This window comes from Paraferrimonas haliotis (assembly GCF_002282895.1).
Lineage (GTDB): Bacteria > Pseudomonadota > Gammaproteobacteria > Enterobacterales > Shewanellaceae > Paraferrimonas > Paraferrimonas haliotis.
In genome coordinates, this window is the sequence record NZ_NRRB01000003.1 from 172,126 (window position 1) to 287,468 (window position 115,343).

The following is a 115,343-nucleotide window of genomic DNA, read 5'->3' on the forward strand; positions in this document are numbered from 1 at the left end:
CGCCCAACAACTGCTGGCCCAAGGCCACGTTGAGCGCATCGACCAATTTCCCATTGGAACCGGGCCTTTTAAATTAAAAAAATACGCTAAAAACCATTACATTCGTTATCAGCGCTTTGATGAACATTGGCGCGGCCCGGCCAAAACTGAAAATCTGGTATTTGATATTAGCCCCAACAGCACCGTGCGCCTTAGTAAGCTGATAACCGGCGAGTGCGACATTGCCGCTCTACCAAACGTTCAAGAAATCGACAAGATGGCCGCCCGAGGGTTAGTGTTTCCCGAGGTCATCGTTGAAAACCAACAAGGACTCAATGTCTCTTTTTGGGCCATAAATACCCGCAAACCACCATTTAATGATCGTCGAGTACGACAAGCTCTGGCCCACGCTATCAATAAAAGCCGCATTTTCGATGTGGTATATAATCGTCAAGCCATCGAGTCTCAAAGTTTATTGCCGCCGTTTTCCGCGGCGTTTTCTCCCAGCGATTATCGCTATCGCTACGATCCTGAAAAAGCCAAAGCCTTGCTCGAAGAGACGGGCTTTAGTGATTTGAGCATGGATATTTGGGCCATGCCGGTTGCCCGAGCTTACAACCCTAACTCGTACAAAACCGCGGAATTAATTCAAGCGGATCTGCTTGCGATTGGCATTGACGCTAATATTGTCAGCTTTGATTGGAGCGTATTTAATCAGAAACTGGCCAGCGGAGATTACGATTCTGTAGTCATTGGATGGACCGCCGATAACGTTGATCCCGACAACTTTTTTACACCGCTATTAAGTTGCAACTCCGTTGATTCGGGCAACAATCGCGCCCGCTGGTGCAATGCTACCTTCGATTGGAAAATTAATCAGGCAAGACAAGAATCGGATTTCGAGATAAGAAAGAGTCTCTATCAAGACGCGGAGAACATTGTAGCGGTGGAAGTGCCTGTCATTGGCTTAGCCCACACAACCCGTAAAATTGCACGTCGAGCCACCTTAAAAGGGCTACAATTGTCGTCCTATGGCGGTTTATCCTTGGCTCAAGCCTACAAACAAATGGGACAAGCCCCAGAGCCTGGCGAAACCGAGTTGCAAGAGGTGCAACCATGAGCATTTATTTGTTGCGGCGCTTAAATCTGTTAATCGCAACCAGCGTGCTTTTGCTCATTGTTATTTTCAGCATCAGCTATCAGTTCCCTGGTGAGCGTCATTACGTATTAACGGGTATCAGCGATCCAACCCCACAGCAGCTGCTTGAAATCGACCAAGACTACGCCCTCGATAAAGGTATTGTACGCCAATTTTTAGCCTACAGTCAGCAACGTCTCAGCGGTGAATTTGGCATTTCCATAAACTCTCAACAGCCGGTTATTGATGAAATGAAACTGGCCATTCCGGCGTCGTTTGAACTTACCAGCATGGCGGTATTAGTGGCGCTGCTTTTTGGTATTCCGCTGGGGGTTATTGCGGCGCGCTCAAGCAACAAAATGCTACAAAACGCCATATTAGCAGCGACCTTAAGTGGTTATTCGGTTCCCGTATTCTGGCTTGGCATAACCCTTTCGTTGTGGTTTGGCTTGCAATTAAACCTACTGCCCATTAATGGCCGCATCAACTTACTTTACGACATTGAGCCGGTCACCGGCTTGCTGTTAGTCGATTGTTTATTAAGTGATGCCAGCTATAAAATGGCGGCGTTTTATGATGCACTGCGCCATTTAATATTGCCTACCTTAACGTTAGCGGTATTGCCGTTCACCATGGTTATTAGAATTACTCGCGATGCCATGATAACCATCATGAAGCAAAACTACATTAAAGCGGCAGAATCTCGCGGCTTAACCAGTTTACAAATAATTGTCCGTCACGCCTTGCCAAACGCCGTCATACCGGTTGTGAGAACCTTTGGCATCATGCTTGGCACCATTGCCACTTACTCAATCATTACAGAGGTCATTTTCGCATGGCCTGGCATGGGGTCTTGGTTAGTTTCCGCCATCTTTCAACGGGACTACACTGTGATTCAAGGGGGTATTTTAGTGACCTCAATATTCATCATCTTCAGTACGATTACCATTGAAGTGATTCACCATATGGTCAATCCTAGCAGCCGTAAGGAAATGTATGGCGCACACTAATTACTTTGACGAAGAGCGTATCGACAGCCCGTCTCGCCAGGTTTGGCGTCACTTTAGTGCCAACCCATTTTCGGTATTGGGACTGTGGGGCTTGATCATTATTCTACTGCTTATGATTCTAGGGCCATGGATTGCTCCCTACTTGCCAGAAGCTCAGAATTTAGAAAACCCATTATTGCCCCCTTCTTGGCATGCAACCGGCGAGGTGCGCTACTTTTTAGGAACCGACGATTTAGGCCGCGATATGCTCTCTCGGCTCTTGTACGGCGCCTATTTAACCTTTGGCTCTGCACTGCTTATTGTTGCCATTACTTTAACCCTAGGTTTTGTCATTGGTGCCATATCTGGAACATTAACCGGCCTTAAAAGCAGTATTCTAGGCCATCTGTTAGACTCTTTGTTGTCCATCCCATCCTTGCTGTTGGCCATTTTGTTTGTGGCTGTATTAGGTCCAGGGCTCACCCACGTTTTATGGGCTGTGGGTTTAGCGCTGTTGCCTCAATTTGTGCATACCATCCACAATGCGATTCACGATGAAATGCAAAAAGAATACGTAACAGCTGCCAAGCTCGATGGTGCCAATCGCTTTCAAATTTTCTGGTTTGTGGTCATGCCGAACGTTTGGGATACCTTAATTGTGCAAACCACTTTATCGGTTTCGGTGGCAACATTGGACATTGCGGCACTGGGCTTTTTAGGTTTAGGAGCGCAGTCCCCCACCTCAGAATGGGGCGCGTTAGTAGCGCAAAACCTCGATAACCTCTTAGTGGCTCCTTGGACCATCACCATTCCGGGGTTCGCCATTTTATTCACGGTATTGGTGATTAACCTTGTGGGCGATGGATTACGCTCCGCACTGAAATCCGTAAGGCAGGTTTAACTATGCCCTTGCTTGATATTCGCAATCTCACCATAGAGCTGGCTACGCCTCAAGGCCGCGTTCCCATTGTGGAGCAAGTTTCGCTCACCATCTCCAGTGGAGAAATTCACGGTTTAGTGGGAGAATCCGGCTCAGGTAAAAGCTTATTAGCTCAGGCGGTGATGGGGATCACCGATAACCGTTGCTACATACAAGCGGATCGATTGAGCTGGGATGGTAAAAATTTATTGGGCATGCCCCCTGCGGAACGCCGTGCCATTATGGGCCGTGATATAGCCATGATTTTTCAGGAGCCCAGCAGTTGCCTTGACCCGGCGATATCCATAGGCAACCAATTAAAAGAGGCCATGCCATTGCCAGCCGACGAGGCCGCTAACACGCGATTTTGGAAGCGCCGTAAAGCTCAAAACAAGCACATTGTTACTTGGTTGCATCGAGTTGGCATAAAGGACCATAAAAAGGTACTAGACAGCAATACTTGGGAACTCACCGAGGGCGAATGCCAAAAAGTGATGATAGCGATGGCGCTTTCGAATCAGCCAAGGCTCTTAATAGCCGATGAGCCAACGAATTCAATGGAAGTGAGCACTCAAGCACAAATTCAAAGGCTGCTGGTTAAGCTTAATCAATTGCACAACGTGTCTATCTTACTGATTGGTAACGATTTAGAAGCCATGGCGCAATACACCGATAAGCTCACCATCTTGTATTGTGGGCAAACCATGGAATCGGGGCCCGTGGAAAAGCTCATGAGCAAGCCCTACCACCCCTATACCCAAGCGTTAATTAATAACTTTCCGCAATTTGACCAGCATACCGAACGTAAAACTCTGCTTCCGACACTGCCGGGGTCCATTCCGTCATTACAGCATTTGCCCATAGGCTGTCGGCTTGGGCCTCGTTGCCCTCAAGCGCAAAAGAAATGCGTTCAAACTCCGAAACTGCAAACCAGCAAAAGCCGAAGTTTTGCGTGCCACTTCCCGTTAAATCAGGTGAAAAAAAATGCCAGCATTGCTTGAGGTGCGAAAATTAAACCGCCGCTATTTTACCGGTTACAAATGGTTTAAACGCCAATACAAATGGGCGCTCAAGGACATCAGCTTCTCTCTTGAGACAGGACAAACGTTAGCCATTGTTGGAGAAGCTGGCTCCGGTAAAACCACTCTGGCTCGAGTACTGGCCGGTGCAGAAACCAGAACCGACGGCACCATTTTGTATCGAGACACGCCACTTGAGAAGCAAGACTCAAAGCAGCGTTGTCGCCTCATCAGAATGATTTTTCAAGATCCCAGCACCTCTCTCAATCCCAGGTTGACCATTGGAGAACTGCTCAGAGAGCCTTTGGTGTTTAATACCGATCTTAACCAATCGCAAAGCAATAAAATCATTGAGGACAATTTACGCAAAGTGGGTCTGTTAAAAGAGCACGCCGATTTCTACCCTCACATGCTGTCTTTGGGACAAAAACAGCGGGTGGCCATTGCCAGAGCATTAATGCTAGAGCCTGAAGTGATTATTGCCGACGAGGCCCTCGCCGATTTAGATTTATCCATTCGCTCTCAAATTGTCAATTTGCTGCTGAAGTTACAGCAGCAATTAAGCATTAGCTTCATCGTCGTGAGTCAAGATCTCAACATTGTTCGCCACATCAGTGACCATCTGATTGTTATGCGCCACGGAGAAATTGTTGAGCAAGGCCCTACTGAGCAATTGATGCTTAATCCGCAACACGAATATACCGAGCGGTTGGTGAAGCAGAAGTTACCGGACGGAAAAAACCAGCAAATTGTAAAGTCCACAGCCTCGAACACATCCAACCACTAATAATAACAGCCATTTTTTGGAAGAAAACCGTGCCTAAATGGCGATAACCTTTTATCCTATGGCTGATTTTGCAAGGAACACTAAGATGATCATAAAACCTAAAATTCGTGGATTCATTTGCACCACGACCCATCCAGTGGGATGTGACAGTAACGTTAAGCAACAAATCGAGTATACCAAAGCGCAAGGGCCTATCGCCGATGCTCCAAAACGGGTATTGGTTATTGGCTCTTCAAGCGGCTATGGTCTAGCATCGCGAATTACTGCCGCCTTTGGTGGTGACGCCGCAACCATCGGCGTATTTTTTGAAAAGCCAGGAACTGAGCGCAAACCAGGGACTGCCGGTTGGTACAATTCGGCGGCCTTTGATAAATACGCTAAACAAGCAGGTTTGTACTCTAAGAGTTTAAATGGCGATGCCTTTTCTAATGAAGCCAAACAAAAAACCATCGACCTGATCAAACAAGATTTGGGCCAAGTTGATATGGTGGTATACAGCCTTGCGTCGCCGGTACGCAAATTGCCCGATAGCGGTGAAGTGGTTCGTTCCAGTTTGAAACCCATTGGCGAAGCCTACACCGCAACTGCGGTAGACACCAACAAAGACACCATTATTGAAGCCACTGTGGAGCCTGCGACAGAGCAAGAGATTGCAGACACTGTGACCGTAATGGGCGGTCAAGATTGGGAACTTTGGATGGCTGCATTAAGCGAAGCCGGCGTGTTGGCTGATGGCTGCAAAACCGTCGCTTACTCGTACATTGGTACCGAAATCACTTGGCCAATCTACTGGCATGGCGCACTTGGTAAAGCAAAACAAGATTTGGACAGAGCGGCACATGCTCTGCATGCTCAGTTGAGCAATCACGGCGGTGCTGCTCACGTAGCCGTACTAAAATCGGTTGTGACTCAAGCCAGCTCAGCAATTCCAGTAATGCCACTGTATATCGCCATGGTGTTCAAAAAAATGCGCCAAGAAGGTTTACACGAAGGCTGTATTGAGCAAATCCAACGAATGTTCCGAGAGCGCTTATATCAAGCTGATGGCTCTGCTACACCGACGGACGCTGAAAATCGTCTTCGTCTTGATGATTGGGAACTGCAAGAGCCGATTCAAAAGCACTGCCAAGAGTTGTGGCCTACCGTAACCACAGACAACCTAGCAGAGCTTACTGACTATCGTGAATACAAAGAAGAGTTTCTAAGCTTATTCGGCTTTGGTATCGAAGGGGTTGATTACGACGCCGACGTTAACCCTGAAGTCAGTTTTGATGTTATCGACATTTAACTGTCTGCTTCTCTGTTAAGCCAAAAAACCAGCGCATGCGCTGGTTTTTTTACGTTTTGAGAATGACGAGTAAAGCACCTTCAACAAGGTGACTAACGAAATGTCTCTATGTAGTGACCAAGCGCCGTGAGCCCATGCACAACCAGCGTTCCGATAAGCACATAGGCGCCGTTTACATGCCATTCTAAAATGCGCATAGCATCCGCCCCGCTACTCAATTGCCACAAGGCTCCTGTAATACCAACAAATAGGAACAGCACCATGGTCAGCCCTTCTATCGCGGCGAGCAGTCCGCCTTCAACCGCGGTGGGTATCTTTCCTTTAGCAAGCCCTTTTAAATCAGTCACGAGCCAGCTTACTTTGCCCATTAGCCAGCCAAAATGGCTTCGCCACTTGCCATTGACGCAGTTGATAACGAAAAAGAGCAGCGCGATGGCCAAGGCCACAAAGCCCAATACCTGATGGTTGTATTCCCAAAAACCTGGCGATAAACGCAATTTCGCCATTTTCACCAAATGCGCCGTCGCTAGCAGCCATAGGCACACAAGCGCCGCTAACCAATGACAGCGTTTAATGAGATCTGGAATGCGATGGCGTGAGAGCATAATAACGACCCTTAGTTAAGTTGCGCTATTTGCTGAGCAAAGCGCTTCACCGAGTTCCAATCGGTGTACTCAATACAGGCATCTGCATTGGTTGGCCCCTTGGTAAGCCACATAATAAAACGAATGATGTTGCGATCGAAGAAGCTGTAACTTTGGTAGTCAATTTTTCCACCAAATACCGAGCAAAGGTTTGGCTGCCACTCGGTTTTAGTTAAAAACTGCTGTACATATGGGTTCGTTTCAGCGGTATTTTTCTCTGGCTTTCGAGCTACTAAATTCACTGAAAAAAATGCGCTGGGCACTTGTTCAAGCGCCTTTTTGTGGGTAGCGATGAACTCGAATACAGCAGGATTATGCTTTCCGTGATAGATGCTGGCACCAATAACTACCGCATCATATCCGCTAAAGTCACCATTGCTGTCAATGAGCGGTTGTAAGGTAAGCGAATGCTCGTCACCTTGCAACTCTTCAACTAACGTCTGGCAAATCTTTATTGCTTGTCCATTCGTGCTTGAATGGAGAATTAAGATATTACTCACAGCGGTCCTATATATAAATCTGTCATTGCTTTAGGAATGATAGTGATTATACCAATGCCTTTCACCTAATAAGATCACGCAAAATAAGATCCAGCACTCATTTGCCCCAATCGAATCGTAAACTTGTGACACAGAATCCATTTCTTCAAACGTATATTTGTTAACAACTTAACTTTGTCGCAACAAAAAAGGCGCATTTAGCGCCTTTTGAAATCATATGCCTCGATTACTGTGCTTGTACTGGGTAACTAATGGCGGCCTTGGCCTTTAGCACGCCTACAATGCCGTTGTATTCGCTTTCAATCAGTTGATTCTGAATGCGCTCAGCAACCGCACTAATCATTTGCGCATCGTCAGTGGCTTCATCATTTATCTGAGTAACCTGAATAACGGCTACCCCATTAGCCAACTCTACGGTGTCAACCGCAGGCTTGCCATCCACAAGACCCATTTGGAAGGCTTTATTGACAATGGCGTTGTCAACGTCAGTACCGAATCGAGCTAAGGCTTTATGCTCTTCAAATTGCTCCATGGTTGGTACACCTTGACGAACTTGTTCGGCAATGCTGCTGGCTAATATGTTCGCTTTAGCAATGGCCTGTTCACGCAGTAGCTGCTGCTTAATAGGCTCAGACACCTCTTCTAACGGCATAGTGCCCGCTTGTTGGTGCTGTTTAACCCGCATCACCATTACGTGGTTATTACCCAGCTCGACAACTTCTGAGTTCATACGCTCATCAAGCACTTCACCAGAGAACGCAATAGCTAACACATCAGCGCTGTTAAACGGAGCCGGCGCATTATTACGGCTAAACAAAGGTGTTGTTTTAATTTCAGCATCGATGGCTTGTGCCGCTTCCGTTAGCGTATCAGGCACTTCGTAGCTGATGTCCGCCAATTGCTGTTGCAGGGCAAAAAAGTTATTTGCCGCTTTGTCTTGCTTCAACTCAGCGATGACGTCTTCTTTTACCTGTTCAATGCTGGCTTGCGCACGCTCTTGAACATCAAGTACTTTAACGATTTGGTAGCCAAAGTCAGACTTAAATACGCTTGAATACTCGCCTTTAGCAGTCTCAAATAAGGCTTTATCAAAGTCTGGTGTCATGACGCCTTTCTCAAACCAATCCAGTTGACCGCCGTTTTGGCCGCTGAAGCTGTCATCGGATTCGGCTTTGGCAAGCGCTGCGAAATCTTCACCGGCTTGTAGCTTGGCGTAGATATCTTGTGCTTTCTGCTCAGCGTTGTCGGTATCATTGCTGATCAAAATATGCGCGGCCAAACGCTTCTCAGGAGTAACGTATTGATTCAGATTGTCTTGGTAGTACTGCTGAACTTCTTCATCAGTCACCGCCATGCCGTCAGCAAGATCAGCGGCATTAAGCTCAACGTACTCAAGCGAAATCAGTTCCGGAGCATTAAACTGGAAAAGATTATCTTGGTAGTACTTATTAATTTGTTCATCGCTAACGTCAATATCGGCCTTAAGTGGTTCGGCATCAATGAGCGTATAGGATACGTCACGGGTTTGAGCCATTAGGTTAGCCAGTGCTTGAGATTCACCCGGTAGTACAAATTCACTATTGGTAATAGCGCTCACCAATTGAGTACGAATAAGATCGGTACGAATAAGCTCGCTAAAAGTATTCGGGTTCATGCCAATTTGACGAATCAAAGCCAAGTAACGTTCGTTGTTAAAACGTCCGTCAATTTTGAACTCTTCCATCGAGCGAATGGTGTCGCGCACCATGTCATCTGAAACCGTCAAACCATAATCGCGCGCCGCTTCTTCTAGCACGGTTTTGGTAACTAAGCGGTCTAGAACACCTGATTTGATGCTTTCCAAATAGTTAGGATCCGCGGCCAACGAATCGAACATGTCACCCAACTGGTTTTCTAAACGAGCTCGCTCATTTTGATAAGCTTGTTCTAAAGATTGGGCGTTAATGGTGACATCGTTAACTTTCGCAACCACAACTTCGTTACTGCCTGTCAAATAGTTGCCTACCCCAGCAACGGCAAATGACAAGATAATTAGGATTAAGATAATCTTCGCTGCTGGGCCTTGAGCCCCTTCGCGGATTCTTTCTAACATTTGGATTTCTCGCTCGCGTATCGCGTATTAATTGTAAGTGCGCACCGATTTTAGATGCGCTTAGGATTCTACCCTTTTGCAATGAAAAAGGCACCTAAAAGGTGCCTTAATCTACGAAAGCTGTGAGCTTCCTAAAAGACTTAGTTTACTGCGTCTTTAAGAGCTTTACCTGCTTTGAATGCTGGAATAGTAGCTGCAGCAATCTTGATCTCTTTACCGGTCTGTGGGTTACGACCAGTGCGCTCTGCACGTTGGCGAACTTCAAAAGTACCGAAACCAACTAGAGAAATCTTGTCGCCGTCTTTAAGACCTTCAGTAACTGCGTCAATGAAAGAGTCTAGTGCACGGCCAGCAGCCGCTTTAGAAATGTCTGCACCAGAAGCGATTTTCTCGATTAGTTGAGATTTGTTCATGTCATCCCCTTAAGTTTATTTTTATGCCGCAACCAACTCCAATTTAGTGCGGGTGGCGGAGTTTTACTACTATTAATAAAAAAATTATTAAGACTTCAATGAAAGTCTAAGTAAATAAATTTGGATAATTCGCAAAGCCAGTTGGCGCAAGGGTTACAAGGCTAACCGGCCGTTCCACAAATTCAATCTACCACAAGAATTTCAATTGGGAAGCCCCTTTTCCCATTTTTTTTCAAAAAAATGCGAAAATAATGCGTTAATTGGCACTTTTTTCAACACTGAAACCCTTTGGCGACTGTTCTAGCGCCAATTCCAGTACATCATCAATCCATTTTACCGGATGAATTTCGAGATCCGCTTTCACGTTTTCTGGGATTTCCTGCAAGTCCCGTTCGTTGTCGTGAGGAATCAGTACCCGTTTAATACCGCCACGGTGAGCGGCTAACAGCTTCTCTTTTAAGCCACCAATGGGCAGTACTTCACCACGTAAGGTGATTTCCCCTGTCATGGCTACATCCGCTCTCACCGGGTTGCCGGTTAAGCTTGAAACCAATGCCGTGCACATCGCAATACCCGCAGATGGCCCATCTTTTGGTGTAGCACCTTCTGGAACGTGGACGTGGATGTCTCGCTTCTCATGAAAATCGCTGTTAATTCGCAAATGCTCAGCGCGCTTACGCACCACGGTTAGCGCCGCCTGAATCGACTCTTGCATCACATCGCCCAAAGAGCCGGTGTACGTCAGCTTGCCTTTGCCAGGAACTGAGGTGGTTTCAATGGTAAGTAAATCACCACCCACTTCGGTCCATGCCAAACCGGTTACCTGTCCAACCTGGTTGGTGGATTCGGCTTTACCGTAATCAAATCGTTGAACACCCAAATAGTCTTTCAAGTTATCACCACTGACCGTAACTTGCTTCAAGTCTTTTTGCAGCAAGATATTCTTCACCGCCTTGCGGCAAATTTTAGAAATTTCCCGTTCTAAAGAACGAACGCCGGCTTCTCGGGTGTAGTAACGGATAATACCCACAATGGCACTGTCCTGAATGTCCACTTCACCTGCTTTCAGGCCGTTTCTATCCATTTGCTTAGAGACCAGGTGTTCTTTGGCAATATTCAGTTTTTCGTCTTCGGTGTAACCGGACAGACGAATCACTTCCATTCGGTCAAGCAAAGGACCTGGAATATGCATCGAGTTAGAGGTGGCAACGAACATGACGTCGGACAAATCGTAGTCCACTTCTAAATAGTGATCGTTAAAGGCGGTATTTTGCTCTGGGTCCAACACTTCCAACAAAGCAGAAGCTGGATCACCGCGCATATCTGAGCTCATCTTATCGATTTCATCGAGCAGAAACAGCGGGTTTCTCACCCCAACCTTCGCCATGTTTTGAATGATTTTGCCCGGCATAGAGCCAATGTAAGTACGACGATGACCGCGAATTTCGGCCTCGTCACGTACCCCACCCAGAGCCATACGCACGTATTGGCGGCCCGTCGCTTTTGCTATCGACTGGCCTAGAGAGGTTTTACCCACACCTGGAGGCCCAACTAAGCACAAAATGGGTCCACGAAGCTGTCGAACACGGCTTTGTACGGCTAAGTACTCTAAAATGCGCTCTTTGACCTTTTCTAAACCATAGTGATCGGTATCAAGAATGTCCTGCGCTTTAGCAATGTTGCGTTTAACCTTAGTTCGCTTTTTCCAAGGTACGTTAGTCATCCAATCAATGTAACTGCGCACCACGGTTGCTTCCGCTGACATGGCCGACATCATTTTCAACTTATTAAGCTCAGCTAACGCTTTCTCTTTGGCTTCCTTGGACATGCCGACATCATTAATTTTCTTGTCCAGCAGTTCAAATTCGTCGTTGCTTTCATCTAAGTCACCCAGCTCTTTTTGAATGGCCTTCATTTGCTCATTTAAATAGTATTCCCGCTGACTTTTTTCCATTTGTTTCTTAACGCGGGAGCGGATGCGCTTTTCTACTTGCAGCAAGTCAATTTCAGACTCCATCATGGCCATCAAGTACTCAAGACGCTCGCTGATTTCCACCATTTCCAAAACGGTTTGCTTATCTTCAAGCTTCAGCGGCATATGGGCGGCCATGGTATCGGCAAGTCGGGGCGCTTCATCAATACCTGACAATGAAGTTAACACTTCCGGTGGAATTTTCTTGTTGAGCTTGATATAGCCTTCAAACTGGGTCACAGCACTGCGAACCAGCACTTCTTCTTCCCGTTCGTCCATCGGCTTGGCATCCAGTGGAGTAACATTGCCGACGAAGAACTCATTGCCTTCGATGTAACGATTAATGGTGACGCGTTTTACGCCTTCCACCAACACCTTAACGGTGCCATCAGGCAGCTTTAACAGTTGCAGAATGGTGGCGAGGGTGCCGACTTCATAAATGTCTTCAATTTGCGGGTCGTCTAAGTCGGGATCTTTCTGCGCAACAAGCACTATCTGCTTGTCTTGAGCCATGGCGGCATCGAGGCAACTGATGGACTTCTCGCGTCCAACAAATAAAGGAATAACCATGTGTGGGTAGACCACGACATCCCGCAGAGGCAATACGGGTAACTCTAATCGATTCGCGCTTTCTTGGGTCATTATAAGATTCCAATTCTAATGCTTTGAAAGGGTTTGGTCACTTTCACTCTACATTAATGCATCGTTTTGTGATCTGGCTTATCTGAGTATATTGGGTCGAATGATGGGGTTTCAATGGCTGAAAATAAAAAAGGAGCCAATTGAGGCTCCTTTAGTGAGTTTATTAGACTCGATTGCGCATTTATCACTCAGAGGCGGCCGCTTGCTTTTCTTTACTTTCGTAAATAAGCAAAGGATCAGATTCTCCGGTAATAACGGTTTCATCGATAACCACTTTGCTGACGTCGTCCATTGATGGCAAGTCATACATGGTATCTAACAGCACACCTTCGACAATTGATCGCAAACCCCGAGCGCCGGTTTTACGCTCCATCGCTTTACGGGCGATAGCTTTAAGCGCATCTTCGCGAAACTCTAAATCCACGTCTTCCATGGCAAATAGTGCGCCATATTGTTTGGTTAACGCATTCTTAGGCTCATCAAGAATCTGCACCAACGCGCTTTCATCCAGTTCTTCTAAAGTGGCTAGTACCGGAAGTCGGCCAATAAATTCTGGAATTAATCCGTATTTGACCAGATCCTCTGGCTCCACTTGAGCGAACATTTGAGTCAGGGTTGCTTGCTCATCTCGAGACTTCACTTCTGCGCCAAAACCAATACCTGTGCCCACGTGTGCCCGTTGCTCAATGACTTTATCAAGCCCAGCGAACGCACCGCCACAAATAAACAGTATCTTAGAGGTATCCACCTGCAAGAACTCTTGTTGCGGATGTTTACGACCGCCTTGAGGCGGCACCGCCGCAACCGTACCTTCAATGAGTTTCAACAACGCTTGCTGAACCCCTTCGCCGGATACATCACGGGTGATGGATGGGTTGTCGGACTTACGAGAAATCTTGTCGATCTCATCGATATAAACAATGCCCCGCTGCGCCTTTTCCACATCATAGTCACACTTTTGCAGCAGTTTCTGAATGATGTTCTCAACGTCTTCCCCAACATAACCCGCTTCGGTTAATGTGGTTGCATCGGCCATGGTAAACGGCACATCAAGTAGGCGAGCCATGGTTTCAGCAAGCAGGGTTTTACCGCAGCCGGTAGGGCCGATCAGTAGAATATTACTCTTGCCCAGCTCAACACCGTCTTTGCTATCTCCGTTATGCAAACGCTTGTAGTGGTTATATACCGCTACCGCTAGCACCTTTTTAGCTCGTTCTTGCCCTATAACGTAATCGTCGAGGTGAGCACGAATTTCTTTTGGTGTCGGCAGTTTGTCCGACTCAGGCTTGGGCGAAATGTCTTTAATTTCTTCACGAATGATGTCGTTGCACAAATCCACGCATTCGTCGCAAATGTAAACGGATGGTCCCGCAATTAATTTGCGAACTTCATGCTGGCTTTTGCCGCAGAAAGAACAATAGAGCAACTTACTGTTGTCGCCATCGTCTTTTATGTCACTCATTCAACTACCTCTTATTGCAGCGAGTTCTGCTATTTTTGATTAGTCTAAAGCCACTTAGTTCATTTAGCTGACTCAATAATCAGCCCTATCAACTAGCGCTTGGTTAGCACCGAGTCTACTAAGCCGTATTCTACCGCTTGCTCAGCGCTCATGAAGTTGTCGCGGTCTGTGTCTCGCTCAATGACCTCTAACGGCTGCCCCGTGTGGTCTGCAAGAATTTCATTCAGCTTGTTTTTGATGCCTAAAATCTCTTGCGCATGAATGGCAATGTCAGACGCTTGCCCTTGGAATCCCCCAAGCGGCTGATGAATCATCACTCGCGAGTTCGGCAAGCAATGACGTTTGCCTTTAGCTCCACCCGCTAATAAGAAAGCACCCATGCTGCAAGCCTGCCCCATACATACCGTAGACACATTCGGCTTGATAAACTGCATGGTGTCATAGATTGCCATGCCCGCCGTTACCGAACCGCCTGGCGAGTTAATATACAAGTAAATGTCTTTGTCCGGATTCTCTGACTCTAAGAATAGCATCTGTGCCACAATTAGGTTGGACATGTGCTCTTCTACTTGCCCCACCAAAAAGATGACTCGCTCTTTTAGCAGTCGAGAGTAGATGTCGTAAGAGCGCTCACCTTTAGAGGTTTGCTCTACGACCATTGGAACAAGTGCGTTCATAAGCGCATTTGGGTCATTATTCATACTGGTTATTCCCTAACAAAAAGGCTCGCATGAGAAGTCTCATACGAGCCATTATAAGTGACGAATGAACGTCTAAGTCAATGCCCAATTACTGTTGTTGAGCATTTGCCTTATTCATGAACTCTTCGAACTGAACTTCTTTATCAGTTACCTTAGCAGTTTCTAGAATTGCTTCAACCGCTTGCTCTTCTAAAGCAACGTTACGCATTTGCTGCATAAGCTCTTGGTTGCCATTGTAGTATTTAACTACTTCAGAAGGATCTTCATAAGCAGACGCCATGGATTCAATCAAGGCATTTACTTTATCGTCGTTCGCTTCTAGCTCTTTGGTTTTGATGACTTCACCTAGTAGCAAGCCAACTTTAACGCGACGCTCAGCTTGTTCGGTGAACAAGTCCGCTGGCAACTCAGGCATGTTTGCTGGTTGCTGACCGCCAAAGCGCTGCATAGCTTGTTGGCGAAGTACGTTAACTTCATTGTCAACCAAAGCAGAAGGTACGGCAATCTCATTTTTCTCAACTAAACCGTTAAGCACTTGCTCTTTGATGTTGGCTTTAAGCGCTTGATCAAGTTCGCGCTCCATGTTTTTGGTGATTTCTGCGCGTAGCGCTTCAAGGCCACCTTCGCTGATACCAAACAAAGTAGCAAACTCGTCGTCTACTTCAGGCAGAACTTGCTGGTTAACTTCGAGTAGGTTGATCGCAAATTTAGCGTCTTTACCTTTTAAGTTTTCTGCGTGGTAATCTTCTGGGAAAGTTACTTCGATTTCAAAGTCATTACCGGCGTTGTTACCAATGATGCCTTTTTCAAAACCAGGGATCATGCGATCAGAGCCTAGCTCCAATTCGAAGTCGTCTGCTTTACCGCCTTCAAACTCTTCACCGTCGATGGTGCCAACAAAGTTCATTTTAACCTTGTCGCCTTTCTTAGCTTTACGCTTAACAGACTTGTAAGTCGCGTGTTGCTTACGCAAAGTTTCGATCATCGCGTCAACATCTTCATCTTTTACGTCACAAGTTGGTTTTTCAACTTCGATTTGGTCAAGATCCGCTAATTCAACTTCTGGGTAGATTTCGAAAGTGGCTTCAAAGCTAAATTCTTCGTCTTTCACTTCACCTGGAGCGAAGGTAGGAGCGCCAGCTGGGTTTAGTTTCTCTGCAATGATGGCTTCGTAGAAGCTGCGTTGCATAATTTCGCCCATTACTTCTTGGCGAATCGCTTGGCCATAACGCTTGTGAATCACGCTCACTGGCACTTTACCAGGGCGGAAGCCGTCGATGCGAGCGCGCTTAGCTTCTTGACGAACACGCTGAGTAACTTGGGTTTCGATTTGGTCTGCAGGTACGCTAACGGTAACTTTACGCTCTAGACCTTGGGTGGTTTCAACAGAAACTTTCATTGGTTTACCTCAATAAGTGGGTTGGGCAATCAAACGATGTTCGCACCAGCTCAATTGCCTTTAATCTTTCTTCGCGGGCATTGCCTGCACGAAGTTGGTCCATTTTTTAGGACGCGACATTATAGCCAGCTATGCCGCTAGTTACCAGCACTGGTTTATAGCCGCTTAATTGGGGAAATTTCAGGCATAAAAAAAGCAGCTAATTAAGCTGCTTTTTTTGGGAATAATGGGGTGAACGATGGGATTTGAACCCACGACAACCGGAATCACAATCCGGGGCTCTACCAACTGAGCTACGCCCACCACGGAAAACTTTGGCACGCCCGGCAGGACTTGAACCTGCGACCATCCGCTTAGAAGGCGGATGCTCTATCCAGCTGAGCTACGGGCGCAGTGTCGAAGCTAACCGACGCTTCTTTGAAAAGTGGTCGGTGATAGAGGATTCGAACCTCTGACCCTCTGGTCCCAAACCAGATGCGCTACCAGGCTGCGCTAATCACCGACGTCTTGCTCTTGCACGTTCTCGATTGCTCATCGGGAACGGATGCGGATATTACTGGACTCCCTTCGCCTCGTCAAACACTTTTTTATAAAGTTTTTTTGAGTGCTCAATTTTACAGCTTTCTGTTTAGGTTTAGTCCATGACAGCCTGCCTCGCTACTGTTAAAATAGCGCCGCTTATAATCGACTCGTGTTGTTCAAGGAATCAGACATCGTATGCCAGCTCAAATTATTGACGGAAAAGCCATTGCTAAAACCGTGCGTCTACAGCTCAAAACCAAAGTAGAACAACGCCGCAACCAAGGGAAGCGCGTTCCCGGTCTCGCCGTTATTTTAGTTGGCGCAGATCCGGCATCGCAAGTTTACGTGGGCAGCAAGCGACGCGCTTGCGAAGAAATTGGTTTCTTATCTCGTTCTTATGACCTAGAAAGCGATACCAAGGAGCAGGATTTACTCACCCTTATCGATGATCTGAATGAGGATCCTGAAGTCGACGGTATTTTGGTACAACTGCCCTTACCTGCGCATATTGAAGAGTCAAAAGTCATTGAGCGAATTCGTCCCGATAAAGACGTAGATGGCTTTCATCCCTACAACATTGGTCGCTTAGCTCAGCGCATTCCTGTTTTGCGCCCTTGCACGCCAATGGGGATCATGACCTTAATTGAGTCTACCGGCATTAAAACTCACGGCTTAGATGCGGTTATTGTGGGTGCTTCTAATATTGTCGGTCGCCCGATGACGCTTGAGTTATTATTAGCGGGGTGTACTACGGTGACCTGTCACCGCTTTACCGAAGATCTGAAAGGCAAAATTCAACAAGCGGATTTAGTGGTCGTGGCGGTTGGTAAACCTCACTTTATTCCTGGAGACTGGATTAAGCCCGGCGCCATTGTGATTGATGTGGGTATTAACCGCCAACCGGATGGCCGTTTAGTGGGAGATGTCGACTTTGACGCCGCCAGCGCTCATGCTGGTCACATTACTCCGGTACCCGGCGGTGTGGGTCCCATGACAATTGCGAGCCTTATGGAAAATACGTTATTTGCCTGTGAGCAGTATCACGACCGCTAGTCTACCCCATGTACGGTGGCCAGCAATTTGCGAGCGCCACCGTCATTCCTATGCTCTCCCAAGTAGATTCCTTGCCAAGTACCTAACGCCAAACGTCCGTCGCTGATGGGTATGGTTAGACTCACTCCAAGTAGGCTCGATTTTATATGGGCCGGCATGTCATCACTGCCTTCATAGGTATGAGTAAAGTAGCTATTATCTTCTGCCACTTGCCGATTGAAGTAAGCCTCCATGTCAACGCGTACACTGGGATCGGCGTTTTCATTGATGGTTAAGCTCGCGCTGGTGTGTTGCAAAAACAGCTGACATAAGCCGCTTTTAATAGAACTAATCTCAGGTAATTGCTGAAGAATTTCCTCGTCTATTAAATGAAAGCCTCGCCGGCGGCTTTTAAGAACAAGCTTTTTCTGAACATAGAACGACATAGCTATTGTCTCGATGAGTTATCACTAAAGCATAATGTAGCAGCTTTAAACAAGTTTCAGTCGACTAATCTTAGGCGTTTGATTTATTATCGATTAAAAGCAGTAAAGGAATATGATTTGAAGTCACCAATACGGATAATAAAGCAATACATTGTGCCTTTTCGAGTGGCCTTCATTGTTGCATTAGGGGTGTTCATCGCTAACAGTTTTTTAATTACAGTAAGCGCTGAACGTAAACAAGAAATTGTTGAGCAGGAAGTCAGCTATCGGTTATCGGATGTCCGCGCCCGCCTCGAGCAAAGCATTAATGCCTCCGTATTCCTTACCCAAGGCATTGACGCCCTCATTGCTACCCAGCACAACCTCAATGAATCGCAATTCATCAACATTGCTAAAGCCATACTCGACAGAGAACCAGGCATTCGCAATATCAGCCTAGCTCCGCAAAATGTGGTTCGTTACGTTTATCCAAAGCAAGGAAATGAGGCCGTTATCGGGGTGGACTTAGAAGCCATTGAACACCAGCGCAAAGCGGTGCTAGCGGCTAAGGAAAGCAATGACATTGTGGTGGCGGGCCCCATTGCCTTAATACAGGGTGGCGAAGGCATCATTAGCCGTAAACCGATATTTCAAGAACAGCAAGGCAGCCTCAACTATTGGGGATTGGTGAGTATCGTCATCGACACTGAGCAGTTGTACCAACAAGCACAATTACAAAGCGCTGAGCGCAATCTAAACATCGCCATACGTGGGGTTGATGGCCAAGGTAGTAGCGGCGCTGTGTTTTACGGCAACCCAGATATTTTTAAGCACAACCCGCAGCTGTTATCAGTTGCGCTGCCTAGCGGAAGTTGGGTATTGGCGGCGATACCGGTGGAAGGCTGGGAACGAGCTACGCAATTGCACTGGGCGTTTTATTTTGGCAACACCATTATCAGTCTAATCATGGCCTCTGTGAGCTTTTTTGCCGCAGCCAGCTATGAGAAAGCCAATCAGCTAGCCCGCCAAGATTCCTTAACCGGCTTACCTAACCGCTTAAGCTTCGATGAAACCCTCGAGCAAGCGCTCGATTACTGCCATCGCTATCAAACCCGCGGGGGCTTGATTGTATTCGATCTCGATAAATTTAAGCCGATTAATGATCAATTTGGTCACGATGTTGGCGATCAGGTATTAACCGTCATCGCCAAGCGCCTGTCTGCATTGTTGCGCCGAAACGACACTATTTGTCGAATTGGCGGTGATGAGTTCATCGTGTTGCTACCCAATGTCAGTGCCGATGAGAGTTTAGAGCGGGTGTGTGAAAAACTGATTGAAAGCTTGTGCCTGCCCATCACGATAGACGGCAATGAATTGCAAATTGGGGTGAGTGTTGGCGCTTGCTACTTCCCGTGCGCCGAGCGCACCAATCGGCAGTTAATTGCCCGGGCCGATAGAGCCATGTATCGAGCAAAAAACGCCGGCGGTAATCGTTTTGAAATTGAGTTCGACTGTTAAATTACAATGTTTTGAGCATCCATACATCGCAGGCAGTATGAATGGTACCGGGCAGTGGTTTAGGTAAACGTTTAAAGCCTATAGATTCATAAAGGGCTATCGCCGCCCCCATGGACGAAAGCGTGTCTAAATAACATTGACTAAACCCCTGTTCCTTGGCGAACTCTAGACTTAACAAACTCAGTTTTCTGCCCAGGCCAAGCCCGCGAGACTTTTTGCTTAAAAACAATTTTCGCATTTCTGCTACGTTTTGATGGCCGTTAAGCGGTGCGATTCCGATTCCACCAACCACTTCATCGTCAAGCAATGCCACCCAATATTGTTGACGCTCAGCTTCGCTGTAATGTTCGCTTAGTGCGTTTACTTCTGCATCGCTTGGGCCATAGCCAACGCCAATGGCACCGAATTCTTCACCGACGGTTAAAATGATGTCAGCCATGGCTGCATCCTGTTCTTTAGAAATAGGTTGAATTGTTAATTGAGGCATGTTGTTCGATTTATAAGTCCATTTTATGCATCTAACCTAAGTCATTTTAGGTAAGTTTCCAATAGTTAAATGAGATAAAAATTACTTACCAAAAACAAGCTTAACCGTATCCTTCACCACCGAAATAACTTCTTTGCCAAGGAGCAAACCCGAACCGAAACATACGGCTTCACTGCCGCCCCAAATGCTTCCGCACAACAGCGCCACATCTTCAGCCGCCAGTTCAAACGCGGCGCCTATACCACCCGCAACAGGAATGGCTGCCGTTGCGGTAATATTACTGGTGACAAACAAAGTGAGTAAGGACTTTTTCCAAGGCGTGTCGGCCATGCTGGCCAATTTTTTCAGCATTAATTGTTTGCGGCTAAGTGTTGGTTTAGCGGTATAAGGAACAATGGGGTATTCCATGACGACCTCGAGCCTACCGTTGTTGAGTTATTGTTAACAGCAGTATGGCTCGTTTCGCAACAATGTTTGTGTGAAGCTTAACTGGGTTTGTGTGAAATGATGTTCATGAGTTAACGAGCAAACTGAACTAAATATTTGTCCAACTCATTGGCAAACGCTTGTCGCTCGCTTTGCGACAGTGGCGGCGGTCCGCCTGTTTGTACACCGCTACTGCGCAATGTGTCCATAAAATCGCGCATATTTAGACGCTGACGAATATTATGTTGCGTGTAGAGCTCGCCCCTAGGATTCAGTGCTATCGCGCCCTTTTCAATGACTTCCGCCGCCAATGGAATGTCTGCGGTGATGACAAGATCATTAGCCTCAGTGCGGGCGACGATTTCATTGTCCGCTACATCAAAGCCAGCACTGACTCGAATGGCACGAATAAATTTCGAAGGTGGCACAGTTAGCGTTTGATTGGCCACTAACACCAAATTTTGTTGGGTGCGTTCGGCGGCTCTGTATAAAATTTGCTTGATAACGCTTGGGCAAGCGTCAGCATCAACCCAGATAGTCATCGTTGTTAGGTACCTTCTAGGTTTTCGAGCAGTTGCGTTAAAAAGTAAATTTCCGTTTGCGTTAACTCGTTCGATTCTGGGTCGTTACGACTGTAGGAAACTGTCGAGACAAAAGGCCACTGCTCAGTTAGCCGCATGTCACCAAGCAGATCATTGATTTGTCGGTGATCTTGAGAAGTTAATTGCATCTTGCAGATATCATTTTTGCACTCTACCGAGTCCAGCGTTATCACAGCACTGTGTTCGTGCAAAATAACAAAATCTTCCAACAAGACCTCCGTATTCACGCTCCAATCGCTTTCTTGATTTATCGATTGGCTATCAAACATCTCCGACACCTTATCAAATGGCGACGTTGGAATACTCGCGTTTGGCTTTGACTGAGCTTGATTCGCTGCGACCTCAAAAGCTTGTCTGTCATCCACTTCATCGACATTGGCATTCATTATGTCGCTTTGACGATGCTGAACCAAATCTTGGGGCTTGAGCGCTAACCTAGGACGGTCTGTTATTTCATCGGTATTGGCTTTTTTCTCCAATGAAGCGTCTTCTATGATGCGCTGTTCAACCTCAACTTGTTGTTGAGTGTGGGAAGGTGCGGGTGTCATGAACGATGAAACCGCCACATAAGTCGCTACCCCACCCGTAAAAACGCCCAAAATTAGACCAACAATAAACCCTATGTTTTTGCCCATTGTAACTTCCTTATTGTTATGCAAACTTCGGAGCACGTTTTTCCAAAAACGCTTGAATGCCCTCTTGAGCGTCATCGCCGGCGACGCAGTTGGCAATGAGCTTAGCTTCCATTTCTAACTGTTGCGATTGAGTTTTGTCAAATGATCCCGCCAGCAGCTTTTTAGTCGAGGCAAGCGCCAGTTGAGAATATTGTGCTAGCTGTTCAGCTAATTGGTCGGCCTCTGATTGCAGTTCATTATCGGCAACCACCCGGTTAATCAGCCCTAACTTAAGTGCCTCTTCGGCTGATAAGATAGGACTGGTAAGCAGTAACTCCTGTGCTTTACGAAGCCCCACAAGCCTTGGCAAAATGTACGAAGCATTGCCGTCGGGTGACACCCCGAGTTTTATGTATGCTGTTGTAAATTTAGCCGATGCCGCCGAAAGGGTGAGATCAGCACTGATTGCCAAGCTAAAGCCCGCTCCTGAGGCGACGCCATTAACTGCACAAATCACCACCGCGTCGAGCTGGCTGATGGTTAAGATAAATCGATTAAGCTGTCTAACCTTATGGGTCATCTCAGCTTCAATGTCACCGCTTAGAGACTGAATATCGTTAATGTCACCGCCTGCACAAAAAAATGGTCCGTTAGCGGTTATGACCAACACCTTAAGCGTCGTCATGGAAGTAAGCACATCAGCGACTTGCTCAAGCTCGTCTATCAGCTCAAAGCTCATGCCATTCGCCTGTTGTGGTCGCTCAATTGTTAACCTTGCACAACTGCCATCAAGGCTTAAAGAGAGTGTACGAAAGTCAGTCATTTGCTTTCCTTGAAAACGTCATTAGTCACCAAAGTTACCCTAACACAAAAACCAAAAAAAGGGGCCAGGCCCCTTTTTGAAAGCAAAAAGAAAAGGGGCCTGGCCCCTTTTCTGGGAAGCGGTAAGCCGCTACCAGCCGGTTTTTTGGCGTAAAGCTTTGCCGATATCTGCTAGGCTGCGAACCGTCGTAACGCCGGCGTCTTCTAATGCTGCAAACTTCTCATCTGCAGTACCTTTACCTCCGGCAATGATGGCGCCGGCATGGCCCATGCGTTTGCCCGGAGGCGCGGTGACACCAGCGATGTAGGAAACAACTGGCTTAGTCACATTGGCTTTAATGTAAGCCGCAGCTTCTTCTTCTGCTGTACCACCGATTTCACCAATCATCACAATGGCTTCGGTTTGTGGATCGTTTTGGAACAGCTCCAATACGTCGATAAAGCTGGTTCCTGGAATTGGGTCGCCACCAATACCAACACAAGTAGACTGACCAAAGCCTTCGTCTGTGGTTTGTTTAACCGCTTCGTAGGTCAAGGTACCTGAACGCGAAACAATCCCCACTTTACCTGGACGGTGAATGTGGCCAGGCATAATACCGATTTTAGATTCACCTGGAGTAATGATACCTGGGCAGTTTGGCCCAATCATACGCACACCACTTTGGTCCAGTTTGATTTTAACTTCAATCATATCCAAGGTAGGGATACCTTCAGTGATACAAACGATCAACTCGATACCCGCGTTAATGGCTTCTAAAATAGCGTCTTTACAAAACGGCGCTGGCACGTAGATGACCGACGCAGTAGCGCCAGTGGTTGCCACAGCTTCGGCAACAGTATTAAAGACTGGTAGCCCTAAGTGGGTTTGACCGCCCTTACCTGGACTTACACCGCCTACCATTTGCGTACCATACTCGATGGCTTGCTCAGAGTGGAAAGTACCTTGACCGCCAGTAAAACCTTGGCAAATCACTTTGGTATTTTTATCGAGTAAAACAGACATTATTTGCCCTCCGCAGCTGCTACAACTTTTTGCGCCGCTTCCGTTAGGCTATTGGCGGCAATAATATCTAGGCCAGATTCGGCCAACACTTTAGTACCGAGTTCTGCATTGGTGCCTTCTAGGCGAACAACAACTGGTACGTTAACGCCCACTTCTTTAACCGCGCCAATGATGCCTTCTGCAATCATGTCACAGCGCACGATGCCGCCAAAGATGTTGACCAAAACCGCTTTCACATTGTCGTCAGAGAGAATAATCTTAAACGCTTCCGCAACGCGCTCTTTGGTCGCACCGCCACCAACATCTAGGAAGTTAGCCGGGCTGCCGCCATGCAAGTTAACAATGTCCATAGTACCCATGGCCAGTCCAGCGCCGTTAACCATGCAGCCAACGTTGCCATCAAGCGCTACGTAGTTAAGGTCCCACTGCGCTGCATGAGCTTCACGCTCGTCTTCTTGACTTGGATCGTGCATTTCACGAATGCCGGCTTGGCGATACAAGGCATTACTATCGATGTTGATTTTGCCATCTAAGCAATGCAGGTCACCTTGGTCGGTAATCACCAACGGGTTGATTTCCAACAGTGCAAAATCTTTTTCGATAAACATGGTTGCTAAGCCCATGAAGATCTTAGTAAATTGCTTGATTTGGTCGCCTTTTAAGCCCAATTTAAAAGCTAAATCACGGGCTTGGTAAGACTGAGGTCCAACTAATGGATCAATGGCCGCTTTGTGAATCAGCTCAGGCGTTTCTTCTGCCACTTTCTCAATCTCAACACCGCCTTCGGTGGATGACATGAACACCACGCGTTGGCTACCACGGTCGACAACCGCGCCTAAATAAAGCTCTTGAGCAATGTCGGTGCAAGATTCGACTAAGATTTTGCTGACCGGTTGGCCATTCTCATCGGTTTGATAAGTGACTAGGTTTTTGCCTAACCACTCTTGCGCAAATTCTTTGATGGCTTGCTTGCTGTCAACCAGCTTAACGCCACCCGCTTTACCACGCCCACCTGCGTGAACTTGGCATTTTACTACCCATTGACTGCCACCGATTTTGTCAGCAGCTTCAGCAGCTTCTTGAGGCGTTGCGCAAGCAAAACCTTCAGATACGGGCAAACCGTACTTAGCAAACAACAGTTTTGCCTGATACTCGTGCAAATTCATATTAATGTGTCCGTTACTTCTTATTATACTAGGTCGCCGACTCCAAATGAGTCGGCATTTTTGGGGTGTTACTAAAACGCTGTATTAGATATCCAACAACAGGCGCGTTGGATCTTCCAAAATCTCTTTAATGGTCACCAGGTAACCCACCGACTCTTTACCATCAATAATGCGATGGTCATAAGACAACGCTAGGTACATCATTGGCAAAATTTCCACCTGTCCATTAACGGCCATTGGGCGATCTTTAATAGCATGCATGCCTAGTATGGCACTTTGTGGTGGATTAATGATTGGGGTCGACATCAGTGAGCCAAACACACCACCGTTGGTGATGGTAAAATTACCGCCCATCATGTCGTCCACGGTTAACTTGCCGTCACGCCCCTTAATGGCCAACTCTCTAATGGCTTTTTCAATGTCCGCTAGACTCATTTGATCGCAATCGCGCAACACAGGCGTTACTAGGCCTCTAGGGGTTGAAACCGCGATGCTTACATCAAAGTAGTTATGGTAAACAATGTCGTCACCATCTAGAGACGCATTAACTTGCGGGAAACGCTTGAGCGCTTCAGTAACCGCTTTTACGTAAAACGACATGAAGCCCAAACGAATGCCGTGCTTCTCTTCGAAAACGTCTTTATATTGTTTGCGAAGATCCATGATAGGCTTCATGTTTACTTCGTTAAAGGTCGTTAACATAGCGGTCGAGTTTTTCGCTTCTAATAACCGCTCGGCAATGCGCTTGCGCAATCGAGTCATTGGTACTCGTTTTTCACTGCGTCCCGCTAAGGTCTCTACCGCTGGGCTCGCCACCGCTGCTGTCGCTGCCGCAGGTTTTGGCTCTGTTTGAGCATTTTTAATGTGCGCTTCGATGTCTTCACGACTGATACGGCCACCAACACCACTGCCCTTGATTTTGCTTACGTCTAAATTATGCTCTGCAACCAAACGGCGAACTGCAGGGCTTAACGCATCCGTATCAACGCTGTCTTCTTGAGCGGGTGTCGCCTCGGCTTTTTCTTTAGAGACTTCCTCCCCCGCTACAGCGCCTGCAATCAAGTGAGCGATAACTTGCTCGCCCAATACCGTTTCGCCCTCTGGAAATAAAATCTCCCCCATTTGGCCGTCTTCCGGTGCAGGAACTTCCAGCACAACCTTGTCGGTTTCAATATCCACTAATACGTCGTCCCGTGACACAGCCTGACCCGGCTCTACGTGCCAAGTAGCAATGGTGGCGTCGGCGACTGATTCAGGTAATACGGGAACCTTAATTTCGATGGTCATTTTTTCCCAATCCTTCTTAAACTTATTCTTTATCTGAGCTGAGATTCAAGGCACTGTTTACCAGGCCTTGTTGTTGTTTTACGTGCAATGCCGGGTAACCAACCGCTGGGCTGGCCGAAGCTTCTCGGCCGGCGTAGCTTAAGTCCGCGCCTTTGGGCACTGCAATTCTAAAGTGATGTTGCGAGCAGTACCAAGCGCCTTGGTTTTGCGGCTCTTCTTGGCACCAAACAAAATCAGTAACGTGCTGATACGCCTCTAACACTTTTGCCATTTCCTGATGAGGGAATGGATAGAGCTGTTCAACCCGCACAATCGCAACGTTATTAACTTGGTTTTTACGACGCGCATCCAGTAAGTCGTAGTAAACCTTACCGCTGCAAAATACCACTCGGTCAACTTTGCTGTGATCCAGCTCGTCGATTTCGCCAATCACATTCTGGAAACTGCCGTTGGCCAGCTCCTCTAACGATGAAATTGCCATCGGGTGACGCAATAACGATTTTGGTGACATAACCACCAGTGGGCGACGCATTGGCCGAACCACCTGTCGCCGCAGCATGTGATACACCTGTGCCGGGGTCGATGGCACACACACTTGCATGTTGTTATCGGCGCACATTTGCAAATAACGCTCTAAGCGGGCACTGGAGTGCTCTGGCCCCTGCCCTTCATAGCCGTGGGGCAACAACAGGGTTAAGCCACACAAACGGCCCCACTTTTGCTCTCCAGAAGACAAAAACTGATCCACAACCACCTGCGCACAGTTAGCGAAATCCCCAAATTGCGCTTCCCAAATCGTTAGCCCTTTGGGCTCAGCGGTAGCGTAACCGTATTCAAAGGCCATCACCGAGGCTTCTGATAATACCGAGTCGGTAATTTCAATGGGGCCCTGCTCTTTGGAAAGGTTGCGCAACGGCATGTAGGTGGTGGCATCTTGCTGATTATGCAGCACCGCATGTCGATGGAAGAAGGTACCACGACCCGAGTCTTGACCGGTGAGGCGAACGCGATGGCCATCTTCTAGCAAGGTGGCGTATGCCAAAGTTTCGGCAAAACCCCAATCCACAGGCTTGTTGCCCGCAGCCATGGCTTGACGGTCTTTATAAATTTTTCCGACTCGACTTTGTACTTTGTATGAGTCAGGTATGTAACTGATTTTATCCGACAGCTGTTTGACTTTATCCATCGCCAACTGAGCCGGATACTCATCATCCCACTGGTGACCAATGTAGGGGCTCCAATCCACCGAGTGTTCGGTCATTGGGCGCCACTCTTCCACTACACATTCCCCCTTATCAAGGGCGTCGCGATAATGGTTAATCATTTCGGTGACCGATGCGGCATCGATGCTGCCCTGCTCAATTAGCTTATCGGCGTACAGCTTACGCGTGGTCGGTTGCTTCTTGATTTTTTGATACATCAAGGGCTGAGTGGCATTTGGCTCATCCGCTTCGTTATGGCCGTGGCGGCGATAACAGACCAAATCAATCACAATATCCCGTTTGAATTGGTTGCGATAATCCACCGCCAGCTGCGCCACAAAAGCCACCGCCTCTGGATCATCGCCATTAACGTGTAAGATGGGCGCCTGAACCATTTTGGCAATGTCAGTACAATAAGGCGTTGAGCGAGTATCTTGCGGATTCGAGGTGGTAAAGCCAACTTGGTTGTTCACCACGATGCGAATGCTACCGCCCACTTTAAAGCCGCGAGCTTGCGACATGTTAAAGGTTTCTTGAACCACCCCTTGGCCGGCAATGGCCGAGTCGCCGTGAATGGTGATTGGCAGTACCTGCTTGCCATCATCGCAATTACGGCGGTCTTGACGCGCGCGCACCGAGCCCATCACCACCGGATTTACAATTTCTAAATGGGATGGGTTAAAGGCTAATGCCAGGTGCACATTGCCACCGGGAGTGGAAAAATCGGAGGAAAAGCCTTGGTGATACTTTACGTCACCAGAGCCAAGCGTCGCCGCTTGCTTACCCGCAAACTCGTCAAACAAATCGCCCGGCTTTTTACCTAAAATGTTAATGAGTACGTTGAGTCGACCACGGTGAGCCATACCCACAACGACTTCTTTGGTGCCTGACTCGCCAGCGCGATAAATTAACTCGCGCATCATAGGAATCAGAGAATCACCACCTTCTAAAGAAAAGCGTTTCGCGCCCGGAAACTTAGCCCCGAGGTATTTTTCCATGCCTTCAGCGGCGTTCAGTCCTTCCAGAATTTGACGTTTTTTGTGCTCATCAAAAGTCGCTTGCCCAAGTGCTGGTTCAATGTATTGCTGCAACCAACGCTTTTCTTCGGTGTCGGTAATGTGCATATACTCGGCACCTAAAGAGCCGCAATAGGTTTGCTTTAATGCCTTAACCAAGTCCCGTAGCTTGAGCGTTTCGCCACCGTAGGCAAATGAGCCGGTGTTAAATTCGCGATCCATATCGCCTTCGGTTAAACCATGAAAGGCGGGATCTAATTCGGCTACCTGTTCACGCTTCCATAGTCCCAATGGGTCTAAATTAGCGTGCTGATGACCACGAAAACGGTGAGCATTAATCAGCTGCAATACCTTAACTTGTTTGGCGTCGGTTTCTGGGTCACTTAAACGAGTGGCACGCTGATGTTGAGTGTCGGTGGCAAGACTGCGGAAATAATCACGTACTTTCGAATGGGGAGTGTCTTGTCCATCGCGGAAAATGGGTAGAGTTTCGAAGACAACAAGCCAATCTTCTGGAATCGATTGAGGGTCCTCTAAATAGGCTTCGTACATATCTTCGACATAGGAGGCATTGGCGCCACCTAAGTGGGAAGTATCAAGCCAAGCCTTCATGGTGCCTTGGTGCATTTAGTCTCCCTGGAGCTACATCTTATAATCGGCATTTGTGTGACCGACTTTACAGAAATCACCCCCTAATTCCTAGGGGGGATCACTGTTATTTTTTTCAATTAATCAAAAGCTATACAGCACGCTGTAGCAGCATTGATTTAATGTGGCCAATGGCCTTAGTTGGATTTAATCCTTTCGGGCACACACTGACGCAATTCATGATGCCGTGGCAGCGGAAAACACTGAAGGCATCATCAAGATCATCAAGCCGTTCTTCGGTAGCCGTATCGCGGCTATCGATTAAGAACCGATAAGCATGCAATAAGCCACTTGGGCCAACAAATTTATCTGGATTCCACCAGAACGACGGACAAGCGGTAGAACAACAGGCGCACATGATGCACTCATATAAGCCATCTAAATGTTCACGCTCGGCTGGCGACTGCAGATGCTCGCGAGCCGGCTGACGTCCATCGTTAATCAGGTAAGGCTTGATTTTTTCGTATTGTTTGTAGAATTGCGACAAATCAACTACTAAATCACGCACAACCGGCATGCCTGGCAATGGCCGAACTTCAAGCTTTTTACCTTTGAAAGTAGAAATGGGGGTAATACACGCCAAGCCATTGGTGCCATTCATATTGACGCCATCAGAGCCACAAACACCTTCGCGGCAGGAACGACGGAATGAGAGGCTCGGATCTTGCTCTTTGAGCAGCATCAGCACGTCCAACACCATCAAGTCCGAACCTTCTGGAATATCCAGCTGATAGTCTTGCATGCGTGGTTTGTTGTCCACGTCTGGATTGTAGCGGTAAATTGCAACGTTAATGTTCATCGTTCACCACTCCTTAATATGTACGTTTCTTAGGTGGGAATGCTTCCCGGGTAACCGGCTGCATGTTCACTTCACGCTTATGCATGGTTTCGCTGACCGGATCGAAAATGCTATGACACAACCAGTTTTCGTCGTCACGCTCAAGGAAGTCTTCACGACTGTGAGCGCCTCGACTCTCTGTGCGATAGTTGGCCGCATAAGCGGTAGCAATCGCAGTGGACATTAGGTTGTCTAGCTCCAAGCACTCAATACGTTGGGTGTTGAATTCAGCTGAGTTATCCGACAGTTTGGCATTGTGTAAACGCTCACGGATTTTCTTCAACTCTTCAAGGCCTTCAGCCATGGCTTCGCCGGTTCTAAATACCGAGAAATTAAGCTGCATGCACATTTGCAGGTCTTTACGGATTTGAACCGGATCTTCACCGTCTTTGTTGTTTTCCCAACGATGCAAGCGTGACAGGGCTTGGTCGATGTTGGCTTGAGTCGCTTCTTTAGCTGCCGGAATGCTATCGAGCGTAGCGCCTAAGTGCTGACCTGCCGCACGACCAAATACCACCAAATCCAACAGTGAGTTGCCGCCCAAGCGATTGGCACCGTGTACCGAAACGCATGCGATTTCACCCACCGCTAGTAGTCCGTCTACGTTGAACTCTTTGCCTTGATCATCAACGTTAACCACCTGCCCAGTCCACTTGGTTGGAATGCCACCCATTTGGTAGTGACAGGTTGGAATCACTGGAATCGGCTCTTTTACCGGATCCACGTGCGCAAAGGTACGGGATAATTCACAAATGCCGGGTAGGCGACTTTCTAGAACTTCCTGTCCAAGATGATCAAGTTTTAACTTAATGTGCGGACCCCAAGGGCCATCGCAACCGCGTCCTTCGCGGATTTCTGTCATCATTGAACGGGCCACCACATCACGGCCAGCCAAATCTTTGGCATTCGGCGCGTAGCGTTCCATGAAACGTTCACCGTCTTTATTCAGCAGATAGCCGCCTTCACCACGACAACCTTCCGTAACTAATACTCCCGCGCCGGCAATGCCTGTGGGATGAAACTGCCACATTTCCATGTCTTGCAGCTGAATACCAGCACGTGCAGCCATGCCAACACCATCGCCGGTGTTAATGTGTGCATTGGTGGTAGAAGCGAAGATACGACCCGCACCACCGGTGGCCAGCACTGTAGCTTTGGCTTTGAAGTAAACGATTTCTCCGGTTTCGATATCGATAGCGGTAGCTCCGACAATTGCGCCGTCATCGTTTTTAACCAAGTCCAATGCATACCATTCAGAAAACACTTCGGTTTGATTTTTTACGTTTTGTTGGTAGAGACAATGCAACAAAGCATGACCGGTACGGTCAGCCGCTGCCGCAGTACGGGCAGCCTGCTCGCCACCAAATTCTTTCGACTGTCCACCAAAGGGTCTTTGATAAACTCGGCCGTCTTCAAAGCGAGAAAATGGCAGCCCCATATTCTCTAATTCGAAAATCGCTTCTGGGCCCGTTTTACACATGTATTCAATGGCGTCTTGATCACCAATGTAATCGGAGCCCTTAACCGTGTCATACATGTGCCATTCCCAATTGTCGTCGTGGGCATTACCCAGCGCAACCGTAATACCACCTTGGGCAGATACCGTATGAGAACGAGTAGGAAATACTTTAGACAACAAAGCGCAGCTCTTGCCTTCTTTGGAAATTTGCAGTGCTGCACGCATGCCTGCACCACCTGCGCCAATAACAATGGCGTCATATTCTCTTACTTGAATCGTCACTACACACCCCACACGATAACGATGCCGGCAACCAAATAACTAAATGCCGCAACTACAAAAACAAACTGCAATACGCCACGCAGCACGTGTGCTTTGACGTAATCGGTTAATACCTGCCAAACACCAATCCAAGCGTGAATCAGAAGCGCAATTAAGCTGACAATGGTGAATACTTTCATCGGCACAGCTGCAAACAAGGATTGCCAAATTTGATAATCCAACTCTTTAGTTGCTACGACAAAGACCAGCAAGAAGATCGCGTAACAGGCAAGAACGACGGCACTGGCGCGAATAAGAATGTAATCGTGAACGCCCGAGCGTCCGAAACTGGCTGCGTTAGTTACCATAACCAAACCCCCACGGCTGCTGACAAGATAATAGTCAGCGCAAACGTTAATTTAGCGGACAACAAGCCTGAAGCCATTTCTTCCCAATAGCCGGCGTCCATGATCAAATGACGAATACCGCCAAGCATGTGATAAATCAGTGCGGTAATGATGCCCCAAACAATGAATTTGGCGAAAAACGATGACAAGCATTGTTGTAGTTCTGCAAAACTTTCAGCAGAGGTTAGACTTGCATTTAACAGCCATAACAAGATGCCTATGGCGAAAAACATAATGACACCAGATATGCGGTGTAAGATAGATGCAATGGCCGTTGCGGGAAAACGGATGGTTTGCAAATTTAGGTGGACCGGTCTTTGCTTTTTCACAATTCTGCTCACTCAGCTCCTTTGAGCACTTTGTTATTGTTTGAACAGCTTTGCCGGTGATTTTACTTATATTTGGCAAAGCTACACATAAAAAGTGAGGCAATTCAATCGGTTAGAAATGGTTATTTTGTATTCACCAAATCCGTATTAATGGTCGTTTTTTAGGCCATCAAAACCGCTCGGACAGCGACACAGGGCGAGTATACATTCGCCTAAAGTCAAATACAAATATCACAGTTTTTATAATTAATTTTTTTAAAGTTTGAGCTGTAACCGCCTCTATCACTCGATATTTACAATTTTGAGATCAAGATCTTTACCATTCAAACGCTCATTTGAATTGAAATCTGATCATATTTAAAGGTAAAGTAGGTCTCCCAAAAAACTGCGACCGTAATTTGACGGCTAAAAACACGACAGTTAACGGGCTTGTGATTGCGCATTTAAGCGCCACAGATACTTACCAAATAAAAACGTATCTCACTGATAATAAAGAAGTAAGGAGATAGAGATATGGCTGAACTCAAAGCCAATCTACAGCTGCCAGACAACCAATCCATCGAACTTCCTGTGAAGCACGGAACCGCCGGTCATGGAGTTGTGGACATCAGCAAGTTAGGCAGCACAGGCTACTTCACCTTCGATCCTGGCTTTTTAGCAACGGCATCTTGCGAATCTAAAATAACCTACATCGACGGTGCCAACGGTATTCTATTGCACCGCGGTTACCCAATTGATCAATTAGCCAAGCAATCAAGCTACATTGATGTGTGTTACTTATTACTTCACGGTGAGTTGCCGACACAAAGCCAACACGAAGAGTTTTGCCGTCACGTGCGCGAACACACCATGGTTAACGAGCAAATCGTCAGCTTCTTTAGAGGCTTCCGTCGAGACGCTCATCCAATGGCGATCATGTGTGGTGTTGTCGGCGCATTATCGGCCTTCTATCACGACTCACTTGACGTCAACATTGATCAACACCGTTCGATTGCCGCCTTTAGATTGATTTCAAAAATGCCAACGCTTGCGGCCATGTCGTATAAATATTCCATCGGCCAACCGTTCGTGTATCCGAAAAACGATTTAAGCTACGCCGGTAACTTCCTGCGCATGATGTTCTCGGTTCCGTGTGAAGAGTACGAAGTCAACCCAGTGGTTGAGCGCGCCATGGATCGCATCTTCATATTGCATGCTGACCATGAGCAAAATGCGTCAACCTCAACGGTTCGCTTGGCAGGCTCATCGGGTGCCAACCCGTTCGCTTGTATCGCAGCCGGTATTGCCTCTCTGTGGGGACCTGCTCACGGAGGTGCAAACGAAGCCTGTTTGCAAATGTTGGAAGAAATTGGCTCTGTGGATCGTATCCCTGAGTTCGTTGCACGTGCTAAAGATAAGCAGGACCCGTTCCGCTTGATGGGCTTTGGACACCGTGTTTATAAGAACTTCGACCCGCGCGCAACCGTAATGCGAGAGTCCTGCCACGAAGTACTTAAAGAGCTAAACATCCAAGATCCATTGCTTGATGTTGCTATGGAGCTGGAAAAAATCGCACTATCGGACCCATATTTCATTGAGAAAAAGCTGTACCCGAATGTCGATTTCTATTCGGGCATCATTATGAAAGCGATTGGCATCCCCACCAGCATGTTTACCGTAATTTTTGCTTTGTCTCGCACCGTGGGCTGGATTGCCCATTGGAAAGAAATGCTAGAGCAACCTGGACACAAAATCGGTCGTCCACGTCAGCTTTACACCGGCTACGACGTTCGAGATTACGTCAACTTGGCAGACAGACCCGAGTAGAGACTCTAAAAAAAATACCTACCGACAAAAAGCTCAACCGCAAGGTTGGGCTTTTTTTCTTGCTAAGCTCATGAAACTTTTACAGTAACCCCAAGGCCGCAACAGTTTCTTACCTTTTTAAACCTTTTGATACCTGCGAAGTGTTTAACCTTAGTGTGTTATCAAGTTGTGATATTTCGTTAATCAAATTAACTAAATAGTTAACAATGTCACCACTTATTAGCTTTCACCAATAAGCCGCCTGCTCGCCATTGATAATTAAACTATAAATATCAATAAGTTAAGTTTTTGGCATGGGTTTAGCTATATAGAGGCTATCACACGATTTGAATTCACCAGCATGCCATCGAAGGCTAGGAAACTAAGATGAATAAGCTAACCACTATCGCCCCTGTCGTACTGTTAACCATAACCTTGTTCGGTTGTAACGCGGAGCAAAGCATTGCTGATTCGCCAGAGAAAGAAAAAGACGAATTTCTAATACCCGTAGAAGTTGACGCAGTGGCACTGTCGGATATTTCTTCCTATTACAGCACTACCGCCACCTTAGAATCGCCTCAAGAAAGCATGGTGGTAAGTCGCCTCTCTGGTATCGTTGAAAGCCTAGTGGTGGAAGAAGGCGATCAAGTTAAAGCGGGGCAACTGCTCGCTACCGTCGACGCCAAACGACAGCAGTTTGATCTTGACCGAGCTCAAGCAGAAGTAGAAATCATTGAGCAAGAGCTTAACCGACTGCGCAAGATAGAAAACCAACAATTTCTAAGCCGAGACAGCTTGGCTAAGCTGGAATACAATCTGCAAGCGGCCATTGCCAATCGCGACCTCGCCGCCCTCAAAGTCGAAGAATCGCAAATTCGCTCCCCCATCGATGGTGTGGTGGCGAAACGCTTGGTAAAGCTTGGCAACATGGCCACCGAGTATCAAGCCCTGTTTCAAATTGTTGATGAAACCGAATTACACGGCATTGTTCACCTACCCGAACAACAACTGAACTATTTACGTCTGGGCCAACACGCCAAAATCAAACCGACTGCAAATAAAAACAGTGAATTTGACGCCAGCGTCCTCAGAATTAGCCCGGTAATCGATGCCAATAGCGGCACCTTTAAAGTGACCTTAGCCATACCCAATGAGCAGCGTCGACTCAAAGCCGGCATGTTCGCCCGGGTACAACTTAAATACGACACTCGCGAACAAGTCATTACCGTCCCCATCAATGCCATTGTTAATCAAGATAATGGCCAAGCCTTGTTCGTTATGAATAACGACACCAATCAAGTGAATCGAAAGCAGGTAATCACTGGCTATCGTGAAGGCAATAAAGTTGAGATCATCGAGGGCCTTAATATTGATGACCAGATTGTTGTTCGTGGCCAACATAACTTAAAAGATCAAGCCAAAGTTGAAGTCATAAAACCATTACAAACAGCAACGGCACAACAATAAAGGACCGCCCCCATGAGCTTGATTAAAACCTCGGTACAGCGACCCGTTACCGTTTGGATGTTTATGGTCGCCATCATCTTGTTTGGCATGGTTGGTTTTTCAAGACTGGCGGTTAAACTGCTGCCAGACTTGAGTTATCCCACCATTACCATTCGTACTCAATACCCTGGAGCCGCCCCGGTAGAGCTTGAGCAATTGGTGGCCAAGCCAATCGAAGAATCCGTCGGTGTGGTGAAAGGACTGCGAAAAATTTCATCGGTAAGTCGGGCCGGCATGGCTGACGTGATTTTGGAGTTTGAATGGGGTACCAACATGGACATGGCCATTTTGGATACTCGCGAGAAGCTCGATACCGTGCAGCTACCTTTGGACATTAAAAAACCACTGATTCTTCGTTTTAATCCCAATCTCGATCCCATTGTTCGCTTTGCACTGACCCCAGAGCCCAATAGCGGGTTAACGCTAAAATCGCTGCGAACCTTAGCCGATGAAGAGCTGAAGCGACAAATAGAAACCATTGCCGGTGTTGCTACGGTACGCTTGTCTGGGGGATTAGAGCGTGAAATTCAAATTCAGCTCAACCAACAGCAATTGAGCCAACTGGGATTAAGCGCACAAGACATTCAACAACGCATCGCTCAAGAAAACCTCAACGTCTCCGCCGGTAAAGTCATTCAAGCCGATAAAGAGTTGCTGGTGAGAACGTTAAATCAGTTCGATAATCTCGAGCAGCTTAGGCAAGTCATCGTTTACCAAGACCAATCACGTCTGATCCGACTGGCGGATATTGCCCAGGTCATAGACGGGCATAAAGAGCGACAAGATCTTATCCGGCTAAATGGTAAAGAAGCGGTAGAGCTGGCCATCTATAAAGAAGGTGATGCCAACACAGTAGCCGTAGCAAGATCGCTACGAGCCAAGTTGGAACAAATCAATCAAGGTAAGTTTCCGGTGAAACTGGAACTGATTTATGACCAATCTCAATTCATCGAAAGCGCCGTTAATGAAGTGACCAATGCAGCGCTCATTGGTAGTGTCTTAGCCATGCTCATTATCTACCTTTTCCTAAGAGACATCCGCGCAACACTCATCATTTCACTGTCCATTCCATTCTCCGTCATCGCAACCTTCAATATGATGTACTTTGCAGGGATTAGCTTAAACATCATGTCATTGGGAGGCATCGCCCTAGCGGTCGGTTTGTTGGTGGATAACGCCATTGTGGTGCTGGAAAACATAGACCGCTATAAGCAACAAGGATACGCCTTAACTAAAGCGGCCATTGCCGGTACCCAAGAAGTCTCCGGTGCCATTATTGCGTCAACCTTAACCTCGCTGGCGGTGTTCATACCTTTGATATTCGTCGACGGCATCGCCGGTGCCTTGTTCTCTGACCAGGCAATGACCGTTGCGTTTGCTTTAATCGCTTCGCTGTTAGTGGCTCTCACGGCGATTCCCATGCTGGCGTCAAGAAGCGGCTTTCAATCTCTTCCAGAGCCACCGCCGGCTGCAACTAAAACAAAAGCTGACACTCGCTTCGGTAGAATAAAGCAAACCACTGCCACCCTTTTTAGCTTTCCATTCTTTGTGCTGTTTAATTGGATACCGGCACAACTGCTGAGCTTGTGTTTACTGTTGGCCCGCTTTTTCAGTTGGCTTACCGGTTTGTTGATGCGTCCGATTGCAGCCAGCTTCCAATGGTTCTATCGCCTTATTGAGCGCTGCTATCGACCATTAATCGAATTGGCTTTGCGCTTTCATTGGGCAACACTGCTGATTGCAGCCCTAATCACCGTCAGCATTGCCTCCTTGCTACCTAAGTTAGGCGTCGAGCTTATTCCGCGCATGAATCAAGGGGAGTTTTATGTAGAAATTCAACTACCGCCGGGCACGGATGTAGCGTCAACCGACAAAGTTCTTGCGCAACTGGGGGCCAGTGTCCAAGGCGACTCATCGGTGAAAACCCTATACAGTCAAGCTGGCTCAGGCGGACTGCTGACGTCCGATAGCAACCGCGCCGGTGAACACTGGGGGCGCTTGCATGTGGTATTAAATGACGCTGAGCAGTATGAGCGGGTGGCGAACCTGATTCGCCAAACCGCTCAACGTGTACCTGAGTTAGAATCCAGCATTGATCAACCGCAGCTGTTTACCTTTAAAACACCGCTGGAAATCGAACTGGCGGGCTACGACATCAGCCAGCTAAAACTCACTAGCAGCGCGTTGGTCGATGCACTGGCGGCTCAGCCGCGATTTGCCGATGTGCAATCGAGCCTGCGTGATGGTCAACCCGAGCTCACGGTACACTTTGACCACGCACGTCTCGCGGCTTTAGGAATGGATGCACCAAGCGTTGCCAGAGCCATCGCTAACCGGGTTGGAGGCCAAGTGGCCAGTCAATACACGGTTCGCGATCGCAAAATCGACATTCTGGTGCGCAGTCAACTGAGCGAACGAGACTCGGTTACCGATATTGAGCAACTCTTGATTAATCCAAGTGATGAGCACCCTATTCCGTTATCAGCAGTAGCAAGACTTGAGCTGGGAAAAGGGCCGTCTGCGATTAACCGAGTTGCTCAGCAACGCGTGGCGTTAGTAAGCGCCAACCTCAACTACGGTGACATTGCCCAAGCAGTAGAAGAAGCAAACTGGGTAATGTCGAAAATGGATTTGCCCAGCAGCATTCAAATCACCATTGCCGGTCAAAATAAAGAGATGCAGGACTCGTTCCGCTCTTTACAGATAGCATTAGCGCTGGCCGTCTTTTTGGTGTACGTGGTGATGGCCAGTCAATTTGAGTCGTTATTACACCCCTTGTTGATTTTACTGTCGATTCCACTGGCCATGGCCGGTAGCGTCTTAGGGCTTTATATTACCGGCACTCACTTAAGTGTGGTGGTCTTTATTGGTTTGATTATGTTGGCGGGCATTGTGGTTAACAACGCCATTGTGTTGGTGGATCGCATTAACCAACTGCGCACTCAAGGCAAAGCCAAGCTGCAAGCCATCGGTGAGGCCGCCAATTCACGACTGCGCCCCATCATGATGACCACATTAACCACAACCCTCGGTCTGCTCCCTATGGCTTTGGGCGTTGGCGACGGTGGCGAAGTCAGAGCACCGATGGCAATCGCTGTGATATTTGGCTTAGCTTTCGCCACCCTGCTGACCTTACTGGTGATTCCTGCACTGTACGCTAGCTTCGACCGCAAGCGCTTCGCTCAACCGTCGGGAGATGTCGCATGAAACCCAAAAACAGCATAACCGCCATCGCGCTTAAACGCCCAGTGACCACCTTAATGGCGTTTGTTTCCATGCTCCTACTGGGGCTGGTATCCGCACGACTGTTACCTTTGGAGATGTTCCCCGGTATTGAGATACCGCGGGTATTTATTAATGCGCCCTATCAAGGCTCGAGTCCCGCCGAAACCGAACGCCAAGTCACCAAAGTGCTTGAAGAGGCTTTAGCGACCATGGGAGGCATTCAAGAAATGCGCTCCAATTCCAATGAAGACGGTGCCTTTATCAATATCAGCTTAAAATGGGGCGAGTCCATTGCCAACAAAAGCCTAGAAGCTCGGGAAAAAATCGATGAGGTAAGGCATTTGTTGCCGCCGGATTTGGAGCGGGTATTTGTGCAACAGTTTTCTACCGATGACATGTCGATATTGACCTTAAGACTGTCATCACAGCGAGAGCTTTCTAATGCCTATGACTTGCTGGACAAGCAGTTAAAACGCCCGTTAGAGCGCGTACAAGGCGTATCAAAAGTAGAGCTTTATGGAACCAATAAACGGCAAGTGGAAATCCGTTTAGACGCCGATCGCCTCGCGGCTTCCGGCATGTCCTTAGCTCAGCTGCAAAGCCAACTGAAGCAACAAAACTTCGTAATGAACGCCGGCCGCATTCGTCAACCTCAGCAAGTACTGCACTTAAGCCCACAAGGTGAGTTTCAAAACCTTGATGAAATTCGATCCTTAGTCATTAAACCGGGACTCACGCTAGGCGACATTGCCACGGTTAACTTTTTCCTACCCGAAAACCGTGAGCGACGGCATCTCGACGGTAACTACGCGGTGGGATTAAATATTTTTAAAGAGTCTGGAGCCAACCTGGTCGATGTTTCTGAACGGGTGCTTGCGGTAGTAGAACAGGTTAAAAACAACCCCCAATTCAATGGCATTAAACTGTTTGTTATGGAAGATCAGGCCAAAAGCGTTAAGTCTTCCCTTAAAGATTTAACCCTTGCAGGACTACTCGGTGCCGCCATGTCGTTTGTGGTGTTGCTGCTGTTTTTACGAAATCTTAAAATGACACTGGTGGTTGTGGTGTCGGTACCTGTGTCCATTGCCATAACCTTAGGGGCTATGTATCTATTGGGATACACCTTGAATATTTTGTCCATGATGGGACTGTTGCTGGCCATTGGTATGTTAATTGACAATGCCGTAGTCATTACCGAAAGCGTGCTGCAAGAGCAACAAAAAGGCAGTGACAACGCCATACTAAAAGGCGTCGATAGCGTCAGTTTAGCGGTACTTGCTGGGACATTGACCACCGCCATTGTGTTCCTACCCAATATATTTGGTACCAAAAACGAACTCACGGTGTTTTTGGAGCACGTTGCCATATCCATCTGCATATCGTTGGCGGCGTCTTTGTTAGTGGCGAAAACCCTGTTGCCATTGATGCTTAGAAAATTTAATGTCACCGCCAAACCCAAACAGAGCAATGGCTGGTTACAAAAAGGCTATAGCAAAAGCTTAGGCTGGTGCTTGGCTCATCCCAAGTGGTCGTTGCTGCTGGCGTTGATCATGCTTGGCTCCACCGCAATTCCCTTCTCTCAAGTCAAGCAAGATGAAACCGACAATAACGAAAAGGTTCGTTTGTTTATCAGCTATAACGTCGAAGGCCGCCACAGCATGGCGGTTACAGAGGCGCTCGTTAATGAAATGGAAGCCTACCTATTTGCCAATAAAGAAGAGTTTGGCTTCGAGTCGGTATACAGCTTTTATGCGCCTTGGCGAGCAGAATCCACCTTGATTTATCCTGAAAAGCACGATCTCAACATGAAGGAAATCAAACGTAAAATTCGTGAAGGCTTTCCGAAATTTTCCATAGCCAAGCCGCAATTTGGCTGGAGTGGCAACGACAACTCGGGCATTCGGGTGTCATTAACTGGCCGCTCTACCTCTCAGTTAATTGAGAACGCTGAGCAAATCGTTCCCATGATCGAGGCGTTGCCCGGCTTTACTGACGTGCGCTCTGAAGCCGATAGCGAGCAAAGCGAGTTGGTTATCCAATTTAAGCGGGACCACATTAATCGACTTGGCCTTAATACCACAGATATTAGCCAAGCCATTCAAACCGCTCTGCGCGGCACCGCTTTGCGCAGCTATCGACACGATGCCAGCGGCGAGCTGCGCATGGAGCTAAGCTATGATCATCAATGGCGAAATGACCTTGAATTACTAAAAACCCTTCCTGTGGCGCGCATTGGTAATCGAATTTTACCGTTAGACTCAGTGGCGGATCTTAAAGTACAACCGCGCTTACAAAACATTCGCCACCTTAACCGCCAAACTTCCCTCACCATTGGCGCGAATTTGGAAGAAGGCGTGACCATGGAGGATGCTCGAAAATCATTGCAAACCCTGATGCAACAGCTGAGCTTTGACGAGGGGTATGGTTATCGCATGGGCGGCGGCTTTCAAAGACAGGATGAAGAGCAGCAAGTTATGTTGATCAATATGGTTTTGGCCATTGCCATGATCTACATCGTAATGGCGGCCTTGTTTGAATCTTTGCTGCTGCCCACCGCCATTATCACATCCATTTTGTTCTCAATAACCGGGGTGTTTTGGGCGCTTTGGTTATCCGGTACTGCCATGTCAGTGATGGCCATGATAGGCATCTTAGTGTTGTTAGGCATTGTCGTGAACAACGGCATTGTCTTGGTGGACCAAATTAACCAATTATCGCCATCCCAGTCCCAGCTTAGTGATGTGATTAGACAGGTTTGTTTAACGCGCATTCGCCCCGTGATGATGACCGTTGCGACGACCGTCTTAGGTCTGTTGCCGCTGGCGATGGGGGATACTCAAATTGGGGGCGGTGGTCCTCCCTACGCGCCCATGGCCATCGCCATTATCGGAGGCTTGTTATTCTCGACGTTAACCAGCCTTTACTTGGTGCCTTTGTGCTATCAGGCATTGGTGCGCATGCGCTATCGCAGCGCGGTGCAACTGGGCCGTTCCTATCGACTCACTAATCGATTACTGCCCTGGACTCGCTAACTCTTTTCTTCCAACCTTGTTGCCGGTTACTTAAAGCTAGGTGCCGGCAAACTTTTTTGTTGGTTCGTGCGTAAGATTTGTTAACATAAAATCAACATACGCTAAAGAGAACAATCAATGAAAAACCAGATAGCCATCATTACCACATTCGTCACCGCAGCTTCGTTTGCATTTATCAGCCCGCAAAGTAGTGCCAACGAAGACCGATTTGCAAAAGTTACCATCACTACAGAGCCGTTAACCGAGTCCATCTACATGCTCACAGGAGCCGGTGGCAACATTGGCGTTTCAGCTGGCGAAGATGGCATTTTAATTATTGACGATCAGTACGCACCTTTGGCTGATAAAATCAGTAAAGCGCTGGAGGCCATTCAACCCGGCACTCCTAAATACGTGATCAACACTCACCATCACGGCGATCACACAGGCGGCAACCTTCATTTCAGCCATGGCGCCACCATCATGGCACATGACAACGTACGCCGCCATCTGCATGCCGATAACCAACCTAAGGCTGCACTGCCTGTGGTGACTTATGACAAAGGCATTAAGGTGCACTTTAATGGCGACACCATTGACGTGCAGCACTTTGGAACCGGACACACGGACGGTGACAGCCTAATATTTTGGCAAAACGCCAATGTCATCCACATGGGAGACCAGTACTTTCAAGGTCGCTTCCCCTATGTGGACCTTGGCAACGGCGGTAACGTTAACGGCTACCTCGCCAACGTTCGTAAGGTTATTGCTATGATTGACGACAACACCAAGATCATTCCCGGTCATGGAAAGCTGTCGACTAAAGCCGAACTCACAATCTTTGCCAACATGATTGAACAAACCCAAGCCTATGTTCAACAACAAAAGCAGCAAGGGAAAAGCGTTGAGGAACTAGTAGCCGAGGGCTTACCGGCCCAATGGAAGGACTGGAGTTGGGCCTTTATTACCGAAGAAAAGTGGATAAAAACCCTGTACCAATAAGAGTTTCAATGAAGAAGGGATAGCTAAGCTATCCCTTCTTTTTATTCGCCCTGAGACTCAGTTTCGAGCGGTTGCGCCCGATTCTCTAGCAAGACTGGAATGCCATCGTCAATGGGATACGCTACACCATCGAATCGGCAAATTAACTGTTGTTTGTTATCGTCCAATTCCAACTTTCCTTTGCAAATTGGGCAAGCCACAATCTCAAGAAGTTTCTTATCAAATGCCATTGAGCAATTTCCTTAACTTTTGTTCGATTAATTCGTCAAATTCCCGAGGTAGCTGTGCGTTTACCGGTTGCCAGTATACTTGCGCGCCCTCAGGCCATTGAATTTGGTTGCATTTTACCGCGTCTTTTTCGGTCATCACAAGCGCCCTGTCATGGGCTAACATTGGCGCTAGGGTTTGTTGCTCCATTGCTTGGTGATCCGATAGCGGATAAAACGCTTCTAGTGAATAGCCCTGACCAATCAAGGCATCGGCAAAACGCTGCGGATTACCAATGCCCGCCATCGCAACTATGGGTTGTGTGGTATCAATTAACGCTGAATCCGTGAGGGATTGTAATGGTCCCGCTTGCAGCTGCATAGCAAACTCACCGGGCTTAGGCTTACCGCCATTGCAAATCACCGCGTCCACTTCTTCCAAACGATTAACACCCTCCCGAAGAGGGCCTGCGGGAATGCGTAGGCCGTTACCAAAACGTCGCTCACCGTCCACCAGCACCAATTCTATGTCCCGAGACAAGGCGTAGTGCTGCAAGCCGTCATCGGCTATTATCACGTCAACCAAACCGCTGTCTTGCAACAGCTTAGCCGCCAAGCCGCGTTTAGAGGCGACCACCATAGGCACTTGGGTCCGCGCATGAATGAGCTTAGGCTCATCACCGACCCATTGGGCTGTATCACTTGCCTTAACCCAGTGATAGTCACCTTGATAGCAACCTCCATAACCGCGGCTTACCACCCCAGGACGTAAGCCTAATGCTTGGCAAAGTTGTATTAAGTGCAACACCATAGGGGTTTTACCCGCGCCCCCAATGGATATATTACCCACTATGATGACGGGTAAATCCAAGGCTACCGGCTTGATGATGCCCAGCCGAAAAGCCAGTCTACGACTCGCAGCAATGGCAATAAACAGCCAAGACAGTGGCCACAGTAGCCACTGCAACCATCCGCCTTTGTACCAAGTGTTTTCGATCAGAGCTTTCATTCGCTGCCAAATTGCATTTGATACAACTGATAATAAGCCCCTTGCTTGGCCATCAAACTGCTGTGATCCCCTTGTTCAATCACTCGTCCTTTGTCCATGACCATAATGACATCGGCATTCTCAATAGTGCTTAAACGATGGGCGACAACAATTGAGGTGCGCTGTTTTTGTAGGTTGACCAAAGCATCTTGAATGGCTCGCTCGGATTCGGTATCCAGTGCCGATGTAGCTTCATCCAACACCAAAATGGGGGCATCTCGTAAAATCGCCCGGGCAATGGCGATACGCTGGCGCTGCCCGCCGGATAGCAACACGCCATCCTCGCCCACTTCGGTATCCAGTCCATCCGGTAAGTCGTTAATGAACTCCATGGCGTGAGCGGCGGTTGCCGCGGCTTCTATTTGTGCCCGCGATACCGACTGATCCATGGCGTAGGCAATGTTATTGGCTATGGTGTCGTTGAACAAGTTAACCTGCTGCGACACCATGGCAATCTGAGCGCGCAAATTGGTGAGCTTATAATCACTGATAGAGCGGCCATCAATGGTGATGGAGCCTTGCTCTAATTGGTCATAAAAACGGGTTATCAAGTTAGTGACCGTTGACTTACCAGAACCCGAGCGCCCTACAAGCGCCAAGGTTTTGCCTTTCTCCAAATTCAAGTTAAAGGACTTTAACGCCAAATCATGGGCGCCAGGATAACGAAAATCCACTTGATTAAAGGCGATATTCCCTTGTACCCGCTCCACTTGATATTGCCCGGTATCTTTTTCGACTTCGGTATCAAGCAATGCAAATACGGTTGAGCAAGCCGCAATACCCCGCTGAAACTCGGCGTTTACACGCGTTAAATTCTTTATCGGTTGCAACATCGCCAGCATCGCCGCGATCATAGACGCAAACGCCCCCGCTGTTAACTCGGCTTTAAAGGAATCAATGTTGGCGGCAAACAATACAAAAGCCAGTGCAAAAGAACCGATGATCATGATCACTGGCTGGCTAATGGATTGCGCCAACGCCAGCTTCATGTTGCGGCTGCGGTTGCGATCGTTAACTTTGGCAAATCGTTCTGACTCTATTTTCTGGCCGCCAAAGATCAAAACATTTTTGTGGCCTTTCACCATTTGCTCAGTCGCCACAGTGACATCGCCCATGGCTGCTTGAATTTGAACCGACACTTTTCTAAATCGCTTCGACACGATACTAATCACCAAGCCAATAAGCGGTGCTATCACCAAGATGCTTAAAGTGAGTTGCCAGGATAAATAGAACATCCAGCCTAAGTAAGCTAACACTGAAACGCTGTCTCGCACTATGGTAATTAGCGCATTACCGGATGCCCGCGCAATTTGCTCGGTATCGTAGGTCACCCGAGAAATTAACGAGCCGGTGTTTTGCTGATCAATGTAGCTTACCGGTAGCTTTAAATAATGCTCAAACACCTGTTGGCGCATACGCAAAATGATTTGATTAGACACGTAGGCCAGTGCGTAGGTGGACACAAAGTTAGCGAGGCCACGAATGATGAACATGACGATCACCACAAAGGGCGCAATGGCTAACACATCGATACCGCTATCGGCGCCAAGTCCCGCATTGGACATGACCTCGCCCGACAAGCCTGTTGCATTGCCCGTATCAAAGCCTTCATCAATAAAAGGCTTTAAAAACGCGATGAATAACGCATCGACCACGCCATAAACCATCAAAGCAATGATGGACACAAACAGCATCGATTTCAGAGGCGCAATGTAGTGCATTAGCCGTTTAAAAACGGGCCAAACTTCGTTGTCATGGTTCACAGGCTGAAGGGATTTAGCCATGTTTGATCTCAATAAATAGACACAAAAACATCATTCTACTCCGAATTAGCTTTCGCTCCAACTTAGTAAACTTGGTTATACCAATATGGCGCCATTTGTCTGCGATAACTTTGAATTCGATAGAAGTTTTGGAAAAAATCCACTCGGATTTGCCCTTCATAAGCGGTATTAAAGACCGCCATGTCATGCTGCCGATAGGTGTTTAGGACGCTTGCATGAGGTAACTTAAAGCGGTTATTAAAGCCGCTGCTGATGATCACCACATCCGCATCAACCGCTTCAATAAATGCCCGGCTGCTCGAGGTTTTACTGCCATGATGCGGCGCCAGCATGATATCGGCCGCTATGTCGTATCGAAGCAAGCGCGTTTCGCCGTGCAATTGAATATCACCGCTCAATAGGACCTTGTGCTCAGAGTTCCCTATTCGTACCACACAGCTACCATCGTTATCTCGACTCGCTCGTTTCGGTGCAAGCAATTCCACCGACAGGGCTCGCCAGCGCCATTGCCTAGGACGACAGTTGGCCACAGGCCTATGCTGTTGCAGTAACCAAGGCTCATCGGTAATCAGCTCAGTATTGGGGTAGTCAACCAGCAACGGCTTAGCCCCGCCAGCATGGTCGTTATCGCCGTGACTGACTATCAGATAATCCAACTGCGAAATGCCCGCTTTAGCTAAGAATGGGGCAAGGTGTGCTCTGTAGTAGCTAAAACCGCTGCTGCTTGCCCCCGTATCATAGACCAGAGCGTGCGGCCCCTGTTGAACCACCACCGCAAGCCCTTGACCAACATCCACAACGTGCAACTGCCAACTTGGCGAGTTCAACAAGGCAATAACCGGTCCTGTACACAAGGCTCCTGCTACTAAAAAGCCGTGAGACCTTGGTAAAAAAAACAGCGCTACGGCGCTTATCAATACACCTGATAGCATAGCTTGCTCAATTCGAGTCAACACTAGCCAGCTTCCAGGCAAGGTAGAACACCAGCTTAGTAAGGCCAAAGGCCAATGAATCACAGCGTTTAAAATATCAACAACAAGAGTTGCTGATTGGTTGAATAGCAAAAGACCTACAAGGGCGGTTAAGGTAACGGGTATGATGACGATGCTAAACAATGGAACCAAAAGTAAGTTGGTCCAAAAACTGTGCAGAGTTAGGCCATCAAATACCATAAGCGAAAACAGTGACATAACGGCACACAATATCAATTGCATTCGCGCAAACTGAAGAAGTTTAGCGGCAAAACCCTGCGGCTTGTTTTGCCAGCAATTTAGGCTGATTAAAATGGTGCCCAAGGCCCCAAATGATAACCACAAACTGGCGCTTAATGGTGCCATGGGATCCCACAACAACACCAAAGCAAGTGCCACTAGCAATCTGTCCCAGACGCTAATGTGTTGCCGTATGACTCCATAAAGGGCTAATACCGACAACATCATCCAAGCCCGTTGAGTCGCGATTTCAAAGCCTGCAAGCCAAGCATAGCCAGTGCAGCAAAACCAAGCACCTAGGTGACTCACGGTCAAGGTATAGCGGCTTACTAGTCGTGACACCTTCGCTAGCTGAAGCACAAATCCAATAAATGTAAAGCTTGTGCAAATTCCCTTAAGAATTAAGTAAGTAAAGACGTAGGCAACACCTAGATGCAAACCCGATATGGCCATTAAGTGTCCCGTGCCTGAGTGTCGAAAATCGCGCCAACGAGCGCTGGTCAATTGACTGCGATCACCGGCCATCAAGGCGAGAATAACGTCACCATGGGAGAACTGAGACAGCTGAGTTGTTAATTGAGCGATGACATCGTGCCGAGCGCTGTTCGCCTCTGCCACACGTTGCCCTGATGTGACATAGCCTTTTATTACTCGATAATGGGAAAAAGCTCGCTTTTGAGCGTCACCGCTTCCAGGATTCACCGAGTACACAGGTTCTTTAGCCACCACCTCAAACTGCCAGACCTCTGCGACCGTTATCGGTGGCGGCTCACGCCAATGCAAACGAGCGCTCACCGGTTTTAGGTATCGTCGGCTTGGCGACAGGATTTCGACGTCTAAACTGACACTTGCATCAGAATACGTTTTTAAAGCTAGGATTTTCCCTGAAATTTGAGTAGCATCTTGAAACACTTCAGATTTCCAGTCCCGCAGTTGGGTGGCATGAAACTGAAACCAAACGAATCCGCAGACAAATGCAGCCAAGGGCCATTGTTTGAACCATAATAACAACAGGCCACAACCAATGACCCCAAGGGTCGTAGCTTGAGAAGGAAGTACTGGCCAAACAAGGCCTGATAAGCAAGCGGCACTAAAGCCAAACAGAATCCGTTCCATAACCCGTTAAGTAAAGAACTCAACACGATTAATGCCAAAGAATTTTATTAAAAAAATTTCACCGTCACCCGAATCTCTACAGAACAACAAGTATCTGAAGATTTTTGGTAAATGGCTGAATCAACCCAATTTATGGCACATTAATCGCCGCTCGGCCTCCGGCGCGCTGGCCATAGGCTTGTTTATGGCCTGGATGCCAATTCCTTTTCAAATGGTGTTTGCCGCCGGTTTCGCCATTTTATTTCAAGTAAACCTGCCGTTGGCTGTGGTGTTAGTCTGGGTGACTAACCCGGTCACCATGCCGGTCATGTTCTACTTTGCCTACATCACGGGTGCTGCATTGCTAGGGGAGCAAGCGGACAAATTTAAATTCGAGTTGAGTTGGAACGGCATCATTGAATCCTTCGCCCACATGGGGCCTGCGTTCTTTTTTGGTTGTCTGGTTCTTGGGTTGATAAGCGCCCTATTAGGTTTCTTTTTAGGCCGAATCGTTTGGCGCTATTCAGTGCTATTTGCCAGAAAGCGCAAGCTCGACGAGCGAAGCAAGCGCATACCTTAGCAATTAATAAGTCTCTTAACTGGCGTTTGATAAGGCTTGGGCCGGTGCAACCTTTGATGCTTGCCATGCCGGATACAAGGTTGCTAGCAAACTCATCACCAAAGCCACAACCGTCACTAATATCACATCGTGTAGCATGAGTTCACTGGGCAGAAAGTCGATAAAATATACACTGCCAGAAAAAATACTGATGCCAAACGCCGCCTCAATTGCAACCACGATTTGAGATAAATTATGCGCTAACAAACAACCTGCGGTGACGCCAATCAAGGTACCAATGGTGCCGTTAATTGCCCCTTGCACCATAAACACCTGAATCAAGGCACTGCGATTTAAGCCCATGGTGGCCAAAATCGCAATTTCGCTTTGCTTATCTCGCACCGCCATAACTAGGGTACTGACGATGTTAAAGCACGCCACCGCTATCACTAGAAACAGCACCAAATACATAATTAAACGCACCAATTGAATGTCGCCGTATAAATGCCCCTGAGTTCGTGTCCAATCAGAGATAAACAAATATTGAGACAAACTGTAGCCTAAATCGCGAATCAGGCGGGGAGCTTCAAATAAATTGTCGGTACGGATTTTAATGCTGGTGGCTTGATCCCCTAACCCGAGTAAATCGGCGGCGTGGCGACGGTTGATGTAGGCCGATTGAAAATCCATTTCTCCGCCAACCTTAAACACACCACTAATGGTGAATCGAGCCGATATCGGTTTAAGGCCGGTGTTGCTTTGTTGATTTGGCACATACACCATCAGCTGCTGGCCAACCTGAACCCCGAGCTGTTCGGCTAAGCCTGCCCCTAACACTATGTTGTCGGTTCGCTCTGCTAGCGAATTCCATGCCTCTGACGCCATGTACTGCTTGATATTAGACGCCTTGGCTTCAAAGCTAGGTGTAATACCGTGCAGTTGAATGCTGGTAAAGCCTTGTTGATGCTGAGTTAGCCCTTGTAAGTTGATCACAGGGGCGGCAGCCACAATACCATCCATACCATCAGCGGTTTCGATGATCCCGCGCCAATCCCTAAGCGGCTCTTCAGCACCTCGAAGTTCTGCGTGTGGCACTACTCCCATATAGCGCTGTTTTAACTCTTTTTCAAAACCATTCATTGCAGATAGCAGCACAATGAGTACCATTGCCCCTAGCGCAATGCCAATCGTTGACGACATTGAAATAAAGCCAATGAAGCGATTTTGCTGGCGGGCGCGAAAGAAGCGCCAGCCAATTCGCCATGCCAAAGGGTTGAGCATTAGTTGGCGAGCTCCTGTAATTGGCCATGCTGCATATGCACAACTCTGTCCAAACGTTTCGCGAGTGCCTGATCGTGGGTGACCACCACAAATGCAGTCCCCGCTTGTGCCGCCAACTCTCGCATCATCTGATAAACCGCTTCGCCGCTATCGGCGTCTAAGTTGCCGGTAGGCTCATCCGCCAGCACTAAGCGTGGCCGATTGATCAATGCTCTGGCAATGGCAACTCGCTGCCGCTCACCGCCACTGAGCTCCGATGGAAAATGCTTGAGTCGATGCGATAAGCCAACTTTGTTTAACAAGGACTCAGCGCGAGCCAGTGCTTCAGGTCGTTTTACTGAAGCTATCAGAGCCGGCATGGCCACATTCTCTAATGCGCTAAATTCCGGTAACAAATGATGAAATTGGTAAATAAAGCCCATTTGCTGATTTCTCACCTTCGCTTGTTGAGTCGATGACAAATCAAACAAGGAGTTACCGTCGAGCTGCACCTGGCCACTGTCAGGCTTATCTAAGGTTCCGAGAATGTGCATTAACGTGCTCTTTCCCGAGCCAGAAGAACCGACAATGGCCAGACTTTCCCCGGCCTGCAAGGTCAAATCAACGCCATTAAGCACTTGAGTTGAGGTGTCACCATCAACATAGGCTTTGTTTACTTGGCGTACGCTAAGCAATGGCTTACTCATAACGCAGAGTCTCCGCAGGTTGAATTTGTGCCGCTTTAATGGCGGGATAAATGGTGGCTAATAGGCTGACTAAAATGGTGCCGACCACAATGGCGCTAATCTGTTGTGGAACAATCAGCACCGGCAAGACCACCCCAGGTCCGAGCAATGATAGCCCCAGCTCAGATAACAATGTGGTTAAATTGAACGCCAGCAACAGACCGATTGCGCAACCTATTATCAAGCCAATAATGGAATTGAGCATCCCTTGAACCACGAAAATAGCCATGGCATAGGGCGTGGTAACCCCTTGAGTTTTTAAGATAGCAATGTCTGCGGACTTATCGACAACCATCATCACTAACGCCGATACAATGTTAAACGCCGCTACGGCGACTATCAGACTTAACATCAATGACATCATGCGCTTTTCCATTTTCACCGCCGCAAACAAATGACCGTAATTGCGATGCCAATCGTCGACGGTCACTTCATCAAAGGTTTGCTTAAGTTGCTCGGAGACTTGGTTAGCTTGAAACGGGTCCTCAAGAAACAGTCGCAGCGAGTGCAATTGCGCCGGATTTTTGCGCATTAAGCGAGCGCCGTCGGCGTAATGAACAAAAGCTAAGGCGCCGTCCACCACCGATCCCATTTTAAACAAACCCACCACTCTAAAATTGCGTTGACTGGGCACAGGCCCAAGCGGTGAGAACATCACTCCTTTGCCTGAATATAAACGCACTTTATCGCCAAGACCTACGTCTAGATTACGCGCCATATCCGCCCCTAAGAACACCCCGTATTCACCGGCGGTCAGTAGGCTTAAATCACCTTGAATTAACTTACCGTCGAGAAGTTGAGCTTCTTGACCATAATCCGGGTCAATGCCATACAGTTGAGCACCACTAAGGCCGTTACTGCTTTGGATCATGGCTTGTGTTTGTACTAATGGACTGACCGCAACGACCTTATCCAGTTGCTTTACCTCGTCAATAAACGATTGCCAGTTTTGCAACGGCTGATTGGGGGTTACAATCACCTGAGGGACGCTGCCTAAAATACGGTCTTTCAATTGACCTTCCAGACCGTTCATTACCGAGCTTACGATGATCAACGACGCCACGCCTAAAACGATGCCTATCACCGAAAAAAACGTAATAAAAGAAGCAAATGCATTAGCTTTTCGGGTGCGCCAATAACGCCATCCAATGCGTGCGGATAAAGCCAAGTTCATGCAGTTAGTGTTCCAATTGCTATTTGCTAATTATCTGAGTTAAAGGATAATACGGGTTTATTGGCTGAATATACACGGTTTAGCCACTAAAATTACGCTTAATTTACCCTGTAGTTAACCAATCGCCAAAAGAGACATTAATGAAACGCCAACTCAACGGAGTTATTGGGGCCAGTCAAGCCATATTCGCACTTGAGCAAGCACAACAACATTCTGGGGTTACTGTGCTGCTCACCCAAGATGCCCCCAGTGCTATTCAACTGCACCAAGAGTTGCGCTATTTAAGCGAACCCAGCCAGCTAACGGTTCGTCTATTTCCCGATCGCGAAACCTTGCCCTACGACGTATTCTCGCCTCATCAAGACATTGTCTCGCAGCGCTTACAAACGTTAAGCCAGCTGAATAGTAATCAACAACAACTGGTGATTATTCCAGTGAGCACGGCGCTGGTGCGTTTGCCGCCCATGAGCTTTTTAAGCGGCCACTTGTTTGATTTAACAGCCGGCGACCCTTACCCCTTAGAGCAAGTGAAAAGCCGATTAGTGCAATCTGGCTATCTTCAAGTCGAGCAAGTTTTCGAGCACGGCGAGTTTGCGGTTAGAGGATCCATCATCGACTTATTCCCCATGGGCTCGGTCGAACCGTTTCGCATTGAACTGTTTGATGATGAAGTTGAGAGCATTCGCAGTTTTGACCCAGAAACGCAACGTTCCAAAGAAGTCATTCCGCAAATATCCATGCTGCCCGCTCGCGAGTTTGCAACAGATACTCAAGCCATCGATGGCTTTAGACAGCGCTATCGAAAACGCTTCGAAACGGCACCAAACGCACCGGAATCCGTTTATCAACAGGTCAGTCGTAACATCATGCCGGCGGGAATCGAATGTTACTTGCCGCTGTTTTTTGAAGAAACCATCAGCTTTTTCGACTACTTACCGCAACAGGCGCAACTGATTACGGCCGGCGATATCGAAATCCATTGCCGTAATTATTTGAACGAAATTGAAAGTCGCTACACCAACCATAACGTCGATTCACTGCGGCCTTTGTTGGCACCGGATGAACTGTATTTACGCACCGAAGAGCTGTTCTCGCTGATTAAGCGCTACCCAAGACTTCACTTAGCCACAGACAGCGAATCGAGAGGACGTGCGGCCAACGTATCAGCTTTGCCCTTGCTTGAGGTTAATCACAAGCTTAAACAGCCGTTGCAAGCTCTCCAGCAATGGTTACCAAGCAGTAAGCGTATCTGTTTTAGTGTCGAGTCTGACGGTCGTAAAGAAGCCCTACTTGAGTTGCTGCACAGCGCCGGTATTCGACCGCAAACCTTTGAGCATTGGCAAAACTTTTGTCAAAGCAGCGCCGAATTAGGTCTGATTGTTTCACCGTTAAGTCAAGGGGTTCAGCTTCATAAACCGGATCGTGCTTTAGTGTGCGAAACCGAACTGTTCGGACGTCACGTCGCGAAACAACGGCAACGAGAGCGTCAGCAGCAAATTTCAGCAGACGCCCTCATACGCAATCTTGCAGAGCTTAAAACCGGCCAAGCTGTGGTTCACCTTGAACATGGGGTGGGCTTGTATTTGGGGCTGGAAACCTTAAATACCGGTGGCACCGATGCTGAGTATTTGAAGCTGGAATACGCCGGTGGCGATATTCTGTATGTTCCAGTTACTTCGCTGCATTTAATTGGCCGTTATTCTGGGGGACAAGAGGAACGTATTCCCCTCAACAAATTAGGTGGCAAGTCTTGGGAGAGCGCTAAACGCAAAGCGGCCGAAAAAGTGCGAGACGTCGCTGCTGAACTGTTAGACATCTATGCCAAACGCGAAATGAAAGTCGGCCAATCCATGCAAGCCCCTGCCGATGAATACCGAAAATTTGCAGCGTCTTTTCCGTTTGAAGAAACGATTGATCAAGAAAATGCCATTAGTAACGTCATCAATGACATGGCGGCGGAACGGGCTATGGATCGATTGGTTTGCGGAGATGTGGGCTTTGGTAAGACCGAAGTGGCCATGCGCGCAGCCTTTATCGCTGTGATGGCCGGCAAACAAGTGGCTATTTTGGTGCCTACAACGCTGTTGGCGCAACAACACTATCAGAACTTCTTGGACCGATTTGCCGATTGGCCAATTCAGATTGGCGTAATGAGTCGCTTTAAAACCTCCAAACAGCAAACTGAAACCTTACAAAAGTTGGCCAGCGGCAAGCTAGACATCATAGTGGGTACTCACAAGCTGCTGCAATCCGAGATTAAATTCGACGATCTTGGGTTGCTCATTATTGACGAAGAGCACCGCTTTGGGGTGCGCCAAAAAGACCAAATAAAACGATTGCGAGCGAACGTCGATATTCTCACCTTAACGGCAACCCCAATTCCTCGCACCTTGAACATGGCTATGTCTGGCATGCGAGATTTGTCGATTATCGCCACTCCACCGGCCCGCCGTTTAGCGGTTAAAACCTTTGTACGACAAAGCGATGAAGCCACCATTAAAGAAGCGATTTTGCGAGAAGTGCTTCGTGGCGGTCAGGCGTATTACCTGCATAACAACGTTGAGACCATAGAAAAAACAGCTGAGGACTTGGCTAATTTAGTGCCGGAAGCACGCATCGTGGTAGCCCACGGCCAAATGCGCGAACGTCAATTAGAGCAGGTGATGTCAGACTTTTATCACCAACGCTTTAACGTGTTGGTGTGCACCACCATTATTGAAACCGGTATTGACGTGCCCAGTGCCAATACCATCATCATGGATCGCGCCGATAAATTTGGCTTGGCCCAATTGCACCAATTGCGTGGCCGAGTAGGCCGCAGTCATCATCAGGCCTACGCTTATTTGCTGACCCCGAACCCTAAACGCATGACCAAAGATGCCCTCAAGCGACTGGATGCCATTGGTTCTCTTGAGGATTTGGGTGCAGGCTTTATGTTAGCGACTCAAGATTTAGAGATCCGTGGCGCTGGCGAGCTGTTAGGTGACGAGCAAAGCGGCCACATCGCCAAAATTGGTTTTACCTTATACATGGAAATGTTAGAAGCCGCGGTGGAAAACATCAAAAACGGCAAAACCGATAGCATGGATTTGGAAAGCTTATTAAAACAACAGTGCGAAATGGAGTTACGCATTCCCGTGCTGATTCCAGACGACTACATCCCAGACGTAAACACACGCTTAAACTTGTATAAACGCATTGCCAATTGCAGCAATGAAAAACAACTGGATGAGCTGCAAGTTGAAATGATCGACCGCTTTGGTTTGCTGCCCCAAGCCAGCAAGAATTTAATCGCTCTAACCAGGGATAAGGCTCGCGCGGCAACCATTGGTATCAAGAAATTGGACATGCACGGCAACGGCGGCAGCATTGAATTTGGCGAGCACAGTAAGCTGGATCCCGCCTTTATAATCGGGTTGTTGCAAAGTCAGCCGAAAATTTATCGCCTCGAGGGCCCAACCAAGCTAAAATTTGCCATTCCAACCGAGAGCCCCGAGCAAAGGTTGGAATTACTTGATAACATGTTGACTCAGTTTGCTAAGAACTTAATTAAGGGAACTCACTAAGTGACTCAATCGCTGTATAAAACTCTTTTTGTCGCATTACCGCTTATGCTGAGCAGCCAAGCCTTTGCTCAAGATCCGACTTGGTTTGAAGTGGAAATATACGTCTTCAAACAGCAAAGCGACACCCAAGAAGATTGGTCAGATGCCATCCCAGATATGTCGGTGCGTAATGGCCAAGATTTAATTACCGATTTGGTCATCAATAGCCAGTCGAATTTGGCGGATGCGCTCGAGCCTTGTACTGCAGCAGATTGGGCAACGGATCCAGACCGCTGCAGCAGCGACTGGAATCAACCCTTTGCCAAACCGGACATGCCACCAGTCCTGCCGGTCACCATCGTTGCTCCAGAAAGCGACGACCTTAATGCAGACAGCACGGCCTCTGTTATTACCGAAGCAAGCCCAGATACCATTGAGCCGAGTAATGAGACTCCTCAAGACAGCATAACCGTCGTCAGCGACAATATGCCGAACGAAGCCGACCAAGCGCCACTGGTACTGCGTGACAGCGAATTGCAGTTTACCGATATGATTGGCTCCATTGAACAAAACATGGGCGTTGAAGGCTTGTTGCACATGGGCTGGCGACAAGGGGTTTACCCACGCTTTCAAGCCAAACCATTCTCTCTTATTGCGGGCAATGATTTAAGCCAAGAATGGACCAAAGAAGGACTGCCGAGACAAGATGTAGAAAGCGCCGAGCAGCTGGTGCCTCAGTTTGAGTTTTTGACCAGCCACTTAGATTCTGATAACAGCGACCCGCTATGGGAGCTACAAGGCAGCTTAAACATTTATCTGGATCATTATCTGTTTATTGAAACCAATTTGGTGTTGCGTGAGCCAGGCATTCGTCAGGCTAAAATGGTAAGCAACGAGCTGGTAAACGCAGATAAATCGCCCCTCACTGACGCTATGAATAAGACCAGTGAAGAGTCAAATGTTACCTTGGAGCCTATACCCCAAGCGTTTCTTTACAACATTCCGTTCAAGCAAAACAAGCGAATTCGCAGCCGTGAAATTCACTATATGGATCATCCCAAATTAGGGGTAATCATTCAAATTCGTCGAATGGCTCAACCAGGTGAAGTTAATCCTGCAGACTAAAATCGAGAAAGATGTCATCTTCGACATCGTCGTCGATAATGACGTTATCGACGTGAGCCTGCTCCGGGCCGTGATGACACCATTCAATCATGGACTCGACAGCAGGCTTAGCTCCCTGTAATAGCAGCTCTACCCGCCCGTCTTCCAAGTTTTTGACGTAACCAGTTAGACCCAGCTCAGTGGCTTTTTGTTTGGCACTTGCTCGAAACCAAACGCCCTGCACTTTGCCGGATACTCTAACGAAACTCCGTTGCATCGTGTACTCCGTGACAATGACGTTAACTGTTACTGTTCATCATGGCTCAAATCAGGCTAAAAGGCTACAGTACTCAACCGCTTGCCGGTAACGTTCAGGCTGTGACTGTTGGAATTCGTGCCACAGTCGATGACTGCAAAGGTTTTGTCCCGGCGAATGTGGGGGTGTTTGTGGCCATGGATACTGACTAATTACCTCCTCCAGTGCTTCAGCGCAGTTGCACAACAACAGCATATCGCAGCCTGCTTCTAACGCTGCTTTGATTCTAGAGGGATAGTCGCCGGCAGTGGCAGCGCCATGCATGCTTAAATCATCGGAAAACAAGGTTCCTTTAAAGGCCATCTTTTGGCGAACAATGCGTTGCAGCCAAAAAGCGCTAAAACCGGCGGGGTTGGGATCGATGCTGTCGAAAATAACGTGTGCCGGCATCAAACCGGATAGCAAGCCTGCGTTAGCACAATCGACGAATGGCTGGCTATCTTGTTGCCAAACCTGCTCAAAACTGCGGTGGTCAATTGGTGAGGCCACGTGGCTATCCGCTTTTACTGAACCATGCCCGGGAAAGTGCTTACCCACCGCGTGCATTCCAGCTTGATTCATTCCCTCAATAAAGGCACTGGCCAATTGCACAATCTGCTTTGGATCGTCACTAAAAGCGCGTTCGCCAATGACGTCGCTGATGCCATGTCTATCCAAAACCGGAGCAAAGCTTAAATCGATGCCACAGTTGAGTAATTCCGCGGCCATTAACCAGCCCAATTCGGTAGCCCATAAGCTCGCTTGCTCAATGTCGCCATTGGCTCGCTTTATAAGGCTACCCATGGCGGGAATTTTATTAAAATCTTTTATGAATCGTTGCACTCGACCACCTTCATGATCCACTGCGATTAATAAATCGGGACGAATGCTTCTGACTTGCTTGATTAATTGTTTCAGCTGGCTTTTATCAACATAGTTTCGACTGAACAGTATAAGACCGCCAACACACGGAGCCTGCAGCAATTGAGCTTCGCGACTACTAACCGACGTGGCCACTAAGTCCATCATCAAATAACTCATAAAACGCTCCTAGCGATTGGCACTATTTTGCCCTATTTTTATTTATGCATGCATTAGATAATCTGTTGCAAGCCAGATTGGGATCTGCTGCGCCTTAGTGTAACATTTCGAGACATTAAAAAAATACGCCCAAACCTTAGGATAACAAGATGATTAGTGCTTTTGATATGTTTTCAATTGGCCTTGGTCCCTCAAGTTCACACACCGTGGGGCCAATGCGTGCGGCTAAAGCGTTTCTAGAGCGACTAAACCAACAAGAGTTATCCGAAGTTGATGAGCTAAGAGCGGAGCTATTTGGCTCGCTGGGACAAACCGGTAAGGGGCACGGCACTGGAACTGCAGTAACATTAGGTTTTATGGGGTTAGAGCCCGATACCGTAGATACTGATTTAGTCGAAGAGTACCTGGCTAGCGTTGCCAAGTTGCAGCAACTGTCCATGATGGGCGACCATCAGGTTAAGTTTACCCGCGCCGATGCCATTACTTACCACAGACGCAAATCGCTTCCGGCTCATGCCAACGCGATGACCTTATACGCTCTAAAAGACGGCAAGGTTATTCACCAGCGCACCTACTATTCTGTTGGGGGTGGTTTTGTATTGGATGAAGACCAAATTCAAGACGACCAAATTCCATTGCACGCTGATGACATTCAACTGCCCTATCCTTTCGCGACTGCACAGCAACTGTTAGATCAATGCTGCGACAACGGTTTAAGCATTTCAGCGTTAATGATGGCTAACGAAAAAACCGTGCAAAGTGAAACCGAAATTCGCCGCAAACTTTGGCACATTTGGCAAACCATGAAGTCCAGCGTAGAGCGTGGCTGCCTTAAGGAAGGTAACCTGCCTGGAGGGTTAAAGCTCAGACGCCGTGCTCCCGCTTTGTATCGGCGTCTTACCGCTGAAGGCAATACCAGCTCTGACCCGCTAAACGCCATGGATTGGGTTGACCTATTTGCCATCGCGGTGAATGAAGAGAATGCCGCCGGTGGTCGCGTGGTTACCGCACCAACCAATGGCGCCGCAGGCATCATTCCTGCGGTGCTTTGTTACTACGACCGCTTTATTCAACCCGTGGATGAAGAAATTTGTGTGCGCTATTTACTCGCCGCCGCTGCCGTTGGCATTTTGTATAAGAAGAATGCATCTATCTCTGGCGCGGAAGTGGGTTGCCAAGGTGAAGTGGGCGTAGCCTGCTCCATGGCGGCGGCTGCGCTCACTGAAATCATGGGTGGTACCGCCGAGAACGTCGAAAACGCCGCTGAAATCGGTATGGAGCATAACTTAGGCCTGACCTGCGACCCGGTTGGTGGCCTGGTTCAAGTGCCTTGCATTGAACGCAATGCCATGGGGGCAGTGAAAGCCATTAATGCATCCCGTCTGGCACTTCGTGGCGATGGTCAACATAAAGTATCGCTCGACAAAGTCATTAAAACCATGTGGGATACCGGTGTCGATATGCGCTCAAAATACAAAGAAACTGCCAAAGGTGGCCTGGCGGTTAATATTGTAGAGTGCTAACGAACCGGCAAAGCGATGTCTTTGAACAGCTCATCAATATGATGCTGTTCACGCAGAGCAAGCGCCCGCTCAACCAGATCTCTGGTTAAGTGCGGCGCAAACCCTTCAATAAAGTCGTACATATAACTTCTTAAAAAGCTGCCCTTTCTAAAAGCGATTTTAGTGGTTGAGTGGCCTATCAAGTGGCTTGCATCTATGGCTACCAAATCCGAATCTTCTTCTGGACTAATGGCCATGCTGGCAATCACCCCAACCCCCAACCCCATTCGAACGTAGGTTTTCAGAACGTCGGCACTAGTGGCACTGAAGACCACTTTAGGGGTTAAGCCGGCTTGTCCAAAGGCTTTGTCCAGTTGCGAGGCACGATTAAACCCAAACACGTAAGTAACCAAAGGATTGGCCGCTAACTCTTCTAAACTAATGTGCTCTTTTTGGGCAAGCGGGTGATCCCGCCTAACCACAATGGAGCGGTTCCAGTGATAGCATGGCATCATCAATAAATCGGAAAAAAGGTGCATACCCTCGGTGGATATGGCGAAGTCCGCATCCCCGCGCACAGCCGACTCGCAAATTTGCGCAGGCGTGGCTTGATGCATGTGCAGGCTCACTTTAGGGTAGCGTTCCATAAATGACTGAATCACTTGAGGCAGTGCATAACGGGCTTGAGTGTGAGTGGTGGCAATATTGAGCACCCCTTGATCCGGCTTTGTATGTTCTTCGGCGACCGCTTTTATGCTCTCAATCTTTCCAAGAATATCCGCCGAGATATCAATAATTTGCTTTCCCGCGGGGGTTACGTGAGTTAGGTGTTTACCGCTGCGACCAAAAATCTGGATGCCCAGTTCATCTTCAAGCATACGAACTTGCTTGCTGATACCGGGTTGCGAAGTATATAGGCTGTCTGCGGTGGCAGAAACGTTTAGGTTGTTGTTCAGAACTTCTACAATGTAACGCAGTTGCTGTAACTTCATGGTGATCGCTTCTTATATTCCTAAAGTAAACAAAAATCATAACTACTTATAGCAATTAGGTATAACACTGTAATGCATTCTTGTTCATTTGTCAGACACAAGTTTAATGTTCACTAAATAAAATCAATAAAAAAGCGCTCTAAAAAGAGCGCTGTTTTCTTTGAGGCCGAGTTACTTGGCTTTGGATTTCGCTTTCGCTTTCGATTTCTTACTTTCAGCAACCCATTTACCATCGTTGTAATGGGCACTCCAGCCAGTGGCTTTGCCATTCACTTCAGAAGCGACGTATTGGCTCTTAGTTTTACGGCTGAACTTAACTAGGGTTTTATTCCCCTCATCATCCACAACCGGCGCCTCGGTCAAAAATTGATACTTTGGCCAGACTCGGTCTTTAAAGCGGACTAACTCTTCAACAAGCGGTGCCCGTGTCTCTCGAGAGCGTGGGAAGGTGCTTGCGGCCAAGAAAATACCCGCGGCACCGTCACGCAATACAAAATGAGCGTCGGATTTACTGCAAGGCAATTCCGGTAACATGATGGGATCTTCCTTCGGAGGAGCCGCTTCACCGTTTTTCAGTAACTTGCGAGTGTTCTTACAGTCTGGGTTGGTGCAGCCAAAATACTTACCAAAACGGCCATTCTTAAGCTCCATATCACTGCCGCACTTGTCGCACTCAATGATGGGGCCATCGTAACCTTTAATCTTAAAGCTGCCCTGTTCGATTTCATAGCCATCGCACTGCGGATTATTACCGCACACATGCAGCTTACGAGTTTCGTCGATCAGGTAACTGTCCATAGCGGTATCGCATTTCTTACAACGGCGTTTCGCTCGCAGTGCGTCGTTTTCCGCTTCTTCACTGCTATCCACCACCGCTTCATCGCCAGAAGTCAGGTTAACTGTAGTTTTGCAGCGCTCTTTTGGCGGTAGCGCATAACCCGAGCACCCCAAGAACACCCCTGTACTCGCGGTACGAATACCCATTTTGCGACCGCATGTAGGACAATCAATGTCGGTTAGGACGATGCTGTTTGGACGCATACCGCCCTCTTCAACGTCCTTATTAGCCGTCTCTAGCTTATTGGTAAACCCTTGATAAAATTCGTTTAATACCTGTTTCCAAGGCAAGTGCCCTTGACCAATTTCGTCTAGGGTTTTCTCCATGTCTGAGGTGAATTCGTAACTCAATAGGTCATCAAAGTTTTCCACCAGTCTGTCATTAACTATTTCACCCATCTTCTCAGCATAGAAGCGACGATTCTCCACTCGCACGTATCCACGATCTTGAATGGTTGAAATAATCGAGGCGTAGGTAGACGGACGGCCAATGCCGCGTTTTTCCAATTCTTTTACCAACGAAGCTTCGCTAAAGCGTGCAGTCGGCTTAGTGAAGTGCTGTTTTGGATCCAGCTTTTGCAGGCTGAGGGTATCGCCCTGTTTGACATCTGGTAACTGAGGTTCGTCTTCGCTCTTACGCTTCGCAGCGGGCTGAACTCGGGTCCAACCGTCAAATTTTAATACGCGGCCTTTCGCTCGTAATTCAAACTCTCCAGCGTCAATAACCAACTGGGTTGCGTCAAACTTTGCCGGCACCATTTGACAGGCAACAAACTGACGCCAAATAAGCTCGTACAAGCGTTGAGCGTCTCTTTCCATTGCCGACAAGTCGCTCGCCTGAACATTAACATCTGACGGTCTAATTGCTTCGTGAGCTTCTTGAGCACCCTCTTTGCTGCCATATTGATTAGCTGCTGTGGGCAAATAATGCTCGCCAAATTCAGACGCAATCAAACTGCGACAGCTTTCTACCGCTTCTTTCGACAAGTTGGTGCTGTCGGTACGCATGTAGGTAATGTGGCCCGCTTCGTAGAGTCGCTGCGCCATCATCATGGTCTTTTTCACTCCAAAGCCCAAGCGCGTGCTCGCCGCTTGTTGCAATGTTGAAGTAATAAAAGGCGCTTGCGGCTTAGATTGCGTAGGTCGATCTTCACGCTTAACAACTTGATATGAGGCGCGTTGCAGCAGTTCAACCGCAGCCATGGTTTGAGCTTCACTGTTTGGTCGAAACGCTTTACCAGCTTGCTTCGCAACCTGTAAGCGTAACCCTTGTTTAGCCGCCGTGGATACATCGGCATGAACGTCCCAGTATTCTTCTGGGTTAAAGGCTTTAATTTCGCGCTCACGCTCAACAACCAAACGAACGGCAACCGATTGTACTCGGCCAGCAGACAGGCCACGAGCTACTTTTTTCCAAAGCAACGGCGACACCATAAAGCCCACAACACGGTCTAAGAAGCGGCGAGCTTGTTGCGCATCAACTTTATCTTGATCCAAAATGGCCGGTTGTGAAAACGCATCTTTAATCGCTGACTTGGTAATTTCGTTAAAAACCACCCGTTGATATCGAGAATCATCGCCACCAATCACTTGTTGCAAATGCCAAGCAATGGCTTCCCCTTCTCTATCCAAATCCGTTGCGAGATAAATGCGGTCGGCATTTTTTGCAAGCGTCTGCAGTTCTTTGACGACTTTCTCTTTGCCAGGTAGAACTTGGTAGTTAGCTTTCCAGTCTTTGTCTGGGTCGATACCCATGCGCGCAACCAAAGCTTTACGGTCTTTTTCCGCTTTGTATTTGGCTTTTTGTTCTGGTGTCATGCTGCGAGTATTCACAGTGGACTTCGCGGCGGTTTTCGCCGTTGATGACGTCGGTAAGTCTCGAATATGGCCAACACTGGATTTGACCACATAATCTTTGCCAAGATATTTGTTTATCGTCTTTGCCTTGGCGGGAGACTCCACAATGACTAAGGATTTACCCATAAATTTGTATTCACCGATCCATTTACGATCTTAGTTTAAGTGGCACTATATATAGAGAGTTGCGCATCATGATGCAAGCGCAACCGCAAAATTCGTATACTGCGTCGCCACTGGTTATAAATATTTGTGATACTGAAAATGAAATAACTTTTCTTCTTATAGAAGTAATATTGCATATCTTCTCAAGTATCAAGTAATAGTTATTCATTTAGATGCATTTTGGAGACCGAGCGACACAACATCTGCACTTGTTAACTACTCGTTAACCCGTATACTGCGGCCATAACAATGAAAAAAAGGACCACTGATGAAGTTTTTTGAAGCAAATTTCGACGGCCTAGTTGGACCGACTCATAATTACGCAGGGCTTTCTTTCGGAAACGTCGCCTCATTCAGTAACGCTAATGCCGTTTCAAATCCGAAACAAGCGGCTAAACAAGGCCTCGCGAAAGCAAAAGCGCTTCATGATATGGGCTTCGTGCAAGGCATGCTGGCGCCTCAAGAGCGCCCTGACATTGCTTGCTTGCGCCAACTGGGATTTAGCGGCAGTGACGCCAACGTGCTTCAACAAGCGGCCGCACAAGCACCACAAATATTGAGAGCCGTTAGCAGCGCCTCCAGTATGTGGACAGCTAACGCCGCGACCGTGTCTCCCAGTGCCGATACCCAAGACGGTCGAGTTCACTTTACTCCCGCCAACTTAATTGACAAATTGCACCGTTCTATCGAAGCGCCAGTAACCGGCCGCATCCTTAAGGCAACCTTTAAAAACGAACAATACTTCAGTCATCACGACGCCTTACCTCATCATCCATTGCTTGGGGATGAAGGTGCCGCGAACCACACCCGTCTGTGCCACGAATATGGCCACGCTGGTGTCGAGCTTTTTACCTACGGCCAATCGTCTAATGCGCAAGCTCCACGACCGCTTAAATACCCAGCACGACAAACATTAGAAGCCAGTCAAGCCGTCGCTCGATTGCATGGACTCGATGAAGATGGCGTGGTTTTCATTCAACAAAATCCCGATGTTATTGATCAAGGTGTGTTTCACAACGATGTCATTTCGGTGGGCAACCGCAACGTATTGTTCTATCACGAGCAAGCCTTTATAGATACGCAAGCCAAGTTCGCAGAAATTCAATCAAAGTTTGGTGAACAACCGCTGCATTTTGTGAAAGTCCCGAGCGCAGAAGTTTCCATAGACGATGCGGTACAAAGTTATTTGTTCAATACTCAACTGCTATCCATCGATGCTACCTCGATGGCCTTAATTGCTCCAACCAACTGCCAAGAAAACAAGGCTGTAAATGCTTATTTAGAAGCCTTAGTAGAAATGGATAACCCCATCAACAAGGTCCACTTTTTCGACGTTAAACAAAGCATGCAAAACGGTGGAGGTCCAGCATGCTTACGTTTGCGAGTTGCGTTAACTCAAGCAGAGCTTAATGCCGTCAACCCTCATACGATAATGAATGACGCCTTATTCGAAAAACTCAATGCTTGGGTTGATAAGCGCTACAGAGACCGCTTATCCGATAACGACCTTGCGGATCCTCAACTGCTCATTGAATCTCGCACTGCATTAGATGAACTCACGCAAATAATGCAGCTTGGCAGCGTTTACCCGTTCCAACGGTAAAGCTACCACCAAAAAGGGGGCCAGGCCCCCTTTTTACTCGCAACAAAAAAGGGGCCTGGCCCCTTTTTTTAGTTACCGGTAATGATAATTGGAATGACAGCCACCTCGGTAGTAACTCCACCAGGTGTTGTAACTTCTACGCTCAACACACCGCTGCCGTCGGTTGTTGCACCTTCGACAAGCACGCTAAACTCGGTGGCGCTGTTGATGTTTTCCTTAGGCCACACAAAGCTGGATTTTGTAACAATACTACCGACCGTTGTCTTAAACGTCACCGTGGTACCGCTTGGCATTGGCTGGTTGTTCAAATCAGAGATGTATAAGGAAACTGTTGCAGTTTCTTTACCTTCTAACTCTATAGAACTAAGCGACGGGTCGTTGTTAATTAACGGCACGCTAGCGTACGCTCTTGAACCAGACATGATCAATACAATGCTCTGACGAACCGTGATGGATTTTTGATCCGCTGAGCAACCTGCATGGGCTGGCTCTGAGCACAACACTCCATTGTATTTCCCGTCGGCTTTATCGAACACACCGTTTTCATTGAAGTCGATAAGACGCTCGTTATCGCCACCGGGTTGGGCACCGGGTTCATTTTGGAAAATGCCGTCTTCGTTTTTGTCAACAAAAGCTTCGTCTAAGTCATACGGGTTACCCGCGACATCGGTACCATTAAGGAACTGGTTCATCTCTTCCGCATCAAAACGACCGTTACCATTCAGATCTGGGAAGGACTCCTCTCCAATAGCATGGGCAACAATGGTTACGCGTCCGGCGTATGGTTGCCCAAGTACAGGCCCAGGACCTGGGCTCAAGGTGTTGTCAATGTCTGCAAAGCTAGCGCCATGAGGACGTGGGTTTTGGCTTACCCATTTCACTGAACAAACGCCATTCTTAGTCACACAGTTAGACTCGATTGATCCGCCTTCAGTGATAAAGCTCACCGCTGTACCATCATCAACGGGGTTGTTAAACGCATCCGCTAAACGAGCAGTAATGGTGACTTCGGTGCCGTCTTCATTCCAGCCTTCAACGTTTAAGTCGCTAGCCGCTAATGAAAAGCTATCTTGGTCTGCAATACCGGTTGAAATGGTCAGCAAGTTTGATTGCGAGGAAATTGCCGGAGTACTGTTATCTACCGTCGCTGTTACCCGCACTGAGGTAGCCACGGTACCCGTATTAATCGTCGTTTTAACCAGACCTTGGTCATCGGACTGGGTGGTGACAGGATTAAGAGAAATACCGCCAAGCGAGGTATTTAGAGCAAAGGAAACTGATTCATTGGCAACTGGGTTGCCGTTGCTATCCAATACCTTAAAGGTCAAGACCGACTGTTCTACGCCGCCCGTTCCTTTAATGCCTAAACGTTCTGGCAAAGCCGACTCGAATACAATACTGCCGACATCCGCCGCTAACACGTTAATGCTGGCATTAGCCGCTAAACTATTGCCGCCAGGATTGGCGCTAACAGTAATAGGATCATCGCCAACACAGCCTTCTGCTCGATAGGTTGAGCTGGCAATGCCGCCAACTGCTAACACAGGAGAGCTGATGGTGGCGCGATTGTTACCGGCACAACCAGAATTGAAGTTCACTTCCACCGAGTCAGTGAATGGCGCTCCGCTTTCATCAACAATTTGTACCGAAACGGTCGCGGTTCCACCGGCTGAGATTTGGTCTAAGCTCACATTGGCGATACCTTCTTGGAACGGGTCTCCAGAGCCCATACGCAAATTCGTGGCACCAATAATAATGACCGTTTCTCCGTATTCACCGGACTCCAAAGACGCTTTAACCATGCCAGCGCCCAAATCGTCACCCGCATAGATATCAACGCTTGCAAGCCCTTGAGCATTAGTTACTGCCGTATCGATTGGAATCGAGCCTTTACTGGTTTCAAAGGTTACGATGGTCGGTTTCACGATCCCTGAAACCAAAGCTGTTAAACGACCAGAGCTAGCCGCACTGATGGTATCAATTGGATTGCCTTGAATGTCCGTCAGCGACAAGACCAATTGCACCTCCGATTCACCGACATCGTCGCCTAGTGAGCTAAACCCTAAGGTTTGAGTAGCACTTACGTCGCCGTCACTGTAACTGGCGGTTACGCGGCCTGCACCTTGAGTGGTACCAGCACGAAGACTGATGGTCGCAACACCATTGCTGTTGGTTAGCGCAGTACCTACCGCTGGAGACAGACTACCGACGGATTCTAAAGAAAATGAAATGAGCGCATTGGCGACACCACTGCCGTCAACGGTCAAAGTCGCACTAAGAGTTCCGGGATTACTTTGAGATACTTCGGTTATCGTACTACCATTAGCATCATGAAGCGCGAGCGTAAGCGTCGCTTGAGGTTGGGGATCCGGATTTGGATCGGTAGGGTTATCGTTACCATTGCTAAGTTCATTACCGCTGCCGCCACATGCTGCCAATAACAGGCTAAAACACATAACAGAAAACAGTCGATAGACTGATTTCATAATCTACTCCCTGTAACAATTGCCGAATAAAGCCGGCACATTTTTTTATTGTTAGAATAACAGCTAACAATGTACCTTAATAAATCCCTTAACAACAAGGCGCAACTCGACATTTTAAGCGTTAAATTTTAACCGTTTAACCGTTCCACCTCGGCTAAATTCTTGCTAGTCTTTAGCCCGCAATTAACGAATAAAACAAATAGTGAGTCTAAAATGACGGCAAAAGACACGAAAAAGTTAGGATTAACCGCGCAAATCTTGCTCGGCATGTTTCTTGGAGTCATCATAGGACTGCTTCTTCGTAACCTATTTCCCGACAGTGAAATCATCCAACAATATTTTACTGAAGGCCTATTCGATGTAATGGGGTCTATTTTTCTATCGTTGCTGAAGATGTTAGTGGTTCCTTTGGTGTTTGTTTCTTTGGTATGCGGTACGGCCTCGTTAAGTGAGCCTTCTAAATTGGGGCGTTTGGGCGGCAAAACCTTAGCCTTCTATTTATTTACTACCGCCGTTGCTATTACTTTGGCCATAGCGGCCGCATTACTTTTCCATCCTGGTAATGCCAGCTTAGCCGTGGAAGGAATGCATTACGAAGTAAAAGAAGCACCGAGTTTAGCCCAAGTCATTATCAATATATTCCCAAGTAACCCCATTCAGTCACTTACCGAAGGCAACATGCTGCAAATTATTGTATTTGCAATTATCTTTGGTGTAGCTATTTCTCACATTGGTGAGCGTGGCCGCCGCGTAGCTGAGTTTTTCAATGACCTAAACGAAGTGGTTATGCGAGTGGTTACCTTGATCATGATGCTCGCACCATTTGGTGTGTTTGCCCTCATGGCCAAGCTTTCTTTAACACTAGGATTAGACACCTTTGAAAGTGTTGCCAAGTACTTCGGCATCGTGCTGATCGTGTTGTTGATCCACGGTCTGCTGGTTTACCCGGCGTTACTCAAGGTACTTACTGGCTTAAACCCGCTGATGTTTATTCGCAAAATGCGCGACGTTCAACTGTTTGCCTTCAGTACTGCCAGCTCTAGTGCTACCTTACCGGTCACCATGCAAACCGCAGAGCATCGCATGGGCGCGGATAACAAAATTGCCTCGTTTACATTACCCTTAGGTGCCACCGTGAATATGGACGGTACAGCCATCATGCAAGGTGTCGCTACCGTCTTTATTGCGCAAGTCTTTGGCATCGATTTATCCCTCAGCGATTATTTGATGGTCATTCTAACCGCGACGTTAGCATCGGTAGGTACAGCCGGTGTTCCTGGTGTCGGCCTAATCATGCTGGCCATGGTACTTAATCAAGTTGGCTTACCGGTAGAAGGTATCGCATTGATTATCGGTGTTGATCGCTTACTCGACATGGTTCGAACCGCTGTTAACGTTACCGGTGATTCAGTAGCAACCATCATCGTAGCCAAAAGCGAAGGTGAGTTTAATGAAGAAATCTTTAACGACCCAATGGCCTCAAAAAAAGAAATTGATATCGACAGCCTAGAAGGCAACGATCTCACTAGAACATAATGATTGCAGGGGATAAGCAGATAGAGCGAGCATTTAGCTGCTTATTCCCAAGAGAGCACGTCCAAATTCATGGATGAATTTGCAAGCGTACAGGGAAGTATTCATAGCGTTGCTCGAAGGGGTTAAGCAGATAGAGCAAGCATTTAGCTGCTTATTCCCAAGAGAGCACGTCCAAATTCATAGATGAATTTGCGAGCGTAAAGGGAAGTATTCATAGCGTTGCTCGAAGGGGATAAGCAGATAGAGCGAGCATTTAGCTGCTTATTCCCAAGAGAGCACGTCCAAATTCATGGATGAATTTGCGAGCGTACAGGGAAGTATTCATAGCGTTGCTCGAAGGGGATAAGCAGATAGAGCAAGCATTTAGCTGCTTATTCCCAAGAGAGCACGTCCAAATTCATAGATGAATTTGCGAGCGTAAAGGGAAGTATTCATAGCGTTGCTCGAAGGGGATAAGCAGATAGAGCGAGCATTTAGCTGCTTATTCCCAAGAGAGCACGTCCAAATTCATGGATGAATTTGCGAGCGTACAGGGAAGTATTCATAGCGTTGCTCGAAGGGGATAAGCAGCTAAATGCCATAGCCACAATTAGCTTATCCCCTCGACAGCAATGCGATGTTAGCCTTTGTTTTGCCAGCGACTCACCAACTGACTAAGGGTTTGACTGATGGCGATAGAGGCATTACCTGCGATGCGATCAGCAAGGGTTTTCTTGGTTTTATATTCCACTTTAAACACCGGCTGTAGCTGAGCTTGCGTGAGCAAGTAGTCGTCACTGGTTGTTAGTTCGTCCACCAAATTCAGCGTCAAAGCTTGTTGGCCGAACCAATGTTCTCCGGTGGCGACTTTATCGATGTCCAGTTGCGGACGATAGTTGCTGACAAAGGTCTTGAACAGCTCATGGGTTTGTTCAATTTCTTGTTGGAATTTTTCTCGCCCCTCGTCGGTGTTTTCTCCAAACAAGGTTAAGGTGCGTTTAAAGTCGCCGGCGGTATGCTGCTCATAGTCAATATCGTGCTTTTTAAGCAGCTTATTGAAGTTTGGCAACTGAGCTACCACGCCTATCGAGCCAACAATGGCGAACGGAGCAGACAAAATTTTATTGGCAACACAGGCCATCATGTAGCCACCACTTGCCGCCACTTTATCAATGGCAACGATAAGCTCTATTTCCGCTTGTCGCACCCGATCCAACTGACTGGCAGCTAAGCCATATCCGTGCACAACGCCGCCACCGCTTTCTACTTTTACTAACACGCTATCGCCTTTTTCAGCAACGCTTAGAATCGCTGAAATTTCTTCCCGCAGGTTGGCCACTTCCGCGGCATCGATACCGGCTTTAAAGTCCACCACGAACAATCGTGACTGAGGTGATTTCTCTGCCGCTTTTTCAGCCTCTTTTTGCTGCTGTTTTTGTGTTTTTTCGTAGGCTTTATACGCTTTTTTTGAAAGCAACTGCTCGTTAAGTTCGCCTTTCAGTGCTTGTAGATTGTCGCTGATATTTGTTAGGGATAACTGCCCCTTTTCAGCTTTACCTTTGCTCGCCGATGCGAAAACACCAATAACAACCGCCAATATTGCGATGACTAATACTAGGGCTTTTGCAGAAAACAGCCCAAGGTCGTAAATAAATTCCAATGTACGCTCCGATAATGTTTTTCGAGGCTATAGTAGCAAGAAAACAGGCGTAAAAAAGCCCACAGTGAACAACTGTGGGCTTTATATACGTTATCTTTGATCAATCTTGCTTAATAACGTCTTTATTCATCACTTTAAATAGCATGCCTTTACTCGCCGCATAAGTAACCACTTGCGATTGCATTTCTGCCGTCGCAGCAGCGGCCTCTTCAGCCGTTGCACCGCCTGATGGCGCAGGACTTAACAGGCTACCATGGTGCCCCTTTATAAAGCGAACAGCGCCGCTCACCGGTGCATCGGTACCCATTACCGTATCCGTTACACTAGCAAGACCAATACCAGATATCATAGGCTCTGTTCCCGCTAACGGTGAAGACATAACCGCGTTAGGGATAACTTGGTCCGGTAGGTTGTTCATACCATCACCTACAACTTCAAGCAGTTGCACTGGCGTTTGTGAAGCCATTAGATAAGGTGAGTACATTACAGGATCACCGCTATCAACGACCGTTTGAGCCGCTAGCGAGAACTCTTGACTGAACTGCATATAAATCTGATCAACCGCAGCATCGCATTCTGGGCTGGCACCCGCTGGAACGTCGACACAATCCGGCGCAACACTCGCCACCAAGCCTTTAAATACATCAGTAGAAGTTAACAAGTCTTTAATGCGAGGCCCAAACGATGGCGATTCTACCAAGAAGTACCCAATACCTTGACCTGGAGCAACCAAAGAGCTGGCGACTATGCCGTAAGGGTTCATCATTGGGTCAACCCCTGGCAAACCAGTGGCGGCGTATGCGCTCACACCAGAGCCTACAATTCCACCTAACGAAAGCCCTTGTAGGCTAATGTTAGTGGCATCAAAGCTTGGGCTTTTCATCATTGCTGCTTGGGTTTGTGAAAGCACACTTATCGCCAAGCGTAAACCTAGATGGTCGACTACGCTTTGGCGCAGGTTATCACGACCGGTTAGCAAGTGCTGTAGGTTCATGTAAACCGTAGTGTCGGCGTTGGCAAACTTAGGATCGATGCCCTTAAGGGATTCAGACGCTGATATGTCATATACGCCATTTCCCGTTAGGTCCACCGAGCGCGAACCGTGCAGTGGCATATCAATAGCAATGGTTGCTAAACCGCCAACAGAATACGAACCAGCAATCGCCGCAGCCGCTTCTTTATAGCCGGTAATACCGTGCAATACCATGGTAGTTGGCCAGCCCGTTACCGGTTTCATTGGGGCGGCATCACCCATAAAGGCTTTTAACTTAGTTTCATTCGGCATGGTAATAAACACATCCATGCTGTATGACGGTACGCCCTCAGCGGTCATACCGTTAAAGCCTTGAGGCATAGGTGCTGGGTTAAATTTAGTCACGTGCTGCAACGCATCAACCGGCATAGTCGTTTCTGGGTAGTCAACGTAGAACTTGGAGCCCACCAACTTGCTTGGGTCCATTAAGGCTTCCATTGGATCAATCCCTTGCGCCACCGCTTGTTGACCAAAAGAATCTTGAGACAAAGCACCCGACTGCAAAGCACCCAGTATCGAAATTGGGCTATGGCCTAACGCCTTCCAACGCGAGTTAGCGCCTGCACATACCGCATCTGCACAATTTTGTAGATTTGGTAATTCAAGAAAGTAAGGCACGGTCAATTTAGCCGCGTAAATGTCGGTTGCATCCGCCGCTAAATAAACCGGAGCAAGGTTCGGATCCATCGCCATGTTCGGATCTAAGCCCAACGCCTGAGCCGCAGTCATACCGGTAGCCATGGGTTCCGTTAGGCTTGGTTTGAATACCGCTAAATCGGCTTCTTCGCCTTCAACCGCGAGGGCCATCAGGCCTTTGATGGTTTCAAACTGAACGTGAGCCGATTGCGTGGTGAATAAACCACTGTAGATAACCGTGTCCTTATCAACACCGTGCTCTTCAGCAATACCTTTTTCGTAAGAGTTTACTAAGGTTTGCAAAAACAGTTGGTCGTCGGTTTCTAGTGGGTGCGAGTCAATGTCTAATTTCAATAGCTCGTAACTGGCCGAGGCACCAATGGCATTGCCTTCGGAATCTTTAACCATATTGGTTACCGCCACCACATAAGAAGTCGCCGCTTTATAAGCCTTCAATGGAATAATGGCAAACTTATCGTCACCCACCGCTTGGGTAACAAAGTCCATTCCAAATTGCAGCTCATCGCCAATTTTACAAGCGCTAACAGACGGGGCAGCGGCACAGTCAGGGTCGCTTGATAGCGCCCCGCCAACCACCGCTTCAAAGACTCTAACCGCACCTGGTACAGCCACACTGGCAGGATCCAGCGTCGGCATTTCACCGGCAGAGTTGGTGGTTAAATCAATGCTAATCACCATAGGGGCCATCACCGACCAACCGTCTAACGCACCGATGGCGGTTTGTGGGTCGTAGTAATCGGGCATTGTGCCGGGCTCTAGGCCACTTTCACCGGGCATGTTTAAGGTACCGTCGGTTGTACCGTTAAACAGCAAATCATTAGGTACCGGCAGTGCCGATGCCGCAGGGTCGAAGACAATCCGTGCCGTTGGTGTGAGTGGCGGCGTGTTTTCTACATTCTCGTTATGGCTATCTTCGCCACAACCAGCAACACCTAGCAGTGTGCCTATTGCCGCGGCTAATACTAATCGCTTCATCGGTTCTCCCCAATCCTAATACGATTTTATCTTTATTTTTGTTCGAGTCTTAGCTGTCCTAACCGGTAGGTTATGTGCTATTTTTGCAGCCTTAATTTGGCTTTTATCCTAGCTAAAGCTAACTCAAAAGCCTTTGTTTATCTACATTTTTATAACTAATACATAACAAGACGGCATCAAGAATTAATCCATCCGTTTAAAACAGATGTTTAACAAAGCTTGTCAACCGTATGATTTTTGGGAGTTGTAGAGGCTATGACCACGCAAGTGAAGCCCCCTTTTAAATTTGAGAAAAATTGTCTTTCTGGTAAGACTATTTTAGTTACAGGCGCCGGAGACGGCATTGGTAAGCAGGCGTCACTCAGCTTTGCTGAACAAGGCGCTACCGTTATTCTTGTCGGTCGTACCACAGCCAAATTAGAAGCCACTTACGATGAGATTGTTAAGTTAGGCTACCCACAGCCGGCCATCGTCCCAATGGACTTCAAAGGCGCCGAGGAAAGCCATTACCAAGGACTGGCGGAAACCATAGAAGCGCAATTTTGCAAACTTGACGGTTTATTGCATAATGCCAGCCTGCTAGGCGTACTAGGCCCATTTGAGCACATTGGATTAGATCAATTCGATGAAGTCATGCAGGTAAACGTACGCGCTCAATTCATGCTTACTAAAGCGTTATTGCCGGCGCTTCGCAAAGCAAACAGCAGTTCCATTGTATTTACCTCCAGTGGCGTCGGTAAACAAGGTCGCGCTTATTGGGGCTCCTATGCAATTTCTAAGTTTGCCACTGAAGGCATGATGCAAACCTTAGCGGACGAGTTATCAAGCACCCATATTCGCGTAAACAGCATCAACCCCGGTGCAACTCGCACGAAAATGCGCGCCAGTGCCTTCCCTGCTGAAGATCCAGCGACCTTAAAAACTGCTCAGGATCTCATGCCGTTATATCTGTACCTAATGAGTGATGACGCAGTCGATGTAAACGGACAAGCCATAGACGCGCAACCGAAATAACCAGCAAGCATAAAAAAAGCGCCTCAATAAGGCGCTTTTTTACTTGAAGTTTGGCTATTTAGGACGGCGAGTCTTATTTTCAGTATGGCGTCTTACCGCGCGACGAATCTTAGCCTTTTTAACCTTGGCTCTGGCTGAGCTCAATTTTTTCTCGGGCGTTAATAAGGTCTTGGTTTCGCGGCGTAACTGCACCATTTCACGCAAATAATTAACCCGATTAAGCGATAATTCTTCCCAACCGCCTCGAGGTAAGTTTTTAGCCAGCTCAATATCGCCGTAGCGAATTCGCATTAACCGACTCACTTGCAGCTCTTGAGATTCCCATAGGCGGCGTACCTCGCGGTTACGTCCTTCTTTTAGGGTTACGTGAAACCATTGGTTAATGCCTTCACCACCAGCGGACTTAATGTTATCGAAGCGGGCTTCACCGTCTTCTAACATTACCCCATTCTTCAAGTTCGCAAGGTGCTCATCGGTCACTTCACCAAATACGCGCACCGCATACTCTCGCTCAACTTCTTGAGCAGGATGCATGAGGCGATTAGCCAACTCACCATCTGAGGTAAACAGCAGCAAGCCAGAGGTGTTAATATCTAATCGACCTACAGCTACCCAGCGAGCTCCTTTTAACTTGGGAAGACGGTCAAACACCGTAGGCCGCCCTTGTGGGTCTTTGCGGCTACAAATCTCGCCCTCTGGCTTGTGGTAGGCCAACACTCGACATACCATCTCTTCATTGGCTCGTACGTCCACAACATGGCCATCGAGACGGATCTTAGCATCCGCTTCAACTCTATCACCTAGCTGCGCCACTTTTCCGTCAACACTGACACGACCCGCGGCTATGACCTGCTCTAATTCTCTGCGAGAGCCATGCCCTGCGCGCGCTAATACTTTCTGTAGTTTTTCACTCATTGACTAACTCTTTATTTTGGCGGCTGCTCGTGCCTACCAATAGGGCTTGCAACGCCGTCTCATCACTAAGCTTGGGCAGCTCAGACAAACTTGCAAGGCCGAAATAATCTAAAAATCCCTTGGTGGTGGCCAATAAGGCTGGCCGGCCAGGCACTTCTTTGTGCCCAACGACTTTAATCCATCCTCGCTCAGTAAGTGTTCTTATGCTTTGAGAGCTCACACTTACCCCGCGAACGGTTTCTATCTCACCTCGGGTGATGGGTTGTTGATAAGCAATCAACGCCAAGGTTTCTAATAATGCTCGTGAATACTTCGGCGCACTATTCTGACGCACCTTATTAAGCTGCTTAGCCAGCTCCGGGCGAGTTTGAAAACGATAGCCACTGGCTAATTTCACTAACTCAATCCCGCGCGAGCGATAGTCTCGTTGCAACTCGCTAAGCGCTTGTTTCGCCTGCTCGCGAGTTACCGATGTATCCGCAAGTACCGTCTCCAGTAGCTGAGTTACCGATAGCGGCTTGGCTGCTGAAAATATCGCAGCTTCTATCAAGTGCTGTAACTGCTTTGCAGTTAGTGTAGTTGCCACTTCCTGTGTCATCGAGCCAGTCTCACATAAATGTTATCAAACGCTTTTGCTTGTAAGAGCTCTATTAACGCTTCTTTTAGCAGTTCCATTAGCGCTAAAAAGGTAACTAACACGCCGGCGCGCCCTTCCTTGACGTCGAACAATTGCCCAAAACGATAAAATTCGCCATCATCAAGATGACTCAGCAATTGGCTCATTTTTTCTCGCGTCGACAGTTTTTCCCGACTAATGTGGTGATGCTCAAATTGCGCGGCTCGCTTGGCGATAGCGGAAAACGCCAACACTAAATCAGCGATTTCAACCTGTGGCGCAAGCGGTTTAAGCGCCTCAGATCCTTGACTATCTGCTACGGCAACAAAGGTATCTCGTTCTAACCGCGGCAAAGCTTCAATATCTTCTGCGGCTTGTTTAACCACCTCATAGGCCTGTAACTGCTTGATAAGCAGTAAACGAGGGTCGTGCTCATCTTCCTCTAATTCCGGTCGAGGCAACAACAGTCGACTTTTTATTTCAGCTAAGGTTGCCGCCATCACTAAATAATCGGCGGCCAGCTCTACCCGAATCCCCTGCAGTAACTTAATGTAATCTAAATATTGCTCGGTTATTCGCTGAATGGGCAAATTCAAAATGTCTAATTTTTGCTTACGTATCAGGTACAGCAGAAGGTCTAGCGGTCCTTCAAAGGTCTCCAAAATCACTTCCAACGCCTCAGGCGGAATGAAAAGATCTTGTGGCCACTGCGCCAACGGTTCCCCGTCAACTTTAGCGAATGGCAAACTCGCTTGAGATGGATTATCCATTAGCGACCCCCTTTGAAACACGCTTACGTAAACCAAAGCGCGCCAGTATACCTGATATTAAGCCACCAATCAGCACAAACTTATTGAAACGGTTCAGGATCTCCGCCACCCACACGAACAATCTCTGAACCGCCTTCAGACATGTCAATTACGGTCGTTGGCGTTTCACCGATAAAACCACCGTGAATGATTAAATCCACCTGTTTTTCCAATTTGTCCCGAATTTCTTCCGGATCCGACTCCGCCACATCACTATTAGGAAGAATCAAACTGGTGGACATAAGAGGCTCACCCAGAGCTTCAAGCAACGCTAAGCTAATGGCGTTATCTGGCACTCGAATACCTATGGTGCGACGCTTCGGGTTAAGCAACCGCCGCGGCACTTCCTTGGTTCCCTTAAATACAAACGTGTAGGGGCCGGGGGTGTTGTTTCTTAATAGGCGAAATGCTTGATTTTCTACTCGAGCGTAGATGGACAATTCTGACAAATCGCGACACATCAGAGTAAAGTTGTGATCTTTATTCAGCTGCCTGATGCGAATAATTCTATCCAGCGCGCTCTTATCACCCAAATGGCATCCGATTGCATAACCGGAATCGGTTGGATACACAATCACGCCGCCACTGCGTATTACCGCTACCGCTTGATTCATTAATCGTGCTTGAGGCGTGTCTGGGTGCACATAGAAAAATTGACTCATAGCTCCTCCCGCCAGCGTGGCGACTGCCATATCCATTGCGCATTATCTGCTAAGAATAAATTACGACCTAAATCAACCCACTGACTTTCATAGTGAAAATCGCTTCCTAGGGAGCAGTATAACTGGTATTCGTGCGCAAGTGATAGTAACAGTTGTCGTTCATTGATGCCTTGTTGCGAAAGTACCACTTCCATACCATCACCACCGCATTGTTTAAACTCGATCAATAACTTACGTAACCACTTAGTGGACATAGAATAACGACTCGGATGCGCTAGCACGCACACGCCACCCGCTTGATGGGCAACCTCAATGGCTTCCTTAATGGAGTGCCAGTCGTTGGCAACAAACGCACCTTGGCCTTTACCTAAGTATTTTTTAAACGCCGCATCCATGTGGCTAACGTGTTGCTTTTCAACCATCCAACGAGCAATGTGGCTGCGACTAATGGCCGCGCCATTGGCTTTAGCCAAGGCACCTTCAAGGGCACCAGTGAGTCCAGCTTTTTCCAATTTATGGCATATTTTTTCAGCCCTGAGTCGGCGACGCTGTCGTTGTGTTTGTAAAAAAGCCTGTAAAGACGAATTATCGATATCAACCCCTAAGGCCACAATATGGATATCGAAACCGTGCCAGCGTGTCGATATTTCCACACCATTTATCAACTTCAGGTTCGCTTTTAATCGCGCAACCTCTTGGTGAGCCTCAGCCAATCCATCCGTGGTATCGTGGTCAGTAATCGCCAACACTCTTAATTGGCGGTTGCTGGCGCGCATGATTAACTGCGAAGGCGTTAAACCGCCGTCGGATGCGCGTGTGTGACTGTGTAAGTCAATCATGGGGTTTATTCTGCTCATAACCTTAGTCTAAAGGATTGCTTAAAAATAGCGAGTGAAAGCCAGCCCCACGTGCATGAGCGTATTTTTATTCTCCGATATTGACAGCAACAACTAAAAAATGTTTATCTTAGCCTTCAGTCAAATCATGCAGAGCAGCAATCAATGAGCCAATTAGCAATTCACAGCTGGTGGTGGCACTCCCAACAATCGCGGGTGGTGTAAGAAAGGCTGCAACAAATTTGATGCAAAATTTTATAAAAACCCGCTAAATAGCGGGTTTTTTAGTATTTAAGCTTGAGCCAACCCGTATTAGCACATATGGTTTCGGATACATAAATGATGAATCGACACGTTAACTTAATTGGCAATAATCTTATGCAACAGGATGCTAGCGATGACTAACCCACACTCTATAAATGTCACCAAGCTGGTGCAGGGCGTGCCCTACTTTGCCGACCCGTTAATTCAATACCGGACTCTGTGTCAGCAATCGGCACATAACATGCTTCTTGAGTCGGCTGAAATCGAAAGCAAAGATCATTTAAAAAGCCTCATTTTAGTTCAAGCAGCACTTAAAATTCGTTGTGACGGCCATCGACTCACCTTTGAAGGGTTAACCGATAATGGCCAACAACTGATTCCTGTGCTTGCCAACGCTTTTGCGACCTATGTTGAGGCTCGAACCAACGCACAATTAATCATTGAGTTACCCAGAGCCGACGAGTCACTCGACGAAGACGCCCGCTTAAAGTCGCTGTCACCGCTCGATGGCATTCGCGTGTTATGCGACTTATTAGACTTGCCACAGCATCAGCGGGACGCCATCTTTGTTGGCGGAGTGCTGGGCTACGATCTCATCGACACCGTGGAGCCATTACCGGAAGTTTCAGCAGCCAATAACCCATGTCCAGACTATTTGTTTTACCTTGCCGAAGTCATGCTCAAAATTGACCATCAGCAACAAAGCAGTGAACTTTATGGTTTGGCCTTTGGTGATGCCCCGCAACATACAGGAACCGTTCATCAACGTTTAGCCCAAGTCGCCGATTCACTTGAACAATTAGTCGCCACCGCACCAAGCCCGCGGCCACTAACCGGGGTATCAGAACAGGCCCAAGCCAGTATTAGCGATGAAGCGTTTAACCAGTGTGTTGTGGATCTGAAACAACACATTGTTGCCGGTGATATTTTCCAAGTTGTTCCGTCACGCAGTTTCTCGTTGCCCTGCCCTAATCCGCTTGGTGCTTATCAAGCGCTGCGGATATCCAACCCAAGCCCTTATATGTTTTATTTAAACAGCGGCGAGTTCAGTCTATTTGGGGCATCGCCAGAGAGCGCACTGAAATACGACAAACAATCCAATCAAGTTGAGATCTATCCCATTGCCGGCACTCGTATAAGAGGTAAAGACCAAAACAGCGCTATTGATGCCGATTTGGACTCCCGTATTGAACTGGAATTAAGGCTGGATCAAAAAGAGTTAGCCGAACATTTAATGCTGGTGGATTTGGCCCGTAATGACGTTGCCCGCATCAGTGCCGCCGGAACCCGTAAGGTTGCGGAATTGCTAAAAGTGGATCGCTACTCCCACGTCATGCATTTGGTCAGTCGAGTAACCGGCCAGTTGCGCGACGATTTAGACGCTCTGCACGCTTATCAAGCCAGTATGAACATGGGCACCTTAGTGGGCGCTCCAAAAATTAGAGCCGCGCAACTGATTCGAGAAGTAGAACAAGCCCGCCGTGGCAGTTACGGAGGCGCTGTGGGCTACTTCAATGGCCAAGGTGATATGGATACCTGCATTGTGATTCGCTCAGCAATGGTTCATCAAGGCGTTGCTCAGGTGCAAGCTGGCGCGGGAGTCGTTTACGACTCCGACCCTCAATCCGAATCCGATGAAACTCGCAATAAAGCGCAAGCGGTTATCAGTGCTATTCGTCAGGGAGGTGGGCTATGAAGCTGTATTTATTAGATAATTTCGACTCTTTCACCTACAACTTGGTGGATCAATTTAGAAGCCTTGGATTTGAGGTGGTGATTTATCGCAACAGCGTTGATCCCGATGTTTTAGCGGATAAGATATTAGCAGAATCACAGCCTGTGCCTTTAGTCTTGTCTCCGGGGCCTGGAGCCCCCCATGAAGCCGGTTGCATGATGGCGTTAATTGAGCGGCTTGCCGGCAAAGTGCCCATGTTAGGCATTTGCCTAGGTCATCAAGCGTTAGTGGAGCACTATGGTGGTACTGTCGATCGCGCCCAGCAGTTAATGCATGGCAAAGCCAGCCCCACCCAACACAGTGGAGAAGGTATTTTTAGTGGTTTAGCGAATCCTCTACCGGTAGCTCGCTATCACAGCCTAGTCGCGACCCACGTTCCAGATTGCCTTACCGTATCAGCGGTAACCGACGGCATGGCAATGGCTATCGAACATAAAGACGATCCGGTGGTTGGCTTTCAATTTCACCCTGAATCCATCATGACCACCAAAGGCAGTCAGCTACTCATTCAAACCATCAATCAACTTTGCGGACTTCAACACTGATGCACAACTTAATTACAGCCCTGTTAGACGGCCAATCGCTAAACCGCTCAGAAAGCTCAGCCTTATTCAGTGCCATCATTAACGGCGAGGTTGCCGATGTGCCATTAACGGCGGCGATAATCGCAATGAAAATGCGTGGCGAGAGTATCGACGAAATTGCTGGCGCAGCCGATGCCCTGCGAGCAGCAGCAACCCCCTTCGAACGACCCGACTACCCCCTCGTAGACATCGTCGGCACCGGTGGCGATGGTCATCACACCATCAACGTATCAACCACCGCCTCCATCGTTGCCGCAGCGGCAGGGGCTAAGGTTGCCAAACACGGCAACCGCAGTGTTTCCTCTAAATCCGGTTCGTCTGATTTGTTATCTGAGCTCGGTGTAAACCTCACCATGAGTCCGGCCTGCGCGCGGGCAAGCTTAGATGCCGCCAACCTTACTTTTTTGTTTGCTCCGCATTATCACGCGGGCGTAAAACACGCGATGCCGGTACGACAAGCACTAAAAACTCGCACCATCTTTAATATACTAGGTCCATTAATTAACCCGGCTCAGCCACAAAACATGGTGTTAGGGGTTTATCTGCCTGAGCTTGTGTCACCCATAGCTCAAGCATTAGTGGCCCTTGGCGTTAATAATGCGGTGGTGGTTCATGGCAGTGGCCTAGACGAGCTTGCATTACACGGCGACAGCATTGTCCAAGAAATTAAAGACGGCGCCCTATTAGCCAAAACTCAGGTATCTGCAGCTGACTTTGGCCTAGACAATGCCCCCCTAGAAGCCATTAAAGGCGGCACCCCAGAGCAAAACAAAGCCATTACGCTTGCCATATTACAAGGGCTAGCAACTCAAGCTCAAACACAAGCAGTGGTGATGAACGCCGCGGCCGCTTTGTACGTATCTGGATTAGCCAATAATTTCAAAGAAGGCGCAGCGCTTGCCCAAGCGGCGATTGACAGTGGTGCAACCATGACAACGTTAGATAAATTCGTTAAGGCCAGTAACCAATGATTAAGGTGAGCTCAGAAGTACCCAGCGTACTCGCCAAGATAGTGGAAGATAAAGCGCAGCAGATTGCCGCCCTACAACAGCAGTACCCAGCACACTCGTTGCAGCCAAAGCAATCCGACCGCTCCTTATTTGAAGCGCTCAAAAACGGCCCTGCTGGTTTCATTTTAGAGTGTAAAAAAGCCAGCCCATCTAAAGGGCTCATTCGCGAGAACTTTGAGCCAGCAAACATTGCCGCCACCTACCAAGGTTATGCTGCAGCAGTGTCTGTGTTAACCGACGAAAAATATTTCCAAGGCAGCTTTGAATTTTTACCTCAAGTAAAGCAGCACATCCATCAACCCATGCTGTGCAAAGATTTCTTTGTTGATGAATACCAAATCGATTTAGCCGCCCACTTTGGTGCCGATGCCATCTTATTGATGCTGTCGGTATTAGACGACCAACGCTATCAAGCGCTGGCCAGCCATGCCCAAACTTACCAGCTTGATGTACTTACGGAAGTCAGTAACGAGCATGAGTTGGAGCGCGCCGTCGCGTTAAACGCACAAATCATCGGTATCAATAATCGGAATTTGCGGGATTTAACTACCGACCTAAGTTGTACCGAACAGTTGGCGCCGCGCATTCCGAACGATCGCGTCATCATCAGTGAATCAGGCATCTACACTAACCAACAAGTGCGCCGCTTAGCGCCACTAGTTGATGGCTTTCTTGTCGGTAGCTCGCTGATGGCGCAAAAAGATTTGGATCTCGCTTGTCGACAACTGATTTACGGTGAAACCAAGATTTGTGGTCTGTCCAAGGCACAAGATGCTCAAGCGGTGGCCAGTGCTGGCGCCGTCTATGGCGGGCTTATTTTTCACCCCAGTTCACCGCGAGCGGTCACCCTCGAAACGGCCTTGCCCATCACCCAAGCCGCAGCACTTAAGTTTGTGGGCGTATTCGTAAACGCGGAAATAGAACAGGTGATACAATCCGCTAATGCATTGTCGTTATTCGCAGTTCAATTGCACGGCGACGAAGATCAGGCCTATGTCGATGAGCTAAAGAAAGCCCTAGTAAATACCGAGATTTGGCAAGCCATCAGCCCCTCGCAAACACCGCTTATGGGCGTTGACCAAGTGTTATTGGATCACAAAACGGCTGCGCAACCCGGTGGCAGTGGTCAAACATTGGATTGGATGAGTCCACAGGTGCAAGCCTATAAACCAGGTTTTTTAGCGGGAGGCTTAACCCCGTCCAACGTAAAACAAGCCATTAACGCTGGCTTTATAAAACTTGACGTAAATTCGGGCGTAGAAGCTTCAAAAGGGGTAAAATCAGCGGATCTGATTACCCAAGTCATGCAACAAATTCGAGACTATTAAAGGTAAGCTATGACAAAACTTAATCCCTACTTTGGTCCTTATGGTGGCCAATTCGTACCACAAATATTGGTACCTGCACTCGACCAACTAGAGCAAGCCTTTATCGATGCGCAAGCGGATCCTGAATTTCAACAAGAGTTCACCGGCTTGCTAAAAGAATACGCTGGCCGACCAACTGCGCTCACATTATGCCGCAACATCAGCCCCAACCCACTAGTCAAAATTTATCTAAAACGGGAAGATTTACTGCATGGCGGCGCTCATAAAACCAACCAAGTACTCGGCCAAGCGCTATTAGCCAAACGCATGGGTAAGCGCGAAATCATTGCTGAAACCGGCGCCGGCCAGCACGGTGTTGCCACAGCGCTCGCGTGTGCTTTATTAGACTTGAAGTGTCGAGTTTACATGGGTGCAAAAGACGTTGAACGTCAATCGCCGAACGTCTTTAGAATGCGCTTAATGGGGGCTGAGGTGATTCCGGTACACAGCGGCTCAGCGACATTAAAAGATGCCTGCAATGAGGCGTTACGGGATTGGTCCGCCAATTATGAAAAAGCTCACTACTTATTAGGCACGGCTGCAGGTCCTCATCCCTTCCCAACCATAGTGCGAGAGTTTCAGCGCATGATTGGGGAAGAAGCAAAACAACAAATCATTGAGCGAGAAGGTCGCTTGCCCGATAAAGTCATTGCGTGTGTCGGTGGCGGTTCCAACGCCATTGGCATGTTTGCCGATTTTATCGAGGAGCGTTCTGTCGAGCTGATTGGGGTAGAGCCCGGCGGTAAAGGCATTGATACTGAAGAACATGGTGCACCGTTAAAAATGGGTGAAACCGGTATTTTCTTTGGTATGAAGGCCCCGTTAATGCAAGACGATGACGGTCAAATTCAAGAGTCATACTCTGTATCGGCTGGACTCGACTTCCCATCGGTGGGACCCCAGCATGCCTATTTGAATGCCACCGGTCGCGCTCGCTATGAAAACATTACCGACGAAGAAGCTCTGCAGTGTTTTCAAGATTTAGCTAAGCATGAAGGTATTATTCCGGCCTTAGAATCCGCTCATGCGCTTGCTTGGGCCTTAAAAGAGGCACAACAACAAACCGAAGAATGCATCATGATTGTTAATCTATCGGGACGGGGTGATAAAGACATTTTCACCGTACACGATATTCTAGAGAAAAAAGGAGCGCTCTAATGACAAGCTCAAACCGATACTCTGCGTTATTTGAGCGCTTAGAGCAAAACAATCAAGGCGCCTTTGTTCCGTTTGTGACCTTAGGTGATCCCGACAAAGCGACGAGCTTAAGCATTATCCGTACCCTGCTCGATTCCGGTGCCGATGCTCTGGAACTTGGCTTTCCATTTTCCGATCCAAGCGCTGACGGCCCAGTCATCCAAGGCGCTAATTTGCGGGCATTAGAGTCGGGCATGAAGGTTCAAGATTGCTTCGACATTATTAAAACAATCCGCAACGATTACAAAGACGCTCCAATTGGCCTGCTGGTTTACGCTAACTTAGTGTACCGAAGAGGCATTAAACGCTTTTATCAAGATTGTCAGGAAGCAGGGGTTGATTCGGTATTAATTGCCGACGTGCCAGTTCAAGAGAGTGGAGAGTTCGCTAAGGTGGCCAAAGCATATGGCATTAACCAGATCTTTATTGCGCCACCGAATGCCTCTAACACCACCTTGATGGAAGTTGCTCAGGCGGGCAGTGGCTATACCTATTTGCTTTCTCGAGCGGGGGTTACTGGCACCGACGTGAAAGCCGGAATGCCGGTGATGGACCAACTGCAAACCTTACAAGAGTATAATGCGCCACCGGCCATTTTAGGTTTTGGCATCAGTGAGCCGGATCAAGTGGCGCAAGCCATTGCCAATGGAGCCAGCGGCGCCATTGCTGGGTCGGCCACGGTCAAATTAATAGAACAGCATTTGCATGACAGCAAAGCCATGCTGAGCGCCTTAGCCCAATTCACTAAGACGATGAAGCAAGCCACTCACAAGTAATAACTCGACGCCCAGGGTAATGCACCCAATTAACCCTGGGCTCACACTTATCACCATCAACAGAAGTATTTTTTCAAATGAAGCAACTGCTCGATTTTTTACCCCTACTGGTTTTTTTCATCGTTTACAAAATGGTAGACATTTATGCGGCAACTGGGGCCCTAATCGCCGCCACGGCCGTGCAAATAGCCATCAGTTATTTGGTGTTTAAAAAAGTAGAAAAAATGCACCTCATCACGTTTGCATTAGTTGGGGTTTTCGGCACCTTAACCATGGTGCTCCATGATGACGCGTTTATTAAATGGAAAGTGACCGTTGTGTACGGTTTATTTGCCATCGCACTGGCGGTCAGTCAGCTGATCAATAAACCGATTATTAAAGCCATGCTTGGTCAAGAAATGCCCGTTGCCGATGCCGTTTGGGCAAAAGTGACTTGGGCTTGGGTGCTCTTTTTTAGTGCTTGCGGCGCTTTGAATATATACGTGGCATTTAGCTTACCACTGGAAACTTGGGTCAACTTCAAAGTATTTGGATTAATGGCACTCACGTTGTTGTTTACCATAGCCACTGTAGTGTATTTATTTAAGCATCTTCCTGAAGACAAGAAAAAGGAACTGAAATAATGTTGTATATGATCGTTGGCAACGACGTCGAAAATAGTTTAGAAAAGCGCAAAGCCACTCGTCCTGCTCACTTGGCTCGTTTGCAAGTTTTGCAAGACCAAGGCCGCTTGGTTTTAGTGGGCCCTAACCCTGCTATTGATAGCGAAGCACCCGGCGAAGCAGGCTTTACCGGCTCTTTAGTGGTTGCCGAGTTTGATTCGCTTGAAGATGCCAAAGCTTGGGCTGCGGCGGATCCTTACATGGATGCTGGCATTTATGCCGATGTTGTGGTCAAGCCGTTCTTAAGCGTTAAGCTATAACTGGCTTGTTTACCCTCCTAGAGCGCCTTAATGCCCGACAAACTATTTGGCTTGGCGTTCTGGCGGCCATTGTTACCACAGCAATTTGGTCGGGCAACTTTATTGTTGCCCGAGCTCTTAACGAGCAAATTCCGCCGGTGGCATTGGCCCTACTGCGATGGACCGTCGCACTGGCATGTTTACTGCCCTTTGCGAGTGTCAGTCTGTGGCGTTTGCGACACCACTTTAAGACACATTTTCGCTATTTTGCGCTGTTGTCCTTTCTTGGTGTCACGCTGTTTAACACCTTAATATATTGGGCCAGCCACACCACTTCCGCTCTCAACATGTCGCTGCTGGCCATCACTTTCCCCATTTTCGTGATACTCATTAATCGTTTTGTTTATGGCCAAGCGATTGTGGCCACTAAGTTGTTTGGTTTGGTGTTGGTGTTGTTTGGCGTCATTACCTTACTGTGCGACGCCGACTGGTCTTTATTGACTCAGCTTGAATTTGCTACCGGTGACTTATTAATGCTGGTGGCGGCATTTTCATTCGCCGTTTACAGTATGATGCTGGCTAAGCGTCCTAGCGAGGTATCCGGCGCCCCTTTGCAACTGGGCTGCTTCATTATCGGCTGGTTCATGCTGCTGCCGTTTTATGGCGTCGAGCGAGCCTTGGTTGGCGATTATCAAATTGACTCACAAGCTTGGTTGTCCATCTTATACATCGGCATTGCGGCTTCCTTAATATCCTATTTATTGTGGGGCTACGCCATCAGCAAGATTGGCGCCGAACAAGCCGGTTTTATTTACTATTTATTACCACTGTTCAGTGCCGCATTAAGCGTGGTACTGCTCGGGGAAACGATTCATGGCTGGGAAGTTGGCTGCGGCCTTATCATTATTGTCGGCATCCTCGTTTCACAATGGCCTAAACACGCAAAAAAGAAAGATTAAGCGCTTACCTGAAACGCTGATTGTGGTTATGATTGAGGCAATAATACCAACATCAAATTTCAAGGGATTACATGAAAATCGTTAGTTTCAATATTAATGGCTTACGCGCCCGCCTTCATCAGCTTCAAGCACTTATCGACAAACATCAACCGGATATTATTGGCTTACAAGAAACAAAGGTTCACGACGAAGCGTTTCCTGAACAGGCTGTGCGCGACATGGGGTACGAGGTTCACTATCACGGGGGTAAAGCCCACTACGGCGTTGCCATGCTATCTAGAAGTACGCCAAATAAGGTTATTAAGGGCTTTCCAAGCGACAGTGACGATGCCCAACGGCGCATGATCATGGGGCAGTTCATGCAAGCAAATGGGCGCATGCTTACCGTGCTCAATGGCTACTTCCCCCAAGGGGAAAATATTGCCCACGAAACCAAGTTTCCGGCTAAGCAAAAGTTTTATGCCGATTTAATGCAATACCTAACTCAACACCACAGTAATGAAGAAGACATTGTGGTTATGGGTGACATCAACATATCGCCCATTGATCGTGATATCGGCATTGGAGAAGCCAATGCAAAACGCTGGCTAAAGACCGGCAAATGCAGTTTTCAACCGATAGAAAGAGAGTGGTTAAAAACACTGCTCGATTGGGGCTTTAGCGATAGTTTCCGTTATTTAAAGCCCGACGAAGAAAATCGATACTCCTGGTTCGATTATCGCTCCAAAGGATTCAACGATAATCGTGGGCTGCGCATTGATGTGATATTAACCACCGCCAGTTTGTTACCTCGATTGGTTGATAGCGATGTCGACTACGAGCTAAGAGGCATTGAAAAGCCCTCAGACCATGCACCGATTTGGACTGTGCTTGCTTAGACGACATTAAAGCGTATTGAAATTACAAGCCGTTAAAACTAGCCATTAGAGCGATGGCATCTGTGGCTAGTTTAAACTGTACTAGTAGGCCCGTTACTTTTTATGGACAGCCTAACTATGTATTACGAAGATCTTAACGTATGGAAGCGCAGCGCTAATCAAGCTTGTGCGGTTGTGCAAATCATCAGCCATTGCGATAACCTCACAATTAAAGATCAGCTCACCTGCACCGCACTCGCCATTCCCAGCAACATCGCTCACGGTCAAAATCGCCGCGATAAACAACAATGCTTAAAGTACCTTAATCGAGCCATTTGCGGCACCGCAGAATTGGCCACTCAACTGACCATTGCTCATCAGATCGGCTTTCTTGACCAACAAGCTTGCAAGGAAATACTGGCAGAAAATACCATAATTGGGCGCATGTTAGGCAGCTTAATCAAGGCTAAACTGCACACTCACAATGAATCAAGCTCTGTGCAAGCGCAATCCAACTCAGCGACGGATGAAGCGGCTAGCTGAGTTGGAAACTTAGATAGCCAAAGTCGTGTTCAACCTGCTCTTGAACAACACCACTGTGGTTGCCCCTTTGCAATGCCTCTCGAGCGGCTAACCCACCATTGAGCATGCAAATGGCTTCACCGGGCTTCATGGTTCGAGTGTGGGTTGCCGGTGTAACTTGAGGTTGTTGTCCAAGCGCTGGCGTATTGGGCATTACAATCGGCACCAATGAGTGAGCACTTTGCAAGAAGCTTCGCACTCCATGTCCCAGTTGCGCAAGGCTCAAACGCTGTGTGCTTGAGTCAAAACTGCCATAGCTGATGTCCATTGTAATACCGGCACCGGATTGAAGTATCGCTTGGTTGAGGTAATTCAACATGGAGGATGGGTGGGTAACCATGCGTCCTTGCCCTCGCTGATACTCCTGCACCTTGTGGTTGATGCAAGTACGAAGCAGCATACTGGTGAACGCCATGCCCGGTTCGTTGGCGTATATTTTGGCAAACAGAAACGCCTGGCGCCGATCGTCAATAGGAACCACCTCAAGGTATACGCTCGAGGTCGCCGCTTTGTGGCGAATGGAATACCCAATTTGACAGCCAGGTCCTTGCACACTCGCATTGGGAAATAAAGATAATTGCGCAATTTTAGCGGTATGAGCTTCATTTGCTAAAGCATCTAAATTGTCGGTTAAACGTTGCTGCTCATGAGTCTCGAGGGCTTTAGCGGGCGCCTTAACTTGCTCTAGCACCACCTGTTTAATCTGCTCAAAATTGGCTACAGGTTTTACGAGGTAATCAACCGCACCCAGTCGTAACGCCTGTAATACATCGTCCATAAGGTGGTTTCCTGACACCACTACAATGGGAACGCTTGCATGCTCAATCTGCATTGCTCGAATCATATCTAAGCCAGACATTACCGGCATGGTTAGGTCGGCAATAACCAATTGAATCTGATGCCATTGCATCATGTCCAATCCTTGCTGACCATCGGCGGCTTGAAATACTTCTGCGTTTTGAGATTGTAGATATTGGCTGAGTAAGTGACGAAATACCGGATCATCTTCCACTAACAGAATACTAATTCCGCTAAGATCCATATAACTTCCTATGATTAATAGCTTTTTTATCAGTCTAGCTTAATCAAGCTCATCAAGATAGTCGTCTAAAAGATCGTCTTCATCTTCACTGATAGGCGGCTCGCCGTCATACACTTTAAAAGCAACGTGCTGAAAGTAAGCGTCTCTGACAAACACATAGGGGTCGATGGCACTGTCAATAAGGCCATCTTGCTCCAAAGCTCGCGCGCGTTTGTGCAGGTTTTTCAATCCCCATTTGGTTGCGGATTGCCAGAAGTTTAACTCAGAAAGAGGCCAGTAAGTGCCGTCTACCCAATCAAACGCCAATTCACGTGCCACATAAGGCCCAATAAATGGCATCATGAAATAAGGACCATCTGGCACGCCGTAAAAACCCATAACTTCAGAGAAATCATCTTGTTTGCGTTCCCAGCCAATGTAATCGGCAACGTCGATAACGCCGAGAATTCCCACGGTAGAGTTCACCACAAAGCGCCCGGCGGCATTCACAGCGTACTTAGGCTTTCCTTGCAACAGATTATTCACCACCGACTGCGGCTCTTCTAAGTTGAGCACAAAGTTATAAATGCCATTTTGCACAGGGCGAGGAACATAATAAGCGTAACCTTTGGCGACTGGCCGGTAGATGTACTTATCCATGTATTCATAGTTGAAATGCCACATACTGCGGTTAAAAGACTCAAACGGATCTCTAGGATCTCGCTCCACAAGTTCATGCGGTGCAGGAAGCGCTTCCTCTTGACTGACAGAGTCATTGCTGTTGGCCGTCGTTACAGACTCATTAGCATGAGCGATGGCGCCGAGTGCCAAAAGAGCCATCGCCAACATAAGGCTGTTCAGATTGCGCATCCACCGAGTCATACTAGCTTCGTTATCCTTACAACTATTTCGATAAGATTTGATTGTGAATTTCTCTATAACAATAAACCTTCGGCGCAAAATGACCAAAGGCATAATTGTTAATTTCTATTTCTTTTAGCCACAATCGAGGTGAGAAAGGCGCTAATTTTAGCAATATATGACGATATAGGAAGACTCTTTTTTAAATCATTTATTCATCAAGACCGTACTTATCACGATCACATTAGTCATGTCGCTGCGATTCAAGTAACTCCAGTCGTTTAGCCACACCAAGAGTGCCGCTTCTCAGCTCTTGAACCTCTTGCCTTAACAAGCTTATCTCGAATTCATTCGTTTGCGCTTGTGCCGACAGTGCCGTTACCTTTCCCCGAGCGCGGGATAATTGCAACTGCATGGCCACCAAAGCCAACACTAAACCTACGAAGCCTGCAACCACTAGCCAATTCAACATTTCTAAGAGACCTCTTGAGTGGCACTGCGCGAGGCATGCGGTTTGGTTATCAAACGTTCGACAAAAAATTCCAAATGGCCCGTTGGCTGCTGCGGTACTGGCCAAGAAAGGATCTTACTTGCTAAGCCTTGATAGGCGATGGCCGCTGGCGAGTTTGGATAGGCGGTTACCACCACAGACTGTTTGCGAATAGATTGGCGCAAATTATCGTCAAATGGGATGGTAGCAACCTGCTCGATCGCCACGTCTAAAAAGCGATCCGTTACTCGTGATAACTTGGCGAACAATTCTTGTCCTTCACGGAGGCTTCTCACCATATTGGCAACGACTCGGAATCGAAAAACACCGTAATCTCGACTCAACAGTTTTATGAGCGCATAAGCGTCGGTTATCGAGGTGGGCTCGTCACATACCACCACCATGACATCTTGACTGGCCCGAGCAAAGCTCAACACCATATCGGAAATTCCAGCCGCCGTATCCACAATCAACACATCGCATTCGCTGCGCATTTCACTAAAAGCTCGAATCAAACCCACATGCTGTTTAGCGCTTAATTCAACCATGGATTGATAACCAGAGGTTGCCGGTATAATTTGTATACCACTTGGGCCTTCTAATAAAATATCGTCTAAACCGCATTCACCGTTGATCACGTGAGAGAGGTTTCTATCGGCCCGCAGCCCTAACATTACATCGACATTGGCCAACCCCAAGTCAGCGTCCAATACCAACACTCGCTTCCCTTTTTCCGCTAGAGCAACCGCCGTATTAATTGCGGTGCTGGTCTTGCCTACGCCGCCTTTACCGCCGGTTACGGCGATTACCTTAACTCCATTTAATGTCATCACACTGCCTTTTTAGTTTGTTTTTATTGTGATAATTGTCTAGCTACAATGGTGATTGTCATTGTGCGTGAGTGCGCTACCAAAGACACTCTGTAATTTTCAGCTCTAAATGCTCACCGTTACAGGCAATATAGCCTTTGTACTTAACACCCCCTGCCACCTCAATGATCAGTTGCTGTGAACGCGCCAAAGCAATCGAGTCCCCAACCTCTAACGAGTTTAAGCGCTCACTGGTGAGTTGTTGCCCCACAACTTGCCCCGTCAAATCCAGATCGATTGACACCTTGGGTTGCGTTGATATTGCTCCCCAACGTTGCTGAGCCAACTTAGAAGGCGATAGCGAAGCTTCATTGTTGTCCGGCGTTGGCTCGTCGAAAATACCATGTACCAACGCATTTATTTCGGCTTGAGTTAAAATATCTTGCATATAATTACACTACCTTTCGAGAATGCAGCGTCAAACAACACATCACGTATTTTTGACACTTGGAACCGAAAGTAAGAACCTGCAAAAAAAATGCCAACGTCAATTTAACTCAGATTACTTTACTCCAACGAGCTATCGTTAAACCACTGCATCAACTCGTTACCCTGAAGAGGCTTGCTGTAGTAATAGCCTTGTATCAGCTCGACTCCAACTGAGTTTAAGTAGTCTAACTGCTCTGAAGTTTCCACGCCTTCAGCGATTAAAGCCAGTTGTGACTCTTTCGCAAACGCCACAATGGCATCTAAAGTGGAGCGATTAAAGCTGTCTTGTTGACCAATGGTATCGACAAACATTTTATCGATTTTCAAGGTGCTGATGTTTAGGTTTTGAATGTAACTAAAACTACCGTAACCAGTACCGGCGTCATCTAGCTTCAAATCAACCCCTAGCCGGCTCAACTTTTGAGAGACCGCTCGCGCGCGCTTCATATCGCGAATAGGGTAACGCTCTGTAATTTCTAGCGATAGCTTATGTTGTTGTAACAATCGGTTCAGTCGCAATGACTCCACGTAGTCGACAATGTCATCAGAGTCTAAATGCGAGGGCACAATATTGAGACTAAAAAACAGCGGCTTTACGTCGCTTCCAAACGCCTTAATATCGTCAAACACATGCTCCAGCATCGACGCCGTCATGTCTGAAATTAAACCGGTATCTTCGGCAAAAGGAATGAATTGATTGGGCGGGATGAATCGGTCTTTATCTCGTTGCCAGCGCATTAATATTTCAACCCCCACTAGCTCGTTTCGACGACTGTCCACTATGGGTTGATAAAACGGAATAAACTCCCCTGCACTGACGCCTTGCCGGATTTGTTGCTCAATGGAGTTCCTATGGTGATTCCAACGCCAATATAACAAGGTACCTATTACACCGGAAAGGAATCCCACGATGAACGAGACGTACCATTCAAATTGAGCGTATTGCTCCAAAAACTCTTTATTGCCCGTGAGTTCAAAGGTGGCTGAGTACCCTTGTTGATGCTCGACAATGGTGTGAGAAATTCGTCCTTTACCCACAAAGCTCTGATTACCAAACTCTATTCTCGGATTGGTATTAAGTGATACTCGATATTTTAAGCAGCCTTGACACTCTACCGGTACAAAATAGCGGGGGCGCAAAGGCGTTATGCTGGCGACATAATCAAAGCCCCTCATATGACGAACTAGAAATAGCTCATGTCCCACACTGTCAACATCATTAGCAACGGCGACGCTCAACCCTTGGCTGACTTCAAAAACATCCAAACTGGTTATGTTGCGTTCAATAGTACCGGTTTGACAAATCATGTTGTGACTGGGCGTGGTCACCGCTATCCAACGCACGAAATTGGCGTTAAACAGGGTGTCTTTAATGGCTTGCTCTTGCTCTGCAGAGCATTGATTGTCAACGATAACCAAATTTGGAAGCGCACTCAGTTGCTGATTGGAGTCATTCAAGTACATTTTGAATTTTTGCAACAGCACCTGTGCATCTCGCGCAATCACACGTTCGGCAATAACACGATCCAGTACTTTCATGGCTAGCACCCCAACAATGAAAGCGATGGTGAAAACGATGACCCCCTTCAGACCACTGTTAAGCCGGTATTTGTATCCTCTTTTTCTCACAATGCAGTCCTTTGTCGAGAGATGGTTTCTCTATAAAAAAGCGGCCAACGCACTGGATTTACTATTGTAAAATTTAGTGCTAACTTGCAACCCTATGCAGTTAACATACTAAATATGGCCGATAACAAAAAGCATACCTCGTGCAATAATTCTGGCCCGCCTGACAATGGACTTGTTATGACCACCTTTAATGCCTTTAAGTTAGCCAAAATCTCGTTACCAAAAGCCCTTTCAACCACGGTTGCACTCGCACTGTTCAGTAGTTCAATGGTGAGCAGCTCAATGGCCATGGCGCAAGATACCTTAATTATCGCCGATGGTTACGTAGACGTAGCTGCGGGTAAAACCATTGCAGATGCAGCCATTGTGGTATCGGACAATCGCATTACCTCGGTAGGACGTCTTGACGACATTAACAATCAAGAGCAATACAAGGTAGTCGACTTAGGCGGTAAGATTTTGTTGCCGGGTGTTATGGATATGCACGTTCATTTATCGGGCGATGCTCAGGATAACTTCCTTGAGTCTTTAAACTATTCGGTTCCGCGGCAAACGGTCAAAGCCGTTAAGAACGCTAAGACTACCCTTATGGCTGGTTTCACTACCGTGCGAGATTTAGGTGCAGCCGGTTACTCTGTTATTGCGACTCGTGACGGCATTAGCGCTGGAGAAATTCCGGGACCCAGAATTTGGGCGGTTGGACATTCCATTAGCATTACCGGTGGCCATTGTGACGATAATTTCTCAGCACCTGAAAAGCAGGCCAGATCCGCCGGCGTTGCTGACGGCCCATGGGCAGTAAGAACCAAGGTTCGCGAAAACATCAAATACGGCGCCAACGCCATTAAAATTTGCGCTACCGGTGGCGTGTTCTCTAAAGGAACCAAAGTTGGCGTGCAGCAATATACCGAGCAAGAAATCAAAGCCGCAGTGGATGAAGCGCATCTACGGGGCTTGACCATTGCCTCCCATGCTCACGGCACTGAAGGCATTAAAGCGTCAATACGAGCCGGAATAGACTCTATTGAACATTGCAGCTTTATGGACGATGAAACCATTAAAATGGCCGTTAAAGCAGGAACCTATTTGTCCTGCGACATCTACAACACCGAATACACACTAACCTATGGCGAAGCCAATGGTGTACCCGAGGAGAACATCAACAAAGAAAAGCTCGTCTCTAAAGCGCAACGAGAAAGCTTTAGAAAAGCCGTCAAAGCGGGTGCAAACATGGTGTTTGGTTCGGATGCTGCAATTTACCCTCATGGCGATAATGGCAAACAATTCGAACGAATGGTGACCTTTGGCATGACCCCAGCACAAGCGCTGCAAGCGGCCACGATAAACAGTGCTGCACTGCTAAAACAAGACGATCTCGGACAATTAAAGCCCGGCTACCTTGCCGACATCATCGCGGTAGACGGTGATCCATTGCAAGACATTCGCTTGATGGAAAATGTGTCCTTTGTGATGAAAGACGGAATTGTCTTTAAAAAATAGAGTCGATTGTGAGTTTTTGCTTGCACATGAGGGACATATTGATACATCATTTTTAATACCGTGCTTGCTTAGAGTGTTAACGCTCTAAGCACTCAAAAAATAATGCAAATAATAATAGCGTATAAAAATGCAAACTGACCCACGGATCCTTTTAGTTGATAATTTATCAGAGCGCGTACAACGCCTTTTTTGTGTTTTAGAATTTCTAGGCGAAAAAGTTGAACTCCGACGTTTAGAAGAGTTGGCGACAACCCCTTCAAACAAACGATGGCGTTCGATAATCATCGCTAGCGATGACATTAGCCCTGATACCATAGGCAAACTTGCCACTCAATTACCATGGCAGCCAATACTTACCATTGGCCGCAGTTTGGTTAACCCCAGAGAAAATTTGCTGGGTCACATTGACGAGCCGCTCAACTACCCTCAGGTCACCGAGCTCCTCAACTACAGTCAAGTATTTGGTCAAACCGTACGCCCACAAACGTCCCAGAACACCAATCAAACCAAGTTATTTCGAAGCCTTGTTGGCCGCAGCGCCGGCATTCATCAAGTTCGTCACATGATTAGCCAAGTTGCGCCAACCGATGCCACCGTGCTCATTATGGGTCCCTCTGGCACAGGTAAAGAAGTGGTGGCGCGAAATATTCACTTTATGTCAGACCGAACCGCGGGACCATTTATACCGGTCAATTGCGGTGCCATTCCAGGTGAACTGCTAGAAAGCGAGCTTTTTGGCCATGAAAAAGGCAGTTTTACCGGCGCTATTAGCAGTCGCAAAGGCCGATTCGAAATGGCCAACAGTGGTACCCTCTTTTTAGATGAAATTGGCGATATGCCAATGCCAATGCAGGTAAAACTGCTGCGGGTATTGCAAGAGCGTACTTTTGAACGGGTCGGTGGCAATAAAGCCATTACCACTGACGTACGCGTTGTCGCGGCCACTCACAGAAACCTTGAACAAATGATTGAACAAGGAACCTTTAGAGAAGACTTATACTATCGCTTAAACGTGTTCCCAATCGAAATGCCCAGTTTAACGGAGCGAGCCGAAGATATTCCTCTCTTGCTACAAGAGCTGGTGTCTCGTGTCTTTAACGAAGGTAAAGGCAAAGTTCGCTTCACTCAACGGGCCATTGACTCATTGATGGAGCACACTTGGTCAGGCAACGTTCGAGAGCTTTCTAATTTAATCGAGCGATTAACCATTTTATATCCAAATGGATTGGTTGATGTGAATGATTTACCTCACAAGTATCGCCACATCGATGTGCCCACATACGACGTCGATATGCCCGAGGAGCAATTGGAAAGAGATGCGTTGGCGTCGGTCTTCAGTGGCGAAGTGGACCTTGATATCCCTCCTTCTCAATTAACCACCGCATTGCCTGCTGAGGGAGTCAACTTAAAAGACTTACTCGCTGAAATGGAAATCGACATGATACGCCAAGCCTTGGATCAGCAAAACAATGTAGTGAGCCGCGCCGCTGACCTGCTGGGCATTCGCCGCACAACGCTGGTGGAAAAAATGCGCAAATACGGGTTAAGCAAAACCTAATCAATTCCCAGTCTCCCCATAGCTCAACAGGATAGAGCACCCGCCTCCTAAGCGGACGGTCCAGGTTCGAGTCCTGGTGGGGAGGCCAAAAACGCCTCTCTCACCGGACTATCCCAGGATTGAACCATTCAATCCGTTACGATAACTGCGATTCTTACGAATCGGTTTATCTCCACCCTGGTGGGGAGGCCAAAAACGCCTCTCTCACCGGACTATCCCAGGATTGAACCATTCAATCCGTTACGATAACTGCGATTCTTACGAATCGGTTTATCTCCACCCTGGTGGGGAGGCCAAAAACGCCTCTCTCACCGGACTATCCCAGGATTGAACCATTCAATCCGTTACGATAACTGCGATTCTTACGAATCGGTTTATCTCCACCCTGGTGGGGAGGCCAAAAACGCCTCCCTCAATTCAACAGTGCTGTCACTGTTTTTTCTAACCAAGATACGGTGGGGTTGTTGCGATGCTTTAAGTGAAAATAGCTGCAGACGTCCACTTTAAACGGTTGATTATCAATGGTTCCTTGCAACTTACGAAGTTCTGGATTTCGGCTAATATCTATGTATTGCGAAGCCGGAAACATCATATTGGTGTTCGCAATCACTTCCATGATTGCTGACGGCAATTCCGAGCGAAAGCCAACCTGAGTTTCGATACCTCGAGCACTTAGCTGTTGCTCAATCATTGACATTTGAGAATTCCAATCAGAAGCAATTATTGTGGCCAGTGGATAATCAATACCATGACTGATATCAATTGAATCTTTAGTATAGGGATGCTGCTTTCGAATAACTAAGGCGAAGCGTTCAGTGCCTATTGTTTTTTGCAGCAACTGCTTAGGTGCATCACCAAGTTGATAGTGAATGCCTATTTGCACCTCGTCGTTAATCAAATCTCGCACGGTGGATTTAGACCAATTAACCAATTGAAATTGCACCTGCGGCGCTTGTCGATGAAGCTCGATGAAAATTCGGCTTCCTAACGTGCTTAGTAAAAATGGCGACATGGCGATACGAATAACACCGCTTAATGTCGCGGGCGTAAATGCTGTGGTGTGATTTAAGGATTGCTGTAGGTCATTAAGTATGGGTGCTAAGCCCTTAGCTAATTCGTCAGCAAACGCTGTAGCACTCAAGCCGGTCTTACTTTTAACAAACAATTCGTCTTCAAAATGATGCCGCAGCCGCTGCAAAGCTTTACTGATAGCGGGTTGTGAGACAAATAGGCGTTTTGACGCCAGTCGCGTATTTTGCTCTTGATGCAGCACAATAAACGTGCGCAATAAATTGAGGTCCAAATTGGTGAATCGATCTTTAGCCATGCCTTTCCTTACCCATCGCAAACAGCGCAATAACCTAAAGTTATTACTGAAATAACCACAATTCAATATTATTATCAACAAAGCTTAAGTAATCTTTAGCGCGTTAATCACTCGGTTTACTTTAAGGACTTTTATGAAATTCACTAAATCCGTTTGTGCACTGTCGATCCTGTTGGCTCTCAGCGCATGCAGTTCAGATGATACAAGCGTTACCCCTCCAGCTGGTAACGAACGTACTGTAACCGTTGGATTTATTGTTGATAAAGAGATCAACCCAATGCGCTTAGATAGCGGCTCTAAAATTGCTGAAAAAATGACGCAATGCGGTTACGAGTTATTAGCCAATGGCAATGTCATCGAATCCGACGTTTGCATAACGGATACCCTAAATATCGAGATTAGAGACGGCTATCAACTGACCCTGATTCACCCAAGTATTGATGATGATTTGGCAAGCGCTCACAGTGAGAACTGGTCTGTCGAAGGAGCACACACTGTAGCAATTGACGAAAACAATATCATCATTGTCACCGCCAACGAACACTTCAGTGCCGTGTCGGTTGCTGATAGTGACCACCTGTACAGTGTAACCATCAACCAATTAGCCGCCACACAAACCGAAGGGGGGCTTTATGGCTTTGTAACCGGTGAGCGCTTCACGATCGAATTAGAATCTCAAATGGGCAGCTATCAAGACACCGACCAAGCCGAAGTAAACACCCATTACCATTACTACTTATCCGATGGCGACGTTGGCATTATTGCGCCCGGTGATGATTGGAAGAATGAAACCAAGCCGATCGGGGGAGAGAAGCCTCCTCAATACGATTACGCAACAGTCAACGTGGCCACTGTCAGTATTGCTGGCAATCAAATTGTGGCGACTGCCGGTGAAGAAGCCGACCAGAGTCGGTTAACCAAATACCCTAACGTTTCTGGCAAAGGCTTACCGACTCAAGTTGATACCGATTTGGGGTGGGTAAACATTTACGTATACTCAGACTTCCTAAAACAAAATTGCACAATTACTGCTCAGCAAAGTGGAACTACGTCAACTTGTGACAGCGATATAGACGCTGGAGATGATTGGTCACTCTCTCAATACTACGAAGCGTTAGAGGCTCAACCGCGCACCGATTACATTGACGGCCCAACCTTCGGCAATAACGTATTTTGGCGGTTAGCAGAGGGGAGCACCGGCGCTTGGGGAGAGACCGGCAGTTTAACGCTTTCAATGGGTGAATAAAGTTTAGAGTAAGTCTGGGATCACCTCTGCTTCCTCCAAAGCGTTTTGTTCACGATCCCTGAGTTATTCGGTAACGCCTCTTACTTAGTAAGAGGCGTTATTTTTTAAGCGGGTTTTACAGGGAATACCTTATCGTAAAACAAGTTGTACAAGTACGCGTAAACCAAAGCAAACACGACGAAACCTATGTCAGCAATTAACGCTTCCAATAACGTCATAGTTAATGCCCAAGCAAGCACAGGTATGGTGAGTACCAGCAAGCCTAGCTCAAACAGTAGCGCGTGAACTATACGTTGTGTAGCGGACTTTTGAATATGCCCCACCTTGGCTAACATCCAATTATCAAACCAATAGTTGAACAAAGCGTTCCAGCCCATCGCTATTAATGACAGGGCTAACGCCGTGGCACCTATGGTTTTTGCATCCGCATCAAACAACAACATGCCTATGGGCGTTGCAATGGCTAACATGCCGACTTCGAATAAGATGGTATGGCGTACTCGGTCAGCAAAGCTGCGATTTACGCCGTTATGAGAATTGCTCACTCTATCACTTCCTCTTGCTTTTATGCCGATAAATAGCGGTGATGAAAACGCAGGTGTTCACCAATAAAGGTCGAGATAAAGTAGTAGCTGTGATCGTAACCCGGTTGCATTCTCAATTGCAGCTTGGCTCCATGTACCTGTGCAGCCTCCACCAAGGCCTTGGGCTTTAATTGCTCCTCTAAGAAACTGTCTGCATCGCCTTGGTCCACCAGCATGGGTAAAGCCATAGGAGCGCTTGCCAGCAATTCGGCAGCATCGTACTTAGCCCATAATGCTTTATCATCACCTAGGTAGTGGCTAAAGGCTTTAACGCCCCATGGACAGTTGCTGGGGTTGGCAATAGGGCTAAAGGCCGACACCGAGCGATATTGGTTTTGGTTGTTGATAGCAATAGTGAGCGCGCCATGGCCGCCCATACTGTGCCCGGCAATGGATTTAACAGAGCTGACCGGAAAGTTAGCCTCGATCAATTGAGGCAGCTCATTCACAACGTAGTCGTACATTTGATAATGCGCTTGCCACGGTGCCTGGGTCGCATTGAGGTAAAATCCGGCACCTTGTCCTAAGTCATAGCCATCATCGTCGGCAACGCCTTCGCCTCTTGGGCTGGTATCCGGTGCCACAATGGCAATCCCTAGCTCATTGGCAACGGCAAAAGCCCCCGCCTTTTGCATGAAGTTTTCATCACTGCAAGTCAGTCCCGATAACCAATACAATACCGGAACTTTGTCGGATGACGTCGCCTTTTGTGGCAAAAAAATGGCAAATCGCATCGAACAGTTTAACGATTGCGACTGATGACGAAACTGCTTATGCCAAGCACCAAAAACTTTCGCTTCAGATTCACAGGTTATGCTCATGAAAGCTCCTCGTTCATATGCACCACCGAGCGAATACTCTTGCCTTTATGCATTAAATCGAACGCCTCGTTTATCTGTGGCAGTCCCATGGTATGAGTAATAAAGTCTTGCAGTCCGAACTCTCCTGCCAAGTAACGCTCTACAATTCCTGGTAACTCAGAACGGCCTTTCACACCGCCAAACGCAGAGCCTCGCCAAACTCGTCCTGTCACCAGCTGAAACGGTCGGGTTGAGATTTCCTGACCCGCACCCGCAACACCAATAATGACCGATTCCCCCCAACCTTTATGACAGCATTCTAACGCTTGGCGCATAACATTGACGTTGCCAATGCATTCAAAGGAAAAGTCGACACCGCCGTCGGTAAGCTCAACAATATAATCTTGAATGGGGCCATCAATGGTTTGGGGATTGATAAGATCGGTGGCGCCTAATTGAGTTGCCAATCCGAACTTACTGTCATTGATATCAATACCAATGATGCGACTGGCGCCGGCCATTTTGGCACCAATAATCGCCGACAAACCGATGCCGCCGAGACCAAAAATTGCAACACTGTCGCCGGGTTGAACTTTCGCAGTATTCAACACAGCGCCCATACCGGTGGTAACACCGCAACCAAGCAAACACACCTCTTCAAGCGGAGCTTGTTTATTGACCTTAGCTAACGATATTTCCGGCAGTACCGTGTATTCGGAAAACGTAGAGCAGCCCATGTAATGGTAAATCGGTTGCCCATCAATGGAAAAACGGCTGGTTCCGTCTGGCATTAAGCCTTTGCCTTGGGTCTCACGAACGGCTTGGCAAAGGTTAGTTTTACCCGACGTACAAAACTTACATTCACCACATTCTGCTGTGTACAGAGGGATCACGTGATCGCCTACTTCTACACTGGTGACGCCCTCGCCCACCATTTCTACAATTCCGCCACCTTCATGACCTAAGATGGCCGGGAAAATGCCCTCAGGATCTTCGCCCGATAAGGTAAAAGCATCGGTATGACAAACCCCAGTGGCGACAATTCGCACCAGCACTTCACCAGGCTTGGGCAGCTCTACGTCTACTTGTTCCATTTTCAAGGGTTCTCCAGCAGCCCATGCTACCGCCGCTTTGGACTTAATAGAGGTTTGACCGGGTTGCAATTTTAAAGCCATGGCTTCACTCCTGTGGTGTCACGATTGATTAATGAGCTTACAGTAACACTTTATTAACCTGTCGTCCTTAATTACCCTATTGAAAATCTGGGCGGTGCTGGCTAGCATTACCGCCTTTCAATCTCCGTCTTGATGAGTGAGCCAAACCGACATGAGCAACCCATACTGCTGCATTGCATTAATCAATCCCAAAAGCCCCAGTAATGTTGGCTCCATCATTCGCGCAGCCGGCTGTTTTGGAGCCGACTCGGTGACATACACAGGTGAACGTTATCAACGAGCGGCTCGCTATCAAACCGATACTCACCAGCATTCCCAACACATCGAGTTGTCGCACGTCGATAATGTTACCGATGGCCTTGAAGCAGGTGAAAAGCTGATTTGTGTCGATTTAGTTGAAGGCGCCACCGCACTGTCGGACTATTGTCACCCTGCTCATGCACGCTATGTGTTTGGGCCTGAGGATGGCAGCATTTCTCAAGAGGTTATCGATCGCGCCGATGCGGTGGTCTACATTCCAACCAATGCCTGTTTAAACCTCGCTGCAAGTGTCAACGTGTTGTTGTACGATCGCATGGTCAAACTAGGTAGCATACACGCCAGTGACGAACTCATTATAAAAAGTCGCGACATTAACAATCGAACCAAAGTCCGCTAGAGAGGCTCAATCCGAAGCCAGATTCTAGCGTCGATAAAAATCTGATCGTAACCGTCAAACTGCGCGTTTGTACTGTATAACGTTTGCGATTGGAGACTTGCTGATGCTTACCATTTTTTACGACAGCGCTTGCCCCCTATGTTTGGCAGAAATGCGTCATCTGCAGCGTTTGGATGTAAAAAGCGCCATTCGCCTACAAGACATTCAACACCCTCAATTCGAGCAACGCTTTGCCCCCTTAACAAAGGCGCAAGCCATGGGTCGATTACACGGACTGCTCGATGGAAAGCTGATAACGGGCCTAGACGTGACCTATCATGCTTGGCGCCTCGTCGGGCGGCAACACTGGGTAGCGCCATTACGCTGGCCAATCATAAAGCCACTGGCGAACTGGGGTTACAACATTTTCGCCAAACACAGATACCGCATAAGCTATTGGTTAACCCGCAAGCAGCCCTGTCCTGATGGCCGTTGCTCGTTAGGGTTCAAAAGTCATAAGGAAGGTTAATGCCCAAGCAAGACTTTGTGCTGGTTATTGGCGCAGGAAGTACTATAGCCAAAGCCATTATCCGACACTTGTTGCAACACACTGATTGGAAGGTCGTGGCGATAAGCCGTGACTATACGGCTCACTACATGCAACAATTTGACGCCAACCAAAACTTGCATCACTTTAGTTGCGACTACACCCAAGCCAGCATAAGCAGGCGCACTAAAGCGCTGCAAGCGTGGCATGGCGATTGTCGACAGGTATTTATTTGCAATGGCATGCTTCATCAACAGTCCTTGCAACCCGAGAAAAGCTTAAATCAACTCAGTAACGACAGTATGCTGCAGTCGCTCACCGTCAATCTGGTGGTTCCTTCACTGTGGCTTGCGGCAATTATGCCGCTGCTGAATCATGGTCGAGCGGCTACCGTGACTGTGTTTTCCGCTCGCGTTGGCAGTATTGAAGACAACAAATTAGGCGGCTGGTATTCTTATCGAAGCGCCAAAGCAGCACTTAATATGATGATTAAAAGCGCCGCCATTGAATACGCTCGAACCTGCAAGTCGGTGAAACTGCTGGCCTTCCATCCCGGTACCACCGATACCCCCATGTCGAAACCTTTTCAAAAAAACCTGCCACCTGGACAATTGTTAGAGCCAAACTACGTCGCTGAGCGAATCATCGAACTGGCGTTGCGTCAGCAAGCGAACGGGCAAGCCAGTTATCTTGATTTTAATGGCAAAGCCATTCCATGGTAATTAGCAATATGTGGGAAGTAAGTAGTGAGCAGTGAATGCTGCTCACCAGGCGCTACCGGCAATGCCAAAACCGATGAATATCGCCACCATTACCAAAATGGGCGCACGCTCAGTTTTAAGTAAAAACAGTCCCGCAACCACCATCGCCATGTCGATACTAGAATGGACAGCGGTGACGAATACCGGCTGATATAAAGCAGCTAATAGCAAGCCAACCACACTGGCGTTGACCCCTTTAATGGCACCCGATAAATACTTAGAGCCTGCCAAAGCATGCCAATGGTTTAGCACCCCAAGTAACAATAAGAAACCTGGCGCAAAGATAGCGACGGTTGCCGTTAACGCACCTAAAATGGGTGCCTTATCAAACAGCTCGAAACCCAGAAAGGTCGCGAAGGTAAACATAGGCCCGGGCACCGCTTGAGCTGCCGCGTAGCCGGTTAAAAAGGTGTCACTGCTGAGTTGTTCACCCACGATATTTTGCAATAATGGCAACACAACATGGCCCCCACCAAACACCATGGTGCCGGCTTGAAAGAAGTCGTAAAAAAGGCCGACTAAGCCTTGGTTGTTAACCCACCCCAAGGCCGATATTGTTGGCAATCCAAGCAACAATCCAAAGAAAATAACGAGTGGCCATTTCGATATCGACGACGCCGTAGATGCCTCAGGCGCTAGTGAAGGCATGTAGCGAGCGCCGATCAACGCCGCCAATAATAACATCACCAACTGCGAAAACAGACTTGGAAATACCATCAACACCACAGCGGTTAGCGTACACAACAAAACGCCTAAGCGCTTATTACAAAAACTGGTAAACATCCCCATGGTCGCGTCAGCCACAACCACAACGGCCAATAACTTAAGCCCATGAATCACCCCTTCAAACCAAGTGGAACCGGTCAATCCGGTGGATGCGTAGGCTAGCAGCAACATCAACAACACCGAGGGCAGCGTAAAGCCAATAAAGGCCGCTAACGCGCCCCCTAGTCCGCCTTTTTTATAACCAATGGCAAAGCCTACTTGGCTTGATGCTGGTCCGGGTAAAAACTGACTTAAGGCCACGATTTGAGCAAATTCGCTGTCACTGAGCCAAGCCCTCTTCTTTACAAACGCATTTCTAAAGTAGCCAATGTGCGCCGCTGGGCCACCAAAACTCATCAGTCCTAACAGCAAAAAAACTTTAAAGATGTTAACCATTTAGATGCCCAAGTTATTATCGTTAAACGTCAGCAATTGTAACCTAAGCACTTTGACAAAACGATGAATGAGCCCATTTACGCAATTAATCTTCAATAATGACTTCTGGATCACAGCGAAAATGATGGCAAATACCCCGCTCATCGGGATAGGTATCTAAAACCCAAACGTCAAACAAAATGTGTCCAGATTTGGTTGGCTTTTGCTTCTCCGGATAGACCTTAGGATCAATGCTTACAATCGCTTGTTCTGGCGAGACTTTGAGATATCGCAACCGCCGCCCGTCGCCCGAATTCCAGTCTTTACCGCCTTTTCCGGGTTTCGAATTTAACCACCTTAATTGATATCGTCCGTTATTAGATTGAGCAAACTTAAACAGCACTCTTACGGGCTTTGTGGGGGATTTCACCGTTGCTATCGGCGCTTGATATAAATAACTATATTGGCTCGCACCTTCACTGCCATCAGCTTTTTTGGCAGCTTTCGGTACCCCAATGGCAGGCTCGCCATTGTTAGGCCCCCAAATCGTTAACTCGAAATTTACGTCACTCATATTGACTCCTAGTTGGGTGTAATTAGAGCTAAGTTGCCATTATCTTGAGCCGCAAAAGCATGATGCTGCTCTAATAACTGCGGGTGTCGATAGCCCCTCGATTTTATTGACTGAAACAGTTTCAACGCTTGCTTTGAATCATCATTCAATACCGCGACATAGTAATGACCTAATAAGGTGTATAAGTTGTTATGGCTCGACAATGGCGGCAGGTTTGCTAGCAGCAAGTCTCGCCATTGCAGGCGTTGCGCAATCTCCGAGCGTCGCGCAAGCTCAAAAGCCAACTGCGGAGTGGCATCCACCAAAAAGGGCCTCGAGTCGTCTAACAAAAACGCACTAAGTTGCGATACTTGTTGAGCGTTTCGCGGTGCTTGGTCACATTGGTTGATGGCTTCAAAACGCAGATAACTGCGAAGCCAGCGTTTACTGGACAAATCTCGCTGCGCAAAAGTTTGTGACAAAGTTTGATGGGCGATTAAGTGCGTTTGATTGGGATAGTGAGACAAGGTTAAACGGCGAATATCATGCAGTACTGCTTGCGCTTGCCAAGCGTTGTTGGTTTGATCGTGCGCCAGCAATTGATCGCGAAGTTGCGTGCCTTGCAGAAGCACTTGTTGAGCTTGCTCTAATAAGCCTTGGTCCAAATAGACACCAACCAAAATATTATTGGCGGTTAAGTACTTATATTTTTTGTCAAAGTCGTCTGAATATTGACTATACAGATGAAAGGCAATGGTATAAGCCTCTTGCGCCAATTGACTGGCTAAAGCCAATTCGCCGAATCGAGATTCTAAGGTTACTTGCCAATTTAGGGTATTGGCCAATGACTCAACATACTCCTGATTATCAGGCTCGCTGGCGACCAACTGGCGTTTTATAGCAATGCTTTGTCCAAAATAAAAACGGGCGCTGCCGATATCTTGAGCTCTTCGAGCCAAGGCTCCTAAGTTATGATGAGCCAACGCCAATTCGTATTGCCACCGTTGCGCTTCGGGCTGTTGTTCAACCAGTAACTTCACTTGCTCTAAATAATTGACCCAAGCCACTTTGGTTGCTGTCAAGTCGCCTTGGTAGTATGGGGAAAGCCCTTGCCAATAGTAAACATGGCTGAGTAAAAAGCGTGCTTGCACCGTGTTTGGTGCCCCTTGCAACACCTGCTCAAGCAGCTGTTGAGCTTGGGCTAATAAGGTTTGCCCTTGAGCGTGTTGGCCTTTTCCAATATCGATTTCAGCCATTAGCTTAAGACTTTCGGCATAGGCTAATTGATCGTCAGCAGTGGTTTCCAGTTGGCGGTTCATCGCACTTTGATAGTAGCTTACTAATTGCTTGGCTACCCCTTGTAATAAGTCCAACTTGCCGATGGGCTCAAGCTGAGCTCTCAAGTCGCCCAGCATGTACCCAACCAAAGATTCGGCCTTTTGCTGGGCAAAGTTGGCAAGTTGTTTTTGCTGGTAAGCGTGCATACCAAACCCCGCAGTACACACACTCAAAGTGATCACTGCCGCGATGGCGACCTGTTTATAGAGCTTAGCTCGACGCCACCGGCGTCGAGAGCGCCCAATAAATTGCTGCTGCTCAGGGGAAATGCTTAAGTACGGACGTTGCGATAGCCACACTGCATCATCCAATTTACGCTGATTAACAATTAAATAGTCGTTGCCTTTATCTTGTTCCAACCATTGTTGGCAGTCGTGCTGTAACTGCTGGTGTTTTTCGATAGCCAAGCGGTTATCGCTAATAAATTGAGCAATGCGCGGCCAATGAATCAGCAATGCCTCGTGGGCAAGTGAAACCGTGGCTGCTTGCCCTTCTTCATTAGACAGCACCAACAATCGAGCATCGACAAATCGCTCAATCATTAACTTGGCTTCACTGTCGTTAAAATGCGCCAAAGCAATGGGGTGAGCCGACAGTTGCTGATGATGTTGCGACCAACCTATGACGCCATGAAGCAACCTTTGCCAATGATTAAGCCATTGTTTTGGCATGCTTTGATAAGTTGCCTCGGCTTGTTGCGTAATGGCTCCTTGAAGCCCGCCTAAGCTTCGGTAGCAAGATAACAGCAACCGATTATCTCGCCGCTGCTCGTATAAACGGCTTAGCGTATATTGTAATAATGGAAGCGCTTGCGGTGCGACGACCGCATCCTCGAGTAACAAATCGTCTAAACGTTCGCCCGTAGCTGCATCTCGCTCAAAACTAAGACCCGCCATTTGCGCTGGTTTGCGAATAATTTGAGCAATTTCTCCTCGAGTCACGGCCGCTAAATCGTAGGACACCCCCAACGACTTTAGCCTTGCAAAATCTCGATACTGCATGGCATTGGCGTAGCAGTCGTTGCGTAAATTAACCATTAATAGAACGTCGTCTCGCCGGCACAAGGCATCACATAAGCGACATAAAGGCTTGACCTCAGATTGTCGAGCCGTGTCATTTAACAGACGTTCAAACTGATCAATAAATATCAACACGCCTCGGTTTTTATCCACCGGGGCCAACGCCTCACCAGAGGCATTACGAGCTAAGCCCACCCGTTGCAACTCTTCTGTAAGCGACTGCAAGGGCGCTCCTATACCACCGTTATAACGGCTTAAATCAATGCAATGCTTGAATCGCAGGCCAGCAAATCCCTTTGTTTGCAAAAGCAACGGTAAAACCCCTGCTCGCATGAGTGAAGATTTTCCCACGCCGCTTGAACCTAGAATGAGAACGAAGTGACGCGACTGGCTACAGGCTTGCTTGGCAATGTGAATAACATCCGCTATGGCCTGAGTGCGACCATAAAACACCGATTGATGCTGTTGTGAGAAGGCGTCCAACCCTAAAAATGGTGACTTGCCTTGCCAGTGTTGATTTACGGGGCTGACAACCGCTAATCGGTTAACCCCCGACACCTGTGCTATGAGTCGGTAGCCTCGGCGTTTAATGGTCTCGATGTAACTGGGATCTCGAGCCTGACAGCCCAATTTTTTGCGTAACATCGCAATGCACTTTTGCACCGGAGCATCGCCATAAAAGCTTCCGCCCCAACACGCAATCAACAGCTGTTCGTTACTGACAACCTGATTGGGGTGGTGGCACAAGTAATTGAGCACGTCCATCATTTTAGGCTCAATGGAAATGGCTTTGGCATCGCTCTCGATAATCGGAACCAGCTGGTTTAGCTTGGGGTATACCCACCACTTTCCAAGTTGAAAAGCCTCCGACTCGAGTTGCTCGGTGTCGGTTTCGTCCATAGGTCAATCGGTTTTTACAGGCGATAACTAAAGATAGAAGAATTTGACCAGAACGCCAGTTAAACCGCGCCAGTATTAGGTGAAGGAATCAAGGGGATAAGCCTTGGTAAGGACTTACCTTACCAAAGCGTTTGTACCGTTAGACCAAGGTAAAGCGCTCGCTGCTATTGTCTTCAATACTAGGCTGCACGTTCACTTTAAATTGCCACTGGAGAAGCACCATGAAAACCCGCGCTCGCAATACTGCCATTATCGTCTTTTGCTTAACCCTATCGAATGTTAGCTTTGGACAACTTGAGTCAGGGCTTCCTCAATCCTTTACCATTTTACGACAAGCCGCTCATCAATGCCTTGCTCCCATAGCCAATAGCATTCGCGAAGGGTCTCGAGTAAATTTCCAAGCCTGCTCTGAACAGCTTCCACAAGTGTGGCGATTCAATGACGCGGGTCAAATTGCCCACCAATTGTCGGGACATTGCTTAGGAACCTATAACAACAGCAATCAATTGAGCTTAATTGATTGCGATAGCAACCGAGCTCAACGAACGGGTAAACAGATCAATTACATCAGTTTCCCCGAACCTAAACCCATTCAATCCGTACAAAAAGGTACCTGCACCACGTTTTCCACTGGCAGTAAAGAAGTACGACTGATGGATTTTGAGTGTCCCAAAGAGGCGCCGCAACAGTTTTGGGTGATTCAAGCGGCATTGGTGTCTCCCACACAATAAGCTATTGAGCTAAAGAAACGGCGCCCATCAGTAACACCCAAAGGGCGAAAAATGCTTTTAGCTGGCGAACCGGTAAGCGGGTGGCCAATTTACGTGCCAACATGGCTCCTACAATGGCCCCCGGCCCTGCGAACAACACCACAGACCACACCACCTCGGCTCGAATAAGCGCGTGTTCTGCAACGCCTATCCACACCGTTAGCGCTGACACCACCACCGCTGATGCAATGGCCAACATCACATCGAACTTACGCATAATCAAATAGATCGCTAATATTTCACCAACCCCAACACTTAACCAAGCGGTGATGATGCCACCAAAAAAACCGACCAAGACTAGGCTTAAATAGTCAAACGTTTGCAACTGAAACCTTTGCGCTCGTGAGGTTTTTAGTAAGCTTGATGCCAAAATCGCGCTGCCGAGAATAAGGCTAAACCAGCCAAATAGCTGTTCTAATGAGGTAGGCGATTGCCAAGAAAAAAGGTAGGTACACCAAAGCCCAATGCCGCAAGCAATGGCACAAACAGCGCTGATATTGGCGATAAGCCCCCAAGAGCCCTCACTGACTTGCTCCTTGTGCGTTTGCTGATAGAAACGTCGCCAAGCAAGTGCACCAGAGGTCATTCCCATACACTGTATCGCAAAGCTGGTTGCTAAGGCTTGCTCGACACTAAAATTAAGATGATTAAAAGCCGGTATAAATACCACGCCACCGCCGGCGCCGGTAGAATTAGCAAAGATAGCGCCCACAATCCCAAGCAGGGTAAAATTTCCGTAGTTCTGCAGCAGTTGCATCGAATGGGTTTGCAGAGCGATGGCCGCAATCCAAACCCCCACAAAACTGATGACCACCCAATTTATAGGAAGCCGTTGCACCTTTAACATTGCACCTTCAACCTAGCACCCTCAACATAAAAGAAACCAACTCATTATTTTTGCTTTAATTGATTTTACTGCCCCATCATCACAAACAATTTATTCATTGGCAATCTCTGTCAAACCTTCCTCAATTAACGCCAATTGCACAAACGCTAAAAGGCTATGCAACAGTGATGTTAATAGTTACTCACAAGCTAACGATATTTTGATCTAAGCCCATGATCAACTTTACCTAGCTCATCAAATCACTATAATCGCTGCCCATGTAGGCCGTCACCGAGAGTTTAACTGTGTTTAGTCATCGCGCTTCTTTTCTTACTATTGCCCTTTTTGGATTACTGCTAAGCGCTTGCAGCAGTACTGAACCACAATCGGGGTTCGCTAAACGAATTCACCATAAATTGCTCGCAAACGAATCCGCCACTTGGCATGCTGAGCAAACGTCCCACGCACTAACCGCTCAATTCGAAAACGCTCAAAAGGCGCAATATGGCTTGAGCGAACTGAGCCTTCAATGCCATGTAAGAGACAACGAGCAAACGCCCCAAAACCAACTGAGCTTGGTGTTTTTAGGACTGGATCCATTGCACGCGCCCGCTGCGGTTCGACTGTTCCTAGATGACCAGCCTAACTACTTGTCGGTTGACAGCGTTTTCCAAATCAATACGCAAGCCATTCGCTTACAAGCGAACTTGTCGCCGGAGCAATCCCGTGCTCTGGCGAACAAAGACTGGCAACGAATAGACGCCTTTGGCGGCAGTTACGCCACCAAGCTGTCGCTGCAACAACAGCCGCTTCTCAGCCAAATGTTAGCGGCCTGTCAAATGGAGCAAGAGCAGCTAAACCATGCAAGAAGTGAACAGCCCAAAGCGAAACCCGCTTATCAACCGCGTGCGCTAAACCCCTACGAGGTGGCGGCAATGAAACAACAGTTGCTGTTTTCGACGGACATCGACTTGGCGGACTTATTTACAGTGCCAACGGAGCAATTGGTTACCCAGAAGTACGTTAAAGTGGGGGCTAATCAGGCTCAGTTTACCTTATCACAGCGGCTTGCTAATGGCGCCTTACTGTTTCGCAGCGAGGCGGCTAATTTTAATCGCAAAGCTTTCATTATCGAGTCGCAACAAACGTTTGATAATCACGCCTCGCTCACCGAGCAAATGCGCTACTTCAAAGTGTTAGGTCTGCTTGACTACAAAACCGTAATCGGAGCCAATCGCCAAGCGATTCATTTGCAAGACGTTACGGCTCAGGTGATGGGCAATCAACCGCTGACGAGTAGTGAGACGCAATTGGCGGACTAAGCCCTAAAATGAAAACATATAACGATATTTAATTGATACATATCACGCAAAACAGCTATTTTTGAGACCAACCTCTATTATATGTGGTAAATTTACCACTAATAAAATTACACACATTAGAGGTAGCACATGACAAAAGTAACTAAGATAGTCATTGTGGGCGGCGGCGCCGCTGGCATGGAGATCGCTACTAAACTGGGTAGAAAGGTCGGTCGCAAAGGAAAGGCGCACATCACCTTAATCGACATGGCTGAAGCCCACGTTTGGAAACCCTTGTTGCATGAAGTCGCCACCGGCGCCTTGGATGAAGGCATTGACGCGGTTAATTACCGAGGTCATGCCAAAGCACATGGGTATCATTTCCAGCAAGGCGCTATGCAAGGACTTGACCGTGAAGCACAGCAACTGATCCTTGCTCCTATCACTGACGAATCCGGCGAAGAATTACTACCCAGCCGAAGAATTAACTACGACTACCTCGTCGTCGCCATTGGCAGTGTTGCTAATGACTTTAATATCCCAGGCGTTAAAGAGCATTGTCAGTTCTTAGACACCACAGAGCAAGCCACTGACATTCGCAAGCTGCTGCTCAACAAATTTTTACGTTACGCAAGTGATGAGCAATTGCAAGAACGCATTAAAGTAGCCATTGTTGGTGCCGGTGCTACCGGTGTTGAGATGTCGGCTGAAATGCACAATGCGGTGAACTCGTTGCGTGGTTATGGCTATCAAATCAGCACCGATTTGCTGGACGTTACCTTAGTAGAGGCCGATGAGCGCATTCTTCCTAAAGTCGAAAAACCACAAATTTCAGAGTCCGTAGCCAAACAACTGAAAGCCATCGACGTCGATGTACGCACCAATACTTTTGTGGTTGAGGTGGATGAGCAAGGCCTTATTACTAAAGAAGGTAACCGAATTGATGCGGATATGGTGATTTGGTCTACCGGCGTAAAAGCGCCAGACTTTCTGGCTAATATTGACGGCCTTGAAACCAACAATATTAACCAATTGGTTGTAAAAGGTACCTGCCAAACTACCCGTGATGACCGAGTTTTCTCCATAGGCGATTGCACCGCACTGCAACAACCGGACGGCTCATGGGTGCCGCCAAGAGGCCAGTCTGCTCGTCAAGAAGCTTTGATGGTCGCTGATAATCTAATTTCGTTAATGAAAGGCGGCACTGCCGACAAGGAATACATCTATAAAGACTTAGGCTCCTTGGTTAACATGTCGAAATTCCACACCGTGGGCAATCTAATGTCATTTCTTGGAGGCGGTATATTGGTGGAAGGCAAAGTGGCGCGCTTTGTTTACACTTCGCTTTATCGTCGCCATTTAATTGAGATCCATGGCTTTTGGCGCGGTACCTTGATGATGTTTATGAAAGGCATTAACCGCATTGTGCGACCGCACCTAAAGTTGCACTAATCGTTCAAAACGCCGCCACAGAGTAATGTATCTGTGGCGGTACCACTATCAGATATGCGCTTTTAACGCGTCGATAAAGGTATCGATGTCTTGGCGGCTGATGTCGTTGTGGGTCACCAAACGCAGCGGGTTGCCTTTATAGATCACTACACCTTTAGGTTTAAGACGTTCAGCTAAGGCTTGCACATCGTAGCCATCGTTGAATTTGGCAAAGATAATGTTGGTTTGCACCGCCTGCTGATCGCACTCAATTCCGTCTACTTCGTTTAAACGCTTAGCTAAATGCTCAGCGTTGTCATGATCCTCACTGAGGCGGTCGATCATGCTATCTAACGCAATTTGCCCAGCCGCCGCTAAACCACCGGCTTGGCGCATGCCGCCGCCAAGCATTTTTCTTAGGCGACGCGCTTTTGCAATGGTAGCTTCATCCCCCAGCAATAACGAGCCCACTGGCGCGGCTAAGCCTTTCGACAAGCACACCGAAACGCTGTCAAAATGCTGCATAATTTGCTGTGGTTGCACGTTTTGTTTAACCGCTGCATTCATTACTCGAGCGCCATCAAGATGTATTTTTAGACCATGATTAAAAGCAAACGCTTGCGCTTGGCTTAAATACTCGAATGGCAGTACCTTGCCACCAATGGTGTTTTCAAGGCTCAACAGCCTAGTTTGTGCAAAATGAAAATCGTCGGGCTTAATGTTGGCTTTAAGCAAATCCAAATCGATAGTGCCATCGCTATTATTGGCAACCGGTTGCGGTTGCACGCTCCCAAGTACCGCAGCGCCGCCCCCCTCGAATCGATAATTGTGAGCGTCTTGGCCACATAAATATTCTTCGCCGCGTTGGCAATGAGACATAATAGCCAACAGGTTTGCTTGAGTGCCCGATGATACAAAGATGGCTTCATCAAAACCGAAGCGCTCAGCAGAGCTTCGCTCTAGATGGTTAATACTCGGATCGTCGCCAAACACATCGTCTCCAACCGGCGCATTAGCCATGGCTTGACGCATCGCTTGGGTCGGCTGAGTAACCGTATCGGAGCGTAAGTCTATAATTTTCATAAATTAAAACCTATTCAATGTAATGGGCTAACGAGCCTGTTCAATAATATGTTGGAGGCGCTGCTCTTGTTGCAAAAGGCTGGCAAGCAAAGCAAATTGATTGTTTGCTCGCAGCAGATTATGGTCATCAAAATCTGCACCAAAATAGCTATCGCCGTTTAAGTAATCGGTTAAGAAACGAATGCCGACGATGAAAATCAGCAATTTCGCGCCAGGCAGCAAACTGTCTACTTCAATTTCGGTGAGTGCACCTTGCATGCTCTCCAGATAACCTTCCACCACTGCCGCGAACATGTCTTCTCGTAAGGTCACCTTATCCGTGTCAGGTGTATCTTCTCGCTCTGGAGAAGTCACACTGCGAACCATATCGCCGAAATCGTACATCAAATAACCGGGCATAACTGTGTCTAAATCAATCACACAACTGGCACTGTAGTCTGCTTTCTTTAGCAGCACGTTGTTCACCTTGGTGTCGTTGTGAGTTACCCGCAATGGCAACCCCGCCGCAATCAGCGCATTAATTTCATCGACAATGCTCAAGTGCTGATTAACAAAGTCCAGAGGCGCTTGCGCAGCTTTTAAACGGGCTTGGCCATCGTAGCTGACAGCGTTGTCTTTCGCGTGCGAAACGGCTTTATCCAGTTGCTTTAAACGGGTCTCAAGATTATGAAAATCCACCAGCACCTCGCCTAGCTCGGCAACCGGCAAGTCCATCAGAGAACGCCCAAAGGCACCAAAGGAAAAAGCCACTTGATGAGCTTGCTTAGCGCTCGTTACGGTTTGCAACGTTACCGTGTCTTCGATAAAGCTTAAGCCGCGCCAAAGTCCAAATTCAGGGTGATGACAGACTTCATTACCATGGGCGTTTTTCAAAAGCTTCATGACCGTAAACGGATAATGCCCTTGCTGCTGTTTATTCAACAAGTGAGTGGCTACTTTTGAAAAGTTATTCATCAAGATGTCAGAACTTGGAAACACCTCAGTATTGAGCTTTTGCAGCACCAAAGGGCCGTCTTTGTTATAGGCCAACCAGGTTTGGTTAATGTGCCCCTCACCCAAAGGTTCCGGGAAGGTATTTTTATCGACTCCAAATTCGTCGACCAAAAATTGAAACAGTAGCTTTTCCATAAATTACAATCTATTGATTAACCTTATTAACGGTCTTTATTGACGGTCTTAGCGCCGGTGGTCTTATTGGCACGACCTTCTTCAACAGCTTTAGCAGCACGTTGGCGGCGAACGTCTTTAGGATCAGCAATGAGAGGGCGATACAACTCCACTCGCTGCCCGTTTTCCAAAAGTTCACTGCGTTTTACGATGCGCGAATAAATACCTACTTTTAACGCGCTAAAGTCCACATCTGGGTAGTACTTTTCCACGCCGCTTAAGTGAATAGCCTGCTCTACTGTTGCACCTTGTTCTAACGACACGCTAAACACTTTTTGTTCATTGGCGAGTGGATAAACCACTTCCACTTCTATTGTATTACTCACTATAAACAACCTTAGCCCGCTCAGTAAATGCCGACACCATTGAGCCCATTAATTCATTGAATACCTTTCCAAAGGCAACTTCAA

At 47.7% G+C, this 115,343-nt stretch carries 99 protein-coding genes and 4 tRNA genes (2 of these 103 only partly in view); 41 read left to right on the forward strand and 62 right to left on the reverse strand.

What is annotated here, in order from left to right:
* The 6 genes from CLC91_RS07495 to fabV form a co-directional block, all read left to right on the forward strand.
* Nucleotides 1-1,099, forward strand: the 3' portion of a protein-coding gene (locus tag CLC91_RS07495; RefSeq protein WP_095500221.1) for an ABC transporter substrate-binding protein. 572 nt of this gene lie to the left of the window's left edge; the window shows 1,099 of its 1,671 coding nt (coding positions 573-1,671); the start codon falls outside the window, past its left edge; the stop codon is at nucleotides 1,097-1,099.
* Nucleotides 1,096-2,127 carry an ABC transporter permease subunit gene (locus CLC91_RS07500; RefSeq protein ID WP_095498302.1) on the forward strand — a complete coding sequence of 344 codons (1,032 nt, stop codon included), beginning with the start codon at nucleotides 1,096-1,098 and terminating at the stop codon, nucleotides 2,125-2,127. The genes CLC91_RS07495 and CLC91_RS07500 overlap by 4 nt, the downstream gene beginning before the upstream one ends.
* Nucleotides 2,114-3,007, forward strand: a complete 894-nt coding sequence (locus CLC91_RS07505; protein ID WP_095498303.1) for an ABC transporter permease subunit — start codon at nucleotides 2,114-2,116, stop codon at nucleotides 3,005-3,007. The genes CLC91_RS07500 and CLC91_RS07505 overlap by 14 nt, the downstream gene beginning before the upstream one ends.
* Nucleotides 3,008-3,009: 2 nt before the next feature.
* Nucleotides 3,010-4,026 (forward strand): oligopeptide/dipeptide ABC transporter ATP-binding protein, encoded by a 1,017-nt coding sequence (locus CLC91_RS07510; RefSeq protein ID WP_095498304.1) that lies wholly within the window; start codon nucleotides 3,010-3,012, stop codon nucleotides 4,024-4,026.
* Nucleotides 4,010-4,831 (forward strand): ATP-binding cassette domain-containing protein, encoded by an 822-nt coding sequence (locus CLC91_RS07515; RefSeq protein WP_095498305.1) that lies wholly within the window; start codon nucleotides 4,010-4,012, stop codon nucleotides 4,829-4,831. The genes CLC91_RS07510 and CLC91_RS07515 overlap by 17 nt, the downstream gene beginning before the upstream one ends.
* 85 nt (nucleotides 4,832-4,916) lie before the next feature.
* Nucleotides 4,917-6,119: an enoyl-ACP reductase FabV gene (gene fabV, locus CLC91_RS07520; RefSeq protein ID WP_095498306.1), complete on the forward strand. Its 1,203-nt coding sequence runs from the start codon at nucleotides 4,917-4,919 to the stop codon at nucleotides 6,117-6,119.
* 92 nt (nucleotides 6,120-6,211) lie between these two features.
* Here the strand turns inward: fabV and CLC91_RS07525 are convergent, their stop codons facing one another.
* The 11 genes from CLC91_RS07525 to CLC91_RS07575 form a co-directional block, all read right to left on the reverse strand.
* Entirely contained in the window at nucleotides 6,212-6,724 is a 513-nt protein-coding gene (locus tag CLC91_RS07525) for a cytochrome b/b6 domain-containing protein (RefSeq protein WP_095498307.1), read from the reverse strand.
* Nucleotides 6,725-6,735: 11 nt separating this feature from the next.
* Nucleotides 6,736-7,263 (reverse strand): menaquinone-dependent protoporphyrinogen IX dehydrogenase, encoded by a 528-nt coding sequence (gene hemG, locus CLC91_RS07530; protein ID WP_095498308.1) that lies wholly within the window; start codon nucleotides 7,261-7,263, stop codon nucleotides 6,736-6,738.
* A 226-nt stretch (nucleotides 7,264-7,489) separates the two neighbouring features.
* The gene (locus CLC91_RS07535; protein ID WP_095498309.1) at nucleotides 7,490-9,355 is read right to left on the reverse strand and encodes a SurA N-terminal domain-containing protein; all 1,866 of its coding nucleotides are present in this window, start codon (nucleotides 9,353-9,355) and stop codon (nucleotides 7,490-7,492) included.
* Between the two features lie 140 nt (nucleotides 9,356-9,495).
* Nucleotides 9,496-9,768, reverse strand: coding sequence for a nucleoid-associated protein HU-beta (gene hupB, locus CLC91_RS07540; RefSeq protein WP_095498310.1), 273 nt, complete (start codon nucleotides 9,766-9,768; stop codon nucleotides 9,496-9,498).
* Nucleotides 9,769-10,024: 256 nt separating this feature from the next.
* On the reverse strand, nucleotides 10,025-12,382 hold the full coding sequence (lon, locus tag CLC91_RS07545) for an endopeptidase La (RefSeq protein WP_095498311.1): 2,358 nt from the start codon (nucleotides 12,380-12,382) through the stop codon (nucleotides 10,025-10,027).
* Nucleotides 12,383-12,566: 184 nt separating this feature from the next.
* Nucleotides 12,567-13,844 carry an ATP-dependent protease ATP-binding subunit ClpX gene (clpX, locus tag CLC91_RS07550; RefSeq protein ID WP_095498312.1) on the reverse strand — a complete coding sequence of 426 codons (1,278 nt, stop codon included), beginning with the start codon at nucleotides 13,842-13,844 and terminating at the stop codon, nucleotides 12,567-12,569.
* Nucleotides 13,845-13,936: 92 nt separating this feature from the next.
* Entirely contained in the window at nucleotides 13,937-14,545 is a 609-nt protein-coding gene (gene clpP / locus CLC91_RS07555; protein ID WP_095498313.1) for an ATP-dependent Clp endopeptidase proteolytic subunit ClpP, read from the reverse strand.
* 88 nt (nucleotides 14,546-14,633) lie between these two features.
* Nucleotides 14,634-15,944, reverse strand: coding sequence for a trigger factor (gene tig, locus CLC91_RS07560; RefSeq protein WP_095498314.1), 1,311 nt, complete (start codon nucleotides 15,942-15,944; stop codon nucleotides 14,634-14,636).
* A gap of 227 nt (nucleotides 15,945-16,171) precedes the next feature.
* Nucleotides 16,172-16,247: transfer RNA gene (locus tag CLC91_RS07565), tRNA-His, on the reverse strand.
* Between the two features lie 12 nt (nucleotides 16,248-16,259).
* A tRNA-Arg gene (locus CLC91_RS07570) sits at nucleotides 16,260-16,336 on the reverse strand.
* A gap of 33 nt (nucleotides 16,337-16,369) precedes the next feature.
* A tRNA-Pro gene (locus CLC91_RS07575) sits at nucleotides 16,370-16,446 on the reverse strand.
* Between the two features lie 215 nt (nucleotides 16,447-16,661).
* On the opposite strand from CLC91_RS07575, the gene folD reads away from it, so the two are divergent.
* Nucleotides 16,662-17,519 carry a bifunctional methylenetetrahydrofolate dehydrogenase/methenyltetrahydrofolate cyclohydrolase FolD gene (gene folD, locus CLC91_RS07580; RefSeq protein ID WP_095498315.1) on the forward strand — a complete coding sequence of 286 codons (858 nt, stop codon included), beginning with the start codon at nucleotides 16,662-16,664 and terminating at the stop codon, nucleotides 17,517-17,519.
* Here the strand turns inward: folD and CLC91_RS07585 are convergent.
* Nucleotides 17,516-17,944, reverse strand: coding sequence for a secondary thiamine-phosphate synthase enzyme YjbQ (locus tag CLC91_RS07585; protein ID WP_095498316.1), 429 nt, complete (start codon nucleotides 17,942-17,944; stop codon nucleotides 17,516-17,518). The genes folD and CLC91_RS07585 overlap by 4 nt on opposite strands.
* Before the next feature lie 117 nt (nucleotides 17,945-18,061).
* Here CLC91_RS07585 and CLC91_RS07590 point away from each other — a divergent pair, with 117 nt between their 5' ends.
* Entirely contained in the window at nucleotides 18,062-19,441 is a 1,380-nt protein-coding gene (locus tag CLC91_RS07590; RefSeq protein WP_158220713.1) for a diguanylate cyclase domain-containing protein, read from the forward strand.
* Nucleotide 19,442: 1 nt separating this feature from the next.
* Here CLC91_RS07590 and CLC91_RS07595 read toward each other — a convergent pair whose 3' ends face one another.
* The 13 genes from CLC91_RS07595 to sdhC all read right to left on the reverse strand — a co-directional run bounded on the left by CLC91_RS07595 (nucleotide 19,443) and on the right by sdhC (nucleotide 32,020).
* Nucleotides 19,443-19,928, reverse strand: coding sequence for a GNAT family N-acetyltransferase (locus CLC91_RS07595; protein ID WP_095498318.1), 486 nt, complete (start codon nucleotides 19,926-19,928; stop codon nucleotides 19,443-19,445).
* 81 nt (nucleotides 19,929-20,009) lie between these two features.
* Nucleotides 20,010-20,336: a hypothetical protein gene (locus CLC91_RS07600; RefSeq protein ID WP_095498319.1), complete on the reverse strand. Its 327-nt coding sequence runs from the start codon at nucleotides 20,334-20,336 to the stop codon at nucleotides 20,010-20,012.
* Nucleotides 20,337-20,446: 110 nt separating this feature from the next.
* Nucleotides 20,447-20,896 (reverse strand): YaiI/YqxD family protein, encoded by a 450-nt coding sequence (locus CLC91_RS07605; RefSeq protein WP_095498320.1) that lies wholly within the window; start codon nucleotides 20,894-20,896, stop codon nucleotides 20,447-20,449.
* 5 nt (nucleotides 20,897-20,901) lie between these two features.
* Nucleotides 20,902-21,591 carry a hypothetical protein gene (locus CLC91_RS07610; RefSeq protein WP_095498321.1) on the reverse strand — a complete coding sequence of 230 codons (690 nt, stop codon included), beginning with the start codon at nucleotides 21,589-21,591 and terminating at the stop codon, nucleotides 20,902-20,904.
* Between the two features lie 16 nt (nucleotides 21,592-21,607).
* Complete coding sequence (locus CLC91_RS07615; RefSeq protein ID WP_095498322.1) at nucleotides 21,608-22,393, reverse strand: enoyl-CoA hydratase/isomerase family protein; 786 nt, start codon at nucleotides 22,391-22,393, stop codon at nucleotides 21,608-21,610.
* A 129-nt stretch (nucleotides 22,394-22,522) separates the two neighbouring features.
* Nucleotides 22,523-23,395, reverse strand: a complete 873-nt coding sequence (sucD, locus tag CLC91_RS07620) for a succinate--CoA ligase subunit alpha (RefSeq protein ID WP_095498323.1) — start codon at nucleotides 23,393-23,395, stop codon at nucleotides 22,523-22,525.
* The gene (sucC, locus tag CLC91_RS07625) at nucleotides 23,395-24,561 is read right to left on the reverse strand and encodes an ADP-forming succinate--CoA ligase subunit beta (RefSeq protein ID WP_095500222.1); all 1,167 of its coding nucleotides are present in this window, start codon (nucleotides 24,559-24,561) and stop codon (nucleotides 23,395-23,397) included. The genes sucD and sucC overlap by 1 nt, the downstream gene beginning before the upstream one ends.
* Nucleotides 24,562-24,645: 84 nt before the next feature.
* Nucleotides 24,646-25,848, reverse strand: coding sequence for a 2-oxoglutarate dehydrogenase complex dihydrolipoyllysine-residue succinyltransferase (odhB, locus tag CLC91_RS07630; protein WP_095500223.1), 1,203 nt, complete (start codon nucleotides 25,846-25,848; stop codon nucleotides 24,646-24,648).
* A gap of 22 nt (nucleotides 25,849-25,870) precedes the next feature.
* Nucleotides 25,871-28,693: a 2-oxoglutarate dehydrogenase E1 component gene (gene sucA, locus CLC91_RS07635; protein WP_095500224.1), complete on the reverse strand. Its 2,823-nt coding sequence runs from the start codon at nucleotides 28,691-28,693 to the stop codon at nucleotides 25,871-25,873.
* Between the two features lie 112 nt (nucleotides 28,694-28,805).
* Nucleotides 28,806-29,513, reverse strand: a complete 708-nt coding sequence (locus tag CLC91_RS07640; RefSeq protein WP_095500225.1) for a succinate dehydrogenase iron-sulfur subunit — start codon at nucleotides 29,511-29,513, stop codon at nucleotides 28,806-28,808.
* A gap of 13 nt (nucleotides 29,514-29,526) precedes the next feature.
* The gene (gene sdhA, locus CLC91_RS07645; RefSeq protein WP_095498328.1) at nucleotides 29,527-31,293 is read right to left on the reverse strand and encodes a succinate dehydrogenase flavoprotein subunit; all 1,767 of its coding nucleotides are present in this window, start codon (nucleotides 31,291-31,293) and stop codon (nucleotides 29,527-29,529) included.
* The gene (gene sdhD, locus CLC91_RS07650) at nucleotides 31,293-31,640 is read right to left on the reverse strand and encodes a succinate dehydrogenase, hydrophobic membrane anchor protein (RefSeq protein ID WP_095498329.1); all 348 of its coding nucleotides are present in this window, start codon (nucleotides 31,638-31,640) and stop codon (nucleotides 31,293-31,295) included. Before sdhD ends, sdhA begins: the two co-directional genes overlap by 1 nt.
* Nucleotides 31,634-32,020 (reverse strand): succinate dehydrogenase, cytochrome b556 subunit, encoded by a 387-nt coding sequence (sdhC, locus tag CLC91_RS07655; RefSeq protein WP_179287546.1) that lies wholly within the window; start codon nucleotides 32,018-32,020, stop codon nucleotides 31,634-31,636. Before sdhC ends, sdhD begins: the two co-directional genes overlap by 7 nt.
* 501 nt (nucleotides 32,021-32,521) lie before the next feature.
* Here sdhC and CLC91_RS07660 point away from each other — a divergent pair.
* The 5 genes from CLC91_RS07660 (at nucleotide 32,522) to CLC91_RS07680 (ending at nucleotide 42,537) form a co-directional block, all read left to right on the forward strand.
* Nucleotides 32,522-33,814 carry a citrate synthase gene (locus CLC91_RS07660; protein ID WP_095498330.1) on the forward strand — a complete coding sequence of 431 codons (1,293 nt, stop codon included), beginning with the start codon at nucleotides 32,522-32,524 and terminating at the stop codon, nucleotides 33,812-33,814.
* A gap of 366 nt (nucleotides 33,815-34,180) precedes the next feature.
* The gene (locus tag CLC91_RS07665) at nucleotides 34,181-35,260 is read left to right on the forward strand and encodes an efflux RND transporter periplasmic adaptor subunit (protein WP_095498331.1); all 1,080 of its coding nucleotides are present in this window, start codon (nucleotides 34,181-34,183) and stop codon (nucleotides 35,258-35,260) included.
* 12 nt (nucleotides 35,261-35,272) lie between these two features.
* A complete protein-coding gene (locus CLC91_RS07670; protein ID WP_095498332.1) occupies nucleotides 35,273-38,506 on the forward strand; it encodes an efflux RND transporter permease subunit in 3,234 nt (1,077 codons plus the stop codon).
* The gene (locus tag CLC91_RS07675) at nucleotides 38,503-41,556 is read left to right on the forward strand and encodes an efflux RND transporter permease subunit (protein WP_095498333.1); all 3,054 of its coding nucleotides are present in this window, start codon (nucleotides 38,503-38,505) and stop codon (nucleotides 41,554-41,556) included. The genes CLC91_RS07670 and CLC91_RS07675 overlap by 4 nt, the downstream gene beginning before the upstream one ends.
* A 117-nt stretch (nucleotides 41,557-41,673) precedes the next feature.
* Nucleotides 41,674-42,537, forward strand: coding sequence for an MBL fold metallo-hydrolase (locus CLC91_RS07680; protein WP_095498334.1), 864 nt, complete (start codon nucleotides 41,674-41,676; stop codon nucleotides 42,535-42,537).
* A gap of 41 nt (nucleotides 42,538-42,578) precedes the next feature.
* On the opposite strand, the gene CLC91_RS07685 is transcribed toward CLC91_RS07680, so the two are convergent.
* The 4 genes from CLC91_RS07685 to CLC91_RS07700 form a co-directional block, all read right to left on the reverse strand.
* Nucleotides 42,579-42,767 carry a Trm112 family protein gene (locus CLC91_RS07685; protein ID WP_095498335.1) on the reverse strand — a complete coding sequence of 63 codons (189 nt, stop codon included), beginning with the start codon at nucleotides 42,765-42,767 and terminating at the stop codon, nucleotides 42,579-42,581.
* On the reverse strand, nucleotides 42,757-43,752 hold the full coding sequence (lpxK, locus tag CLC91_RS07690; RefSeq protein ID WP_095498336.1) for a tetraacyldisaccharide 4'-kinase: 996 nt from the start codon (nucleotides 43,750-43,752) through the stop codon (nucleotides 42,757-42,759). Before lpxK ends, CLC91_RS07685 begins: the two co-directional genes overlap by 11 nt.
* Nucleotides 43,749-45,575 carry a lipid A export permease/ATP-binding protein MsbA gene (gene msbA, locus CLC91_RS07695; protein WP_095498337.1) on the reverse strand — a complete coding sequence of 609 codons (1,827 nt, stop codon included), beginning with the start codon at nucleotides 45,573-45,575 and terminating at the stop codon, nucleotides 43,749-43,751. The genes lpxK and msbA overlap by 4 nt, the downstream gene beginning before the upstream one ends.
* A gap of 62 nt (nucleotides 45,576-45,637) precedes the next feature.
* On the reverse strand, nucleotides 45,638-47,902 hold the full coding sequence (locus CLC91_RS07700; RefSeq protein ID WP_095498338.1) for a DNA internalization-related competence protein ComEC/Rec2: 2,265 nt from the start codon (nucleotides 47,900-47,902) through the stop codon (nucleotides 45,638-45,640).
* Nucleotides 47,903-47,933: 31 nt separating this feature from the next.
* Between CLC91_RS07700 and CLC91_RS07705 the strand changes: the two genes are divergently transcribed.
* Entirely contained in the window at nucleotides 47,934-48,461 is a 528-nt protein-coding gene (locus CLC91_RS07705) for a DUF2062 domain-containing protein (RefSeq protein ID WP_095498339.1), read from the forward strand.
* A 15-nt stretch (nucleotides 48,462-48,476) separates the two neighbouring features.
* Here CLC91_RS07705 and lolE read toward each other — a convergent pair whose 3' ends face one another.
* The 3 genes from lolE to CLC91_RS07720 are packed head-to-tail and all read right to left on the reverse strand — an operon-like array spanning nucleotide 48,477 to nucleotide 51,620.
* Nucleotides 48,477-49,721, reverse strand: coding sequence for a lipoprotein-releasing ABC transporter permease subunit LolE (gene lolE / locus CLC91_RS07710; protein WP_095498340.1), 1,245 nt, complete (start codon nucleotides 49,719-49,721; stop codon nucleotides 48,477-48,479).
* Nucleotides 49,721-50,407, reverse strand: a complete 687-nt coding sequence (lolD, locus tag CLC91_RS07715) for a lipoprotein-releasing ABC transporter ATP-binding protein LolD (protein ID WP_095498341.1) — start codon at nucleotides 50,405-50,407, stop codon at nucleotides 49,721-49,723. Before lolD ends, lolE begins: the two co-directional genes overlap by 1 nt.
* Nucleotides 50,400-51,620 carry a lipoprotein-releasing ABC transporter permease subunit gene (locus CLC91_RS07720; protein WP_095498342.1) on the reverse strand — a complete coding sequence of 407 codons (1,221 nt, stop codon included), beginning with the start codon at nucleotides 51,618-51,620 and terminating at the stop codon, nucleotides 50,400-50,402. The genes lolD and CLC91_RS07720 overlap by 8 nt, the downstream gene beginning before the upstream one ends.
* A 101-nt stretch (nucleotides 51,621-51,721) precedes the next feature.
* Here CLC91_RS07720 and mfd point away from each other — a divergent pair, with 101 nt between their 5' ends.
* Nucleotides 51,722-55,186 (forward strand): transcription-repair coupling factor, encoded by a 3,465-nt coding sequence (gene mfd, locus CLC91_RS07725; protein WP_269844423.1) that lies wholly within the window; start codon nucleotides 51,722-51,724, stop codon nucleotides 55,184-55,186.
* Nucleotides 55,187-56,290, forward strand: coding sequence for a CsiV family protein (locus CLC91_RS07730; protein WP_095500227.1), 1,104 nt, complete (start codon nucleotides 55,187-55,189; stop codon nucleotides 56,288-56,290).
* Here CLC91_RS07730 and CLC91_RS07735 read toward each other — a convergent pair.
* Both CLC91_RS07735 and nagZ read right to left on the reverse strand, forming a co-directional pair.
* Nucleotides 56,274-56,546: an acylphosphatase gene (locus CLC91_RS07735; RefSeq protein ID WP_095498345.1), complete on the reverse strand. Its 273-nt coding sequence runs from the start codon at nucleotides 56,544-56,546 to the stop codon at nucleotides 56,274-56,276. The genes CLC91_RS07730 and CLC91_RS07735 overlap by 17 nt on opposite strands.
* Before the next feature lie 51 nt (nucleotides 56,547-56,597).
* Nucleotides 56,598-57,605 carry a beta-N-acetylhexosaminidase gene (nagZ, locus tag CLC91_RS07740; RefSeq protein ID WP_095500228.1) on the reverse strand — a complete coding sequence of 336 codons (1,008 nt, stop codon included), beginning with the start codon at nucleotides 57,603-57,605 and terminating at the stop codon, nucleotides 56,598-56,600.
* A 149-nt stretch (nucleotides 57,606-57,754) separates the two neighbouring features.
* Between nagZ and CLC91_RS07745 the strand changes: the two genes are divergently transcribed.
* Nucleotides 57,755-59,128, forward strand: a complete 1,374-nt coding sequence (locus tag CLC91_RS07745) for an L-serine ammonia-lyase (protein WP_095498347.1) — start codon at nucleotides 57,755-57,757, stop codon at nucleotides 59,126-59,128.
* On the opposite strand, the gene cysB is transcribed toward CLC91_RS07745, so the two are convergent.
* Both cysB and topA read right to left on the reverse strand, forming a co-directional pair.
* On the reverse strand, nucleotides 59,125-60,099 hold the full coding sequence (cysB, locus tag CLC91_RS07750) for an HTH-type transcriptional regulator CysB (RefSeq protein WP_095498348.1): 975 nt from the start codon (nucleotides 60,097-60,099) through the stop codon (nucleotides 59,125-59,127). The genes CLC91_RS07745 and cysB overlap by 4 nt on opposite strands.
* Before the next feature lie 171 nt (nucleotides 60,100-60,270).
* Entirely contained in the window at nucleotides 60,271-62,919 is a 2,649-nt protein-coding gene (gene topA / locus CLC91_RS07755) for a type I DNA topoisomerase (RefSeq protein ID WP_095498349.1), read from the reverse strand.
* A 307-nt stretch (nucleotides 62,920-63,226) separates the two neighbouring features.
* Between topA and astB the strand changes: the two genes are divergently transcribed.
* Nucleotides 63,227-64,561: an N-succinylarginine dihydrolase gene (gene astB, locus CLC91_RS07760; RefSeq protein ID WP_095500229.1), complete on the forward strand. Its 1,335-nt coding sequence runs from the start codon at nucleotides 63,227-63,229 to the stop codon at nucleotides 64,559-64,561.
* A gap of 68 nt (nucleotides 64,562-64,629) precedes the next feature.
* Here the strand turns inward: astB and CLC91_RS07765 are convergent, their stop codons facing one another.
* A complete protein-coding gene (locus CLC91_RS07765; RefSeq protein WP_095498351.1) occupies nucleotides 64,630-67,047 on the reverse strand; it encodes an Ig-like domain-containing protein in 2,418 nt (805 codons plus the stop codon).
* 213 nt (nucleotides 67,048-67,260) lie between these two features.
* Between CLC91_RS07765 and CLC91_RS07770 the strand changes: the two genes are divergently transcribed.
* A complete protein-coding gene (locus CLC91_RS07770; RefSeq protein WP_095498352.1) occupies nucleotides 67,261-68,583 on the forward strand; it encodes a dicarboxylate/amino acid:cation symporter in 1,323 nt (440 codons plus the stop codon).
* 619 nt (nucleotides 68,584-69,202) lie between these two features.
* On the opposite strand, the gene sohB is transcribed toward CLC91_RS07770, so the two are convergent.
* Together sohB and CLC91_RS07780 are read right to left on the reverse strand one after the other, a co-directional pair.
* On the reverse strand, nucleotides 69,203-70,222 hold the full coding sequence (sohB, locus tag CLC91_RS07775) for a protease SohB (protein WP_095500230.1): 1,020 nt from the start codon (nucleotides 70,220-70,222) through the stop codon (nucleotides 69,203-69,205).
* Between the two features lie 100 nt (nucleotides 70,223-70,322).
* Entirely contained in the window at nucleotides 70,323-72,887 is a 2,565-nt protein-coding gene (locus tag CLC91_RS07780) for a VolA/Pla-1 family phospholipase (protein WP_095500231.1), read from the reverse strand.
* Between the two features lie 255 nt (nucleotides 72,888-73,142).
* On the opposite strand from CLC91_RS07780, the gene CLC91_RS07785 reads away from it, so the two are divergent.
* Nucleotides 73,143-73,901 (forward strand): YciK family oxidoreductase, encoded by a 759-nt coding sequence (locus CLC91_RS07785; RefSeq protein ID WP_095498355.1) that lies wholly within the window; start codon nucleotides 73,143-73,145, stop codon nucleotides 73,899-73,901.
* 54 nt (nucleotides 73,902-73,955) lie between these two features.
* On the opposite strand, the gene rluB is transcribed toward CLC91_RS07785, so the two are convergent.
* The 5 genes from rluB to rnm all read right to left on the reverse strand — a co-directional run bounded on the left by rluB (nucleotide 73,956) and on the right by rnm (nucleotide 77,760).
* Nucleotides 73,956-74,816: a 23S rRNA pseudouridine(2605) synthase RluB gene (gene rluB / locus CLC91_RS07790; RefSeq protein WP_095498356.1), complete on the reverse strand. Its 861-nt coding sequence runs from the start codon at nucleotides 74,814-74,816 to the stop codon at nucleotides 73,956-73,958.
* Nucleotides 74,809-75,414: an SMC-Scp complex subunit ScpB gene (gene scpB / locus CLC91_RS07795; protein WP_095498357.1), complete on the reverse strand. Its 606-nt coding sequence runs from the start codon at nucleotides 75,412-75,414 to the stop codon at nucleotides 74,809-74,811. The genes rluB and scpB overlap by 8 nt, the downstream gene beginning before the upstream one ends.
* On the reverse strand, nucleotides 75,411-76,202 hold the full coding sequence (locus tag CLC91_RS07800; protein WP_095500232.1) for a segregation and condensation protein A: 792 nt from the start codon (nucleotides 76,200-76,202) through the stop codon (nucleotides 75,411-75,413). Before CLC91_RS07800 ends, scpB begins: the two co-directional genes overlap by 4 nt.
* Before the next feature lie 80 nt (nucleotides 76,203-76,282).
* Entirely contained in the window at nucleotides 76,283-76,903 is a 621-nt protein-coding gene (locus CLC91_RS07805) for an L-threonylcarbamoyladenylate synthase (protein WP_095498359.1), read from the reverse strand.
* Nucleotides 76,900-77,760 (reverse strand): RNase RNM, encoded by an 861-nt coding sequence (gene rnm, locus CLC91_RS07810; protein ID WP_095498360.1) that lies wholly within the window; start codon nucleotides 77,758-77,760, stop codon nucleotides 76,900-76,902. The genes CLC91_RS07805 and rnm overlap by 4 nt, the downstream gene beginning before the upstream one ends.
* Nucleotides 77,761-78,127: 367 nt before the next feature.
* Between rnm and CLC91_RS07815 the strand changes: the two genes are divergently transcribed.
* The 11 genes from CLC91_RS07815 (at nucleotide 78,128) to CLC91_RS07865 (ending at nucleotide 87,932) form a co-directional block, all read left to right on the forward strand.
* Nucleotides 78,128-79,699 carry an anthranilate synthase component 1 gene (locus CLC91_RS07815; RefSeq protein WP_408634219.1) on the forward strand — a complete coding sequence of 524 codons (1,572 nt, stop codon included), beginning with the start codon at nucleotides 78,128-78,130 and terminating at the stop codon, nucleotides 79,697-79,699.
* Nucleotides 79,696-80,283 carry an aminodeoxychorismate/anthranilate synthase component II gene (locus tag CLC91_RS07820; protein ID WP_095498362.1) on the forward strand — a complete coding sequence of 196 codons (588 nt, stop codon included), beginning with the start codon at nucleotides 79,696-79,698 and terminating at the stop codon, nucleotides 80,281-80,283. The genes CLC91_RS07815 and CLC91_RS07820 overlap by 4 nt, the downstream gene beginning before the upstream one ends.
* Nucleotides 80,283-81,293 (forward strand): anthranilate phosphoribosyltransferase, encoded by a 1,011-nt coding sequence (gene trpD, locus CLC91_RS07825; RefSeq protein ID WP_095498363.1) that lies wholly within the window; start codon nucleotides 80,283-80,285, stop codon nucleotides 81,291-81,293. Before CLC91_RS07820 ends, trpD begins: the two co-directional genes overlap by 1 nt.
* On the forward strand, nucleotides 81,290-82,660 hold the full coding sequence (trpCF, locus tag CLC91_RS07830; RefSeq protein ID WP_095498364.1) for a bifunctional indole-3-glycerol-phosphate synthase TrpC/phosphoribosylanthranilate isomerase TrpF: 1,371 nt from the start codon (nucleotides 81,290-81,292) through the stop codon (nucleotides 82,658-82,660). Before trpD ends, trpCF begins: the two co-directional genes overlap by 4 nt.
* Before the next feature lie 9 nt (nucleotides 82,661-82,669).
* On the forward strand, nucleotides 82,670-83,857 hold the full coding sequence (trpB, locus tag CLC91_RS07835; protein WP_095498365.1) for a tryptophan synthase subunit beta: 1,188 nt from the start codon (nucleotides 82,670-82,672) through the stop codon (nucleotides 83,855-83,857).
* Entirely contained in the window at nucleotides 83,857-84,672 is an 816-nt protein-coding gene (gene trpA, locus CLC91_RS07840) for a tryptophan synthase subunit alpha (RefSeq protein ID WP_095498366.1), read from the forward strand. Before trpB ends, trpA begins: the two co-directional genes overlap by 1 nt.
* 77 nt (nucleotides 84,673-84,749) lie before the next feature.
* Complete coding sequence (locus CLC91_RS07845; protein WP_095498367.1) at nucleotides 84,750-85,295, forward strand: septation protein A; 546 nt, start codon at nucleotides 84,750-84,752, stop codon at nucleotides 85,293-85,295.
* Nucleotides 85,295-85,594, forward strand: a complete 300-nt coding sequence (locus CLC91_RS07850) for a YciI family protein (protein ID WP_095498368.1) — start codon at nucleotides 85,295-85,297, stop codon at nucleotides 85,592-85,594. The genes CLC91_RS07845 and CLC91_RS07850 overlap by 1 nt, the downstream gene beginning before the upstream one ends.
* Before the next feature lie 5 nt (nucleotides 85,595-85,599).
* Nucleotides 85,600-86,532 carry a DMT family transporter gene (locus CLC91_RS07855; protein WP_095498369.1) on the forward strand — a complete coding sequence of 311 codons (933 nt, stop codon included), beginning with the start codon at nucleotides 85,600-85,602 and terminating at the stop codon, nucleotides 86,530-86,532.
* A 71-nt stretch (nucleotides 86,533-86,603) separates the two neighbouring features.
* A complete protein-coding gene (gene xthA / locus CLC91_RS07860) occupies nucleotides 86,604-87,410 on the forward strand; it encodes an exodeoxyribonuclease III (RefSeq protein ID WP_095500234.1) in 807 nt (268 codons plus the stop codon).
* Between the two features lie 102 nt (nucleotides 87,411-87,512).
* Nucleotides 87,513-87,932 (forward strand): four helix bundle protein, encoded by a 420-nt coding sequence (locus tag CLC91_RS07865; protein WP_095498371.1) that lies wholly within the window; start codon nucleotides 87,513-87,515, stop codon nucleotides 87,930-87,932.
* Here the strand turns inward: CLC91_RS07865 and CLC91_RS07870 are convergent.
* The 6 genes from CLC91_RS07870 to CLC91_RS07895 form a co-directional block, all read right to left on the reverse strand.
* Complete coding sequence (locus CLC91_RS07870; protein ID WP_095500235.1) at nucleotides 87,925-89,013, reverse strand: response regulator; 1,089 nt, start codon at nucleotides 89,011-89,013, stop codon at nucleotides 87,925-87,927. The two genes, CLC91_RS07865 and CLC91_RS07870, sit on opposite strands and share 8 nt — an antisense overlap.
* Before the next feature lie 39 nt (nucleotides 89,014-89,052).
* Complete coding sequence (locus CLC91_RS07875) at nucleotides 89,053-89,874, reverse strand: MlaA family lipoprotein (RefSeq protein ID WP_233132597.1); 822 nt, start codon at nucleotides 89,872-89,874, stop codon at nucleotides 89,053-89,055.
* 223 nt (nucleotides 89,875-90,097) lie between these two features.
* Nucleotides 90,098-90,325, reverse strand: a complete 228-nt coding sequence (locus tag CLC91_RS07880; RefSeq protein ID WP_095498373.1) for a hypothetical protein — start codon at nucleotides 90,323-90,325, stop codon at nucleotides 90,098-90,100.
* Nucleotides 90,326-90,327: 2 nt separating this feature from the next.
* Nucleotides 90,328-91,173 carry a MinD/ParA family ATP-binding protein gene (locus CLC91_RS07885; RefSeq protein ID WP_095498374.1) on the reverse strand — a complete coding sequence of 282 codons (846 nt, stop codon included), beginning with the start codon at nucleotides 91,171-91,173 and terminating at the stop codon, nucleotides 90,328-90,330.
* A 76-nt stretch (nucleotides 91,174-91,249) separates the two neighbouring features.
* A complete protein-coding gene (locus CLC91_RS07890; RefSeq protein ID WP_095498375.1) occupies nucleotides 91,250-91,600 on the reverse strand; it encodes a FliM/FliN family flagellar motor switch protein in 351 nt (116 codons plus the stop codon).
* A 119-nt stretch (nucleotides 91,601-91,719) separates the two neighbouring features.
* Nucleotides 91,720-93,270: an EAL domain-containing protein gene (locus tag CLC91_RS07895; protein ID WP_179287547.1), complete on the reverse strand. Its 1,551-nt coding sequence runs from the start codon at nucleotides 93,268-93,270 to the stop codon at nucleotides 91,720-91,722.
* Between the two features lie 267 nt (nucleotides 93,271-93,537).
* On the opposite strand from CLC91_RS07895, the gene CLC91_RS07900 reads away from it, so the two are divergent.
* The 3 genes from CLC91_RS07900 to CLC91_RS07910 all read left to right on the forward strand — a co-directional run bounded on the left by CLC91_RS07900 (nucleotide 93,538) and on the right by CLC91_RS07910 (nucleotide 96,416).
* Nucleotides 93,538-94,770 carry a Xaa-Pro dipeptidase gene (locus tag CLC91_RS07900; RefSeq protein ID WP_233132603.1) on the forward strand — a complete coding sequence of 411 codons (1,233 nt, stop codon included), beginning with the start codon at nucleotides 93,538-93,540 and terminating at the stop codon, nucleotides 94,768-94,770.
* A gap of 127 nt (nucleotides 94,771-94,897) precedes the next feature.
* Nucleotides 94,898-96,328, forward strand: coding sequence for a sigma-54 dependent transcriptional regulator (locus tag CLC91_RS07905; protein WP_095498377.1), 1,431 nt, complete (start codon nucleotides 94,898-94,900; stop codon nucleotides 96,326-96,328).
* Nucleotides 96,329-96,340: 12 nt separating this feature from the next.
* A tRNA-Arg gene (locus CLC91_RS07910) sits at nucleotides 96,341-96,416 on the forward strand.
* A gap of 324 nt (nucleotides 96,417-96,740) precedes the next feature.
* Here the strand turns inward: CLC91_RS07910 and CLC91_RS07915 are convergent.
* Nucleotides 96,741-97,655, reverse strand: coding sequence for a LysR family transcriptional regulator (locus CLC91_RS07915; RefSeq protein ID WP_095498392.1), 915 nt, complete (start codon nucleotides 97,653-97,655; stop codon nucleotides 96,741-96,743).
* Between the two features lie 133 nt (nucleotides 97,656-97,788).
* On the opposite strand from CLC91_RS07915, the gene CLC91_RS07920 reads away from it, so the two are divergent.
* A complete protein-coding gene (locus tag CLC91_RS07920) occupies nucleotides 97,789-98,901 on the forward strand; it encodes a hypothetical protein (protein ID WP_095498393.1) in 1,113 nt (370 codons plus the stop codon).
* A 104-nt stretch (nucleotides 98,902-99,005) separates the two neighbouring features.
* Here the strand turns inward: CLC91_RS07920 and CLC91_RS07925 are convergent, their stop codons facing one another.
* From CLC91_RS07925 to CLC91_RS07935, 3 genes are read right to left on the reverse strand one after another with little or no spacing between them, the layout of a single operon-like run.
* A complete protein-coding gene (locus CLC91_RS07925; protein WP_125828484.1) occupies nucleotides 99,006-99,446 on the reverse strand; it encodes a PACE efflux transporter in 441 nt (146 codons plus the stop codon).
* Between the two features lie 20 nt (nucleotides 99,447-99,466).
* Nucleotides 99,467-100,306: an S-formylglutathione hydrolase gene (fghA, locus tag CLC91_RS07930; protein ID WP_095498394.1), complete on the reverse strand. Its 840-nt coding sequence runs from the start codon at nucleotides 100,304-100,306 to the stop codon at nucleotides 99,467-99,469.
* Nucleotides 100,303-101,460 carry an S-(hydroxymethyl)glutathione dehydrogenase/class III alcohol dehydrogenase gene (locus CLC91_RS07935; RefSeq protein ID WP_095498395.1) on the reverse strand — a complete coding sequence of 386 codons (1,158 nt, stop codon included), beginning with the start codon at nucleotides 101,458-101,460 and terminating at the stop codon, nucleotides 100,303-100,305. Before CLC91_RS07935 ends, fghA begins: the two co-directional genes overlap by 4 nt.
* A gap of 151 nt (nucleotides 101,461-101,611) precedes the next feature.
* Between CLC91_RS07935 and CLC91_RS07940 the strand changes: the two genes are divergently transcribed.
* From CLC91_RS07940 to CLC91_RS07950, 3 genes are all read left to right on the forward strand, one after another.
* Nucleotides 101,612-102,118 (forward strand): RNA methyltransferase, encoded by a 507-nt coding sequence (locus CLC91_RS07940; protein ID WP_095498583.1) that lies wholly within the window; start codon nucleotides 101,612-101,614, stop codon nucleotides 102,116-102,118.
* Between the two features lie 103 nt (nucleotides 102,119-102,221).
* On the forward strand, nucleotides 102,222-102,626 hold the full coding sequence (locus tag CLC91_RS07945) for a thiol-disulfide oxidoreductase DCC family protein (protein ID WP_408634220.1): 405 nt from the start codon (nucleotides 102,222-102,224) through the stop codon (nucleotides 102,624-102,626).
* Nucleotides 102,626-103,366, forward strand: coding sequence for an SDR family NAD(P)-dependent oxidoreductase (locus tag CLC91_RS07950; protein WP_095498396.1), 741 nt, complete (start codon nucleotides 102,626-102,628; stop codon nucleotides 103,364-103,366). The genes CLC91_RS07945 and CLC91_RS07950 overlap by 1 nt, the downstream gene beginning before the upstream one ends.
* Before the next feature lie 42 nt (nucleotides 103,367-103,408).
* Here CLC91_RS07950 and chrA read toward each other — a convergent pair whose 3' ends face one another.
* The 3 genes from chrA to CLC91_RS07965 all read right to left on the reverse strand — a co-directional run bounded on the left by chrA (nucleotide 103,409) and on the right by CLC91_RS07965 (nucleotide 108,355).
* Nucleotides 103,409-104,566 (reverse strand): chromate efflux transporter, encoded by a 1,158-nt coding sequence (gene chrA / locus CLC91_RS07955; protein ID WP_095498397.1) that lies wholly within the window; start codon nucleotides 104,564-104,566, stop codon nucleotides 103,409-103,411.
* Nucleotides 104,567-104,651: 85 nt separating this feature from the next.
* Nucleotides 104,652-105,119 carry a hypothetical protein gene (locus tag CLC91_RS07960; RefSeq protein ID WP_095498398.1) on the reverse strand — a complete coding sequence of 156 codons (468 nt, stop codon included), beginning with the start codon at nucleotides 105,117-105,119 and terminating at the stop codon, nucleotides 104,652-104,654.
* Nucleotides 105,120-105,127: 8 nt separating this feature from the next.
* Complete coding sequence (locus tag CLC91_RS07965) at nucleotides 105,128-108,355, reverse strand: nSTAND1 domain-containing NTPase (RefSeq protein WP_095498399.1); 3,228 nt, start codon at nucleotides 108,353-108,355, stop codon at nucleotides 105,128-105,130.
* Nucleotides 108,356-108,576: 221 nt separating this feature from the next.
* Here CLC91_RS07965 and CLC91_RS07970 point away from each other — a divergent pair, with 221 nt between their 5' ends.
* A complete protein-coding gene (locus CLC91_RS07970; protein ID WP_095498400.1) occupies nucleotides 108,577-109,086 on the forward strand; it encodes an RICIN domain-containing protein in 510 nt (169 codons plus the stop codon).
* Between the two features lies 1 nt (nucleotide 109,087).
* Here the strand turns inward: CLC91_RS07970 and CLC91_RS07975 are convergent, their stop codons facing one another.
* A complete protein-coding gene (locus CLC91_RS07975; protein ID WP_095498401.1) occupies nucleotides 109,088-109,972 on the reverse strand; it encodes a sulfite exporter TauE/SafE family protein in 885 nt (294 codons plus the stop codon).
* A gap of 284 nt (nucleotides 109,973-110,256) precedes the next feature.
* On the opposite strand from CLC91_RS07975, the gene CLC91_RS07980 reads away from it, so the two are divergent.
* Nucleotides 110,257-111,273: a hypothetical protein gene (locus CLC91_RS07980; RefSeq protein WP_095500236.1), complete on the forward strand. Its 1,017-nt coding sequence runs from the start codon at nucleotides 110,257-110,259 to the stop codon at nucleotides 111,271-111,273.
* A gap of 129 nt (nucleotides 111,274-111,402) precedes the next feature.
* Entirely contained in the window at nucleotides 111,403-112,704 is a 1,302-nt protein-coding gene (locus tag CLC91_RS07985) for an NAD(P)/FAD-dependent oxidoreductase (protein ID WP_095498403.1), read from the forward strand.
* Between the two features lie 48 nt (nucleotides 112,705-112,752).
* Here the strand turns inward: CLC91_RS07985 and ltaE are convergent, their stop codons facing one another.
* The 4 genes in view from ltaE to CLC91_RS08005 are tightly spaced (at most 33 nt apart) and all read right to left on the reverse strand, a layout consistent with a single transcriptional unit that may run on beyond the window.
* The gene (ltaE, locus tag CLC91_RS07990) at nucleotides 112,753-113,760 is read right to left on the reverse strand and encodes a low-specificity L-threonine aldolase (RefSeq protein WP_095498585.1); all 1,008 of its coding nucleotides are present in this window, start codon (nucleotides 113,758-113,760) and stop codon (nucleotides 112,753-112,755) included.
* Nucleotides 113,761-113,793: 33 nt separating this feature from the next.
* The gene (locus CLC91_RS07995) at nucleotides 113,794-114,894 is read right to left on the reverse strand and encodes a phosphotransferase enzyme family protein (protein ID WP_095498404.1); all 1,101 of its coding nucleotides are present in this window, start codon (nucleotides 114,892-114,894) and stop codon (nucleotides 113,794-113,796) included.
* 26 nt (nucleotides 114,895-114,920) lie between these two features.
* Entirely contained in the window at nucleotides 114,921-115,262 is a 342-nt protein-coding gene (locus CLC91_RS08000) for an RnfH family protein (RefSeq protein WP_179287552.1), read from the reverse strand.
* A protein-coding gene (locus tag CLC91_RS08005; RefSeq protein ID WP_095498406.1) for an SRPBCC family protein crosses the window boundary here: on the reverse strand, nucleotides 115,252-115,343 show its 3' portion. It continues 343 nt past the right edge of the window; 92 of the gene's 435 nt are visible here — the last part of the coding sequence; its start codon lies off the right edge, out of view; its stop codon occupies nucleotides 115,252-115,254. Before CLC91_RS08005 ends, CLC91_RS08000 begins: the two co-directional genes overlap by 11 nt.

Bases quoted from the DNA above. Each gene is read 5' to 3' on its own strand.
- CLC91_RS07870 (WP_095500235.1), bottom strand. From the start codon at position 89,013: ATGGATCTTAGCGGAATTAGTATTCTGTTAGTGGAAGATGATCCGGTA.
- CLC91_RS07700 (WP_095498338.1), bottom strand. From the start codon at position 47,902: ATGGAACGGATTCTGTTTGGCTTTAGTGCCGCTTGCTTATCAGGCCTT.
- CLC91_RS07890 (WP_095498375.1), bottom strand. From the start codon at position 91,600: ATGCAAGATATTTTAACTCAAGCCGAAATAAATGCGTTGGTACATGGT.
- CLC91_RS07885 (WP_095498374.1), bottom strand. From the start codon at position 91,173: ATGACATTAAATGGAGTTAAGGTAATCGCCGTAACCGGCGGTAAAGGC.
- CLC91_RS07865 (WP_095498371.1), top strand. From the start codon at position 87,513: ATGGACAGCCTAACTATGTATTACGAAGATCTTAACGTATGGAAGCGC.
- astB (WP_095500229.1), top strand. From the start codon at position 63,227: ATGAAGTTTTTTGAAGCAAATTTCGACGGCCTAGTTGGACCGACTCAT.
- CLC91_RS07605 (WP_095498320.1), bottom strand. From the start codon at position 20,896: ATGACTATCTGGGTTGATGCTGACGCTTGCCCAAGCGTTATCAAGCAA.
- lon (WP_095498311.1), bottom strand. From the start codon at position 12,382: ATGACCCAAGAAAGCGCGAATCGATTAGAGTTACCCGTATTGCCTCTG.
- CLC91_RS07900 (WP_233132603.1), top strand. From the start codon at position 93,538: ATGGTGAGCAGCTCAATGGCCATGGCGCAAGATACCTTAATTATCGCC.
- CLC91_RS07960 (WP_095498398.1), bottom strand. From the start codon at position 105,119: ATGAGTGACGTAAATTTCGAGTTAACGATTTGGGGGCCTAACAATGGC.
- CLC91_RS07940 (WP_095498583.1), top strand. From the start codon at position 101,612: ATGAGCAACCCATACTGCTGCATTGCATTAATCAATCCCAAAAGCCCC.
- CLC91_RS07915 (WP_095498392.1), bottom strand. From the start codon at position 97,655: ATGGCTAAAGATCGATTCACCAATTTGGACCTCAATTTATTGCGCACG.
- CLC91_RS07585 (WP_095498316.1), bottom strand. From the start codon at position 17,944: ATGTCGTTCTATGTTCAGAAAAAGCTTGTTCTTAAAAGCCGCCGGCGA.
- CLC91_RS07610 (WP_095498321.1), bottom strand. From the start codon at position 21,591: ATGGGCAAAAACATAGGGTTTATTGTTGGTCTAATTTTGGGCGTTTTT.
- CLC91_RS07705 (WP_095498339.1), top strand. From the start codon at position 47,934: ATGCCAAAGAATTTTATTAAAAAAATTTCACCGTCACCCGAATCTCTA.
- CLC91_RS07765 (WP_095498351.1), bottom strand. From the start codon at position 67,047: ATGAAATCAGTCTATCGACTGTTTTCTGTTATGTGTTTTAGCCTGTTA.
- CLC91_RS07985 (WP_095498403.1), top strand. From the start codon at position 111,403: ATGACAAAAGTAACTAAGATAGTCATTGTGGGCGGCGGCGCCGCTGGC.
- trpCF (WP_095498364.1), top strand. From the start codon at position 81,290: ATGATTAAGGTGAGCTCAGAAGTACCCAGCGTACTCGCCAAGATAGTG.
- CLC91_RS07505 (WP_095498303.1), top strand. From the start codon at position 2,114: ATGGCGCACACTAATTACTTTGACGAAGAGCGTATCGACAGCCCGTCT.
- chrA (WP_095498397.1), bottom strand. From the start codon at position 104,566: ATGGTTAACATCTTTAAAGTTTTTTTGCTGTTAGGACTGATGAGTTTT.
- CLC91_RS07935 (WP_095498395.1), bottom strand. From the start codon at position 101,460: ATGGCTTTAAAATTGCAACCCGGTCAAACCTCTATTAAGTCCAAAGCG.
- nagZ (WP_095500228.1), bottom strand. From the start codon at position 57,605: ATGAGTTATTTGATGATGGACTTAGTGGCCACGTCGGTTAGTAGTCGC.
- sucA (WP_095500224.1), bottom strand. From the start codon at position 28,693: ATGCACCAAGGCACCATGAAGGCTTGGCTTGATACTTCCCACTTAGGT.
- fghA (WP_095498394.1), bottom strand. From the start codon at position 100,306: ATGAGCATAACCTGTGAATCTGAAGCGAAAGTTTTTGGTGCTTGGCAT.
- lolD (WP_095498341.1), bottom strand. From the start codon at position 50,407: ATGAGTAAGCCATTGCTTAGCGTACGCCAAGTAAACAAAGCCTATGTT.
- CLC91_RS07815 (WP_408634219.1), top strand. From the start codon at position 78,128: ATGCTAGCGATGACTAACCCACACTCTATAAATGTCACCAAGCTGGTG.
- CLC91_RS07665 (WP_095498331.1), top strand. From the start codon at position 34,181: ATGAATAAGCTAACCACTATCGCCCCTGTCGTACTGTTAACCATAACC.
- CLC91_RS07515 (WP_095498305.1), top strand. From the start codon at position 4,010: ATGCCAGCATTGCTTGAGGTGCGAAAATTAAACCGCCGCTATTTTACC.
- CLC91_RS07735 (WP_095498345.1), bottom strand. From the start codon at position 56,546: ATGCAACGGAGTTTCGTTAGAGTATCCGGCAAAGTGCAGGGCGTTTGG.
- CLC91_RS07995 (WP_095498404.1), bottom strand. From the start codon at position 114,894: ATGGAAAAGCTACTGTTTCAATTTTTGGTCGACGAATTTGGAGTCGAT.
- msbA (WP_095498337.1), bottom strand. From the start codon at position 45,575: ATGGCTAAATCCCTTCAGCCTGTGAACCATGACAACGAAGTTTGGCCC.
- CLC91_RS07525 (WP_095498307.1), bottom strand. From the start codon at position 6,724: ATGCTCTCACGCCATCGCATTCCAGATCTCATTAAACGCTGTCATTGG.
- CLC91_RS07850 (WP_095498368.1), top strand. From the start codon at position 85,295: ATGTTGTATATGATCGTTGGCAACGACGTCGAAAATAGTTTAGAAAAG.
- lolE (WP_095498340.1), bottom strand. From the start codon at position 49,721: ATGCTCAACCCTTTGGCATGGCGAATTGGCTGGCGCTTCTTTCGCGCC.
- CLC91_RS07905 (WP_095498377.1), top strand. From the start codon at position 94,898: ATGCAAACTGACCCACGGATCCTTTTAGTTGATAATTTATCAGAGCGC.
- CLC91_RS07970 (WP_095498400.1), top strand. From the start codon at position 108,577: ATGAAAACCCGCGCTCGCAATACTGCCATTATCGTCTTTTGCTTAACC.
- xthA (WP_095500234.1), top strand. From the start codon at position 86,604: ATGAAAATCGTTAGTTTCAATATTAATGGCTTACGCGCCCGCCTTCAT.
- CLC91_RS07880 (WP_095498373.1), bottom strand. From the start codon at position 90,325: ATGTTGAATTGGCTAGTGGTTGCAGGCTTCGTAGGTTTAGTGTTGGCT.
- CLC91_RS07640 (WP_095500225.1), bottom strand. From the start codon at position 29,513: ATGAACATTAACGTTGCAATTTACCGCTACAATCCAGACGTGGACAAC.
- trpA (WP_095498366.1), top strand. From the start codon at position 83,857: ATGACAAGCTCAAACCGATACTCTGCGTTATTTGAGCGCTTAGAGCAA.
- rnm (WP_095498360.1), bottom strand. From the start codon at position 77,760: ATGAGCAGAATAAACCCCATGATTGACTTACACAGTCACACACGCGCA.
- CLC91_RS07820 (WP_095498362.1), top strand. From the start codon at position 79,696: ATGAAGCTGTATTTATTAGATAATTTCGACTCTTTCACCTACAACTTG.
- CLC91_RS07675 (WP_095498333.1), top strand. From the start codon at position 38,503: ATGAAACCCAAAAACAGCATAACCGCCATCGCGCTTAAACGCCCAGTG.
- hupB (WP_095498310.1), bottom strand. From the start codon at position 9,768: ATGAACAAATCTCAACTAATCGAGAAAATCGCTTCTGGTGCAGACATT.
- CLC91_RS07510 (WP_095498304.1), top strand. From the start codon at position 3,010: ATGCCCTTGCTTGATATTCGCAATCTCACCATAGAGCTGGCTACGCCT.
- tig (WP_095498314.1), bottom strand. From the start codon at position 15,944: ATGAAAGTTTCTGTTGAAACCACCCAAGGTCTAGAGCGTAAAGTTACC.
- CLC91_RS07670 (WP_095498332.1), top strand. From the start codon at position 35,273: ATGAGCTTGATTAAAACCTCGGTACAGCGACCCGTTACCGTTTGGATG.
- CLC91_RS07720 (WP_095498342.1), bottom strand. From the start codon at position 51,620: ATGAACTTGGCTTTATCCGCACGCATTGGATGGCGTTATTGGCGCACC.
- rluB (WP_095498356.1), bottom strand. From the start codon at position 74,816: ATGAGTGAAAAACTACAGAAAGTATTAGCGCGCGCAGGGCATGGCTCT.
- CLC91_RS07780 (WP_095500231.1), bottom strand. From the start codon at position 72,887: ATGAAGCGATTAGTATTAGCCGCGGCAATAGGCACACTGCTAGGTGTT.
- clpP (WP_095498313.1), bottom strand. From the start codon at position 14,545: ATGAATAATGACCCAAATGCGCTTATGAACGCACTTGTTCCAATGGTC.
- cysB (WP_095498348.1), bottom strand. From the start codon at position 60,099: ATGAAGTTACAGCAACTGCGTTACATTGTAGAAGTTCTGAACAACAAC.
- CLC91_RS07875 (WP_233132597.1), bottom strand. From the start codon at position 89,874: ATGACTCGGTGGATGCGCAATCTGAACAGCCTTATGTTGGCGATGGCT.
- CLC91_RS07680 (WP_095498334.1), top strand. From the start codon at position 41,674: ATGAAAAACCAGATAGCCATCATTACCACATTCGTCACCGCAGCTTCG.
- scpB (WP_095498357.1), bottom strand. From the start codon at position 75,414: ATGACACAGGAAGTGGCAACTACACTAACTGCAAAGCAGTTACAGCAC.
- CLC91_RS07745 (WP_095498347.1), top strand. From the start codon at position 57,755: ATGATTAGTGCTTTTGATATGTTTTCAATTGGCCTTGGTCCCTCAAGT.
- CLC91_RS07965 (WP_095498399.1), bottom strand. From the start codon at position 108,355: ATGGACGAAACCGACACCGAGCAACTCGAGTCGGAGGCTTTTCAACTT.
- odhB (WP_095500223.1), bottom strand. From the start codon at position 25,848: ATGACCATCGAAATTAAGGTTCCCGTATTACCTGAATCAGTCGCCGAC.
- CLC91_RS07600 (WP_095498319.1), bottom strand. From the start codon at position 20,336: ATGGAATACCCCATTGTTCCTTATACCGCTAAACCAACACTTAGCCGC.
- CLC91_RS07535 (WP_095498309.1), bottom strand. From the start codon at position 9,355: ATGTTAGAAAGAATCCGCGAAGGGGCTCAAGGCCCAGCAGCGAAGATT.
- trpB (WP_095498365.1), top strand. From the start codon at position 82,670: ATGACAAAACTTAATCCCTACTTTGGTCCTTATGGTGGCCAATTCGTA.
- clpX (WP_095498312.1), bottom strand. From the start codon at position 13,844: ATGAGTGACATAAAAGACGATGGCGACAACAGTAAGTTGCTCTATTGT.
- CLC91_RS07660 (WP_095498330.1), top strand. From the start codon at position 32,522: ATGGCTGAACTCAAAGCCAATCTACAGCTGCCAGACAACCAATCCATC.
- folD (WP_095498315.1), top strand. From the start codon at position 16,662: ATGCCAGCTCAAATTATTGACGGAAAAGCCATTGCTAAAACCGTGCGT.
- trpD (WP_095498363.1), top strand. From the start codon at position 80,283: ATGCACAACTTAATTACAGCCCTGTTAGACGGCCAATCGCTAAACCGC.
- CLC91_RS07805 (WP_095498359.1), bottom strand. From the start codon at position 76,903: ATGAGTCAATTTTTCTATGTGCACCCAGACACGCCTCAAGCACGATTA.
- fabV (WP_095498306.1), top strand. From the start codon at position 4,917: ATGATCATAAAACCTAAAATTCGTGGATTCATTTGCACCACGACCCAT.
- CLC91_RS07770 (WP_095498352.1), top strand. From the start codon at position 67,261: ATGACGGCAAAAGACACGAAAAAGTTAGGATTAACCGCGCAAATCTTG.
- CLC91_RS07785 (WP_095498355.1), top strand. From the start codon at position 73,143: ATGACCACGCAAGTGAAGCCCCCTTTTAAATTTGAGAAAAATTGTCTT.
- CLC91_RS07920 (WP_095498393.1), top strand. From the start codon at position 97,789: ATGAAATTCACTAAATCCGTTTGTGCACTGTCGATCCTGTTGGCTCTC.
- CLC91_RS07845 (WP_095498367.1), top strand. From the start codon at position 84,750: ATGAAGCAACTGCTCGATTTTTTACCCCTACTGGTTTTTTTCATCGTT.
- CLC91_RS07950 (WP_095498396.1), top strand. From the start codon at position 102,626: ATGCCCAAGCAAGACTTTGTGCTGGTTATTGGCGCAGGAAGTACTATA.
- CLC91_RS07685 (WP_095498335.1), bottom strand. From the start codon at position 42,767: ATGGCATTTGATAAGAAACTTCTTGAGATTGTGGCTTGCCCAATTTGC.
- lpxK (WP_095498336.1), bottom strand. From the start codon at position 43,752: ATGAAAGCTCTGATCGAAAACACTTGGTACAAAGGCGGATGGTTGCAG.
- sucC (WP_095500222.1), bottom strand. From the start codon at position 24,561: ATGAATTTGCACGAGTATCAGGCAAAACTGTTGTTTGCTAAGTACGGT.
- CLC91_RS07500 (WP_095498302.1), top strand. From the start codon at position 1,096: ATGAGCATTTATTTGTTGCGGCGCTTAAATCTGTTAATCGCAACCAGC.
- topA (WP_095498349.1), bottom strand. From the start codon at position 62,919: ATGGGTAAATCCTTAGTCATTGTGGAGTCTCCCGCCAAGGCAAAGACG.
- CLC91_RS07945 (WP_408634220.1), top strand. From the start codon at position 102,222: ATGCTTACCATTTTTTACGACAGCGCTTGCCCCCTATGTTTGGCAGAA.
- CLC91_RS07615 (WP_095498322.1), bottom strand. From the start codon at position 22,393: ATGACTGACTTTCGTACACTCTCTTTAAGCCTTGATGGCAGTTGTGCA.
- sucD (WP_095498323.1), bottom strand. From the start codon at position 23,395: ATGTCTGTTTTACTCGATAAAAATACCAAAGTGATTTGCCAAGGTTTT.
- CLC91_RS07595 (WP_095498318.1), bottom strand. From the start codon at position 19,928: ATGCCTCAATTAACAATTCAACCTATTTCTAAAGAACAGGATGCAGCC.
- sdhD (WP_095498329.1), bottom strand. From the start codon at position 31,640: ATGGTAACTAACGCAGCCAGTTTCGGACGCTCGGGCGTTCACGATTAC.
- CLC91_RS07800 (WP_095500232.1), bottom strand. From the start codon at position 76,202: ATGGATAATCCATCTCAAGCGAGTTTGCCATTCGCTAAAGTTGACGGG.
- CLC91_RS07975 (WP_095498401.1), bottom strand. From the start codon at position 109,972: ATGTTAAAGGTGCAACGGCTTCCTATAAATTGGGTGGTCATCAGTTTT.